The organism is Brevibacillus sp. FIR094, from assembly GCF_050477165.1.
Taxonomy (GTDB): Bacteria; Bacillota; Bacilli; order Brevibacillales; family Brevibacillaceae; genus Brevibacillus.
The window spans coordinates 1-115,343 of the sequence record NZ_JBEAES010000019.1 but is presented as its reverse complement, the minus strand read 5'-3'; the positions used below and the strand labels follow the sequence as shown (position 1 = coordinate 115,343).

100 protein-coding genes, 2 pseudogenes and 3 riboswitches (1 of these 105 running past the window's edge) are annotated in these 115,343 nt (G+C 47.4%); of the genes and pseudogenes, 83 read left to right on the top strand and 19 right to left on the bottom strand.

Annotated features, from left to right (window positions below):
• Nucleotides 1–1,279 carry the 3' portion of a DUF4129 domain-containing transglutaminase family protein gene (locus ACQ5DJ_RS18260; protein WP_429843719.1) on the top strand. 956 nt of this gene lie to the left of the window's left edge, so only the last 1,279 of its 2,235 coding nucleotides appear in the window; its start codon lies beyond the left edge, outside the window; its stop codon occupies nucleotides 1,277–1,279.
• 20 nt (nucleotides 1,280–1,299) lie between these two features.
• Nucleotides 1,300–1,402, top strand: a riboswitch (purine riboswitch).
• A 158-nt stretch (nucleotides 1,403–1,560) separates the two neighbouring features.
• Complete coding sequence (guaA, locus tag ACQ5DJ_RS18255) at nucleotides 1,561–3,099, top strand: glutamine-hydrolyzing GMP synthase (RefSeq protein ID WP_429843723.1); 1,539 nt, start codon at nucleotides 1,561–1,563, stop codon at nucleotides 3,097–3,099.
• A gap of 69 nt (nucleotides 3,100–3,168) precedes the next feature.
• Here guaA and ACQ5DJ_RS18250 read toward each other — a convergent pair whose 3' ends face one another.
• Nucleotides 3,169–3,654, bottom strand: coding sequence for an NTF2 fold immunity protein (locus ACQ5DJ_RS18250; RefSeq protein ID WP_429843718.1), 486 nt, complete (start codon nucleotides 3,652–3,654; stop codon nucleotides 3,169–3,171).
• A gap of 159 nt (nucleotides 3,655–3,813) precedes the next feature.
• Nucleotides 3,814–3,915: riboswitch (purine riboswitch) on the top strand.
• A 119-nt stretch (nucleotides 3,916–4,034) separates the two neighbouring features.
• Here ACQ5DJ_RS18250 and ACQ5DJ_RS18245 point away from each other — a divergent pair.
• The 42 genes and pseudogenes from ACQ5DJ_RS18245 to ACQ5DJ_RS18040 all read left to right on the top strand — a co-directional run bounded on the left by ACQ5DJ_RS18245 (nucleotide 4,035) and on the right by ACQ5DJ_RS18040 (nucleotide 50,522).
• Nucleotides 4,035–5,411, top strand: a complete 1,377-nt coding sequence (locus ACQ5DJ_RS18245; protein WP_429843717.1) for an NCS2 family permease — start codon at nucleotides 4,035–4,037, stop codon at nucleotides 5,409–5,411.
• A gap of 294 nt (nucleotides 5,412–5,705) precedes the next feature.
• Nucleotides 5,706–7,007: a histidine--tRNA ligase gene (locus tag ACQ5DJ_RS18240; protein ID WP_429843716.1), complete on the top strand. Its 1,302-nt coding sequence runs from the start codon at nucleotides 5,706–5,708 to the stop codon at nucleotides 7,005–7,007.
• Between the two features lie 59 nt (nucleotides 7,008–7,066).
• Entirely contained in the window at nucleotides 7,067–7,324 is a 258-nt protein-coding gene (locus tag ACQ5DJ_RS18235; protein ID WP_429843715.1) for a hypothetical protein, read from the top strand.
• Nucleotides 7,303–8,562, top strand: a complete 1,260-nt coding sequence (locus tag ACQ5DJ_RS18230; RefSeq protein ID WP_429843714.1) for a M1 family metallopeptidase — start codon at nucleotides 7,303–7,305, stop codon at nucleotides 8,560–8,562. Before ACQ5DJ_RS18235 ends, ACQ5DJ_RS18230 begins: the two co-directional genes overlap by 22 nt.
• Before the next feature lie 19 nt (nucleotides 8,563–8,581).
• Complete coding sequence (locus tag ACQ5DJ_RS18225) at nucleotides 8,582–10,120, top strand: M1 family metallopeptidase (protein WP_429843713.1); 1,539 nt, start codon at nucleotides 8,582–8,584, stop codon at nucleotides 10,118–10,120.
• A 181-nt stretch (nucleotides 10,121–10,301) separates the two neighbouring features.
• Nucleotides 10,302–10,790, top strand: a complete 489-nt coding sequence (gene purE, locus ACQ5DJ_RS18220; protein ID WP_429843712.1) for a 5-(carboxyamino)imidazole ribonucleotide mutase — start codon at nucleotides 10,302–10,304, stop codon at nucleotides 10,788–10,790.
• Nucleotides 10,787–11,950, top strand: a complete 1,164-nt coding sequence (purK, locus tag ACQ5DJ_RS18215; protein ID WP_429843711.1) for a 5-(carboxyamino)imidazole ribonucleotide synthase — start codon at nucleotides 10,787–10,789, stop codon at nucleotides 11,948–11,950. Before purE ends, purK begins: the two co-directional genes overlap by 4 nt.
• Nucleotides 11,947–13,242: an adenylosuccinate lyase gene (purB, locus tag ACQ5DJ_RS18210; RefSeq protein ID WP_429843710.1), complete on the top strand. Its 1,296-nt coding sequence runs from the start codon at nucleotides 11,947–11,949 to the stop codon at nucleotides 13,240–13,242. The genes purK and purB overlap by 4 nt, the downstream gene beginning before the upstream one ends.
• Before the next feature lie 175 nt (nucleotides 13,243–13,417).
• Complete coding sequence (locus ACQ5DJ_RS18205; protein WP_429843709.1) at nucleotides 13,418–13,990, top strand: GNAT family N-acetyltransferase; 573 nt, start codon at nucleotides 13,418–13,420, stop codon at nucleotides 13,988–13,990.
• Nucleotides 13,991–14,286: 296 nt separating this feature from the next.
• Complete coding sequence (locus ACQ5DJ_RS18200; protein ID WP_429843708.1) at nucleotides 14,287–14,802, top strand: RNA polymerase sigma factor; 516 nt, start codon at nucleotides 14,287–14,289, stop codon at nucleotides 14,800–14,802.
• 621 nt (nucleotides 14,803–15,423) lie between these two features.
• Nucleotides 15,424–16,118: pseudogene (locus ACQ5DJ_RS18195) on the top strand (response regulator transcription factor).
• On the top strand, nucleotides 16,115–17,131 hold the full coding sequence (locus ACQ5DJ_RS18190; protein ID WP_429843707.1) for a sensor histidine kinase: 1,017 nt from the start codon (nucleotides 16,115–16,117) through the stop codon (nucleotides 17,129–17,131). Before ACQ5DJ_RS18195 ends, ACQ5DJ_RS18190 begins: the two are co-directional and overlap by 4 nt.
• A gap of 67 nt (nucleotides 17,132–17,198) precedes the next feature.
• The gene (locus tag ACQ5DJ_RS18185; protein ID WP_429843706.1) at nucleotides 17,199–17,969 is read left to right on the top strand and encodes an ABC transporter ATP-binding protein; all 771 of its coding nucleotides are present in this window, start codon (nucleotides 17,199–17,201) and stop codon (nucleotides 17,967–17,969) included.
• Complete coding sequence (locus ACQ5DJ_RS18180) at nucleotides 17,944–19,830, top strand: FtsX-like permease family protein (RefSeq protein ID WP_429843705.1); 1,887 nt, start codon at nucleotides 17,944–17,946, stop codon at nucleotides 19,828–19,830. The genes ACQ5DJ_RS18185 and ACQ5DJ_RS18180 overlap by 26 nt, the downstream gene beginning before the upstream one ends.
• 69 nt (nucleotides 19,831–19,899) lie before the next feature.
• Nucleotides 19,900–20,370 carry a nucleoside deaminase gene (locus tag ACQ5DJ_RS18175; protein ID WP_429843704.1) on the top strand — a complete coding sequence of 157 codons (471 nt, stop codon included), beginning with the start codon at nucleotides 19,900–19,902 and terminating at the stop codon, nucleotides 20,368–20,370.
• Nucleotides 20,371–20,613: 243 nt separating this feature from the next.
• Complete coding sequence (locus ACQ5DJ_RS18170; protein ID WP_376898130.1) at nucleotides 20,614–21,090, top strand: Lrp/AsnC family transcriptional regulator; 477 nt, start codon at nucleotides 20,614–20,616, stop codon at nucleotides 21,088–21,090.
• Nucleotides 21,091–21,204: 114 nt separating this feature from the next.
• Complete coding sequence (locus ACQ5DJ_RS18165; RefSeq protein WP_429843703.1) at nucleotides 21,205–22,767, top strand: ABC transporter substrate-binding protein; 1,563 nt, start codon at nucleotides 21,205–21,207, stop codon at nucleotides 22,765–22,767.
• 41 nt (nucleotides 22,768–22,808) lie between these two features.
• The gene (locus ACQ5DJ_RS18160; protein WP_017249656.1) at nucleotides 22,809–23,765 is read left to right on the top strand and encodes an ABC transporter permease; all 957 of its coding nucleotides are present in this window, start codon (nucleotides 22,809–22,811) and stop codon (nucleotides 23,763–23,765) included.
• A complete protein-coding gene (locus tag ACQ5DJ_RS18155) occupies nucleotides 23,765–24,595 on the top strand; it encodes an ABC transporter permease (RefSeq protein ID WP_144619635.1) in 831 nt (276 codons plus the stop codon). The genes ACQ5DJ_RS18160 and ACQ5DJ_RS18155 overlap by 1 nt, the downstream gene beginning before the upstream one ends.
• A gap of 35 nt (nucleotides 24,596–24,630) precedes the next feature.
• A complete protein-coding gene (locus ACQ5DJ_RS18150; protein ID WP_429843702.1) occupies nucleotides 24,631–25,605 on the top strand; it encodes an ABC transporter ATP-binding protein in 975 nt (324 codons plus the stop codon).
• Nucleotides 25,602–26,588 carry an ABC transporter ATP-binding protein gene (locus ACQ5DJ_RS18145; protein ID WP_429843701.1) on the top strand — a complete coding sequence of 329 codons (987 nt, stop codon included), beginning with the start codon at nucleotides 25,602–25,604 and terminating at the stop codon, nucleotides 26,586–26,588. The genes ACQ5DJ_RS18150 and ACQ5DJ_RS18145 overlap by 4 nt, the downstream gene beginning before the upstream one ends.
• Before the next feature lie 24 nt (nucleotides 26,589–26,612).
• A complete protein-coding gene (locus ACQ5DJ_RS18140; protein ID WP_088910535.1) occupies nucleotides 26,613–27,194 on the top strand; it encodes a chromate transporter in 582 nt (193 codons plus the stop codon).
• A complete protein-coding gene (locus tag ACQ5DJ_RS18135) occupies nucleotides 27,191–27,721 on the top strand; it encodes a chromate transporter (RefSeq protein ID WP_429843700.1) in 531 nt (176 codons plus the stop codon). The genes ACQ5DJ_RS18140 and ACQ5DJ_RS18135 overlap by 4 nt, the downstream gene beginning before the upstream one ends.
• 28 nt (nucleotides 27,722–27,749) lie before the next feature.
• Complete coding sequence (ggt, locus tag ACQ5DJ_RS18130; protein WP_429843699.1) at nucleotides 27,750–29,360, top strand: gamma-glutamyltransferase; 1,611 nt, start codon at nucleotides 27,750–27,752, stop codon at nucleotides 29,358–29,360.
• 162 nt (nucleotides 29,361–29,522) lie between these two features.
• Nucleotides 29,523–30,071 (top strand): hypothetical protein, encoded by a 549-nt coding sequence (locus tag ACQ5DJ_RS18125; RefSeq protein WP_429843698.1) that lies wholly within the window; start codon nucleotides 29,523–29,525, stop codon nucleotides 30,069–30,071.
• A 39-nt stretch (nucleotides 30,072–30,110) separates the two neighbouring features.
• Nucleotides 30,111–30,719, top strand: a complete 609-nt coding sequence (locus tag ACQ5DJ_RS18120) for a hypothetical protein (protein WP_429843697.1) — start codon at nucleotides 30,111–30,113, stop codon at nucleotides 30,717–30,719.
• A 218-nt stretch (nucleotides 30,720–30,937) separates the two neighbouring features.
• A pseudogene (locus ACQ5DJ_RS18115) lies at nucleotides 30,938–31,307 on the top strand (response regulator).
• A 248-nt stretch (nucleotides 31,308–31,555) separates the two neighbouring features.
• Nucleotides 31,556–31,882 carry a hypothetical protein gene (locus ACQ5DJ_RS18110; RefSeq protein WP_429843696.1) on the top strand — a complete coding sequence of 109 codons (327 nt, stop codon included), beginning with the start codon at nucleotides 31,556–31,558 and terminating at the stop codon, nucleotides 31,880–31,882.
• 29 nt (nucleotides 31,883–31,911) lie between these two features.
• Nucleotides 31,912–32,607 (top strand): hypothetical protein, encoded by a 696-nt coding sequence (locus tag ACQ5DJ_RS18105; RefSeq protein ID WP_429843695.1) that lies wholly within the window; start codon nucleotides 31,912–31,914, stop codon nucleotides 32,605–32,607.
• Nucleotides 32,588–33,457 (top strand): GGDEF domain-containing protein, encoded by an 870-nt coding sequence (locus ACQ5DJ_RS18100; protein ID WP_429843694.1) that lies wholly within the window; start codon nucleotides 32,588–32,590, stop codon nucleotides 33,455–33,457. Before ACQ5DJ_RS18105 ends, ACQ5DJ_RS18100 begins: the two co-directional genes overlap by 20 nt.
• The gene (locus ACQ5DJ_RS18095; RefSeq protein WP_429843693.1) at nucleotides 33,423–35,210 is read left to right on the top strand and encodes a DUF2334 domain-containing protein; all 1,788 of its coding nucleotides are present in this window, start codon (nucleotides 33,423–33,425) and stop codon (nucleotides 35,208–35,210) included. Before ACQ5DJ_RS18100 ends, ACQ5DJ_RS18095 begins: the two co-directional genes overlap by 35 nt.
• On the top strand, nucleotides 35,203–36,489 hold the full coding sequence (locus tag ACQ5DJ_RS18090) for a glycosyltransferase family 2 protein (protein ID WP_429843692.1): 1,287 nt from the start codon (nucleotides 35,203–35,205) through the stop codon (nucleotides 36,487–36,489). The genes ACQ5DJ_RS18095 and ACQ5DJ_RS18090 overlap by 8 nt, the downstream gene beginning before the upstream one ends.
• A 3-nt stretch (nucleotides 36,490–36,492) precedes the next feature.
• Nucleotides 36,493–38,757, top strand: coding sequence for a cellulose biosynthesis cyclic di-GMP-binding regulatory protein BcsB (locus tag ACQ5DJ_RS18085; protein WP_429843691.1), 2,265 nt, complete (start codon nucleotides 36,493–36,495; stop codon nucleotides 38,755–38,757).
• 261 nt (nucleotides 38,758–39,018) lie between these two features.
• Nucleotides 39,019–39,438, top strand: coding sequence for a response regulator (locus tag ACQ5DJ_RS18080; protein WP_429843690.1), 420 nt, complete (start codon nucleotides 39,019–39,021; stop codon nucleotides 39,436–39,438).
• The gene (locus ACQ5DJ_RS18075; RefSeq protein WP_429843689.1) at nucleotides 39,435–41,639 is read left to right on the top strand and encodes an NAD-dependent epimerase/dehydratase family protein; all 2,205 of its coding nucleotides are present in this window, start codon (nucleotides 39,435–39,437) and stop codon (nucleotides 41,637–41,639) included. The genes ACQ5DJ_RS18080 and ACQ5DJ_RS18075 overlap by 4 nt, the downstream gene beginning before the upstream one ends.
• Nucleotides 41,632–42,606, top strand: a complete 975-nt coding sequence (locus ACQ5DJ_RS18070; protein WP_429843688.1) for a hypothetical protein — start codon at nucleotides 41,632–41,634, stop codon at nucleotides 42,604–42,606. The genes ACQ5DJ_RS18075 and ACQ5DJ_RS18070 overlap by 8 nt, the downstream gene beginning before the upstream one ends.
• A gap of 80 nt (nucleotides 42,607–42,686) precedes the next feature.
• Entirely contained in the window at nucleotides 42,687–44,510 is a 1,824-nt protein-coding gene (locus ACQ5DJ_RS18065) for a DUF2194 domain-containing protein (protein ID WP_429843687.1), read from the top strand.
• A 3-nt stretch (nucleotides 44,511–44,513) separates the two neighbouring features.
• Complete coding sequence (gene pelF, locus ACQ5DJ_RS18060; protein WP_429843686.1) at nucleotides 44,514–45,920, top strand: GT4 family glycosyltransferase PelF; 1,407 nt, start codon at nucleotides 44,514–44,516, stop codon at nucleotides 45,918–45,920.
• 5 nt (nucleotides 45,921–45,925) lie between these two features.
• On the top strand, nucleotides 45,926–47,326 hold the full coding sequence (gene pelG / locus ACQ5DJ_RS18055) for an exopolysaccharide Pel transporter PelG (RefSeq protein WP_429843685.1): 1,401 nt from the start codon (nucleotides 45,926–45,928) through the stop codon (nucleotides 47,324–47,326).
• Nucleotides 47,327–47,357: 31 nt separating this feature from the next.
• On the top strand, nucleotides 47,358–49,082 hold the full coding sequence (locus ACQ5DJ_RS18050; protein WP_429843684.1) for a CotH kinase family protein: 1,725 nt from the start codon (nucleotides 47,358–47,360) through the stop codon (nucleotides 49,080–49,082).
• Nucleotides 49,079–49,813: a polyphosphate polymerase domain-containing protein gene (locus ACQ5DJ_RS18045; protein ID WP_429843683.1), complete on the top strand. Its 735-nt coding sequence runs from the start codon at nucleotides 49,079–49,081 to the stop codon at nucleotides 49,811–49,813. Before ACQ5DJ_RS18050 ends, ACQ5DJ_RS18045 begins: the two co-directional genes overlap by 4 nt.
• 22 nt (nucleotides 49,814–49,835) lie before the next feature.
• Nucleotides 49,836–50,522 (top strand): DUF4956 domain-containing protein, encoded by a 687-nt coding sequence (locus tag ACQ5DJ_RS18040; RefSeq protein WP_429843682.1) that lies wholly within the window; start codon nucleotides 49,836–49,838, stop codon nucleotides 50,520–50,522.
• 67 nt (nucleotides 50,523–50,589) lie between these two features.
• Here the strand turns inward: ACQ5DJ_RS18040 and ACQ5DJ_RS18035 are convergent, their stop codons facing one another.
• The 3 genes from ACQ5DJ_RS18035 to ACQ5DJ_RS18025 form a co-directional block, all read right to left on the bottom strand.
• The gene (locus ACQ5DJ_RS18035) at nucleotides 50,590–51,984 is read right to left on the bottom strand and encodes a DUF4832 domain-containing protein (RefSeq protein WP_429843681.1); all 1,395 of its coding nucleotides are present in this window, start codon (nucleotides 51,982–51,984) and stop codon (nucleotides 50,590–50,592) included.
• A 32-nt stretch (nucleotides 51,985–52,016) separates the two neighbouring features.
• Nucleotides 52,017–53,168 carry a response regulator gene (locus ACQ5DJ_RS18030; protein ID WP_429843680.1) on the bottom strand — a complete coding sequence of 384 codons (1,152 nt, stop codon included), beginning with the start codon at nucleotides 53,166–53,168 and terminating at the stop codon, nucleotides 52,017–52,019.
• A gap of 130 nt (nucleotides 53,169–53,298) precedes the next feature.
• Nucleotides 53,299–53,613, bottom strand: coding sequence for a thioredoxin family protein (locus ACQ5DJ_RS18025; protein ID WP_429843679.1), 315 nt, complete (start codon nucleotides 53,611–53,613; stop codon nucleotides 53,299–53,301).
• A gap of 214 nt (nucleotides 53,614–53,827) precedes the next feature.
• On the opposite strand from ACQ5DJ_RS18025, the gene ACQ5DJ_RS18020 reads away from it, so the two are divergent.
• The 14 genes from ACQ5DJ_RS18020 to ACQ5DJ_RS17955 all read left to right on the top strand — a co-directional run bounded on the left by ACQ5DJ_RS18020 (nucleotide 53,828) and on the right by ACQ5DJ_RS17955 (nucleotide 66,784).
• Entirely contained in the window at nucleotides 53,828–54,283 is a 456-nt protein-coding gene (locus tag ACQ5DJ_RS18020) for a prepilin peptidase (RefSeq protein ID WP_429843678.1), read from the top strand.
• 95 nt (nucleotides 54,284–54,378) lie between these two features.
• Nucleotides 54,379–55,197, top strand: a complete 819-nt coding sequence (locus ACQ5DJ_RS18015; protein WP_429843677.1) for a flp pilus assembly protein CpaB — start codon at nucleotides 54,379–54,381, stop codon at nucleotides 55,195–55,197.
• A gap of 3 nt (nucleotides 55,198–55,200) precedes the next feature.
• Nucleotides 55,201–56,358 (top strand): AAA family ATPase, encoded by a 1,158-nt coding sequence (locus tag ACQ5DJ_RS18010; protein ID WP_429843676.1) that lies wholly within the window; start codon nucleotides 55,201–55,203, stop codon nucleotides 56,356–56,358.
• 28 nt (nucleotides 56,359–56,386) lie between these two features.
• Complete coding sequence (locus tag ACQ5DJ_RS18005; RefSeq protein ID WP_429843675.1) at nucleotides 56,387–57,775, top strand: CpaF family protein; 1,389 nt, start codon at nucleotides 56,387–56,389, stop codon at nucleotides 57,773–57,775.
• Nucleotides 57,753–58,679, top strand: a complete 927-nt coding sequence (locus tag ACQ5DJ_RS18000) for a type II secretion system F family protein (RefSeq protein ID WP_017249685.1) — start codon at nucleotides 57,753–57,755, stop codon at nucleotides 58,677–58,679. Before ACQ5DJ_RS18005 ends, ACQ5DJ_RS18000 begins: the two co-directional genes overlap by 23 nt.
• 4 nt (nucleotides 58,680–58,683) lie before the next feature.
• The gene (locus ACQ5DJ_RS17995) at nucleotides 58,684–59,619 is read left to right on the top strand and encodes a type II secretion system F family protein (RefSeq protein WP_429843674.1); all 936 of its coding nucleotides are present in this window, start codon (nucleotides 58,684–58,686) and stop codon (nucleotides 59,617–59,619) included.
• A 100-nt stretch (nucleotides 59,620–59,719) separates the two neighbouring features.
• Nucleotides 59,720–59,932, top strand: coding sequence for a hypothetical protein (locus tag ACQ5DJ_RS17990; protein WP_007717266.1), 213 nt, complete (start codon nucleotides 59,720–59,722; stop codon nucleotides 59,930–59,932).
• A 131-nt stretch (nucleotides 59,933–60,063) separates the two neighbouring features.
• A complete protein-coding gene (locus ACQ5DJ_RS17985; RefSeq protein WP_429843673.1) occupies nucleotides 60,064–61,509 on the top strand; it encodes a vWA domain-containing protein in 1,446 nt (481 codons plus the stop codon).
• A gap of 30 nt (nucleotides 61,510–61,539) precedes the next feature.
• Nucleotides 61,540–62,685 carry a hypothetical protein gene (locus tag ACQ5DJ_RS17980; RefSeq protein WP_429843672.1) on the top strand — a complete coding sequence of 382 codons (1,146 nt, stop codon included), beginning with the start codon at nucleotides 61,540–61,542 and terminating at the stop codon, nucleotides 62,683–62,685.
• A 15-nt stretch (nucleotides 62,686–62,700) separates the two neighbouring features.
• On the top strand, nucleotides 62,701–63,555 hold the full coding sequence (locus ACQ5DJ_RS17975; protein ID WP_429843671.1) for a hypothetical protein: 855 nt from the start codon (nucleotides 62,701–62,703) through the stop codon (nucleotides 63,553–63,555).
• Between the two features lie 23 nt (nucleotides 63,556–63,578).
• Nucleotides 63,579–64,301, top strand: coding sequence for a hypothetical protein (locus ACQ5DJ_RS17970; RefSeq protein WP_429843670.1), 723 nt, complete (start codon nucleotides 63,579–63,581; stop codon nucleotides 64,299–64,301).
• A 34-nt stretch (nucleotides 64,302–64,335) separates the two neighbouring features.
• Entirely contained in the window at nucleotides 64,336–64,737 is a 402-nt protein-coding gene (locus tag ACQ5DJ_RS17965; protein ID WP_429843669.1) for a TadE family protein, read from the top strand.
• A complete protein-coding gene (locus ACQ5DJ_RS17960) occupies nucleotides 64,738–65,412 on the top strand; it encodes a Tad domain-containing protein (RefSeq protein WP_429843668.1) in 675 nt (224 codons plus the stop codon).
• Nucleotides 65,413–65,470: 58 nt separating this feature from the next.
• Nucleotides 65,471–66,784 (top strand): VWA domain-containing protein, encoded by a 1,314-nt coding sequence (locus tag ACQ5DJ_RS17955; RefSeq protein WP_429843667.1) that lies wholly within the window; start codon nucleotides 65,471–65,473, stop codon nucleotides 66,782–66,784.
• Nucleotides 66,785–66,862: 78 nt separating this feature from the next.
• Here ACQ5DJ_RS17955 and ACQ5DJ_RS17950 read toward each other — a convergent pair whose 3' ends face one another.
• The gene (locus ACQ5DJ_RS17950) at nucleotides 66,863–67,423 is read right to left on the bottom strand and encodes a hypothetical protein (protein ID WP_429843666.1); all 561 of its coding nucleotides are present in this window, start codon (nucleotides 67,421–67,423) and stop codon (nucleotides 66,863–66,865) included.
• A gap of 208 nt (nucleotides 67,424–67,631) precedes the next feature.
• Here ACQ5DJ_RS17950 and ACQ5DJ_RS17945 point away from each other — a divergent pair, with 208 nt between their 5' ends.
• Nucleotides 67,632–68,408 carry a DUF169 domain-containing protein gene (locus ACQ5DJ_RS17945; RefSeq protein WP_017249697.1) on the top strand — a complete coding sequence of 259 codons (777 nt, stop codon included), beginning with the start codon at nucleotides 67,632–67,634 and terminating at the stop codon, nucleotides 68,406–68,408.
• On the opposite strand, the gene ACQ5DJ_RS17940 is transcribed toward ACQ5DJ_RS17945, so the two are convergent.
• Nucleotides 68,405–68,926 carry a DinB family protein gene (locus ACQ5DJ_RS17940; RefSeq protein ID WP_429843665.1) on the bottom strand — a complete coding sequence of 174 codons (522 nt, stop codon included), beginning with the start codon at nucleotides 68,924–68,926 and terminating at the stop codon, nucleotides 68,405–68,407. The two genes, ACQ5DJ_RS17945 and ACQ5DJ_RS17940, sit on opposite strands and share 4 nt — an antisense overlap.
• Nucleotides 68,927–68,991: 65 nt before the next feature.
• Entirely contained in the window at nucleotides 68,992–69,939 is a 948-nt protein-coding gene (locus ACQ5DJ_RS17935; protein ID WP_429843664.1) for a helix-turn-helix transcriptional regulator, read from the bottom strand.
• A gap of 142 nt (nucleotides 69,940–70,081) precedes the next feature.
• On the opposite strand from ACQ5DJ_RS17935, the gene ACQ5DJ_RS17930 reads away from it, so the two are divergent.
• From ACQ5DJ_RS17930 to ACQ5DJ_RS17900, 7 genes are all read left to right on the top strand, one after another.
• The gene (locus ACQ5DJ_RS17930; protein WP_429843663.1) at nucleotides 70,082–70,966 is read left to right on the top strand and encodes a M15 family metallopeptidase; all 885 of its coding nucleotides are present in this window, start codon (nucleotides 70,082–70,084) and stop codon (nucleotides 70,964–70,966) included.
• On the top strand, nucleotides 70,963–72,015 hold the full coding sequence (vanG, locus tag ACQ5DJ_RS17925; RefSeq protein ID WP_429843662.1) for a D-alanine--D-serine ligase VanG: 1,053 nt from the start codon (nucleotides 70,963–70,965) through the stop codon (nucleotides 72,013–72,015). The genes ACQ5DJ_RS17930 and vanG overlap by 4 nt, the downstream gene beginning before the upstream one ends.
• Before the next feature lie 3 nt (nucleotides 72,016–72,018).
• Entirely contained in the window at nucleotides 72,019–72,816 is a 798-nt protein-coding gene (locus ACQ5DJ_RS17920; protein WP_429843661.1) for a M15 family metallopeptidase, read from the top strand.
• Nucleotides 72,803–74,956: a serine racemase VanT catalytic subunit gene (gene vanT / locus ACQ5DJ_RS17915; RefSeq protein WP_429843660.1), complete on the top strand. Its 2,154-nt coding sequence runs from the start codon at nucleotides 72,803–72,805 to the stop codon at nucleotides 74,954–74,956. Before ACQ5DJ_RS17920 ends, vanT begins: the two co-directional genes overlap by 14 nt.
• Before the next feature lie 41 nt (nucleotides 74,957–74,997).
• The gene (locus tag ACQ5DJ_RS17910) at nucleotides 74,998–76,113 is read left to right on the top strand and encodes an ATP-binding protein (RefSeq protein ID WP_429843659.1); all 1,116 of its coding nucleotides are present in this window, start codon (nucleotides 74,998–75,000) and stop codon (nucleotides 76,111–76,113) included.
• Between the two features lie 878 nt (nucleotides 76,114–76,991).
• Nucleotides 76,992–80,057, top strand: a complete 3,066-nt coding sequence (locus ACQ5DJ_RS17905; protein ID WP_429843658.1) for a type 2 lanthipeptide synthetase LanM family protein — start codon at nucleotides 76,992–76,994, stop codon at nucleotides 80,055–80,057.
• A 40-nt stretch (nucleotides 80,058–80,097) separates the two neighbouring features.
• A complete protein-coding gene (locus ACQ5DJ_RS17900) occupies nucleotides 80,098–82,272 on the top strand; it encodes a peptidase domain-containing ABC transporter (protein ID WP_429843657.1) in 2,175 nt (724 codons plus the stop codon).
• Here ACQ5DJ_RS17900 and ACQ5DJ_RS17895 read toward each other — a convergent pair.
• From ACQ5DJ_RS17895 to ACQ5DJ_RS17880, 4 genes are all read right to left on the bottom strand, one after another.
• Nucleotides 82,258–82,557, bottom strand: a complete 300-nt coding sequence (locus tag ACQ5DJ_RS17895) for a hypothetical protein (protein ID WP_429843656.1) — start codon at nucleotides 82,555–82,557, stop codon at nucleotides 82,258–82,260. The two genes, ACQ5DJ_RS17900 and ACQ5DJ_RS17895, sit on opposite strands and share 15 nt — an antisense overlap.
• A gap of 153 nt (nucleotides 82,558–82,710) precedes the next feature.
• Nucleotides 82,711–83,826 (bottom strand): aminopeptidase, encoded by a 1,116-nt coding sequence (locus tag ACQ5DJ_RS17890; RefSeq protein WP_106834475.1) that lies wholly within the window; start codon nucleotides 83,824–83,826, stop codon nucleotides 82,711–82,713.
• Between the two features lie 96 nt (nucleotides 83,827–83,922).
• Nucleotides 83,923–85,122: an iron-containing alcohol dehydrogenase gene (locus ACQ5DJ_RS17885; protein WP_429843655.1), complete on the bottom strand. Its 1,200-nt coding sequence runs from the start codon at nucleotides 85,120–85,122 to the stop codon at nucleotides 83,923–83,925.
• Nucleotides 85,123–85,215: 93 nt separating this feature from the next.
• Entirely contained in the window at nucleotides 85,216–86,922 is a 1,707-nt protein-coding gene (locus ACQ5DJ_RS17880) for a methyl-accepting chemotaxis protein (RefSeq protein WP_429843654.1), read from the bottom strand.
• A 266-nt stretch (nucleotides 86,923–87,188) separates the two neighbouring features.
• Here ACQ5DJ_RS17880 and purC point away from each other — a divergent pair, with 266 nt between their 5' ends.
• The 7 genes from purC to purN are packed head-to-tail and all read left to right on the top strand — an operon-like array spanning nucleotide 87,189 to nucleotide 94,172.
• Nucleotides 87,189–87,908 carry a phosphoribosylaminoimidazolesuccinocarboxamide synthase gene (purC, locus tag ACQ5DJ_RS17875; protein WP_173618370.1) on the top strand — a complete coding sequence of 240 codons (720 nt, stop codon included), beginning with the start codon at nucleotides 87,189–87,191 and terminating at the stop codon, nucleotides 87,906–87,908.
• A complete protein-coding gene (gene purS, locus ACQ5DJ_RS17870) occupies nucleotides 87,901–88,149 on the top strand; it encodes a phosphoribosylformylglycinamidine synthase subunit PurS (RefSeq protein WP_007717324.1) in 249 nt (82 codons plus the stop codon). Before purC ends, purS begins: the two co-directional genes overlap by 8 nt.
• Nucleotides 88,150–88,153: 4 nt before the next feature.
• The gene (gene purQ / locus ACQ5DJ_RS17865) at nucleotides 88,154–88,846 is read left to right on the top strand and encodes a phosphoribosylformylglycinamidine synthase subunit PurQ (RefSeq protein ID WP_429843653.1); all 693 of its coding nucleotides are present in this window, start codon (nucleotides 88,154–88,156) and stop codon (nucleotides 88,844–88,846) included.
• Nucleotides 88,827–91,070 (top strand): phosphoribosylformylglycinamidine synthase subunit PurL, encoded by a 2,244-nt coding sequence (purL, locus tag ACQ5DJ_RS17860; protein ID WP_429843652.1) that lies wholly within the window; start codon nucleotides 88,827–88,829, stop codon nucleotides 91,068–91,070. The genes purQ and purL overlap by 20 nt, the downstream gene beginning before the upstream one ends.
• Complete coding sequence (gene purF / locus ACQ5DJ_RS17855) at nucleotides 91,055–92,473, top strand: amidophosphoribosyltransferase (protein ID WP_429843651.1); 1,419 nt, start codon at nucleotides 91,055–91,057, stop codon at nucleotides 92,471–92,473. The genes purL and purF overlap by 16 nt, the downstream gene beginning before the upstream one ends.
• A 56-nt stretch (nucleotides 92,474–92,529) precedes the next feature.
• The gene (purM, locus tag ACQ5DJ_RS17850) at nucleotides 92,530–93,570 is read left to right on the top strand and encodes a phosphoribosylformylglycinamidine cyclo-ligase (RefSeq protein ID WP_429843650.1); all 1,041 of its coding nucleotides are present in this window, start codon (nucleotides 92,530–92,532) and stop codon (nucleotides 93,568–93,570) included.
• Nucleotides 93,564–94,172, top strand: coding sequence for a phosphoribosylglycinamide formyltransferase (purN, locus tag ACQ5DJ_RS17845; RefSeq protein WP_429843649.1), 609 nt, complete (start codon nucleotides 93,564–93,566; stop codon nucleotides 94,170–94,172). Before purM ends, purN begins: the two co-directional genes overlap by 7 nt.
• Before the next feature lie 60 nt (nucleotides 94,173–94,232).
• On the opposite strand, the gene ACQ5DJ_RS17840 is transcribed toward purN, so the two are convergent.
• Together ACQ5DJ_RS17840 and ACQ5DJ_RS17835 are read right to left on the bottom strand one after the other, a co-directional pair.
• Nucleotides 94,233–95,168: a magnesium transporter CorA family protein gene (locus ACQ5DJ_RS17840; RefSeq protein ID WP_429843648.1), complete on the bottom strand. Its 936-nt coding sequence runs from the start codon at nucleotides 95,166–95,168 to the stop codon at nucleotides 94,233–94,235.
• A 293-nt stretch (nucleotides 95,169–95,461) separates the two neighbouring features.
• Nucleotides 95,462–95,630: riboswitch (M-box (ykoK) riboswitch) on the bottom strand.
• Between the two features lie 119 nt (nucleotides 95,631–95,749).
• Nucleotides 95,750–97,864 carry an EAL domain-containing protein gene (locus ACQ5DJ_RS17835; protein ID WP_429843647.1) on the bottom strand — a complete coding sequence of 705 codons (2,115 nt, stop codon included), beginning with the start codon at nucleotides 97,862–97,864 and terminating at the stop codon, nucleotides 95,750–95,752.
• A gap of 170 nt (nucleotides 97,865–98,034) precedes the next feature.
• On the opposite strand from ACQ5DJ_RS17835, the gene ACQ5DJ_RS17830 reads away from it, so the two are divergent.
• The 3 genes from ACQ5DJ_RS17830 to purD all read left to right on the top strand — a co-directional run bounded on the left by ACQ5DJ_RS17830 (nucleotide 98,035) and on the right by purD (nucleotide 101,501).
• Nucleotides 98,035–98,412, top strand: a complete 378-nt coding sequence (locus ACQ5DJ_RS17830; protein ID WP_429843646.1) for a hypothetical protein — start codon at nucleotides 98,035–98,037, stop codon at nucleotides 98,410–98,412.
• Between the two features lie 180 nt (nucleotides 98,413–98,592).
• A complete protein-coding gene (purH, locus tag ACQ5DJ_RS17825; RefSeq protein WP_429843645.1) occupies nucleotides 98,593–100,143 on the top strand; it encodes a bifunctional phosphoribosylaminoimidazolecarboxamide formyltransferase/IMP cyclohydrolase in 1,551 nt (516 codons plus the stop codon).
• An 80-nt stretch (nucleotides 100,144–100,223) separates the two neighbouring features.
• Complete coding sequence (purD, locus tag ACQ5DJ_RS17820) at nucleotides 100,224–101,501, top strand: phosphoribosylamine--glycine ligase (protein ID WP_429843644.1); 1,278 nt, start codon at nucleotides 100,224–100,226, stop codon at nucleotides 101,499–101,501.
• 521 nt (nucleotides 101,502–102,022) lie between these two features.
• On the opposite strand, the gene ACQ5DJ_RS17815 is transcribed toward purD, so the two are convergent.
• From ACQ5DJ_RS17815 to ACQ5DJ_RS17800, 4 genes are all read right to left on the bottom strand, one after another.
• Nucleotides 102,023–103,231: an MFS transporter gene (locus tag ACQ5DJ_RS17815; protein ID WP_429843643.1), complete on the bottom strand. Its 1,209-nt coding sequence runs from the start codon at nucleotides 103,229–103,231 to the stop codon at nucleotides 102,023–102,025.
• 11 nt (nucleotides 103,232–103,242) lie between these two features.
• The gene (locus ACQ5DJ_RS17810; protein ID WP_429843642.1) at nucleotides 103,243–103,626 is read right to left on the bottom strand and encodes a MarR family winged helix-turn-helix transcriptional regulator; all 384 of its coding nucleotides are present in this window, start codon (nucleotides 103,624–103,626) and stop codon (nucleotides 103,243–103,245) included.
• A gap of 172 nt (nucleotides 103,627–103,798) precedes the next feature.
• Nucleotides 103,799–103,933 carry an EYxxD motif small membrane protein gene (locus tag ACQ5DJ_RS17805; protein ID WP_007717348.1) on the bottom strand — a complete coding sequence of 45 codons (135 nt, stop codon included), beginning with the start codon at nucleotides 103,931–103,933 and terminating at the stop codon, nucleotides 103,799–103,801.
• Nucleotides 103,934–103,951: 18 nt separating this feature from the next.
• The gene (locus tag ACQ5DJ_RS17800) at nucleotides 103,952–104,491 is read right to left on the bottom strand and encodes a YgaP family membrane protein (protein ID WP_429843641.1); all 540 of its coding nucleotides are present in this window, start codon (nucleotides 104,489–104,491) and stop codon (nucleotides 103,952–103,954) included.
• Nucleotides 104,492–104,683: 192 nt separating this feature from the next.
• Between ACQ5DJ_RS17800 and ACQ5DJ_RS17795 the strand changes: the two genes are divergently transcribed.
• The 7 genes from ACQ5DJ_RS17795 to ACQ5DJ_RS17765 all read left to right on the top strand — a co-directional run bounded on the left by ACQ5DJ_RS17795 (nucleotide 104,684) and on the right by ACQ5DJ_RS17765 (nucleotide 113,352).
• Entirely contained in the window at nucleotides 104,684–106,441 is a 1,758-nt protein-coding gene (locus ACQ5DJ_RS17795; protein WP_429843722.1) for an adenine deaminase C-terminal domain-containing protein, read from the top strand.
• A gap of 215 nt (nucleotides 106,442–106,656) precedes the next feature.
• Nucleotides 106,657–107,892, top strand: coding sequence for a branched-chain amino acid ABC transporter substrate-binding protein (locus ACQ5DJ_RS17790; RefSeq protein ID WP_429843640.1), 1,236 nt, complete (start codon nucleotides 106,657–106,659; stop codon nucleotides 107,890–107,892).
• Between the two features lie 61 nt (nucleotides 107,893–107,953).
• Nucleotides 107,954–109,000, top strand: a complete 1,047-nt coding sequence (locus tag ACQ5DJ_RS17785) for a branched-chain amino acid ABC transporter permease (protein WP_173618357.1) — start codon at nucleotides 107,954–107,956, stop codon at nucleotides 108,998–109,000.
• Between the two features lie 9 nt (nucleotides 109,001–109,009).
• A complete protein-coding gene (locus ACQ5DJ_RS17780; protein ID WP_429843639.1) occupies nucleotides 109,010–110,293 on the top strand; it encodes a branched-chain amino acid ABC transporter permease in 1,284 nt (427 codons plus the stop codon).
• 21 nt (nucleotides 110,294–110,314) lie between these two features.
• On the top strand, nucleotides 110,315–111,091 hold the full coding sequence (locus tag ACQ5DJ_RS17775; RefSeq protein WP_144617864.1) for an ABC transporter ATP-binding protein: 777 nt from the start codon (nucleotides 110,315–110,317) through the stop codon (nucleotides 111,089–111,091).
• A 14-nt stretch (nucleotides 111,092–111,105) separates the two neighbouring features.
• Complete coding sequence (locus tag ACQ5DJ_RS17770; RefSeq protein WP_429843638.1) at nucleotides 111,106–111,813, top strand: ABC transporter ATP-binding protein; 708 nt, start codon at nucleotides 111,106–111,108, stop codon at nucleotides 111,811–111,813.
• Nucleotides 111,814–111,894: 81 nt separating this feature from the next.
• Nucleotides 111,895–113,352, top strand: a complete 1,458-nt coding sequence (locus ACQ5DJ_RS17765; protein WP_429843637.1) for a PLP-dependent aminotransferase family protein — start codon at nucleotides 111,895–111,897, stop codon at nucleotides 113,350–113,352.
• 170 nt (nucleotides 113,353–113,522) lie between these two features.
• Here the strand turns inward: ACQ5DJ_RS17765 and ACQ5DJ_RS17760 are convergent, their stop codons facing one another.
• Both ACQ5DJ_RS17760 and ACQ5DJ_RS17755 read right to left on the bottom strand, forming a co-directional pair.
• On the bottom strand, nucleotides 113,523–113,786 hold the full coding sequence (locus tag ACQ5DJ_RS17760; RefSeq protein ID WP_429843636.1) for a hypothetical protein: 264 nt from the start codon (nucleotides 113,784–113,786) through the stop codon (nucleotides 113,523–113,525).
• A 278-nt stretch (nucleotides 113,787–114,064) separates the two neighbouring features.
• Nucleotides 114,065–114,601 (bottom strand): hypothetical protein, encoded by a 537-nt coding sequence (locus tag ACQ5DJ_RS17755; RefSeq protein ID WP_429843635.1) that lies wholly within the window; start codon nucleotides 114,599–114,601, stop codon nucleotides 114,065–114,067.
• Between the last annotated feature and the right edge of the window lie 742 nt (nucleotides 114,602–115,343).

The following is a 115,343-nucleotide window of genomic DNA, read 5'->3' as shown; positions in this document are numbered from 1 at the left end:
TGAAACGAAGAAGGTACAAGCTACATTAGAGTTTAAAGGTCCGCAGCAGTTCCCGACTGTCTTTTATCAAGGTCAGCTGAAACAGGTGAGCAATTACGCTCCACCAGAGGCAACGGTTGTTTATGACAAAATGAATCAGCAACTCGAAGTACGAGCAGGAAAAATCAACTTGGTTCAGCTGAGTGAGAAAAACGGTCGGCCAGAGTACGGCCCCAATCCTCTTTTGCTCAAACTGAATCAATACAAGGTCGAGACAGAAGTACCGATTGTCAGTGAAAAGGCCGTGACGAATGCCGGGACGAACTATCCGGATGATATCAAAGAGCGCTACTTGCAAGTGCCAGCCTCGGTGCCTCCGCGAGTAAGAGAGCTTGCTGCAACGATTACGAAGGATTCCAAGACTCCTTATGACAAAGTGAGAGCGATCGAGAATTACTTGCGCTCAAGTGGAAAATATAAGTATGAAACGAAAGACGTTCCAGTCGCTGCAGAAGGTCAGGACTTTGTCGATCACTTCTTGTTTGACAGCCTTCGAGGGTACTGTGACCATTTCTCCACTTCGATGGCGGTTATGCTTCGTACCCTGGATATCCCAACACGTTGGGTCAAGGGCTTTGCTCCAGGTGAACGAGTGGGAACGGATGCGTTTAACTACGAGACTGTAGAAGTGCGTAACAAGGATGCTCACTCGTGGGTAGAGGTATACTTCCCGGGGGTTGGTTGGGTTCCTTTTGAAGCGACGAGTACATTCATGTCACCTGTTCGTTTTAATTATGATCTGGTCACCTCACAGCCGCAGATCCCCCTTCCATTGCCAAACATGGAGAATCAAACGAATATCGATCGTGGAGATGGACGTTTCAATGAGCTGGAAGAGGGCGACAGCCCGGCAGGAAGTTGGATTAAAATTCCTTGGCAAGTAAATGCGGGATTGGCTGTAGCCGCTATCGTAGCAGGAATTATCGCGTGGCGCCGCAGACAAGACATCCAGCTATGGTGGATGCGCAGGCAACTGAATCAAGAGCGAAGCAGTGAGTTCCCGGATCGGTACCATCTGCTGATGCGAATGATGGAGCGAGTCTACACGCGCAGACAGCCAGGAGAAACGTTGCGGGAGTACGTGGGCAGGATGACCCTGCCGGCAGACAAGCGACAAGACCTGCGCTATTTGACGGAGCTGTACGAACGTACCGTGTATGGCTACAAACATATGGAACAAAAGGCGAGAACAATAGCAGAGCAAATACTCGAACGGTTAATCCGTCAATTGAAGCCTTGAACAATGCCGTTCCATCTGCTAGAATGACGATCAATGAGACTCGTATAATGATCAGGAATAGGGCCTGAAAGTTTCTACCGCTAGACCGTAAATTTGGCGACTACGAGGAGAGCACATCGGATTTTTGTACATGCAAACCGCACATGTGTACACAAGCTGGGACGTTGCCTCCGTATTGTTTATCGGAGATGGCAGTCCTAGCTTTTTTGCAAATATGCGACAACTTGGCATGGCATGCCGACACTTGCACGTCCTGTATGTTACAGGAGAAGGGGGATATGATGGACAAGTCAATGGAAATGGTCGTCGTACTCGATTTCGGAGGCCAGTACAATCAGTTGATCGCGCGCCGTGTACGCGATCTGGGTGTTTATAGTGAACTGATACCGTTCAATACACCTGTTGAAAAGATTAAAGAGATGAATCCAAAAGGGATTATTTTCTCTGGCGGACCTGCTAGCGTGTACGAAGAGGGAGCACCAACTGTAGACCCTGCAATTTTTGATCTGGGCTTGCCTGTATTGGGTATTTGCTACGGAATGCAGTTGATGAGCCATTTGACGGGAGGAAAAGTAGAACGCGCGGGTAAACGCGAGTACGGAAAAGCTGAATTGCGTATGCAGCAAAAACACAGCTTGTATGACAAATGGGACACAAGCGAAATCGTGTGGATGAGCCACTCTGACAAAGTAGTGGAGCTCCCAACCGGATTTGTCATTGATGCGGTAAGCGACAGCTGCCCGGTAGCTGCGATCAGCAACCCTGAGCGCCAGCTGTACGGCGTACAGTTCCATCCAGAAGTAGTTCATACCCAAAAAGGTACGGAGTTCATTGGAAACTTCCTGTTCAACATTTGTGGATGTGAAGCGAATTGGAGCATGACGACGTTCATCGAAGACGAGCTGGTTCGCATTCGTGAAACAGTTGGCAATAAGCAAGTACTGTGTGCGTTGAGCGGCGGTGTGGATTCTTCCGTAGTAGCAGCGCTGATTCACAGAGCGATTGGCGATCAATTGACGTGCATGTTCGTTGACCACGGTCTTCTGCGTCAAGGGGAAGCAGAAGGCGTAATGGAAACATTCTCTGAGAAGTTCTCCATGAAAGTGATCAAGATCGATGCGCGTGAGCGTTTCATGAGCAAGCTCAAAGGTGTATCTGACCCAGAGCAAAAGCGCAAAATCATCGGTAACGAGTTCATTTATGTATTCGATGAAGAAGCAGCCAAGCTGACAGATATGGACTTCTTGGCACAAGGTACGCTGTACACCGATATCGTGGAAAGTGGAACAGCAACTGCGCAAACGATCAAATCGCACCACAACGTAGGCGGTTTGCCAGAAGACATGAAGTTCACGTTGATTGAACCATTGAAAACATTGTTCAAAGACGAAGTACGCAGACTGGGTACAGAGCTGGGCTTGCCAGATGAGATTGTTTGGCGTCAGCCATTCCCAGGACCAGGCCTCGGCATTCGTGTTTTGGGTGAAGTTACAGAAGAAAAACTGAAGATCGTTCGTGAATCCGATGCGATCTTGCGTGAGGAGATTGCCAAGGCAGGTCTCGAACGAGAAATCTGGCAGTACTTCACAGCTTTGCCAAACATGACGACCGTAGGTGTAATGGGAGATGTTCGTACGTATTCTTACACAGTAGGGATTCGTGCGGTAACGTCCATTGATGGTATGACCGCTGACTGGGCGCGCATTCCGTGGGATGTATTGGAGAAAATCTCTGTACGTATCGTGAATGAAGTAGACAATGTAAACCGCATTGTGTATGACGTAACGTCCAAACCACCAGCAACAATTGAGTGGGAATAGGAGCAAAAAATGACTCTCTTTTATTTGCGTGATTTGCGAATAAAAGAGAGTTTTTTTTATGAGCAAGAATTATCTCGTTCCATACATCATGAGAAGCTGTCCATTTTCTTTTGCAAGAGCAATATAAATGACCCCGCCTAGCCATCCCGGAGGAAGAGTTCCTTCGATAATCCAAGCTTCTGCAAAAGGGTTATAGCTGATAGCGAAGGGAGTTTCCTCTAAAAACGGAGAATAGTGCGCCGCTAAATAGGAGAAGATTGCAGTGGCAACGGCATGTTCATCTGTAAGCTCACCAAAAGCAACTTCAACTCCAAACCGATCTTGCTGGAGAAGAGTGTCGCGATCGGCGAAATAGAGTTCAAACCTTCCATATAAATTCTCGTCATACAAATCACGTTCTACAAAGCCATATTCGATGACCTTTTCCTTTTGATGAACGTTGTGTTTGCTCTTTTTCTTATCGTCGACCCGTATGGTTATTCGATTGACTCGAAGCTGGTCACGTTCTCGCTCCTGCTCCGCTATTATTCGCTCCCAAGCATCCATATAGCTCATTTTGAATCACCCTAAAAGAGATTGTTGAAATTTGGAAGAATCAATGCAAGTATAACACAGGTATTATTATAAAATATCCGGATATTAATCTCTTTCCAAAAATGAACGTTCGTATTTTCGTTGACATTCCCTATGTCACCTGATACACTTCTCAATGTGAGCAGGTAATATAGGAAGGTTCGTATATTCTTGAGAATATGGCTCGAGAGTTTCTACATGGTCGCCATTAACGACCTGGCTACGAACAAAATGTCATCGGGATCTGATTTTGTTATTATATTTGGAATTATTCCCGGAGAGTTTTGTTTGATGGCCAGGCGCATGATAAGAGCGTCGAGGCCTTTTTTCTTGCCACAAGATTAGTATGGGGGGACTTATAGGTGCGGAAGTATTTCGAGTTTGACAAGCTAGGCACCAATTACCGTCGCGAAATTATCGCAGGTATCACTACTTTTTTGGCAATGGCTTATATCTTGGCTGTCAATCCATTCATTCTCAGTGGTGCTGATCTACCGCCAGATTTAAAAGCGAACTACCCTGAATTTGGGGCTGTCTTTACCGCAACGGCTTTGGCGGCTGCTCTCGGTACGCTGTTAATGGGTATTCTCGGACGTTTGCCGATCGGTCAAGCTCCGGGTATGGGATTGAACGCATTTTTCACTTATACCGTCGTTCTGACGATGCAAATTCCTTGGCAACAGGCTTTGGCTGGCGTATTCCTTTCTTGTACGATCTTTTTGATTCTGTCCCTGACAGGTGTTCGTGAAGCGATCATCAAAGCGATTCCACAAAGCTTGAAATACGCAGTTTCAGCAGGGATTGGACTTTTTATTGCCTTTATCGGTTTGAAAAACGCGGGTATCATCGTAGCAAATGATGCCACCTTCGTAGCATTGGGACATCTGACCTTCTATCACGAGGGCATGAAGCCGGAAGAAATTTTGGCAGCGAAAAATGCATTGCTTGCTGTGTTTGGTCTAATTGTGACGGTCATTCTGCTTTCTCGCAAAATCAATGCGGGTATCTTTATCGGAATGTTGATTACAGCGATTACGGGGATGTTTTTCGGACTGGTGAATCTGCCTGAGCAAGTCGTTTCTGCACCACCGAGCCTTGCTCCTACATTCGGTGCTGCGTTCCAATATCTCGGTGATCCATCCGCATTGTTCACCATGAATATGCTGATTGTTGTTTTGACGTTCTTGTTTGTAGACTTTTTCGACGCGACGGGTACGCTCTTGGGTGTAGCGAACCAAGCTGGATTGCTCCGTGAAGACGGCAATTTGCCACGTCCAGGGAAAGCACTCGCTTCCGATGCGATTGCAGGTATGGCAGGTGCAGTACTCGGTACATCTACCACTACAGCTTATGTTGAATCGACAGCAGGGGTAGCAGCAGGCGGACGCTCCGGATTTACCGCAGTTGTCACAGGGACTATGTTCCTTCTGGCGTTGTTCTTCTCGCCGATTCTCGCAATTGTGACACCAGCGGTTACGGCACCAGCGCTCATTATCGTCGGTGTTCTGATGGCTTCTCACATTGCCAAAGTGGCTTGGGATGACCTGGATGAAGCATTCCCTGCATTCCTGACGATTTTGTTGATGCCATTGACTTACAGTATTGCAACAGGTATTGCGACGGGCTTCATCGTTTATCCGGTGATGAAGGTAATGAAGGGCAAGGCTCGCGAAGTGCATCCGGCGATGTATGTGCTGTTCTTCGTCTTCCTGGCGTACTTCATCTGGTTGCGCGAATAGAATTTTTTGGGAATCAAGCTCTTCGTCTACTGGACGGGGAGCTTTTTTTACGCTATGATAGGAAAAATCTTTTTTCATGGAAGGATGGACCAATAACTATGACAGGTCTAAACATGTTCCTTCAACAGCATCACCACACGTAGAGCGTTTGTATCTTCGGAAATTTTTCCGCAGGTGCAAGCGCTTCTTGTGCTTCGTGCCTGCGGTGGTGTATTTAGGAAGCCATGCGGGCAGGAAGTTGCCTTGCATGGCTTTTTTGGTTTTCTCTATTTGAAAAAAGAAAGGGTGTTTCTGATGGAAAACGAAGTATTAAAAACGGTAAAAGGCACAAAAGATTTCATGCCGCAGGAGCAAATGCAACGAAACTGGATACGACGGACACTCGAAGCGGTATTCGAGACATACGGCTGCAAACCTTTGGAGACGCCTATGCTGCAGCACTACGAATTGCTAGCATCCAAGTACGGCGGCGGAGATGAAATCTTGAAGGAAGTGTATCGCTTGAGCGACCAAGGAGATAGGGAGCTTGGGCTGCGCTATGATCTGACCGTACCATTAACGAAGGTAGTGGGCATGAATCCTGAGATGCGGATGCCTTTCAAGCGGTACGAGATCGGAAAAGTATTTCGGGACGGTCCAGTAAAAACCGGGCGTTTGCGCGAATTTATTCAATGCGATGTCGATATCGTGGGAACGACATCGGTGCTGGCTGAAGCAGAATTGCTCAGTATGGCGTTTGAGGCATTCAAGCGGCTGGGGCTCGACGTGTACATTGAGGTCAACAACCGCAAGCTGTTATCCGGGGTGCTTCAGGAGCTGGGAGTTCCCGCCATGCGGGCCGGGGATGTCATGCTGTCGCTAGATAAGGTCGAAAAAATCGGCGTGGACGGAGTGCGTGATGACTTGCGGGAGCGAAATGTCGAGGAGCCACTCGTTTTGGCGATTACGTCTTTCCTGCAAGAAGGTGTGATTACCCTAGATCTGTTGGCAGAGCGCTTTGCATCCCCGCTTGTTCAAGAAGGGATTCGGGAGCTGCGCGATATGTTTGCCTATGTAAAAGGAGCGGGTGTAGGTGGGGAGCTTCGTTTCGCGCCGTTTTTGGCAAGGGGCTTAGGGATCTACACGGGAACTGTGTATGAGATCTTTTTGCAGGATGGAAGTATTACGTCCAGTATTGGCAGTGGGGGACGTTACGATCAGATCATCGGTCGGCTTTTGGATGATGGACGAGAGTATCCCGCTGTAGGGATTTCGTTCGGATTGGATGTCATTCTGGCAGCGTTGGCAAATCGCAACACGGAAGATCAAAAAGCTGCCGATGTACTCGTCATTCCCCTCGGGACTGAAGCGTCTAGTCTTGGCCTGGCCAATCGATTGCGGGAGAGCGGTATCAGAGTCGAGCTGGAGCTGACAGGTAGAAGACTGAAAAAAGCACTCGATTATGCAAACAAAGAAGGCTTTGTTTTTGCCTTGATCTATGGGGAAAATGAAGTGAACAGTGGGCAGGTCGTCGTCCGAGATATGCGAGAGGGAACGGAACAGCCGGTTCCTTTGGAGTTGGTTGAAAAGTGGCTGTCCAACAAGCTATCAGGGTAAAGAGGAAGGATAGTCTTTTTCTTCCATTTTTTGTACAGTAGAGAAAAGGGGGAGATGGCGTGAAGAAATGGGTCTCAATGGTAGGTTGTAGCTTATTGTTTTTGACGTGGATGTTGCCTGTAAATGCTGAGGAGGGTACTGCGCTTAAGCGTAAACCGCTCTATCAGGCTGATGTGCGAATTGATCCAATCAAGAAAGAAGTAGCAGGAACCGTAACGATTACCTTTGGCCAAAAGACCCTACTCGTGCCTATCTCCATCTTTATCCGAACGTATTTACAGAAGAGCATCAAGGCATGCTATGGGAGGAACTTTTAGGCAATGGTCCAACGCTTGGCTCATACACTAATAAAAAGCTCTTGGTCGATGGAGAAGCGGTTGTCGGCAAACAGACAAAAGACCTGAACATCCTCGAAGTGCCTCTAGAAGAAGGGACGGGCCCACGAAAGATTGTGTTGGAATTCGAGATGACTCTTCCGAAAAACGACGGGAGGATGTCGTACGATGACCAATCGATCTGGCTGGGGAACTGGCTCCCTGTTCTTGCGGTGTACGACAAGGAAGGCTGGCATCTCGATCCCTATGAGCCTGTTGGTGATCCATTTTACAGTGAGAACGCAGATTATGAGGTGAACGTGACGCTGCCAAAAGACTATCAACTGGCGAGCACAGCGCCAGACAGGGCCGCGAAGCAGGTTTCTGCTCGTGAAGGAGAAAAGACGATACAGCTCGGTGCAGAAAATGTGAGGGATTTTGCCCTAGTCGTTATGGATGCCTCCTATCAGCGAATGGAAACGAAGGTAGGCGAAACAGTCGTCCGAACATGGTGGCGGAAAACAGATGATCCGGCAACTGCTGAGCAGATTCATGAAGCAGCAGCGAAGTCTCTCGCCTATTTTCATCATCAATTGGGTGCTTATCCATATACCGAATACGATGTGGTAAGGACTGGTGGCGCGATTAATGGGATGGAGTACCCAGCATTGGTCTTTCTCGACGGACGTCATTTCTTTTCTGGGGAAGAAACAGGTATCGTCACGGTTGTCCATGAGACGGCACACCAGTGGTTTTACGGCTTGCTCGGAAATAATCAGGTAAAGGAAGCATGGCTGGATGAGGGATTCACAGAGTACGTGACGCTCTCGTATTTATCTCAGCAAGACCCGCTGTTGGGAGCAGAACGGGTGCGCAGACGGCTTGCGCAGGGTACCTCTGTTCAGTATTACGTGGGAGAGGAACAGCGTTCTTGGCAAGCACTGTCTGCATTTCCTGATAATCAGAGCTATAGCGATCTCGTCTATTCCCGTCCGTCCTCGATGCTGTGGCTATTGCAGGGAGCGTGGGGGGAAGAAAGGGTACATAACGTTTTGAAACAGTATGTCGAGAAGTACCGTTATCAGGTTGTGACTGGAAAGGAATGGGGAGATTTTCTATCTGAGATGGCAGGAGAAGATGCAAGCGCCTTCTTGGGTTATTGGTTGAAAGTAGACATGTCCCAGCAGGAACAGGCAGCAGCATGGCTGGAGCGCCAACGTCTCAAGCATCAGAAGAAGTAATCGAAGGCAGGGGATCACGATGTGGCGGAAGCATTGGGTGGTCATCGTGGCAGTAGGAGTCGTTTTGACTGTAATCTTGACCGTTCGTCCTTGGGCAGGGCAGGCAGGCTTAGATGCTCATGAGATTGTGCCGATTGATCACAGGCAGGCTGCAGTTACTTACAAGGCCGACGTACAAATCGATATGAACAAGCACGTGGTGAAAGGCATGCTGACGGCTCGTTTTGTGCCACAAGATGACCAAGCTTTTTTTCATCTATATCCCAATGCTTTTTCTGCAAATGCTGCTCTCAGTGGTGAAAACTGGGAGGTTGTGCTGGGTAGACAGCGTGAGCCTGGTGGTATCAAGATAAGCGAAGTGCGGGTAAACGGAAAAAGTGTCGGCGTACAGTATGCAGGAAAGACCAATACGCTTTTACAAGTGCCTCTTCCTGCAAGAACATCGTCTGCTGAAACGGTGGTGGATATGAATTTTCAGCTCGAGGTTCCTTATAACAACGGGCGAATGTCTTACCATGATCATGCAATGTGGCTGGGTAACTGGCTACCGATCCTGGCGGTGAAGGATGCAGGAGGCTGGCGGCTCGATCCTTATTCTGCAATTGGCGATCCTTTTTACTCGGATGTGGCGAATTATCATTTGCGTGTGCAGCTATCAGAGGGGTACCAGCTTGCTACGAGTGGATTGGAGAGTGTAGCTGTCATCACCGAAACGAGACCACAACGGCTAAAAATCTATGAGGTGGACGCATGGAACGTTCGGGATTTTGCCCTTGTCGTCATGGACGATACGTACCAGCCCATATCTGGCAAGGTCGGGGAAACTATCGTACGTACGTGGGTGCAGAAAAGTGATGACCCGCAAAACGTAGAACGAATACATGAGACTGCTAGGGAGTCTCTCGACTATTACGGAAAACAGTTCGGGGTGTATCCGTATAAGGAATACGATGTTGTCAAGACAGGCGGCTTCTTTGGCGGAATGGAATACCCTAGCCTCGTCTTTATTGCCCAGGAGTTTTTTGACCGTAGCGATGCCATGGGGGAAGCGGTCGTAGCGCATGAAACGGCACATCAGTGGTTTTACGGGTTGGTCGGAAACGACGAGGTGCGAGAAGCTTGGCTGGATGAGGGACTGACGGATTATGCGACGATGGTATTTTTGCAGCAAAAGTCCCCCGTACGTTCACAAGCGTATATTCAGATGCGGCTAGGCCAAGCACGTGCAGCGGAAGGATATGCAAACCAAGGAGTCACTGCGAAGTCGTCCGTGGCGGCTTTTCCAGACTGGAGGAGCTACAATGACCTCGTCTACGGGAGAGCGGGTTCCATGTGGTGGAACTTGAAAGAAGAATGGGGAGTCGAACGACTGCATCAGGTGTTGCGTCAATATGTACGAGATCATCAATACAAACAGGCAAATGGGGAACAAATCACAGCGCTATTGTCTACAGCTGCCGGGGCAGATGCCAGTCCCTATTTGGATTATTGGCTTCGGATTGAGTTAGAGAAAGCCGAAGCGGCAAACAAATGGGTAGAAAAAGGCAAACACGAATAATTTATGATCCATCATTTTTAAATGTTCGGAAACGAGGTTGACAGGCAAACTTTCTCCCTGCTACACTGAATACGTTGAGTAAAAACGAGTTCGAATAGCCCAGGCGATGAGAGCGGCGCGAAAAGCCGTTAGTCGGTTGGGTTTTCTTCTGATGTTACAAAACGTAGGGGGCGAATGGTTCATGCTACAGCCTTTGGTAGGAGTCATTATGGGCAGTACGTCAGACTGGGAAACAATGAAGGAAGCTTGCGCAATTTTGGACGAATTGCAGGTACCGTATGAAAAGAAGGTCGTGTCTGCACACAGAACGCCAGACTTGATGTTTACGTATGCTGAGACCGCTAAAAGCCGCGGCTTGGAAGTCGTTATTGCGGGTGCAGGCGGTGCAGCGCATTTGCCAGGAATGGTGGCTGCTAAGACAGAGTTGCCTGTCATTGGTGTCCCGGTGAAATCATCCAACTTGAATGGTCTCGACTCGCTTTTGTCGATTGTGCAAATGCCAGGGGGCGTACCTGTGGCGACGGTTGCGATCGGAAAAGCTGGAGCCATCAATGCAGGGTTATTGGCTGCGCAAATTTTGGGGATCAAATATCCAGACGTACAAGAGCGGTTCGTACAAAGACGTGATGATGTACGCAATAAGGTGCTGGAGGCTAGTGAACTCGAATGACGACCAAAGACCGTAAGCAAATCAAACCAGGATCGACCCTAGGAATACTCGGCGGAGGACAGCTTGGACGGATGATTGCTCTTGCGGGACGAGCTATGGGCTACCGCTTTGTCACAATGGACCCGACAGCAGACGCACCATGCGGCCAAACGGCTGATCGGCAAATTGTTGCCAGCTACGATGATGTAGAAGCAGCGATGCAGCTTGCCTCGGTCAGTGATGTCATTTCCTATGAATTTGAAAACGTCGATGCACAGGTGGCTGAAGTGTTGGAGAGCCGGGCTTATGTACCGCAGGGGAGCCGTCTTTTGCGCATCACCCAGAATCGGATTCGGGAAAAGACCGCTATTCGCGAGATCGGCATTCCTGTTGCTCCGTTTTGTGTCGTGAATAGCTTGGAGGATTTACAGAACGCCGTGCGTGAACTGGGACTGCCTGCTGTTATGAAGACCGCAACTGGTGGCTATGACGGCAAAGGGCAATGGGTATTGAGGAGCGAGGCTGAACTGGCGGAGGCGTATGAAACGCTGTCCAAAGCAGGTACAGAGCTGATCGTGGAACAATTTGTACCATTCCAAATGGAGCTGTCTGTTGTTGCTGCACGCAATCCTGCGGGAGAACTGGCTGTTTTTCCTGTGTCAGAAAATATTCATCAGGAAAATATCCTACACTTGAGCATTGTTCCAGCTCGTATTTCGGCTGAAGTAGCAGCCCGCGCGGAAGAAATTGCCCGCACGATTGTAGAAAAGCTGGATGTGGTCGGACTCATTGCAGTTGAGCTGTTTTTGACCGAAGATGATCAGTTGTATGTCAATGAATTGGCGCCGCGACCGCATAACTCCGGGCATTTTACCATGGATGCTTGTGTCACTTCGCAGTTTGAGCAGCATGTTCGGGCGGTTTGCAATCTGCCTTTGGGATCTACAGAGTTGCTCTCGAGCGTCGTGATGGTTAATATTTTGGGAGAGCATTTACAGCCTGTCATCGATCAGATCGACAAGCTGCCGCGCACAGCCAAGCTCCATTTGTATGGAAAAGCAGAGAGCAAGGCCAAGCGAAAAATGGGGCATATCAATGTGCTCGCCCCTACTGTAGAAGAAGCGCTCACCCTGATTGATGAGCTGAAAATCTGGACGAATACATCGGAGGTATTATCATGATCGAACGTTATTCCCGACCGGAAATGCGCGCCATTTGGATGGAAGAAAACAAATTCAAAGCGTGGCTGGAAGTAGAAATTCTCGCGTGTGAAGCATGGTCCAAGCTGGGCGTCATTCCTGAGGAAGACGTGAAAAAGCTGTGGGAAAAAGCTACTTTTGACATGAACAGAATCTATGAGATCGAAGAAGAGACACGCCATGATGTGGTGGCGTTTACCCGTGCGGTATCGGAAACCTTGGGCGAAGAAAAGAAGTGGGTGCATTACGGACTGACTTCTACAGATGTGGTGGATACTGCTCTGTCTTACCTGCTGCGTCAGGCGAACGAAATTTTGGAGGGTGATATCCAAGACTTCATCGAGATTTTGGCTGACAAAGCTCGTGAGCACAAGGATACGGTTTGCATGGGCAGAACGCATGGCGTACATGCGGAGCCTACGACTTTTGGCTTGAAGCTGGCCCTGTGGCATGAAGAAATGAAGCGCAACCTGGCGCGCTTTCAAGCTGCGAAAAAAGAAGTGGCGTACGGCAAAATCTCTGGCGCAGTTGGAACATACGCAAACATCGATCCCTTCGTGGAAGCGTATGTGTGCGAGAAGCTAGGGCTGTCGGCAGCGCCTATCTCGACCCAAACATTGCAGCGTGATCGCCACGCCGAGTACATGGCGACATTGGCATTGATCGCAACTTCTTTGGAGAAATTCGCGACAGAAATTCGTGGTCTGCAAAAGAGCGAAATGCGCGAGGTGGAAGAAGCATTTGCCAAAGGACAAAAAGGTTCTTCCGCAATGCCACACAAGCGCAACCCAATCGGCAGCGAAAATATTTGCGGACTGGCTCGTGTCATCCGTGGACACATGCTCACTTCTTATGAAAATGTTTCCCTCTGGCATGAGCGGGATATTTCCCACTCCTCTGCGGAGCGCGTGATTTTGCCAGATGCGACGCAAGCGTTGAATTACATGCTGCGCCGTTTCATGAACATCGTGAAAAACTTGACGGTGTTCCCTGAGAACATGAAGCGCAATATGGATCGTACCTTTGGATTGATCTACTCGCAGCAAGTGATGCTGAAGCTGATCGAAAAAGGCATGAGCCGCGAGCAAGCTTATGACACGGTACAGCCTCGTGCGATGCAGGCGTGGGAAGAGCAACGCTCCTTCCGTGCGATCGTCGAGGAGGATGCGACGGTCAGCTCCACACTGTCCAAGGAAGAGCTGGATGAGTGCTTTGACTATCGTTACCACTTGAAGCATGTGGATACGATTTTCCAACGTCTTGGTTTGATGTAAATACAAGTGCCCTCGAATTTTTCGGGGGCGTTTCTTTTTATATAGGAGCTGTTGTGGGGGAGAAGCGTAGCTGTTTGTAAATTCCTTGAAATGAATCAGTGTTACCCTCAATTGTCAATGAGAGGCCAAGCGGTTACTATTATGGGAAACTCATTCCGATAGAAGGAGGACTAATATGAATCCACTACTACTCTCTTTTCCGGAACATTTAGAAACTCAGCGATTATTGATCAGAGCACCGCAATGGGGTGATGGTCAATTTGTAAATGAAGCCATACGTGAGAGTGTAAATGAAATGAGCCCCTGGCTTCCGTTTGTAAAAACCCTCCCATCCATTGAAGATTCGGAAGCTTACGTACGTAAGGCCCGGCTCAATTTTCTAGAGCGCACAGACTTAGTCCTTCATATATTTGAAAAGAACACAGGGCAGTTTGTGGGCAGTAGTGGGCTTCATCGCTTTGATTGGAATGTACGCAAATTTGAAATTGGATATTGGCTACGCACATCGCGTACTGGTGAGGGGCTAATGACAGAGGCAGTAAAAGGTATCGTTGACTTTGCTATTTCTGAATTGGAAGCTAATCGTCTTGAAATTCGCTGTGATACTCGGAATAACGCAAGTATAGCTGTAGCTAAGAAGGCAGGTTTTACGTTGGAGGGTACTTTACGCAATGGTAACCTAAATGACTCAGGAGAACTAACTGATACCCATATCTTTTCAATAGCAAAAGGTTATGAATATCATTGATACTGCGCTGAGCTAACTGATGCGAAGTAAACTAGAAAACATGCGGTAAGACTTCTCCCTCCATCACAACGGTTTTGAAGACAACTTAAAAAATTCCTTAAGAAATTTTTAAAGATTTCTTTTGAAAGTTGTAACCGATATGAAACCTCTTCCGTACCTACTTGTGCGAGCTTACAACGAGCCCATAAGTACCTTACAAAAGTGTAAGCTTCCTGAAATATAACTCGATGGTTCCTGCTTCGTTTCGACCGTACAATGAAATCAATTCATACGGATCACGAAACGGGAGATCGATTATGACGACAGCAATCATGTATCCAAAATTAAGTCACCAACAAATTTACGAAGATTACTCTGCTAAAATATATCGCTATTTCCGCTACCGGGTAAAAAACGTCTGGGATGTGGAAGACCTGACAACGACTGTGTTTATCAAGGTGTACTCCAAGCTGGAGCAGTACGATGGCCGCCATCCTTTTGGCGCCTGGATTTTCCGAATTGCGCACAATGCTTTGATTGACTACATGCGCAAGAAGCGGGAGAGTCCGGTAGATCAGGACACATTTAGCAATATGATCGCAACAGATAAGCTGCCGGAGGAGTGCCTTCTGAATCAGGAGACAACCGAGGTCTTGTGGGATAAGGTGCACACGCTGACAAAGGATCAGCGCAATGTGATTGCCCTGCGCTATCTCGGAGATTTGCGAATGAATGAGATCGCGGAAATTTTGGGTAAGACAGAGGCTTCCGTGAAAATCCTGCACTTCCGTGGGATTAAGAAGCTGCAGCAATTGATGGAGGTTCAAGCATAAAGGGGAGGACAAAAGTCCTTCCCTTTTTTACTGTGTGGCTGTAGTGGAGAGAAGAATATTTCCAGACTAGGCTCCAGGCTCCGTCCTGCTGGGGGCTAAGACTGTCCGCTTCGAAGGGATTCGCGGGGAAACGCAAAAGTGGTAGCCGCTTCGTCGTATGGGCACGGTTGGACTCCACAAGTCGCTACGTCTGGAAATATTCTTCTCTGTCGCTACTGATGACATCCTTACATACTTTTAAGAACTCTAAAAAACCGATTAATACGGAAAGCTCGTAGAGGAAACAGGAGAAAATAGCGAATATCTTAGGGACACCGACCGAGATGCAAGGCAAAAAGCGAAACACGCCCTTAAGCGTCCACCTCTGAAAAACATCCAGAAAGGACAACTTTGGACGCAGTTTCGCTTTTTGCATGGAGTCGTGCAGTCAATCCCACAGGGAGTGGCCCTAGAAGCTGAGCGTTTTCTCCTGTTTCCTCCCCTCCACAACAGCAACGTACAACAAGTTTTTTCAGTAGACATCTAAGTACGAGAAACGCCAAATGCTTGGCGTAGTCTAGTTTTCTAATGGTATAGTAAAGAATGAAATGGAGGAGACTCAAGACGAGAGGAGTATGAGTGATGTCCACAATTATGATTGTAGAAGACGACCCGAAAATCAACCAGCTGCTGCAAGAGCAATTGGAAAAATACGGATTTCAGACAGTCAATGTTGAACATTTCGATAGAGTCATGGAGGTATTTACCCAATCGCGCCCTGATTTGGTTCTGCTGGATGTGAATCTACCGAAATTTGACGGATTTTATTGGTGCCGGCAAATGCGCCAAGAGTCCAACTGCCCGATCCTGTTCATCTCTGCACGAGAAAGTAAAATGGACCAGGTGATGGCCTTGGAAAATGGGGCCGATGACTATATCACAAAGCCGTTCGACTACGATGTGGTTTGCAAATCCGCAGTCAGCTACGCCGGGCTTACGGACAGTATGCTCCGCAAGAAGGGGAACGTACGGTTGAAGTGGCGGGGCTCAAGCTGTTTTTGGAGCGAATGGAGTTATCTATGTACGATACCAAAATCGAGTTGAGCAAAAAGGAAGCGCTACTGCTCGAAGCCTTGATGAATCAACATCCGCGTGTCGTCAGCCGTGAGCGTTTGCTAGAAAAGCTGTGGGATGAACAGTTTGTCGATGAAAACACGCTGAATGTCTACATCACACGCGTGCGTGGCAAGCTGAAGGACTTAGGTTTAGAGGGAGCTGTCGAGACTGTTCGGGGTTCCGGTTATCGCTTACGTGCGACTTGGGAGGAAGAGCAATGAAGCTGTTCCTTCGAGATCAATGGCCATTCGCAGCGTTTTTTCTCGTCCAATTGATCTTATTGATTATGATTTTTGCGATGGATGGGTACTGGAATGAGTCATTGATGGTCTACGTTATGTTTTTATCTGTTTTTTTCGCAGGGGCTTTTCTCGCCATCCGTTATTTGTCTCACCGCACAATCTATCAGCGACTGAGCAAGCCGGTAGAGTCATTAGAGGAACTGACCCAGACATACGGGAATTCACCGTTGTGCCGCGCGATGGATGACATCAGTCAGGAGCAATACCGACTCTACAAAGAACAGCTGCATGCCTATGAAAACAAGCAACGGGACCATACGACGTTTATTCAGCAGTGGGTTCATCAGATGAAGACGCCGATTTCGGTTATTCATCTGTTGCTGCAAAATGAAGACGATCCAACAGCAGAGAGCGTCCGTGAAGAAGTGGACCGGATCAAGCGTGGACTGGAAACCGTTTTGTACATAGCTCGCCTCGACCGATTTGAACAGGACTTCCTGATTGAGCCCGTAACTCTGCGTTCTTTGGTGCAGAATGTGTTGGCTGAAAACAAGCGGCTGTTTATCCGCAACCAGGTGTATCCCGAGGTGAAAGTGGATGAAAATTGGCGAGTAGAATCGGACGATAAGTGGCTTGCTTTTGTCCTCAACCAATTGTTGACGAATGCCGTTCGTTATTCAGCAGGAAAAAGCAATAAGGTCACCATTCGTGCGTATGAACGCGGAGCACATGCCATACTGGAAGTGCAGGATTATGGAATCGGGATCCCTGCCGAAGATATTCGCCGCGTGTTCAAACCGTATTTTACGGGAGAAAACGGGCGCAAATACCCTGAGTCTACCGGGATGGGGTTGTACTTGGTAAAGGAAATTTGCGGGCGGCTCCATCATGGGGTGGAAATGGAATCAGAAGTGGGCGAAGGGACAATCGTACGTATCGTCTTGTCTGCCGTCGTACCAACCTTACAAGAAAGTAAGATAGCTGAAAGTTAATTCGATAGCTGGACTATGCGCACTTCCGTATAGTTGAATTTGGAAGTGCAAGAAAGGGGAATGGCGCATGGAAATGCTTGCTGTAAATAGCTTGAGTAAAATATACGGGGGCAAGGTAACCTACCGCGCGCTGACCGATATCGATTTTTCGATTCGCAAGGGCGAATTCGTCGGTATTATGGGCCCCTCAGGCAGTGGCAAGACTACGCTATTAAACATGATCTCCACTATTGATACACCAACCTCTGGTGCGGTTCTTTTGAACGGTACGAATCCGCATCATTTAAAAAAAGATAAACTCGCTCTGTTTCGTCGACGTGAGCTCGGTTTTGTGTTTCAAGAATTCAATCTCTTAGACACGTTGACGATTGGGGAAAATATCGTGTTGCCGCTGACGCTGGACAATGAGAAAGTATCGGTCATGGAAGAAAAGCTGCAAAGTGTTGCAGAGAAGCTAGGGATTCAGGACATTTTGGAAAAGCGGACCTTCGAGGTGTCTGGGGGGCAACGCCAACGGACGGCTATTGCCAGAGCGATCATTCATTCCCCATCGCTTTTGCTCGCTGACGAGCCGACAGGAAACCTTGATTCCAAGTCTTCGCGCAATGTGATGGAGACACTGGAAGCGATCAATAAGAGAGACAATACCACCATGATGATGGTGACGCATGATGCTTTGGCGGCCAGCTATTGCCATCGGGTGATTTTTATTAAAGACGGACAGCTCCATAACGAGATGTATCGCGGTGAGAGTCGACAGGTATTCTTCCAGAAAATTATTGACTCGTTGTCGTTTTTGGGAGGGAACACTTATGACCTTTCGACAATTCGCGTGTAATAACGTTGTACGAAATAAACGGATGTACGCTGCGTTTTTCATGAGTAGCGTTTTTTCTGTCTTAATCTTTTTCGTCTATGCGATGTTCATTTTTCATCCAGAAATTATCGGACAGGAGATTCATGAGTCCGTAGCCACCGGGATGATGGCGGCTGAGTACGTCATTTTTCTGTTCTCCTTCTTTTTTCTCTTTTATTGTGTCGGTGCTTTCCTGAAAAAGAGGGAGAAGGAGTTCGGCATTCTTTTTATCCAGGGTATGACACCGTTACAGCGGAACACGCTGATATTTATGGAAAACATGCTGATTGGCATTGTCTCGATTGCCATCGGAATTGGTCTCGGGCTGGTTCTCGGCAAGCTGTTTTTCCAGTTCGCCGGATTTTTGCTGGATGTAAAAGCACTCGGGTTTTACTTCCCGTGGAAAGCGATCGGTTTGACCGTGGTGGCGTTTCTCATCTTGTACGCAGCCATTTCGCTGTTTACCGTCCTTGTGCTGCGAAGCCGCAGTCTGTTGGATCTGTTGCAAGGGAGCGGTCGGCCTAAGCGTGAGCCGAGGGCATCGTTAGTGCTGTCTCTGGTCGCAGTAGCTTTGTTGGGAATGAGCTATGCCTTAGCCCTTACGGCTGACGGCGTGAATGTACTCGTGCTGATGCTTCCGGTCATTGCGCTGACGACTGTAGGAACGTACCTGTTGTTTACTCAGCTGAGCGTCATCTTCATCGATTTTCTGAAGAAGCGGCGCGTTTTCTATTGGAAAGGTACGAATCTCCTGACGCTCTCTGATCTGGCCTATCGGATGAAGGATAATGCACGGATGTTTTTTTTGGTCAGCATCGTCTCTACCGTTGCTTTTTGTGCGATTGGCACACTGGCAGCGTTGGCTGGGTCGATTCAGATTACGGTGATGAAAACACATCCGTTTGCATTTGAATACCAGTCCAAACAAAGCGATGCAGAGAGAGTAAAGCATCTGTCGTTAATCGAAACGAGCTTGCAGCAAGGTGGCTTTTCCTTCGAAAAATATCAAGTGGCTATGCGAGTTTTGCCAGAACTGGTTCAGGAGGAAAGGGTCGGAGTAGTCAAGCTGTCTGACTACAACCGGCTGGCGGTAGCGTCCAATTCGACTGTACTCGAAATGACGAATAAAGAGGCCTTCGTTCTGCTCAATTGGATTGGTGATTCGGTAGCGAGCAAAACGCTGCAAGTGGGGAAGGTGCAGCTCGCAGTCAAAACAGATACGAATATGACGCCGTTGATCAGAGGGATTGATTTTGAGCGATTGGTTGTCGTACCGAATCAGGTGTATGACCAGCTTCCGCAAATGAAGGAAGAACAGCGTTTTGTATACGAGGTGCCGAGATGGAAGGAAACCCAGGAGCTTAGTCTCAAGCTTCAGGAAGAGATCAGTCATGTCGAAGAAGGTTATTTGTTTTCAGCTCGTGCGCCATACTACCACTCCATGAAACAAATGGCGAACATGGGGCTCTTTATCGGGTTGTTTGTGGGCGTGTTGTTCTTTGTAGCCGCAGCAAGCTTTCTCTATTTCCGTTTGTATACGGATCTGGAATACGACAAACGGCATTATGGCTCGCTTTCCAAGATTGGACTCACGGATGCGGAGTTGACGCGGATCGTCACTACTCAGGTCGCCCTGTTGTTCTTCGTGCCGATTGTGGTGGCCATTATCCACAGCATGGTGGCGTTCGTGTCCCTGCAAAGCTTGTTGAAGCTCATCCTTGTCGCTTCTGTGGTCAAGCCGACCGCGATTGTTCTATGCAGCTTCGTTGTTGTTCAAGGTGTGTATTTCTGGATCATTCGAAACCGTTACTTGTTCCATTTGAAGCAATCGATGAACCGCTAGTGACTTTTCCAGCATGTCCAGATGCGTAGGGACATAGGATAAAAGGAGAAGGAGCTAGGGGGAAAGCGGATGGAACGAGAGGCATGGATGGGTCAAGCCGTACAGATTGCGTTTGAAAATGTACGTGAGAAAATAGGTGGCCCGTTTGGCGCCATTGTCGTGAAGGATGGGCAAGTAGTCGGACGAGGACGCAATGAAGTGACGACGAGCAATGATCCTACGGCACATGCTGAAATTCAAGCGATTCGAGAAGCATGTCGTCATCTCCAAACCTTCCAGTTAAACGATTGTGACCTGTATACGAGCTGTGAGCCGTGTCCAATGTGTCTGGGAGCCATCTATTGGGCCAGACCGCGCAATGTCTATTACGCTTGCACGAAAGAAGATGCGGCGCATGTCGGGTTCGATGATCAGTTTATTTATGAGCAGATTGTTCTCCCTCATGAAGAGCGCAGCATTCCTTTTCAGAGAATCAATCTTGCGAATAGACAGCGTCCATTTGAAGCATGGTCTCAATCTCCGAACCGTATCGAATATTAATAGAGAGCCTCTCCACTAGCGGAGCAGGCTCTTTTTTTTCGTATTATTTATAGTAAGAATAGGTAGAAAGGGAGAAATAAAATGAAAATGCTTTCAAAATGAAATTTTCAGATAAAGTATTGCGCTGTGTCGGAAATCGTATTATAGTAACAACAATCATTATGTAATTCGACCGTATTTTCTAAAAATAAGCTGTAATAAGGTTGAATGTTGTTAAAAAAAGACGAATAAAGGTGTGTTTATATGGAAGAGACTTTTCGAAGATCACTTTATCCTGATTTAGATGATATCGACTACGGGATCATTCGAGCCTTGCAAGGAAATGCGCGCTTGCCGTTTACCCAGATTGCGAAAGACCTCGGGGTCACGGAAAAGACGATCCGCATGCGCGTCCAACAATTGCAGGACGAAGGTGCCATTAGTCTGGTCGGTATTGTCAATCCAGTCAAGGCAGGGTTTCACGTACAGGCGATGATTCAAGTGGCTGTGGATGCGGAAAAGCTGGACGATGTGGTTGCAGCGTTAACGGACACCGTAGAGATCAGGCTGATCGTACTCACTTCTGGTGAATATCAGCTTTTCACACAGGTGCTTGTAACAAGTAATGAAGAGTTGTCGCAATTTTTGCTCAAAAAACTACACAAGATTCCTGGTATCTCTAAAACGAATGTGATTAACGAATTGAAAATACTGAAGTCCAAGTATAACTTTATCCGTTAGGGCACGAAAGACCTTGGAAGGGGGAATGCCATCGGGCGAAAATCCGCTGGGATTATGAATGCCGAATGATTCTGAGAAGAACTGGAGAAAAAACGAGAGAAAAGGGGTCATCCTATGTTTTCGACCAAAGTGAGCAAAGCAATGCTCAGTGCTGTTCTGGGGACAGTTTTATTGGTAACAGGCTGTGGAGGAGGAAATAGCGCGAGTACAGATAACGGCAAAGCCGCAACAACAGCGCCAGCTTCCGGCAAAAAAGTACTGAATATTGGGTTAAAGGCAGACCCGCCGTCAATGGACCCAAACACCTCGACTTCGCTGTACGATCGTCAAGTATACGCGAGCCTCTATGACAAGCTGTTTGATATCGACTCAGAAGGAAAAATAGTGCCAATGCTGGCGGAATCGTATGAAGTAACGCCAGACGGCAAGACCTATACATTGAAGCTGAAGCAGGGTGTGAAATTCCACGATGGCACCGAGTTTGACGCTGAGGCAGTGAAATTCAACTTCGAGCGCAACATGAACGATGAGAAGTCTCGTCGGAAGGGCGAATTGAAATTCGTAGATTCTGTTGCCGTAGTGGACAAGCAAACTGTGAAAATCCAGATGAAAGAGCCTTTCGCTCCATTCTTGTCCGTCTTGACTGACCGTTCGGGCATTATGGTATCGCCAAAAGCAGTGAAGGAACATGGCGATCAATACCTCAATCATCCGGTTGGTACAGGCCCATACGTATTTGTGGAGCAAGTAAAAGGCGACCACGTAACGTTGAAGAAAAATGAAAACTACTGGAATGGTCAAGTGAAAATCGATGAAGTGAACTACAAAGTATTCACGAACGGAACAGCGAAGGTGCAAAACTTGCGGTCCGGCATGCTGGATATCATCGATGATACCCCTGTAAAAGAAATCCCTGCAATCAAGGGCGATGCGAACCTACAATTGGTTGCAGAATCCGGTATGGGTTACCAAGGTCTTTACTTGAACAACTCCCGCCCGCCGTTTGACAACAAGTATCTCCGTCAGGCTGTGGATCGTGCCATTGACCGTGATGCCCTAGTAAAAGTACTGTTTAACGGCTATGCGGCACCAGCTCGCACAGCGTTTACAAAAGGCAGTCTGGCCTACAATGAAGCACTGAACACACCGAAGCCGCCGGATACAGCAGAGATCAAGGACTTGCTCGCGAAGGGCGGTCAACCGAACGGATTTAACTTTAAGCTGTACATCTCTACTTCTCCAGAGAATGAACAACTGGGTGCGGTACTGCAAAACATGCTGAAACAACACAACATCAATGTGACATTGGAAAAATTGGAATATGGACAATTGATCGAAACAGGCGATAAAGGTGAATTTGAAGCAATGCAATTGGGCTGGTCTGGACGTCAGGACCCTGACCAAAACTTCCATGACTTCGTCGTAACAGATACATCGAACAACGATGGCCGCATTTCCATTCCGAAGCTGGATGAACTGGTCATCAAAGCACGTGGTGAGCTGGACGAAGCAAAACGTAAGGCGCTGTATGACGAAGCTGCTACATTGCTGCAAGAGGAAGCGGGCTATGCCTATATGTACCACCAATATGTACTGCTCGGCATGAATAAGAAAGTCACCGGCTTTACTTATGTTCCAGATGGTTTGATCCGTACAGCCAATTTGGACAAGCAATAGGTAGCGCAACACTATAACAGCAAGAGCAAGGAGGAATTGTCATGATGTTCATAGTTAGGCGTCTATTGCTGACAATCCCGATTCTCCTGCTGGTGTCGATTATGACATTCTCTTTGATTCATATGATCCCGGGCGATCCTGCCCGGGTCATTTTAGGAGAGGAAGCGACACCGGAAGCCTATGCGGCACTGCGAACCGAGCTGGGATTGGATCAGCCGATCGTGGTGCAGTATTTTTCCTGGCTAGGAAAAGTGGTAACGGGTGATTTGGGAATATCGATTACGGACCGTGTGCCGGTCGCAGACTTAATTATGCAAAGACTACCAGCTACCGTGGAATTGACGATCGGAACGTTCTTGGTAGCGATTTTGATTGCGTTTCCTGCGGGAATTCTCGCGGCAGTGCGACGCGGGACCTGGATTGACTATACAAGTACGTTTACTGCGCTAGGTGGTATGAGTATCCCCAGCTTCTGGCTGGCGATGATGATGATTATTTTCTTTGCCGTGGAAAACCAATGGCTGCCTTCATCCGGTTATGTACCTTTTTCCGAGAATCCCACACAAAATCTGATGGCCATGATTCTGCCCTGTTTGGCAACGGGCTTGCGGGAGTCTGCCGTATTGATGCGAATGCTGCGTTCTTCTTTACTCGATGTCGTGAGCATGGACTTTATTCGGACAGCGAAAGCGAAGGGATTGAATGAGGCTCGCACGATTCTGGGGCATGCGCTGAGAAATGCGATGGTTCCAGTAGTAACGACCTCGGGTTTGATGATCGCAGGCTTGTTGGGTGGTCTGGTGATTACCGAGTCGATTTTTTCGATTCCTGGCTTTGGCCGTCTGATTGTGGAATCTGTCTTTAAACGTGACTACGTAACGGTTCAAGGAGCCATCCTCGTTTCAGCGGTTCTCGTTGTCTTGGTAAACCTGATTGTCGACATTTTGTACGCTGTCATTGATCCGCGCATCAAGGCTGGGAAAGGAGCAGGTGAGTGATGAAAACCGTGGGCAAATTTCTCCGGAATGGTTTAGGCGTCATCGGAGCGGTGATTATCCTCGGATTGATCTTGGTGGCGATTTTCGCACCGCTGATCGCACCCTTCGACCCCAATGCACAAGACTATAACAAAATTTTAATACCGCCAGATGGTGAGCATTTGTTTGGGACCGATGATCTCGGTCGGGATATTTTCTCCCGTGTTGTTTACGGGGCGCGCATCTCCATCCAGGCAGCACTGATCTCTGTCGGTATTGCGATGCTGATAGGGGTGCCGATTGGATTATTGTCCGGTTACTACCGCGGCTTTTGGGATGAGTGGATCGTCATGCGGAGCGTCGATGCGATGCAGGCCTTTCCGTTTTTGATTCTGGCTCTGGCCATTTCGGCGGTACTCGGTTCAGGCTTCGGGAATGCCATGCTGGCGATTGGTATTGGTTTTGCCCCTGCATTTATACGGATTACACGCGGTCAAGTTCTTTCGCTTCGAAATATGGAGTATATTCAAGCAGCACGTTCGGTTGGGGTAAAGGATGCACGCATTATTTTCCGCCACATTTTGCCGAACGCCATGAACCCGATTGTGATTCAAGCGACGTTGGCAATGGCATCCGGGATTATCGCAGAAGCATCTTTGTCCTATCTCGGATTGGGTGTACAGCCGCCGACTCCCTCCTGGGGCAGCATGCTAAACCAAGCACAAACACTGATGTCCGTCGCACCATATGCGACATTTTATCCGGGGATTGCCATCTTCTTAGTCGTGCTGGGCTTCAACTTGTTGGGGGATGGTCTACAGCAAGTTCTGGACCCACGCGCACGTAAATAATGAATGCCCTACACGGGAGAAAAGGAGTGGAGCAGATGACGACCATCTTGGAAGTGGAACAGCTGAGAACCCGTTTTCGCACGGACAGCGGTGTCGTCAGTGTCGTGGACGGCGTCGACTTCTTTATCCGTGCTGGTGAAACGCTTGGCGTCGTGGGCGAATCGGGCTGTGGAAAGAGTGTAACCAGCCTGTCGATCATGCGTTTGCTGCCGCCCAACGGAAGCACGGAAGGAGCGATTCGCTTCAATGGGAAGAACGTGCTTGCGCTGTCGGAAAAAGAAATGCAAGGTGTACGCGGTAATGAAATCGCGATGATTTTTCAAGAGCCAATGACATCCCTCAATCCGCTGCATACCGTAGGCAAACAAATTGAGGAAGCAGTCATGCTACATCGCAAGGTAACGAAGGCAGAGGCAAAAGAACGTGCGATTGCGATGCTAAAAGCAGTCGGAATGCCTCGTGCAGAAGAGATTTACGGAGAGTTTCCGCATCAGCTGTCAGGAGGGATGCGCCAGCGTGTAATGATCGCGATGGCCATGTCCTGCGATCCGAAGTTGATTATTGCAGACGAGCCGACAACGGCACTGGATGTGACGATTCAGGCGCAAATTCTCGATTTGATGCGCGATTTAAAAGAAGAAACGGGAACCTCCATCATGCTGATTACGCATGACTTGGGTGTAGTAGCCGAGATGTGTGATCGCGTGATCGTCATGTATGCCGGGCAAGTTGTTGAGGAGACTGATGTCGATACGTTGTTTGACAGTCCGAAGCATCCGTATACGATCGGTCTGATGAACTCGATTCCTGAGCTAGACGAAGAGCGCGAATATCTGGAAACCATTCCAGGAGCAGTTCCCCTGCCGTATCAAATGCCAGTGGGATGCCGTTTTGCCCCGCGCTGTGCGCAAGCAATTGCGATTTGTCACGAAAAGCCCCCTGAACTCTTGCAACTGGACAATCAAAAATGTCGCTGCTGGCTGTACGCGAAGGAGGGAGAACAGACATGACGACACCTCTCTTAGAAGTAAAAGGGCTGCAACAGCATTTCCCCATCAAGGGTGGCTTTTTGAAGCGGACGACAGGACATGTCAAAGCAGTCGATGGTATTGATCTGACAGTGTATCCCGGTGAAACGCTTGGGATTGTAGGGGAATCGGGCTGCGGCAAGTCTACGACGGGCCGAACGATTCTACGCCTCTTGGAGCCGACAGCAGGAGAAGTCTGGTTTGATGGCAAAGATTTAGCGAAACTTCCCAAAGAAGAAATGCGCGTCATGCGCCGAAACCTGCAAATGATTTTTCAGGACCCATACGCTTCGCTGAATCCGCGGATGACGATCAAGCAGATTTTGATGGAGTCACTGATGGTGCACAACATCGGGACAAAGGCAGAGCGGGAAAAAGTTATCGAAGAGATTATTCAGGTCGTTGGCTTGCGAAAAGAACATCTGAACCGTCATCCACACGATTTTTCCGGCGGACAGAGGCAGCGGATCGGAATCGCCCGGGCACTGGTCGTAAAGCCAAAGCTGATCATTGCCGATGAGCCCGTATCTGCATTAGACGTATCGATTCAATCACAGGTACTCAATTTGTTGAAGGATTTGAAAAAAGAATTCAATCTGACCCTGATGTTCATTTCGCATGATTTGTCGGTCGTGAAGCACTTGTGTGACCGGATCGCGGTGATGTATTTGGGGCGGATCGTAGAAATTGCTGACAAGCGGACGCTATTTGAGAACCCGAGTCATCCGTATACACGGGCGCTGCTCTCGGCTGTTCCAGCAGCGAAACCACGGCAAAAGCGCGAGCGGATCTTGTTGACAGGCGATTTGCCGAGTCCAGCAAATCCACCGAGCGGTTGCACTTTTCATCCGCGTTGTCCATATGCGACAGAGACTTGCAAGACGCAGGTGCCCAGTCTGTCAGACATCGGCAAGGACCAACTGGTATCTTGTCATTTGGTGCAATCGGGCGAACTTATTCGCTAGCTAGGCAAGGACGGAGGTACAGCTATGATTTACTGGAAATTATTTCTCGCCTTTTTCCGCATCGGAATCTTCGGGTTTGGAGGAGGACCTACGATGGTTCCCCTCTTTTACACCGAGTGCGTGAAAAAGTACAAATGGGTGACAGATGAGGACTTTTCCGACAATCTGGCGCTCGGCAACGCTCTTCCAGGGCCAATTGCGACCAAGCTGGCCGCATTTATCGGCTATCGGGTAAAAGGCTGGAAGGGTGCATTGGTGGCAAACATCGCAGTAGTGATGCCAATCGTGCTTGTGATGATCGGTTTGCTGCAAGTCATTTATCAATGGAAGGATGCGCCGGGTGTATACGGCATGATCCAAGCAATCGGTCCCGTAATCGCAGTCATGACAGGCGTCCTTACATGGGAATTCCTTTCAAAGGGCTGGAAGGGAGCGTCCAGCAAAGCAGGTGTGAGCCTTTCCCTCGCCCTCTCACTCGTAGCGTTGCTCTTCCTTGATTGGCATCCGGGCATCGTCGTAGGGATTGCGCTGGCCGTTTCATTTGCCTACTCTACTTGGTCTGTCCGCAAGCGCAAGGACAAGGACGGTAAGGAGGGAGTAGCATGATCTACCTGCAATTATTTTGGGCCTTTTTCATCTCCAACATTTTGGGGTACGGGGGAGGACCACCGAGCATCCCTTTGATCCAAAATGAAGTGGTTGACCATTACCATTGGATGACTGTACAGGAATTCGGAGAAGTGCTGGCGGTAGGAAATGCGTTGCCCAGCCCAATCGCGACCAAGCTCGCTGGGTACATTGGCTATCAGGTAGCGGGTGTACCGGGTGCAGTAGTCGCATTATTGGCAACGGTTGCTCCGACTGCGATCGCGATGGTCTTATTAATGGGTTTTATTAATTTATTTCGCAGTGCTCCACAGGTTAAAGCGATGACCCAATCGGTACGACCAGTCGTTACGGTTTTGCTTGGAACGATGACGTATCAATTCCTAATGGGCGCAGTCGAGGGGATCGGCTGGATGCAAACAGGGATTTTGACAGTGGCATCCTACCTTCTGCTCGAAACATGGAAGGTCCATCCCGCTTTTGTCATTCTGGGAGCGATGGCGTACGGGTTTGTTTTTATCGGCTAACAAAGAACTACTTAAGGAGGCATAAATCATGGTTAACTATGACGCAATGGAATACCCATACGCATCGAAGCGTGTGACGACTTTTGCCAAGAACGGCATGGTGGCGACCTCGCAGCCACTGGCGGCACAAGCAGGTCTCGATATATTGAAAAAGGGCGGAAATGCGGTGGATGCGGCGATTGCAACGGCTGCGTGCCTAACTGTAGTAGAACCGACCTCAAACGGCATCGGAGGAGACGCATTTGCCCTCGTGTGGATCAAAGACGAGCTGCATGGACTGAATGCCAGCGGGCCTGCTCCACAAGGAATCTCCATTGAGGCATTAAAAGCTAAAGGTATGGAAGAAATGCCGACCTACGGCTGGACACCTGTCACGGTACCAGGCGCACCTGCCGCGTGGGCCGCCTTGTCCAAGCGTTTTGGACGCCTTCCGCTGACAGAGGTGTTGCAGCCAGCGATTGATTATGCGGAGAATGGCTATCCGGTATCGCCAACATTGGCGCATTATTGGAATGCCGCACACCAAAAGTTTTCCCTGCAATTAAAAGGGGAAGAGTTCGCACATTGGTTCTCCACCTTTACACCAGATGGAAAAGTGCCAAAAGCAGGCGACATCTGGAAGTCGCCGGGTCATGCCGAGACGCTGCGTCAAATCGCGGAAACAAATGCAGAGAGCTTCTATCGCGGAGAGTTGGCAGACAAGATCGACGCGTTCTCCCGTGAGCGCGATGGCTACTTGCGCAAAGAAGACTTGGCTGCCTATGAGCCGGAATGGGTGAAGCCGGTCAGCGTCAACTACCGCGGCTATGACGTGTGGGAGATCCCGCCGAATGGGCAAGGGATGATCGGTCTGATGGCGTTGAACATTTTGAAGGGGTTTGATTTTGACGCAAAAGACACGACGGAAACGTATCACAAGCAAATCGAAGCGATGAAGCTGGCATTTGTCGATGGATTAAAATACATCACAGAAGAGAGCAAAATGAAAGTTTCCAAGGAAGCATTGTTGTCAGAAGAATACGCTGCCACTCGCCGTGCACTGATTGGTCATGAAGCCTTGACGCCAGAGCCTGGTCAGCCGAAAACGAGCGGCACGGTCTATTTGGCGACTGCTGACAGTGAGGGCAACATGGTGTCCTTTATCCAAAGCAATTACATGGGCTTTGGTTCCGGGGTAGTTGTGCCGGGGACAGGAATCGCCATGCAAAACCGCGGTCATAACTTCTCGCTGGACCCCGCTCATGACAATTGCTTGGAGCCAGGCAAAAGAACGTTTCACACCATTATCCCGGGCTTCTTGACGAAGGGTGGAAAAGCAGTGGGTCCATTCGGCGTAATGGGAGGCTTCATGCAGCCACAAGGACATGTACAGGTGGTCATGAACACGATCGACTTCCACCTCAATCCGCAAGCTTCGCTCGATGCGCCGCGCTGGCAGTGGATGGAAGGCAAAACGGTGGAGCTGGAGCGTCATTTCCCGGAGCATTTGGCACAAGCCTTGGAGCGCAGGGGCCATACCATCAAGTGGGCGCAGCTCGGCAATTACTTCGGGCGCGGTCAAATCATTTGGCGTGATGAAAACAGTGTGCTAAACGGTGGTACTGATATGCGTACGGATAGTTGTATTGCAGCTTGGTAATGAAAGAGGAGAATAGAAGAGGATCAAAAAGAGCCGAAGCGATGCTTCGGCTTTTTGCGTTGGAACCAGAGAAGCTTTCTAAAAATACAATATTTACAACTTATTGAAAAATTCATATAATTTGAATATATTCCAAAAAAAGGAAAAAGAGGGTGTGAGCTCATGAAGAGAAAATTTACTAGTTTAGGGATTGCAACGCTCTTATTGATTGTTCCTATTCAGTCTGCACTTGCTGATTACTGGCAGGGAGGAAAAACATGGGATGGGACTACTGTCTATGAGTTTGATGCTTCCGTATACAACTACTCCTATGACTACGAGAAAGTTTACAACCAAGCCATTCGTAATTGGGAAGGCATATCATCAAAGGTTAGCTTTGTTTCACGGACGCATGAGAATTCAGATAAATACTATGTAGGAGAAACGAGTGTTCAAGGGTTGTTAGGAAGGATGGACCCGTATAATGGCTCACGGATGGCAAGTATTAATAGTAGTTGGACCTCTACCAAAGTTCATATATTTCACAATAATATGGACGCGTTTAATATGAGCGAAGCTGAAAGAATCTCGAATGCTACACACGAAATCGGACACAGCCTGAAACTGGCACATCCTATTGGCAACGTAACTTCTGTAATGAAACAAGGGATACAAAGCAGAGGACCAAGCTCCTACGATAAGACAGAATTGAAAAATAAATGGGGGCAATAGAGAAGCGGAATAATAAAAAGTCAAAGGAGAGGATTTTGGATGAATCTGAAAATGAATCGATTGTATATGAAAATAGCAATTGGAATCATGTTGACTGCCATCGTTTTTGTTTGCGCAGCTTTCAGCACCTTATCCCAAAAGAATGAGCCAATGGAAACAATCTCTTTGGAAGCACTTTATATGACATATGAAAGTGCCGAGGAGTTGGATGAAGCAGATTTAATTCTGATAGGGACTCCAACCTCTGACTTTTCAGATCGAGAACATAAGACCAGTTATTATGCAGATGGTAGTTTGCAAGACTTTTATACGTTAACAGAGATTGAGATAGATAAAATGATTAAATCTCCGAATGACTTTGATTTAGAAGAATCTGAAACACTTTCCATAATAGAACCTGTTGGTATGATCGAGTTAGATGGAACGAAAAAAATCACGATTGATGAATATAAAGAAATGGAACAAGGTGAGAAGTACATTATTTTCTTGAATGATAATGGACATGGACAGTACAGTGTCATTAACAATGATTTAGGAAAATTTAATTTAGATTCAAAACCAGCAAAAAATGAAAAGTCATTTAGCCAAAATTCAGAGATTACGTTAAGAGAAGATGTTCTAGATAAATATAGTGAGTTCATTGAATAGTTTGAAATAGGTAGAAGTGAGTAGAGCCGAAGCAGATGCTTCGGTCTTTTTTTGTTTCCCAGTAATGGAATGGACGATAGGAGAGTATTCTGTTCAGAAACTGTTTAGATGTTCCAAGTAGAATGTAGAACTGGTCAGAATATGTCGTTTTTGAGTAGAGTAACCCCCTTATGATAGTTCGAAAGTCGTGGTATAAAAGATAGGAGAAAACAATTTGGATGAATAGCATTTTAATTGTTGATGATACAGCGTTTACGAGACTCGTGCTGCGTAACATGTTTGAGAAACTAGGTATTGAGGTAGTTGCAGAAGCTGATTCCGGGGAGGAGGCGGTTAGAAATTATTGTTTGTATCGACCGTCACTCGATGATGGATATTACTATGCCGGGCATGGATGGTTTGGCTGCTTCCCGAAAAATCATAGAGCTGGATAAGGATGCGAAGATCATTATTTGTTCCGCAGTTGCACGACGCGACACTGTCATCAAAGCGATCCAGGCTGGTGCACGTGATTTTATCGCAAAGCCCTTACAGTTTGAGAGGATTGAATGGGCTGTTCAAAATTTGTTGGAAATAGATACTAGATGAAACAAAATAGCTGTGGTGCTACTATGAAATTTTGATCACAGGAAGCTATGGGTTCATTGTCGAGTGAAGGCGGAGAAAGTGCGACACCTTTCGCTAGGGTACATGGAAACTGGGATGAATCGTAGCGAGATAGAAACTTATGTTAAAAAGGCGTGAGCATGTTGAAAGATTTTCGCTTTCCCATTATAGCCGTCTCCCTACTTGTCCTCATCTTGAGTGGATGCTTTTTGCAGGGGGTGCCGTCTGCCATGAAAACGGAACAAAATACTAGTGGCTCCGAATACGTCAGGCTTTTGCCGGGCGAGCTCTTTATTAAGGAGCATTTGACGAATGACGATCTGACCTTGAAAACGAATATGAAGCCTGCTACATCTAATGACCCGAATGTTGCAAAAGGGACAGAGACCCTTTCGGAATCGCTTGGTCTGTGGATGCTGTACGCAGTGGAAAAAGGGGATCAAGGGCTCTTCGCTCAGAATGTAGAGGCCTTGAAAGCCTACAATTATCAGAATGGATGGATTGCCTGGAAAGCGGGTGGAGGGAATAAGACCCCAGTCGCGACCAATGCATTGTAGATGACTTGAGGATCGCAGAAGCTCTTTACATGGCAGCCGAAAAATGGGGAGACGAGACCTATATCCAATTGGCCAATGAAGTTGGACAAAGCATCGTAGAGAACCAGAGTCGAGAGGGACTGCTGGTCGATTTTTACGATCGCCATAATAAGGTAGCCAGTGATTACCTGACACTCTCCTATTTGAATGCTTCAGCCATTCAATTGATGGAGAAGCATCAACAGGTGAGCAAAGAATTGAATAATCAAGTACATTTCTTTCTGAACTCGTTGCCGACCAAAAACGGATTTTTCCCATTTTCTTATCAGTTGGGCAGCAAGGAGTATGTCTATCAGCAGGAAGTGAATCTGATCGACCAGTTGTACATCGGCTACCATCGCGCACAAGTAGGCATATCATCCCCAGAGCTGTGGGCGTTTCTCAAAGATGAGTTTACGCGTAATGGACTCTTGTATGGCAGATACGATGCCAGTACCAGGAAACCGCTAGTAACGTACGAGTCACCAGCTGTGTACAGCTTGGCGATCCTGACAGCAAGCGAGCTTAAGGATTACACTTTTGCCCGTGATTTATATGAACGGATGGTTCGTCAGCAGATTCGACGTCCAGAAAGCGAGTTCTATGGCGGTTACGTGGACATGAGTCAGATGGACACGCATTCGTTTGACAATCTGCTTCCACTGCTCGCAGAAAGGAGGCTGTTCAATGAGGGAACGCTTCAGTAAAAACGGTAAATTTATCAGCTATCAAGTGTTGTTTTTGCTTTTCATCATTCTGCTCGCCCTGTTTGCGGTGGGGATGCCTGCTCTGCCGCTGGTCCCAGCCTTACTGTTGGTCTGGACACTGGTCATTAGCCTGACTGGTATCATTTTTGGCCTGTTGGCTAGCTTGGGGCTCGCCCTGATCAGCTTGTTCGCCTTTGGCAGTTTGTTGATTTGGGGTATGTTTGCCAGCTGGACGATTTCCTTTTCTTTCTCTGACATCGTCATCTGGATGGGACTCTTTCTCGGCGCTGCCGTTCTGACCGGATTGATCCATCGCTTGGTGAGGCAGACAGTTGCCGAGCATCAGGAGATGGTTGGGAAGTTTGACGAGCTGGTGACGATCGACGAAGTGACGGGTTTTTCAAATGAGAAGCGACTGCTCTTTGATTTGGAAGAAGAATTTAGTCGCTCTCGCCGGACAGGCATCCCTTTTTCGCTGATGCTCATTGAAGTCCTGTATCTGGATTCCTTCCAGCGCTTGTACGGCCCCAAGGAGGGAGATTATCTGCTCAGCTCGCTCTCAACTATCCTACGCAACAACACGCGATTGACAGACCGCAAGTTTCGTCTCGACCGCGGGGAGCAGGGCTCAGGAACCTTCGCGGTTATTTTGAGCAACAGCCATGAAGAAGGGGCGGAAGTAGTCGTCAAAAAGATCGAAAGGCTCCTATCCGTCCACAATCTAGAAAATGACAAAAAGCAGGTCACACTGACGATCGGGTTTGGAATCAGTCATTACGCGGAAGATGTGAGTGACCATTTGGAGATGGTGCAACGTGCCAAACAAGAGCTTGAACAATACATTCAATAATTGCTACCGCATAGTCGTTTCTTTGCTTGTGATGCTCTTGCTGCTGGCTGGAACAGGGGGTAAGCTGTACGCTGCTGAGGGGGCGGGACAAGAGCCGGAGGTACTGGTCGTCTACTCGACCCAAGATGGAGCCTTGACGGATGAAGTGCGCATGCTTGATCTGGTGCTAGGACATTACAGCTCAAAGCTCACCTATGTGGCGGACGAGGTATTGACCGAGCGAGATTTGGCTGGAGTCACACATCTCGTCTATTACGGCAGCATCTCGAAAGATTTGAGCAGTTCTTCGAGGCAAATCATGCAACGCTTTCAGGGCACCTGGCTTGCGTTTGGCAAAAACGTGGAGCAGCTGGGAAAGCGGTTTTCCTTTTTTCATGTGAACGGACAAGTGGATATCCAGAAGGTATCAAAGCCGCAGGGTGTTGACCAAGTTCTGCTAAATGACAACTACTTGGTGGGGCATATCTCGCTGTCTCAAGGCGAAGTTCTGCTTGAGGGCTGGAAGGGGATGTATACATACCCGCTAATGGTTCAGAACGAAAAGACAGCGTATTTTGCCAGCTCCAATTTCACTTCGCCCTTCTCCCTCTTTGTGGCAGAAGCATTGCACGAGGTTTTCAAGCAGCCGCATGACGCGGGGCGTTACGCGTTGATCCGTCTGGAGGATGTACACCCTCATTCCGATCCGAAGCTGGTCTGGGAGGCGGGGAGTTATTTGGCAGACAAGGGGATTCCTTTCGTCATTGCGCTTATTCCGGTGTACGAAAACTCCGGGACGAACCAGATGATCCATCTTAAGGATCGTCCAGAGATGCTCAAGGTGCTGCGGGAATTGCAAAAAAGAGGAGCAAGCATCGTGCTGCACGGATATATGCACCACTATCGCAATTCGGAAACAGGGGAAGGGTCGGAGTTTTGGGACATCGAAAATAACTCGCCAGTCTCCAAAGCTCCAGATGACGAGACCCCTTTGAAGAAAAGGCATGCGTTTTCGTCTCAGGCCGAGTATGAGACTTATCAGCAGTCGCTGAAAGAATACGAGGAGCATTATATACAGACACGCATGGAGACAGGAATCAAGGAACTGACCGAGTTGGGGCTTGCTCCCGTTGCTTTTGAGGCTCCGCACTACACGATGAGCCAAAAAGGGTACGAGGTCATGGCTCGCTACTTTCCATATGTCCTTGGCCAGCTTCAGTTTAATGACAGGGACTGGGTACACATGGGAGCACCTCCTTTTGTATCGAAGCCGGCCTTTTTGCACGGAATGACCCTCCTGCCGGAAACAGTCGGGTATTATGATCCCGCCTCTTCTACTCCGATGCAGGATATCAGGGATAAATACAGAGAGGTCAGCTTTGTACGCGATGGCATGGTCAGCATGTTTTTTCATCCATATTTAGGAGTAGAACCTTTAAAAGAAATGATTGCCTACGTGGAAACCCTGCCTGATGTGAAGTGGATAAACGTCCGCGGGCTGAGTGGACAGGAAATCAGTCTGGGTAGCGGTCAGGAAGGAAGTGAGCCACCTATCCTCGTCGAGTCTTTAGACGCGCAGGGTTCAACGTTAAAGGCTCCGGATATTTACCAAAATCTTCAGGATTTCCTGCGCGAAAATGGGTGGGTACAGCTCGTACTATGGGGCATTGCCGGACTCGTGACTATCATGGTCATACTGTTTACGCTGTATACGTGGCGCAATCGGGCTAACCTGCGCAAACAACTATTTATGGAGCGTGATCTCGATGGCTAATGCTTTATTTTATCTCTCCCTGTCTGTCATCTGGATTATGCTGCTGTACCATATGTTCTTGATGCAGGGTGGGTATTTTCACTATTTGCGATATAGACGCCCCATTCCAGAGTGGGAAAAAAACCAGCATCCGCTGCCAAAGGTAAGCGTTCTGATCCCTGCTCACAATGAGGAAGTCGTCATTGAACGGACCATTAAGGCGATGCTAAGGCTGGATTATCCGAAAGACAAGCTGGAGATTGTCGTCATCAATGACAACTCGCGTGATCGCACGGGTGAAATCGCCGATGAATACGCCAGTAAATACCCGTATGTGAAGGTGGTCCACACCAAGCCGCCTCATGCCGGAAAAGGAAAATCGGGTGCGCTCAACCAGGGCTTGGCTCATTCCACAGGGGAAGTCATTGTGGTCTATGACGCTGATAATACACCAGAGCGTAAAGCCGTCTACTACCTCGTTCTGGCGCTGTTAAACGATCCAAAGGCAGGAGCTGTTGTCGGCAAATTCAGGGTGGTGAACGCCGCTACGAATTTGCTTACACGTTTTATCAACATCGAGACGATCTGCTTTCAATGGATGGCGCAGGCAGGACGATTTTTCTGGTTCCATGTGACGACGATTCCGGGGACCAACTTCGCCATTCGCCGCAGCCTAGTTGAGGAACTGGGAGGCTGGGATGAAAAAGCTCTCGCGGAAGACACCGAGCTGACGATCCGTGTCTACAATGAGGGCTACTATATTCGTTTCTTCCCAGCGGCGATCACCTGGGAGCAGGAGCCTGAAAGCTGGAAGGTGTGGTGGAAGCAAAGGACGCGATGGGCGCGAGGGAATCAGTACGTCGTGTTGAAGTTCATGTGGAGAATCTTCTCTTTGCGAAAGAAAAGCATCATGTTTGATTTGATCTACTTCTTCTTCACCTATTTCCTGTTCTTTATGGGTGTGATCGTATCGGATGTACTGTTTGTGACGAATATGTTCGTCGATTTGCATTTGCAGGTAGGCATTGTCGCCATGATTCTCTGGATTTTGGCATACTTCCTGTACGTCACTGAAGTAATGATCGCACTTAGTATTGAGCGGACTGAATTGAATGTAAAAAACTTCTTGATTGTATTGTTGATGTATTTTACTTACTCGCAGCTCTGGATCGTCCTGGTCGTCTACGCCCTGTACCTGGAGTTCAAGCGGGTTGTATTTCGACAGGAACTTAAATGGTATAAGACAGAGCGTTTCGCGGCAGATAAGAAGTCCGCACCGCCAGCAGAAAGACAGGTGTAAAACATGAAGAGAAACAAGTGGAAACCGGCGTTTGCGCTATTGACCGTAACCGCCCTCCTTTTTGGGCAAGGAGTGGGTACGATCTGCGCTCAAGGCACGATAGCACCGACACAAGCCGGAGCAACTGCACCATCGGGACAGACGTCGCGCCCAGCTGTGTTTACCTTTTCCAACCTAGCCAAGCAAGCAAAAACGACTTACGCATCCAATGGACTTGATAAGACGCCAGGAACCGTTTTGCGTTTTACGAGCGAACCGGTCACATTGGATGGGGTAAACGAGTCCTTTGATTACTTCTACAGTGTTCCGCGAGCAACCATCGGAAGCAACAACTATCTGGAAATCTCATTTAGTCACTCCGAGCTGCTGAACGGCACACGTTCTACTTTGACGGTAAGTGTAGATGACAGGCCGTTGAAAAGCGTGTTTTTAACCAAGGAGACAGCCCAGCAAGGGAAAATCAGAATACCGCTGGGAGCGGATGAGACAGCACTCGGCTTCCACAAAATTACCATCACGAAGCATAGCCTGCTCACCGACAAGATTTGCGACGATCAGAACGATCCTGCGAATTGGGTAAAAATCGATAAAAGCTCCTTTGCTTTTCTGGATACGCAGGCTGTAACCTCGTCTGCCGATCTGTTGAGGGAGTACCCAGTACCGTTCGTAGAGCCGGGCAATTCGACTGAAGTGTTTACCAAGATCGTCGTTCCTGATGCCGCTGATCCAGATGTGGTAGCAGCCGCGCTAAAGGTAGCTACGTCCTTGTCTGCCCAGACAGCTACCAAACGCCCGATCCCGATCCAGACAGAGAGCGAGTGGAAAGCAAAGGGAGAATTGGGACACGTCATCGCGATTGGCAATCCGGAAGGGTGGACTGGCCCGCTCAAAACACTGGTTGCTGAACAGGGGATTGCGACCAGGGAACAAAAGCTGGGGCTCGATACCTATCAGATGAGAGTAAATCAATCTGCTGAAGCCAAGCTCTTGCTCTTGGTGTCGAGAGGCAAGGAGACACACTTGGCTGAGACGATTCATCTCCTGACAGATAAGGAAATGAACAAGCAATTGGCAGGGAATCAACTGGCTGTCAAGCAGGTTCCCCGTGTACAGGCAGCCGAGCAAAATCCGATTTCTCTTTCTTTGGCTTCAGGCGGATATTCGCATGTGATGCTTGAGCACGGCAAAAGCCGTACCGAGCAAGTGACCTTGAAAATTCCGTCTCATTGGAAGATTACCGGGGACGTCACGCTTGATTTGAAACTGAAGATTTCCCCATTGCTCATGCAGAAGTACGAAGGGGAAGATAAGCCACAGCACCAGTTGACGGTAACGGTAAATGGCGTACCTTATACGGTCATGCTCCAGCAGTTGAAAGCAGTGGACGATAATGATAACTACCATGTGAGTATTCCTATTTCACAGTCTGTCATCAAAGAGGCGAATCATGGGCTGACAGTCTCTTTCTCAGCTTCGATGAACCAGAAGGGTGATGTGTGCGCGCCTGAGAATAATATGGGACGCTGGGTGTTTATCGATAAGGAAAGTAGCTTGAAAGTGCCACACGAGGTACCCGCACAGCGCAGCTTCCGGTACTGGCCCGCTCCTTTTGTGCAGGATACTGGATTGAAGGACACCGCCTTCCTGCTGCCAGAAAAATGGACAGGTTCCTATTTGTCGCAGTTCTCGATGTTAATGAATGACATGTTGGCGGAGGTAAGTAATCAGAAGGGAAGCTCCTTCGTCATTTTCCAGGAGCCGCTGAACGAGGAGGCCTTGCAAGAGATCGTCTCGTACAATGTGATTGCTATGGGGGATATTGAGCGGTACCCGAGTTTGCAGAAGGTTCAGGGACAGCTTTTAATCAATGAGGCCAAGCAATTGAACCAATACCACGTAATCAACGAGACGAGCCGTTATGTGGCTTGGATTCAGCCCTCGATCTGGAATCAAGAGCGGACGTTGAGTGTGTTCCAATCTGCAGACGAGAGTAAGGCTGGTCAGGGAACTTTCCTTCATGCCGATCTCCTTAACTATCTGAAGAATTCCAACGAAGATGGACAAATTGTCGTGATGAGCAAATCAAACGAGGTTTTCTCTATTCAGCTCGAAGACCAAGAAGAGAAACAGACAAAAGGCATAAACGAGGTAGTGGGCAATATCCCGCTCTGGTTAATCGGAGTGATTCTGGCGGTATTCCTGATTGTACTGGTGATCTTTATTCGTTTGTTGAAAAAAGAGAAAGAGAAGGTTCGGCGAAAAAAATAGTGTAAAAACATGAAGAAGAACAGGGATAAGTTGCCGTATAGGTATCTGTCCCTGTTCTTTTTTTTATGATTGTCTTTTGTTCAGAAATTGTTGAGATGACCCTAGTAGAATAGGAAAAGCTACACATCGGGGGGTCTTTGTGCCTATGTAAAACAAAAGTTACAGGACAGTAACTTTGGTTGGTAGAGAAAATAGGGATATATTACTATAATAAAATGATCCAAAAGATATAGATGGATAGGATGGGAGATAACGTTTTGGATGAATAGCATTCTGATTGTTGATGATACAGCGTTTACGAGACATGTGCTGCGCAACATATTTGAGTCGTTAGGACTGCATGTCATAGCAGAAGCTGGTTCAGGAGAGGAGGCTGTTAGAAATTACTGCTTGTATAAACCATCACTCGTCACGATGGATATCACGATGCCCGGCATGAACGGTTTGACTGCTTCACGCAAAATCATGGAGTTGGACAAGGATGCCAAGATCATTATTTGCTCAGCAGTGTCTAGGCACGATACCGTCATCAAGGCGATTCAGGCAGGTGCGCGGGATTTCATAGCGAAGCCACTGCAGCTGGAGCGAATCGAATGGGCTGTCCAAAAAGTGCTGGGAACAGGGTTAAATGCTCGTCAGGGAGATAGACAGGGGAAACAAATAGCTGAGGTGTTAGTATGAAAGTTTTGATCACAGGTGGTTATGGGTTCATCGGTTCTTTTGTCGCAGAGAGATTTAATAAGGAAGGTTATAAAGTATTTATCCTCGACAATCTCAGTTCAGGCAATCAGAGGAACGTCACATTTCCGCATAAGGCATACGAGCTGGATGTAGCGGATAAAAAATGCGATGAAGTATTTAAAAGCAACAAGTTCGATGTCGTCGTACATTTAGCGGCCCAAGTGAGTGTTGCTGCATCCATGGAAGACCCCCTGCTGGATTCGAATACGAACATTCTTGGACTCATGAATATGCTGAGGCTATCGAGCAAATATGGCGTGTCCAAATTTATTTTTGCGTCATCAGCCGCTGTTTACGGCATGAATGAAAATACTCCTTTACATGAAGATTCAGTGTGTGATCCGGTATCTGTTTATGGAATAAACAAGCACATCGGCGAAATGTATTGCCTCAAATGGGCGGAAATGTATGGCTTGCGAACGGTTGTCTTCCGCTTGGCGAATGTGTATGGCCCCAGACAAAGCGCAGTCGGGGAAGGCGGTGTCATTTCTACTTTTTTAACCCAGATCAACCATGGAAAAGAAATAGTTTTGCACGGGGACGGCAGTCAAACGAGAGATTTTATTTATGTAGAGGATGTAGCTGACGCCATTTTCCGTTCCGTTACCACGGATGATACCGGGGTGATGAATTTGTCTACCAATCAGGAAAGCAGCATTAATGAGCTTATTGACATTCTCGGGGCGAACCAGCAGCTCCAGGGAATAGTGCGAAGGGAAAAACGCCCAGGAGATGTAGATAAGTCGGTTTTGGACAATACGCGGGCAAAGAGAAGACTAGACTGGATCCCGATGTATTCATTGCCAGAGGGGCTGGAAAAAACGGCGCAGTGGTATCAAGAGACCCTCGTAGAGAAAGAACAAGAGCAGGAGAGCGAAGCGAAGAAAACGATCAATTGGCTCCGTTCATGGGATGCAAGGCCGTACATTGAGAACATTCTCGCTTTTATTGTGGTGGTCTTCGCTACAGTTGGAACGGTTAACAGTGGTGTTTTTGATCTCAAGCTGATTTACATCGTGTTGATAGGCGCTATTTACGGAACGAAGCAATCACTCTTGTCTGTCATCCTGGCCTGTGGACTTTTCATCGGAGAAAGCCTGCATAACGGGCGCGATGTCGTATCGCTCTTGTATGACGCCAATGCTCTGTTTCATATCGCTGTCTATTTTATTATCGGGATTGCTGTGGGTTATTCGATCGATAAACGCAACAGGGACATACTGTCTAAGGAACTGCAAAAGCAAGCGCTGGAAGACAAGTACGACTTTTTAAAAGACATTTACAACGATGTCCTGATGGTCAAACAAGAATTGCAGCAGCAGATCGTGAATTCGGAAGACAGCTTCGGAAAAATCTACAACATCACCAAGGAGCTGGACAGCCTCGAGCCGGAACGCGTATTGCAGAAATCGGTCAAGGTGCTGGAAAGAATCATGAAGTCCGATGAGATCGCAATTTATACGATGAATCAAAATGGCTCCTTCTTGCGATTGATGGCTAAATCAAATAAAGCGGACTTTGATCTGCCACGCTCGTTGAAAATGAGTGAGCATGCTTATCTTACTGAACTAATGATAATGAAGAAGATTATCGTGAATAAAGAACTGCGTCACGACATGCCTCTTATGGCAGCTCCCATTTTTGACAATGGCAAAATGGTGGCGGTCATAACGCTGCAACAGCTTGGATTCGAAAATTTTACGATGTACACCCAAAACCTTTTCCAGGTCGCCGTTCAATTGATCTCTTCCGCGTTGTCGCGTTCACTTCGTTTCTTAAACTCCACACAAAAGGATCGCTATCTAGAAGACACCTCCATCCTGATTCCAGCTTATTTTTCGGCTATGTTGAAGAACAAAAGGGATGCTAAGCAACAGTTGAACACTGACTTTACACTCTTGGCAGTGGACGCTGCGCAAATGGACCATCATACGCTCTCTTCCTTTATCGCCAGCTCTCTGCGCGAAGCGGATTATATGGGAATGGACGAAGCAGGAGACATCTATATCATTCTCTCCAATTCAAACGAGCAAGAAGCCAATATCGTGATTGATCGGTTGGGCAGACTCGGCATTGCAGCGAGAATTGTACAGGAAAAAGACCAGGATCGCTTCTCCCTGAGGGATGGCGCCTATGCTTAAGTTTCTCATCCTCCATGTATTGGTGACTGTTTGTTACAGTTTGATGCAAAGCCACGGCCATAATAAGCAAATGCTGATCATGCGAATGCTAGTCGCTGGCTTTCTTCCCATTTTCGGTCTTTTATTATTGGCAATTACCGATGTGTACAAGCGCACATCGAAAATGAATGTGAATGAGTTAATGCTGGAGAGCGACTTGCTGAAGCTCTCGGAGGGATCGAATATTTTTCGAAGAACAGACATGGAAAAGGAAATGAACATCGTTCCGGTTGAGGACATTCTGTTTTTGAATGACACCAGCACGCGGCGAAAGATGCTGATCGATGTTCTGAAAGAGCAGACCATTTGGCAGATCGGCACATTGGAGACAGCCCTGCAAAACGAAGATTCGGAAACGGTTCACTACGCAGCAGCCGCTTTAACGGAAATGCGACGCAACCTTCAGCTTCAGCTGCAGGATTTATCGGTGAAATACGAGGAAAACAAGCAGAATCTTGAGGTTTTACGCGCCTACGCAGACGTATTGAAGAAGTACTTGGACAGTTCACTCATTGATCAACGAACCTATGTGAAATACAGCTATACGTATTCCTTTGTGCTGGAGTCTTTATTGGACGTTTATCAGGAACAAGAAAGCTATTTTGTGGACAAGATCAATTGTGAGCTAGTGAACCAGTCCTATGAAAAAGCCGCACAGTACTGTCAATTGTTTCATGAGTATCATCCAGAAAGTGAACAGCCATATGTCATGTCGCTAAAGCGATTCTTTACGATCAGAGACCATGCAGGGTTTACAGCAGAAATGAATCGATTAAAAGGCTCGTCGGTTAAAATCTCTCACGCTACGCTGATGATGATTCGCTACTGGAACACCCTGGAAGCTGATGAGCAAGACAGTACTTGGAAGGAAGTCGCTGCTGCTCAGGAAACAGGTACGAATTCGAAAGAGATGAGCGATACAAAATGAGAATGACAAGGAACAGAAGAAAGAAAAGAGACAGGGAAAATGAACGAGAATGGAGCCGGCAGAGGTCCAACGACATTCCTGTGAAAAAAAACATCTACATCATTCTGATCTTTGTGGCGATTCTGGGGATCACCATAGAAGCTACCCGATCACAGTTCATCCTCCAGGTGAGTAGTAATAAATCGGGAGGCTCGGGAGTGCAGACTGACGAACCGAAGCAAAACGCAATCAGCCAGGAGGAAATCGCCAAGCTTAAAAGGGAGCGGTTCCTCATTCTGCATGATTCCAAGGATGAGAGTAGCATGGCAATCGCGAGGAATGTGGAGCAAGTGCTGCGGTACATGAAAAAGGAGTACGACCTCGCAGACATTAAGCAATTTTCGAAGCCCGATCCCCAATACATAACGGTCATTGTCACCATAGAAAATCTAGGCTTGCTAGCCGATCTGGATGCGATGATGCAATATGCGCACAATGGGGGAAATGTATTCCTTTCTCGCACGCCTGAATACAATGACAGTTTATATCGCATTTACCGAAAGCTAGGGATCAATTCCATTGATCTCCCCATCGTGACAAACGGCATTCAGATGACATCCAATCTCTTGATCCAAGGAAAAGATGCAAAAATCGGGGCAGAGTCCATTGTTAATTCCTCGATTCCCGTAGAGCTGGATAGGCAAGCGAAGGTACATGCTGTTTCTGCCGACAATATGCCTCTGCTATGGGAGACTCAGCATGGACAGGGGAAGTTCTTGGTCTATAACGGGACTAATATGCAATCTGCAATGAACAGAGGACTGATTACTGGTGGCATCAGTTTACTGAATCAAGATTTCATGTACCCCATTTTCAATATGAAAATCACGTATATTGACGACTTTCCTGCTCCTTTTCGTCAGGGAATCGAGCCGAGTATTTACCGCGAGTACCGCAAAGATATTCCCAGCTTCTTTCGGGATGTGTGGTGGCCCGACATGATCAAGCTTGCTGCTGATTACGATGTGACCTACACGGGAGCGATTATCAAAACCTACAATAACCGAGTTTCCGCCCCCTTTGCAGATGAGGAAGGAACGGATTCGAACAATCTGATTACGTACGGCAGGGATTTGGTGAAATTGGGTGGCGAATTGGGCATCCACGGATATAATCATCAATCGCTGGTTACTGATCAAGCGACAGCGAGCCATTACGAGTATAAGGCTTGGCCTGATGAAGCAAGCATGGCCGAGTCACTTTCGTACCTGAACGATTATATCAAAAAGGTCTTCTCGTCATATGACGTACAGGTGTATGTCCCGCCTTCCAACGTGTTGGGAGCCGAAGGGCGTCGAGCGTTGAAAACGTCCTTCCCTGATCTGAGAGTCATTGCCTCCTTATATGCGGAATCAGACAGCACGCACGAATACATCCAGGAGTTTTCCGTGGCTGAAGATGGCATCGTAGAGCTGCCACGTATTACCTCGGGATACAGTCGCACAGACATTCATGATTGGTACATAGCGAATGCGATCACATCCATCGGCGTCTTTTCCCATTTTGTTCATCCAGATGATGTGTTGGACAAGGAACGAAGCAATAACAAGTCGTGGCCGGAATTGGTAAAAGACTTTCAACGTATGATGGAAGAGCTTTACCAGCACTATCCATGGCTGCGCAGCCAGACAGCTTCCGAAGCTGCAACAAGCCTTGAGAGTTATTTGCAGACGGATGTGTATATCGCGCATACAGATAAAAAAATGACAGGATACATGAACAACTTCTCCGACGAAATGTATTACATCTTGCGGACAAACAAAAAAATGACGAGCTTGGTAAATTGTACGGTAGAAAAAATAGAGGAAGGGGCCTATCTCGTACATGCAACAGGTGCAAAATTTGAAATAGGACTGGAAGAGTAAGCGATGAAAATTTGTCTGATTGCCGAAGGATCTTACCCTTTTATTACAGGGGGCGTCTCTAGTTGGATTCATTCCTTAATCGCTAGCATGCCAGAGCATGCGTTTATCATTTATGCCATTGGTGCAGAAGAGAAAAATAGGGGGAAATACGTCTACCAGCTCCCCGCGAATGTGGTGGAAATCAAAGAGGTATTTCTGGATGCCTATCTCAAAGAAGAGGCTGCACTAGGCAAGCGTCTGGGGCTGACTGAGGATGAGCAGCAAGCATTGCTTTCGTTGCTAGATGGCAGTAAGGGCGACTGGCATGCTCTTTTTTCCGTGTTGTCGGGGAGTAAGGTGCCAGCCGTAGCCGAGTTGCTTACAAGCAAGGACTTTTTCGAGGTAATCCAGCGGCTTTGCGAGCAAAAATACCCGCAAATTCCCTTTACCGAAATGATCTGGATGATTCGCTCGATGGTGTTGCCACTATGTCTAGTCATTCAAAACGGCATGCCGCAAGCGGATTTGTATCACAGTGTTTGTACGGGATATGGCGGTGTAGCAGGGAGTCTCGGGAAGTATCTGCATAAAAAGCCGTTTTTGCTGACGGAGCATGGAATCTACACCCGCGAGCGGGAAGAAGAAATTATCAAGGCAAATTGGATTAAGGGTCATTTTAAAGATATTTGGATCGATTATTTTCATAACCTTTCTGCATGTGCCTACTCTTACGCGGATGAGGTAATCACGTTGTTTGAGCGAAACAAGGAAATTCAGATTGAGCTAGGCTGTGATCCTTCCAAAGTATCAGTGATCCCAAACGGTGTAAAAGTGAGCGATTATGTAGACATCGTGGAGGAAAAAAAGAACGACGCAATAACTATTGGCGCTGTCGTCCGCGTGGTACCCATCAAAGATATTAAAACAATGCTGCACAGCTTCGGGCTCGTCAAGGAACAAGTGCCACACGCACACTTTGTCATCATGGGCCCGACGGATGAAGACGAGGAGTACTACACAGAATGCCTGCAATTGGTCGAAAGCCTGCAGCTGGAGGATGTTACGTTTACGGGTGCGGTCAATGTGAAAGAGTATCTCGGAAAAATGGACATGCTTGTTTTGACCAGCATCAGTGAAGGACAACCGCTCGTTATTTTGGAAGGAATGGCATGCAGAAAGCCCTTCGTCACAACGGACGTGGGAAGCTGTCGGGAATTGTTGTACGGCAATGGGGACAACTATGGCAACGCAGGGATAACGGTACCCGTCATGCATTTTACTCAAATTGCCCAAGCGATCATTACGTTATGCCAAAACGAGCCCATGAGACGGCGTATGGGCAGATGTGGCTTCCAAAGAGTATCGGCTATTTACACACATGAGAATTTCTTGGCGGGATATCGCAATATGTATCGGAAATACGAGGTGTAAGAAACATGGCGGGCATTGGCTTTGAACTGAAGAAAATGTTTCGGAATAAAGGGTATTTGTCCAGTGTGAAGGCGTATGCATTTTCTTCGCTGGTCACAGTCGGACCGATGCTGATTTGTATGGTAATGATTACGGTGCTACAGCAAATCCTTCTTCAATTGAATGTCAGCTATTTGGAAAGGATGTCTTTTTTAGCAGCTGTCGTTTATGCATTCGTGTTTTCGCTGTTAATTACCTGTGGCTTTTCCATGGTCATTTCTCGCTATATTGCAGACAAAATTTACTTGCGTGAGTATAACGACATCATTGCGTCTTTGTATGGAGTTATCGCTGTTTGTCTGGGGGTGGGGGGCATTCTCGGCGGTGCTTTTTACTGGCTCGCGCCTCTGCCGTTTGGCTTTAAGCTCGTAGCCTACCTTCTTTTTGTGGAACTGATCGTCGTATGGCTGCAATCCGCCTACTTGTCTGCATTAAAGGATTATATGCGCATCATTCGTGGGTATTTGGCTGCAGTTGCCGTTACGCTTCTGGCTGCGTTTCTGCTGTTGAATCTGACTGAGCTGGAAAAAGGAATCGCGATGCTGATTTCTTTGAATCTCGGCTTTTTTACGATGATCGTCCTATCTATGCTTCATCTGGAGAGTTTTTTCCCGAAACGGGCGAGGAATTATTTTGATTTCCTGAAGTACGTGAAAAAGTACCCAAGTCTGCTTGGTGTGGGTCTCTTTTGTTCTCTCGGTTTTTATGTGCACCATTTTATTTACTGGCTGGGGAGTCCGCTGCAGGAGGTCGTGGCGGATACTTACGTGATTGCGCCTTTTTACGACGTGCCAGCGTTCTACGCTTCCTTGAGCATATTGCCTACGATGGTCATGTTTGTGGTATCTGTGGAGACTGCTTTTTACGAGAAGTATCGAGCGTATTACGGCACGATATTGGGCATAGGCTCGGTACAGGATATCAAGCGGGCGAAAACAGACATGGTTCAAACGTTGATGCAAGAGCTCAGCTTCATGATGGAGGTGCAGCTGTTCTTTTCCTTCGTTGCACTGGCTCTAGGCATTACGCTGCTTCCGCACATCGGTTTTACGTCCGATCAAATGGAGCGGTACAACATCTTGGTCATCGCGGGGTATTTGTACGCTGTTATGTTTGTGATCGTGTTGATGTTGCTCTATTTTGACGATCGGAAGGGGGCGCTTACGGTAACAACCTTATTTCTCGTCAGTACCGTTGTCATCACCATAGCAATGTTGCCCCTTTATAACTACGGCTTTTCATTTTTTATTGCTTCGTTTCTTGCACTGGTAGCCGGTCTCGGCAGGTTGATCTATTACTTGAAAAATATCGATTATTACACCTACTGCTTACAGCCGCTCTTTGTCAAAGGAAAGCGAATGGAATAGATGGTTACGTATAGATTGGGGAGGACTTAGGTTGAAGAAAAAACGATTCATACTGAGCCTGCTCGTAGCATTAGGCGTTGTATCGACTGGTTGTACACAGGATGCGCCTGAACAGCCAGTGTCAGACAACACGCCAGCAACGAGTCAGGTGGCGCCAACTCAGCAGATGAACGAGGATCTGATTGAGAATAGAAGCGTATACGATCAGGATGTTGATGGGAGCATCGTCCATTTATATGTGACGGTAGTCAACGAAGAAAATTCGAAATTGAAGACGACCACTTTTACGGAACTCAATCTAGCTCCTAGCGGACGGAATGAAAAGGGAGAAGATCTCCAGGCCAAAGTCATTATGCAGGAAGGGACGGAGAAAGGGCCAACCCAGGGGTACTTTGGTTTTAGCGAGACGAGAGCGAACGGAACGATTGAGCTGCGGGGGGAATCGAGCAGAAGAGCGGAACAAAAATCGTACAAAATCCGTTTGTTCGATAGCACCGGATACTGGCGGGATCAGCGCAATATCAACTTAAGCAAGCACAAGTCTGACATGACGCGTGTTCGACAAAAGCTTAGCTTTGATTATTTCGAGCAAATGCCCAATATGACCAGTTTGCGGACGCAGTTCGTTCAAGTAAAAATAAAGGATTTGACTAAAAAAAATCCGGACCGAGACTTTGTTGATTATGGTTTGTTCACTCAAATTGAACAGCCGAACAAAACATTTTTGCAGGCGCACGGATTGGACCGAAACGGAAATTTGTACAAGGCAATTGATTTCGAGTTCCACCGTTACGAGGAACAACTCAAGCTGGCAACAGATCCTACCTACGATAAGAGAGCCTTTGATAAAATTTTGGAGATCAAAGGCAGCGAGAACCATGAAAAGCTCATTTCGATGCTGGACGATCTTCACAATCCTGCGATCAATACGCAAGACTTTTTGGACAAGCATTTTGATCGGGAGAATTACTATACATGGCTGGCATCCAACCTGTTGATGGGGAATCACGACACGGCTGTTCATAATTTTTACTTGTACAGCCCTAGCAACTCCAACAAGTGGTATTTCCTACCGTGGGACTACGACGCATCGTGGGGATTTTTTGAAGAAGAGCTCAAGCGAAGCCCGGAAAAAGGGCTAGGACAATGGCAGTTTGGCATTTCCGACTACTGGGTGTCGAATTTGCATCGCCGCATCTTTAAAGATCCCGAAAACATCAAAACGCTTAACGAAAAGGTTGAGGAAATCAGCAAGATCATTACGAAGGAGCAAACGGAAAAATACTTGAAGAGCTATTATCCGATTGTGAGTAAATATGTGCTGCAACAACCCGATTTATATAATTTACCGTTGGATGTCTCCTATTTTCACAATGAGCAAGCACTTCTATCTGGTGAACCGGAGCGTAACAAAAAGAGGTACTATGAACGCCAAGAGAATCCGATGCCCTTTTTTATGGGGGAGCCAAGAAAAGAAGGAGATAAGCTCATTTTTGCCTGGGACCATTCTTATGACCTGCAAGGTGACGATCTGACCTACGACTTTGCCGTCAGTTACGATCCTGCTTTTACGAAGATACACGCGCAGGCCAAGGGGCTGACAGGGGTTCAATACACCATAAACGATCCGGGTAAAGGCCGCTTTTTCTGGCGCGTGATTGTTCGGGACAGCAAAGGGAACACACAGACGGCATTTGACAGGGTAGAGTCCGAGGATGCTCTTTATCATGGGGTGAAGGAGTTCGTATTGAAATGAAAGGAATACAGAGCACGGGCATTCAGCTCGGCAACAAGCGATTGCGACATGAGTTGAAGTATTATCTTCGGCTGAGTAATTACGAGCCGCTGCGACAGAAATTGCGTCTGATCGCGACTCCTGACCCTTATTCTGTGAGTGAGGAAGGGTATCATATTCGTAGCCTGTACTTTGACGACTTTCACGACACGGCGCTCTATGAAAAAAACTACGGGGTTTTTCAAAGAAAAAAGTATCGCATTCGCATCTACAACAAAAGTGATGCAGTCATCAAAATGGAGCGAAAGAGCAAGTTCGGCGGATACATTTGCAAAGAATCAGCGTCGATCACACGAGATGAATATGAACTAATTTTGGCAGGCGATGTTGAGTTTCTGCGAGAGACAGAAAGTGCTGTGCTACGAGATTTTTATTTATCGTGCAAAAATCATCTGTTTCGGCCTCGCGTCATTACGGATTATGTTCGAGAGGCGTATTTGGTGAGAGAAGGGAATGTCAGAATTACGTTTGATAAGTATTTGAAGGCAAACGTCAATTCACTCGATATTTTTGACGAAAACATCATGATGGTCAGAGCTATTCATCAGCCCATGATGATCATGGAAGTGAAGTACGATCAATTCCTGCCGTTCAATATTAGACATTTGCTACAAAACCTAAGTAGTAAGCGATCGGCTATCTCCAAATATGTCATTTGCAGAGAGGAGACCAAAAAATACTATAATCTTTAGTGTGAGGAGAAGTCGAGAAACTATGGATACTACCAATACGATTAATTTTCAAGATATCATCAAAAAAAGTGTCTTAAAAATAGATCAATTCGCCAGCATCTCGATCATTGATACCATCATAGGGCTTGTGTTGTCGGGATTGATAGGTTTGTTCATCTACTATATTTACAAAAAAACGTTTCGCGGTGTCGTCTATACACATACCTTTAACATCACGCTGGTGGCAATGGCGATGCTTACTTGCCTGATTATCATGACGATAAGCACCAATATCGTGCTCTCTCTCGGGATGGTCGGCGCGTTGAGCATCGTGCGGTTCCGTACTGCTATCAAAGACCCGTTGGATATTGTTTTCATGTTTTGGTCGATCTCGGTCGGTATTGCGACGGGAGCGGGTGTGTACCCAGTTTCCGTCCTGGGATCACTGGTGGTGGCAGCTGTCATTGTCGTATTATCCAAGCGGCAAATGAAAGATGTTGCCTATCTGCTCATTATCAATTATCACGATCAAGCCAATGACGGGGTTAAATACCAGTTGAACAAACTGAAATACGCCTTGAAGTCAAAGACCGTACATAAAGAGATGGTGGAATTGATCGTGGAAGTCAAAATCAAAGGAGATAATACGGCATTTGTTCAAGATATTTCAGAGGTAGAAGGTGTGAAAAGCGTATCATTGGTAAGCTACGATGGCGATTATGCACCATAAATGATTAGAAGAAAAAATCCCTTTCTGACTCCTTTACAGGTGGTCAGGAAGGGATTTTTTTGATGGATCAGTCTCGTACTTCGACCGTACCCAACGTATATCTTCCGTCCGAGCGTTTGCCTTCCATGGCAAATTGAATGCCTGGCTCTCCTGTATGGGGATCAAGGATCGCTACACAGAGGGTGTATGTTCCTTCAGGAAGATTATCCGGAATTTCCAAGCTTTGCTTGACGGTTTTCTTGCCGGGAAGCCATTTGCGGATGTCTTCGTCCGTATTGGTCTTGGTTACGATCTCACCGTTCTCATCCGCGAGTGACAGCTCGAGAATCCACGGGAAGTAAAATGGAGCAACACCGCGGTTTTGCCAATCCATCGTCACAGCGAGGCTGTCTCTGGGCTCGACTGCTTTGGCATGTGTCTCTTTGGTGATGGAGAAGCGGTAGCCAATCGTGTTTAAAAAGCGGTCCAAATATTCTTGTTGATCGCTGTCTTTTTCGAAACGTGCGGGTGTATTCGGGCCAAGCCAGCTAATATGCGAAGCTTTGGCTTGTGAGATTACCTGGTTAATCGAGGAGCGAGTAAAGTAGGTTGGCAAGGAGTCGGATGGAGAGAATTCTCCGCCGCTTGGCGCATACTTCCAAAAGTCGGGCATGGCAGGCATTTTTTCTTTGGTCAGCCAGGAGACGTAGCCCTTCTGTATCCAGGACAGGTAGCTGTTTGTATCTTCTTTGTTGCCGAACATGTCGTTAAACAGCCCCAATTTGTACTCCTTGGCAACTGGGTGTGGTCTGCGCATCAGCAGCATGGAATCAGGGAAATTATCTAGATACGGTTGTACGTACTGATCCGTGATTTCTGTTGCAGGGAAAGGAATAGACGTATCTGTGTGCCATTCTCCCCAGTGACCGACGCTTCCCAGCTGTATGAAAGCAATGCGGGGATCGTCCTTGTAGTGCTCTCCCAGAGCGTCAATCAATTCCTTGTGGTACTTGATAATCAATGGATTACTGTAGTTGGGACTGTAGCCTTTGCCATAGTCATTTCGATACCACTCGCCATCATCAAAATGGTCATTGTCCCCGCCGATCTCGTTGTATAGCCAATCCGGTATCTCCATGTCCGATTTTTTATCAGGAAGATCCATAACGATGCGGAGGATGAACTTGACGTCTTTTTCTGTCCATTCTTCAAACCGGATCGCATCTTCGACCTCATCAAAAGCATAATCCCCTTTGGTTGGCTCGAGCATCCTCCAGGTTAGATTAGCATAGACGAGGGTGTGTTCTTGCTCATTATTACTCGTCCGTGAATCGGGGGCCAGTCCCATATAAGGGTTTTGTAGTACGTCTTGGGATTGCTTTGGAGAATAAGTCGCCGTTCCATAACTGGAGGCGGCGGCAGAGGAAGGTAGAATGCAAAAAGCAGCGAGAAGTACGCTGTATAGACCACTTCGGATCTTCATGAGTGCCCCCTAGATCTAGTGAGAGAGTTTCATTACTTTTGTTCTGTCTCCTGTTTCCATATGTGATACCACTTGGTGATATGTTCGTTTACAGCAGAGCCGAGTTCAATCTCCCATCGAGAGGTCAAGAGTTGATACTGCTCTTCTACAGCCGCATGATCGTCCAAGGAGGCGTACAACTGCATCAGGAACATGTAGCTGTCCTCTTCAAGTGGGTGCAAATGCTGAATGCGCTGATTGACGTTGATCGCTTCTTGTACTCTGCCATGGCCCAAATAGAAGCTGCTCATTGTTTTGGCGAGCTGCAGCCACATCCTGCGGAGTCTTTCTCGCTCGTACTCTGCCCACAAATAGTCGTAATCTCCGAAGTAATCGCCCGTATACGTCGCGAGCACTTGCTCATACTCTTGCATAGTGGCAAGAGAGAGGGGCGGTAACTGTTTGAGACGATTCTCCCATTCTTCCACATCGATCGCAGCTGAATCGATCGTCAGCTTATAGCCGCCTTCTAAATTGCCTTTGTTGATCGATATGGTTTGGAGACCATATCGTTTCAAGGTTTGCCGGATGAGGTAAATCGTCGTATATAGCTGGGTTACGCCTTTGCTTCCATCATAGTCCGGCCACAAAAGCTCGATAAGCGAATCTTTGTCGATCATCTTGTTGCGGTGATGCAACAAATACGCAAACAGCTCGCGGGCTTTATTCGTGCGCCACTTGATCGCTTGCGGTTCCTGATTCGACTGGTGAAACAAAATACTATTGAAGCATTGGATAGAAACGACTGATTCTTCTTTAACAGGCTCGGCTTCTTGCGCGGACTTGATTCTCTCACGAAGTCGGTCCATTGTCTTTTGCAAGCGTTGAAGTTGTACGGGCTTCATGATGTAATCCAGCGCGCACAGCTCAAAAGCATCAACGGCGTACTTATCGTACCCTGTGACAAATACGATCTCCGGGGAGTTATCGATTCCTTGCAGACGTTCTCCGATCTCCAGTCCACTGATGCGGGGCATATTAATATCTAAAAATACGACATCTGGTTGAAGCGATACTGCTTGGTCGATCGCTTCGAGAGGATTGGTGTAGGCTCCGACTACCTTAACGCCGCCAACATCTTTTTCTAGCAATCTTTGCAGATGCATCAAGGGTAGTTGCTCGTCGTCTACCAATAAGGCTCTCATCCACTGTCTCTCCTTCAAAAAACGAAAAATGCAACAGATTGTCTAACGAATCTGATTTATCCATACTCTCTACTCTATCATCAAAAGAGAGGTTATCCAAATATTTACGGTGGAAGGAAATGTGAATTTTTTAGCAAGTGATGGAGGTCAGAACACGCTCCAGCTCGTCAAATGATACAAAGCGGGCTTGCCGAAATACTTCTTTTCCGTCCATAAACAAGAGGATCGCTGGAGCAGTAAATACGAGATACTCACCAGAAAGGCTGGGCATTTTCTCCATGGATGCCACCATACTTTTCACTTGTGGATATTGTTTCAGCAGTTCTACCGTTCTTGCATAGGTGACATCGCAAACACCGCAGTTTGCCGTTTTTATAAACAACAGATTAGTCGGGTGACGTTCAATCTCTGCACGTAGTTCAGTCAGTTCGAGATATTCCTGCACGGTTCGGTATTCCCACCCTTCATCGCCGTATTTTTCTACTAGAATAGCATAAAAATATATTTGCCTCATGAAACGACAACGGATGCAGTCTCGAAAGACAATGAAAACGTTTTTACAAAAAATATCCAAAAACATTGGATATTTTTGCAACAAATTTCCCTAATACACAGTCTGTAATGGTGAAATTTTCCTCAAAAAGCAGGAAGGAGGACATATGGTGTTATCTTGGTATGTCATCATTCCCATTCTTTTCGTAATGGCAGTCGCTATGTATACCGACCTACGCCGCCGTCTCATTTACGACTGGCTGACGCTTCCGGGAATTGTATATTTTCTCATTTTGCATGCATACCTTCATCCAGAGAAATGGCTGACTTATGCGATGGGAGTTATTGTGCTGGGAGGAATTTCATTACTTATGGCGATGATCAGCAACGGCCAGATGGGCGGAGGAGATATTAAGCTGCTCGCTTTGGTCGGTGCAGCGGTTGGATGGCAAGTGGGGTTGGTCGTACTCATGCTTACGTATTTGCTTGCGGGAGTCAGCGTGCTTACCATATGGGCTATCGCCAAAATGACAGGCAGGATGAAGATCGGGCGAGAGATCCCGTTGGCTCCATTTGTTGCGGGTGGGACCAGTCTCATGCTGATCATGATCATGTATTCCTAGTGCCTTTCTCGTAAGTTGATCAATTTGCAATATTGGCAACAAAACGACAAAGTATGAACATGAATGGATTTTTCGAAAAGAGAGGGAATCTTCTGATGTTGGAATCAAAACGTAGGGCAATCATTTTTCTTGTATTATCGTTCCTACTTGCTGCACTTGCGGGCTTTCTGTTTCTGCAAAAAATCAAGGATTTGAATGCGCAACTGGGCGAAATGGTGGAAATATACGAAGCAAATGCAGATATTCCATCTCGGGCACTAATTCAACCCGACCAATTGACAGTAAGGGAAATTCCCAAAAAGTACGCGGATGATTCGTACGTCATCGATAAAGCTAGCTTGAAAAATCAAGTCACGATCGTTCCCTTGTCAAAGGGAGACATCATCACGAAAAACATCATGAAGCCAGCCAATGTTGTACGGGACCAGAACAACAGACTTGTGACGGTGTTTTCATCAAGCAATGTCGTCTTCGATCAGGAGCTGGAGGCGCTAGACCGGGTGGACGTCATCATTTCGCATGAGGAGAACGGGAAGCCCGTGACGGAAGTGTTCATGAAAGACGTGCCAGTCGCCATGGTGGCCAAATCGGAGAACAACTTCAAGGGGGTAGCTCTCGAGCTGCCGTTCGAGGATGCGCCGAAATTCATTCACCAGCAGCATTATGCTCAGATGGTTCGCATTTTGAAAGCGAATGTGGGCAAGGGAGACTTGGGTATTCCCGATCCGTTTGTGGAGCCCAAGCCGGAACAGACAAAACCGCCTGGCAAACCTGCTGAAGCGAAGCCTGCGACACCGCCTGCAGCAGGGCAGCCGGCAGTACAGACACCGCCGACAGTTCCGGTTCAGCCTCCAACGAAACCAACTTCGGTACCACCGCAGCCAACTAATCAACCACCGAAAACCGGAGGGTAAGTCATGAACAAAGATATGAAGCTTCTCGTCGTTGCGGATTACGACTCTGTAAAAGACATGCTGAGGGACATTTTGACTCCGTATGAGCAAGTACGCTACACGACTTCCAGCGAAGTAAAAAAAGAAATTGACCGGATTGGGCCCGATGTCGTTTTGCTTGTGCAGCCGGAAGACGGAGCAGGAGTAGAGCTGGTGCAGTACATACAAGGAGAGCTTCCGGAGGGCATCCTCATTTATCTCACAGAAAAACAGGATTTTGTCCTGCTGCGAGATGTCGTCCGCGCGGGTGCGGTGGAGTACATCGTGATGCCTGATGAGCTCAACCTATTGTCCGATCGTCTCGACAAAATATCAGATTTATCCCAGATCAAACAGAGAAAAAAGGGCACGGATGCATCCGGCAAAGCTTTCGTGCGAGGCCGGGGAAAGGTGTACTCCTTTTACAGTGGAAAAGGGGGAAGCGGACGAACACAACTGGCAACCGGCTTTGCGCAAGCATTGAAGCTGGAATCCACGGCCAGTGTGCTGCTCATCGATCTCAATCTCCAATACGGTGGAATCGAAACCTTCTTGTCATTTGACAACAACCGTACATTGGGCGATCTCATGCCGGTTATGGATGAAATCAACGAATTTCATATTCGCAATGTGGCCCAGCGGGAGGACCATTCCAAGCTGGAGGTGCTGGTCAGCCCGCGTGATGCCGAGACAGCGGAGAATATGTCCGAGGCATTTGTCACCAGGTTGATCCGCGCTAGCCGCCGCAGTTATGACTTTGTGATTATCGACCTGCCAACGCATATGAACGAGCTTACTTTTGCTGCTTTGTCAGAGTCGGACATGATTTATTACGTGATGAATCTGGACACACCGTCCGTTCAAATTTACCGACTCGTGGAAGACTTGTTCCGACGTCTGCGCATTGATACCGCAGGCAGACTCGAAGTGGTCGTCAACCAGGTAGGAAGGGATAACGAACTGAATGTGTCTGATTTGAAAGGATTATTCACTGCACCGATTACCGCTGAAATCAGCAGAGATCATCAAGGCGTGCAAGCGGCTGTCAATCAAGGCCGACCGTTGCAAAAGGAAGCGAATGAGAAGAAGCTCTCTCCTGCTGCGAAAGACATCCGAAAATGGGTACTCAAGAAACTGTCATAAAGAGCAAGTTCAAAAAGGTGGGAGTTAGATGGCTTTATTCCGACGAAAGCAAGAGCAGACAGAGCCAGGGGATGAGGCAAAACAGACGACACTTGCTGCCACATTAGCAGCTCCTTCCTTCAATCCGTACATCGACGAGCTGGCTGAGCACTACAAGACCCGACTCTTGCGGGAGACCAATCTGGAGAGACTGACCAGCCTTCGTTCAGATGAGATGCGTCTCGCAATCGAACGTCTCGTCTCCCAATACATGTCGGAAGAAAAAGTAGTCATTCCGCGAAATGAAAAGGACATCCTGCTGACTCGTCTGATTAATGAATCAGTGGGGCTTGGCCCACTTGAACCACTGCTCGCCGATCCGGAAATCACGGAGATCTCGATTAACGGACACAACCTGGTATACATCGAGAAACGAGGAAGGCTGGAATTAACCGATTTAAAATTTCGCGACGAGGAACATTTGCGGCATATTGTGGACCGGATTGTGGCACCGCTTGGTCGCCGAATCGATGAAAGCTCGCCGATGGTCGACGCCCGACTGAAGGATGGAAGCCGCGTGAATGCCGTCATCCCTCCGATCAGTCTCAATGGCACACTCGTTTCGATCCGTAAATTTCGCAAAGAGCCTTTCTTGATGGATGATCTGATGCAATTTGGTTCTTTCAGTGAAGCAATGAATCAGTTTATTCAAGCCGTGGTGGAAGCCAAAATGAACGTGCTGATCTCCGGCGGTACCGGTAGTGGGAAGACGACGCTACTGAATGCGACAGCAAAAGCCATTCCGCACTATGAACGTGTCATAACTATTGAGGATTCGGCCGAGTTGAAGCTGACTCACCCCAACTGTATCGGGATGGAGGCACGCCCGCCCAATATGGAGGGAACAGGGGAAGTCACGATCCGTCAGCTCGTGCGAAACTCCCTGCGGATGAGACCAGACCGCATCATCGTCGGGGAGGTGCGGGGTGCAGAGGCATTCGACATGCTACAGGCCATGAATACCGGACATGAGGGATCGCTTACCACTGTCCACGCCAACTCACCACAGGATGCCTTCAATCGTTTGGAAGGGATGGTCGTCATGGCCGGGATGGATTTGCCCTCCACGATTGTCCGTGAATATATCGTCAGTGCGCTGGATATCATCGTCCAGGTCACGCGCCTGTCAGACGGAACACGTAAAATCGTTTCGATTTCGGAAGTAGCGAAAACAGAAGACAAACGGGTGGAGGTCAACGAGATTTTTCGGTTCCAGCGGAAGGGGATCGGCGCGAAAGGAGAAGTCCTTGGCTACTTTACGGCAACCGGGCTAATCCCAAGGTGCTTGGAGAGGCTCCAAGTTTTTGGAATCAATCTAGATGAATCCATATTCAGGGCGGAAGGAGGGAAGCAGCGTGACCATGCCTATTCTGTTTAGTCTCGCGGTGTTGTTTGGCATCTGGGGCATCTACGAGTATCTCGGCTATCGGGCCAAGAAGACCGAATGGAAAAAGAAAGCGGAAGAATGGTTCGAGGTGAAGGGGAAACGAAAGAGTGTCGTCATCGTTTGGGGAGATAAATTTGACCAGACGCCCTATGCCAAAGAAATCCAAAAAAAGCTGATCAAAGCGAACTTCCCGCTTGCCCCCTCAGAGTTTTACGGAATTTTGATCGTAGGTACCATGGGGCTCGCCTTCTTGCTCAGCAACGTCGTAAATATTTCTTTTCCTTTTAACATTATTATCGGTGCAGTGGTGATGTATCTCATACAGAACGTGCTGTTCTTTGTCCGACGCAACAAGTACCAGGAGCGATTGAATGAACAGCTGTCTGAAGTGTGCCGCCTTTTGGCAAACTCGCTGCGCGCAGGTCTTACGCTTTCGCAGGGGATCTCACTGGTAGCCAAGGAAATGAATTATCCCGCGGGTGATGAGTTTAGCCGCATGGCGCGTGAGCTGCAGCTAGGCGTCAGCTTTGACCGGGCGCTCTCTGATATGGAAAAACGAATACCGACGCGAGAATTCCGTATTTTTACGGCTACCCTGCTGATTCAACGGCGTGCAGGGGGGAATTTGAGCCAGGTACTGCAAGAAATGGCGGAGACATTGGAGGATCGCCGCATCGTGAATCAGGAAATCAAGACGATGACGGCGGAACAGCGGTACGTCTCGATCTTGGTGCCGATCATGCCCATTGCCCTGGTGCTGATGATGAACATGATGAACAAAGGCTTCATTGATCCGTTGTTTTCCGGATTTGGTCTTTTTCTTCTGGGGTTGTTTGTAATCGGAACTCTCCTGTCCTATATCCTCGTAAAGAAAGTGACCAACATAAAGGTGTGAAAACATGGATGCTCTCCTAATTACATGCGTGTTCTTGTTTCTATTGCTGTTTGCCATCTGTCTGAAGGAGTGGTATCGCTACTCCATCGAGAAGCAAAAGCTGCTCGCACATGTCCAAGAGATGAGCGGGCACAAAAACTACGGTGTGCGCAAGCAGGAAACCTCATCCGAGCGTTTGGTCAAACGACTGCTTCGGTATGGAGATGACTATGCTGTCATGGGACAGCGCATCAACTTTTTCAGTGAGTCGCATGAGGTCGAGGATTGGTTGCTGAAAGCTGGACGGCCGCTAGATTTGACCGTCGCCCAATTCCAAGGGGTCAAAATTTTCATGGCTCTGCTCGGCATTATTGCCGGCACGCTGTTTTTCATTCTCCGCTTTCCCTTGTCGCATCTAGGCTTGATCGCCTGGCCGTTGATCGGCTACTTTTTGCCCATTCTTTTGTTGAAGAAAAAAGCGCGTGATCGTCAACATCAGCTTCGCTATGACCTGCCAGAATTTCTCGACACCGTAAGCGTGACTCTTCAGGCGGGGGTGAGCCTTGATCAGGCTTTGCGCGAAGTCATCAAGTTTTTTGATGGGCCGATTCGGGAAGAGTTTTCCCGATTCAATCAAGAGCTGGATCTCGGGGTACAGAGGGAAAAGGCGTATGAACAATTGCTGCGACGCAACGACAATCCAGAGTTTCAAATGCTCATCAAAGCGCTCATTCAGGGGATGCGCCTGGGGGTGCCGATTGCCGTCACGTTCAAGGCACAGGCGGAAAACATGCGGAGAATCCGCAAAGAGCTGATCAAGGAAAAGGCGGCCAAGGCATCGCCAAAAGTAACCCTGATCACCACGTTTGTCGTGACTCCTACAGCGATTATCCTGATTGGCGGTTTGATGGTATTGAATATTTTGGAGAACTTCAGTTTGTTCTCCGACATCATGCCATGATCCATGGCTTCACTTTTAGGAGGTGATGCTCGTCAGCGAGATGGGAGTGCACAGTTCTTTATTTATTCATCATCCAAATAATGAGGGGAGTAGATTTTTTATGAAAAGTATGATGCTGAAATGGTATGCAAAAGGTCAAGGAGCTCTGGGAAATGAAAAAGGAGCGCAAGCAATTGAGTGGATCGCATTGGCGGGTGTGGTGATCGCTGTGTTTGGAGCGGTGATTACTTACTTTAATGGTAACCCGGCACTTGTGGGCGAATCGATTGGGGATACGCTTAGCAATATCATCAAAAAATTAGACGGAAATTAATCAACAATTGAATGCTTTTTTGGTGATGAGCATATGGAAAAAAGGTGGTGAAGGAATGTTTCTTCACCACCTGAAACATATGGCGCGCTTCATACATAGTAAGTCGAAATCAAGCAGGAGGTAGCACTTTGATGAGACTCATGAAGGGAATAATTGCAGTGATCCTCCTGTTGAGCCTGTTAACGGCGTGTTCGCAAGAGGCGGACAATCAACCGGAGGCTCCCCAGAACACAGAGGGGCAAAATCCTTCTGTTCCACCAGGCACGGAAACACCACCTACGGAAAGCCAGCCGCCAGACCAAACAGGGGAAACAAATGCCCAACTGACGCGAGAAGAAAAAGTAAAAGCGCTGGAGGCAATGGCACAGGAAGGAATGCCGCTAAAGCGGGAAACGACAGAGGACTTCGTCAATTCGACGCCAGGACGTTTTTCCGGGGTTTCGTATGACAACAACAGGGAAGAAGTATTGCCTGAACTAAAAAAGTTTCCTACTGTTGAAAACCCGGACGAAGAAATGATGAACAAATTCTACCTTGCCTTGTTGGGGTTGTTTGCCCAGAGCTACCCCGACCCGCAACAGATCATAGACGAACTGAAAATGGCCTCATTCGGGAATCCGGACATCGATGATCCGCGCTTCAAGTTTAAGGAAAGTTACAATGTTGAAATTATTTTGGATGCGAGTGGCAGCATGGCGGCAAAATCGAACGGCAAGACGAGGATGGATGCTGCCAAAGAAGCGATTCAAGCCTTTGCTGAATCTTTGCCGAAACAGGCGAATGTCGCTCTGCGTGTGTACGGGCACAAGGGCAGCGGGAAAGAGTCGGATAAAGCACTATCTTGCAGCAGCAGTGAACTGGTGTACGGAATGCAGCCTTACAACAAAGAAAAATTGCAGCAATCTTTGAATCAGTTCCAACCTACCGGATACACTCCGATTGGCTACTCTTTGCAGGAAGCGAAAAAGGATTTAAGCAAATTGCCTGGAGATAAGAACACCAACATGATCTTCCTCGTTAGTGACGGAATCGAAACATGCGATGGAGACCCTGTCGAAGCTGCCAAGCAGTTGGCCCAATCCGAGATTACGCCGATTATTAACGTGATTGGATTCGGTGTAGACGGTCCGGGACAACAGCAGTTGAAAGAAGTCGCAAAGGCAGCGGGAGGCCGCTATGTTCTGATTCAAGATCAGAAGGAGCTTCAAGAAGAATTCAATCGTGGGAAAGAAATCGCGAACAAGTGGAAAGAGTGGAAAGCCAATGCATCCTACCAAGCCGTATCCACTCGTAGTTCTCGATCGATCGATATTAGTCATTTTGCTTTGAAATGGAGCCGTATCGCGAAACGAGAAAATCATGATCTTACATCTGTGATCATGACCATGGATGCAAACAACATGATTTCAGATGAATTCGCCGATCATCTGCGGAAATTGAACGATGAGCAGTTGGAAATCGCGCAGAAAAAGGCAGAAGAACTGGAGCAATTCCTGGATACCTTGAACGAGAAGTCCTATAAGGAAGCCGTGAATGCGATCAACCAGAAGTTTGCTCAACATACGAAAACGAATTAGAGACGAAATCTCCAAAAGGAGGTTTGTAAAGTGAGGAAATGGTTAAGAGGCCCAATGGCAGCGGCTACTTTCGCTTTTCTGATTCTGATGATGAATCTGTTTCCACTAGTGGGCCTGGCAGCTTCCATTCAGTATCAAGGGCTGCAATACGAGGCCCCGAAGTGGGATCAGCCGAATCTGGAGTCGCCACAATGGGAGCAGCTAAACCCACAAGCGCCGCAATGGGAACAAATAAACCCACAGGCACCTGATTGGGAAAAGCTGAACCCGCAGGCGCCGAACTGGGATCGAACGAATCCGCAAGCACCAAATTGGGATCGGATAAATCCGCAGGCACCTGATTTGCAGGGGCCAAGCGTCAATCACTCGAACCCGCAAGCGCCAAATGCAACCGCACCTGCACCGAATGTACAGATTCCTGATTCTCAGCAACCTGGCGTCGATCCAGATAGCTCGAAGCCGATGACGGAGACGCTTGAATACGGTGCAGTCAAATGGACGTTCAAGGACGTCATGGGCGGAACGCTGGCATATAGCGCTGACTTGCTTATGAATGGCGAAGTAGACATGGCAGCGGGACTTCGTGGAAAAGGTTTGTTCTTGGGAGATCTGGCGATAAAAGGCCTTGATCTTGCCTTCAAGAATACGCCGTATGTAAACACAGTAACAGGCTTGGGTGTCGATTCACTCGACGGGATGAACGCGTGGGCCAACTATCAATTTGTATTGGCGCAATTGCCAAATAACAGTTTTCGAGATATTTTCCAAGGCGGTCAGCTCACGAATTCAGCCAATCCATCCGGCGTCAGAATGCCGGGGATCGTGAAAGGCTTAAATGTGGGCGTAGCAGCGATCAGCCTTCCATTTGACATCATGGATACGATCGGCAGCTTTGGCATGGCGTTTGATCCGAGCCAGAATGAAGCCACGCAAAATGAGAAATTTGTGGATGGCGCCGGTAATTTCGGCAGTGTGCTGATGGATGCAGGGGTCATTGCTTCCGTCATACCAGGTGGGCAGGCAGTGGGTGGTGTGATTGTTGTCACCGGTGCGGTTTTGTGGGGGTTGAGCAAACTCGTGAAGTACGCTGACAAGCTAGCCGGAGGAGCAATTACCCGTGGAATCCGGGATGGGGTCGGAAAAGCTGTTGGCTGGGTAAAATCCTTATTTGCGTAACGGAGGTCCTTGCTTATGAAAGTCGTGAATACACCACAGGTTCAGGCTCAGATCGAGCGGAATAAGCGTTTTTTAGAGAGGACAGAGCTGTATAATTACCCGGCCTACGTAGACGGAGAATATTACTACCAAGTAGCGTACTGGAGATGGGGAAAAAAAGACGCTGTCGGTTACTTGGTGCTGCGATCGAATGGTGAAGTGGTTCGCCGCCATGAAGCAGAGCCTGTCGTAAAATTATTTTTGGTGCATGCACATGCGGGGCGCAAGATTAAGAACAATCTGGCCATTGATAAGGATAAGCCGATCGAGATGTACGAGCAAAAATACGAGTATCTGAGGGCGCTTTTGCCCAGCTATCAGGGCAAGATGGACACGGTGATTCAGCAAGATACAGAAAAGCTGATCAACGTTTGCCAAACCATGATGGAAAGCCGGGACCAGCTGCGTGCCATTTATGCTCGAGGGATGGATCTGCTCAATCAATTTTTCACGCGCAACTACGTCATCGCGGGAGAAGAAGCGGCATTGCGGGATGTTTTATTTGAATCCGACTATATTTTGTATGATCGCATTCGCAAGCAGGTGCTGATCAAAGACTCGGTGGATCGGCTTTACCAGTTTTTTCAATCTGATCGAGTAGAACTGGATCGGGTACAGGAGCAGAAACGAAAAAAGCTGAGAGACTTGCTCTCTATCTACAAAGACAAAACACTGCGAAATATTGCCGATGAATCCGTGAAAAGCTTTGAGACGCATACGACAGGGAACTATGAGTCTTTCCATTCGGTTGAACAGTTGCGAGAGGCCCACGAGAAGCTTAATATGACCATCTTGGAAAATGGGCTGATGGATAAACTGCGAAACCCTTAACAGGAAAGGTGAGAGAAACCCATATGCATCCCTTAAAAGAAAGCATTCGTTTTTATGCACGGAACATCGAATCTTTGTTGCTCTTGTCCGCTGTGCTCGTGGTTCCATTTTTTATCATCCACAACTTTACGCTGAATTACCTGAATCTGATTGCCGCGATCACGGGCGCCAAATTCGTCGCAAGCTTTTTCAATCTGTTTTTACTTTTTCTGTTTTTGCTGATTCTCCAGATCCCTTTTGCCCAGTATGTTCAAAGTGATCTAGACGGCGATGAGCGTCCGATTCGAAGGGCATTTCGGACTTTTTTTGAACACAGCTTTTCCGTATTCGTATTTGGGATCGTGTTTAGCTTTCTTGTCTCTACAGGAATGATGCTGTTCATGATACCGGGGTTGATTCTTATGATCTTGTTTTATTTGACACCGTTTTTTGTGGTGCTGAAAAAACAATCGGCTTGGCGTTGCTGGCGATCTGCCATGGAAATGGGCAAAAAGCATTTCTTCCAAATCTTTGGCCTACTGCTAATGGTGAGCGTGGTGGAATGGCTAATCAGTTTGGCGGGCTTGTTCCTCGTCACGTCTATTACGGCGACCTTTGGGGCGGTTATGTTTATTGAGTTGTTGCTCAATGTGATTGTTCTCCCGTTTTTTGCGGTCATGTTCATGATGTACGTGAATAAATGGAAAGACGAGGCGGCAGGAGCGGAAGCGGCTGTAGCAGGGGGATTGCTGATCGATGAAAGGTAGCTTGCAAATAAGTTCGAGAGGAGATGAGCGAAGAATGTGCCTGAAGAAGATCGTTTCCAATGAAAAGGGCTCGGTCACCGTAGAGTTTATCGCCATACTGCCGTTCGTCTTTCTGATCATGCTGATTTGCTGGCAGTTTCTTGTGGGCGTCTATGGCGTCATCATCTCTCAGTCGGCAGCAAATGAGGCAGCGAAGGTGTACGCTATAACGGGGAATTCGGGTGAAGCCATACAAGCTGCCAGAAACGTGGTGAACGCGGCAGGAGGCTATATTTCCTTCAATGACGGCGATATCAGGTGGGATGGCGACGGATATTTTACAGCCAAGGTCGGAGTCCAGATGGAGCTGGGCTTCCTTCCTGACTGGCTCTATATCAAAAAGGAAGATCGATATATCTCATTTGATCGGGAAATGAAAAGCAGGGTGATGAACTAGATGGTACGTATACTTCGTCACTTGCAAAATGAACGTGGAAATATGACGATCTTCACCCTGACGATTTACTGGTTTATGTTCATGTTGGTGTTTGTTGCGCTTTTCAACTTTTCGACCATTTTTGTAGACAAGGAGCAGGCGTCGAACAGTGCGCAGCAGGCGAGTATTGCGGCGGTGAAGGATATTTATGATGAGATGGATGATGCAATTAAAATATACGATGCGTCACCCAATCGGTATTATAACCAAGATTATCTCACACCCAGAATAATAGCTGCTGAGAGCTCGCTGAGAGCGTCGCACCCCGACTGGTCTCATAGCGAAATTGAATATGGCGCGATTGACTCGGTATTGAGCAACGCATTGCCAGGCAATATTGAGTTGCAGGGATATGTAAGTCTAGGGTTGCGTAACGCGGCCAGCCAAATTTCTGGGGTGGTTGCCAAAGTGCTATCGGATAACAAGGCAACGCTCAGCGGTTCGTCCGTCAAATTGTTCAACAGTGACAATCGGATTGAAGTAACAACTTCTGTAAAGTACGAATCGGAATCGATGGGGTTTGACTTCATTCCTGCCTATTCCGAGCAAATCTACCAGACTGGGGAAAGCAGACGGATCGATTTTATTGATGAGGTGAACGACTGGTTTTACATCAATATCCCGATTCTTGGATGATGATGGTTAACGCGGCGATCTGATCAACAAGGCAACAAGGTAAGGAGGATAGGACCGAATGCGTAACACCAAAATGCGGATGTCGCTCTTGATCAACAGCATCTTGATCATGCTGCTGCTTTCTGGCTGTTCACTGGGTGCAATAGGAGCGGGTACAGGGATCCGGCAAAATCAATGGCCGCAGACGACACAGGAATTGATTGCTTCACAGCCCGGACCGCTTGCTGGCACACAATTTTTCCACGTAGCTTATCCGCATCGGGCTGAGATCATACAGGTTTTGGATAAAATGCCTACCCTGGTCGACGGGATGAATGATGCTTACTTGGATTTGTACTGGAATCAATTGCTCACCCTGTTTGCCGAGGATTATCTCAGTCCCCAAATGGTTGTCGATCGTTGGAGAATGGCTTCGTATGGGAGTCCGGACATCGAGGATGCCCGCTTTCAGTTTCGGGAAAATTTCAACGTAGAAATCATCCTGGATGCAAGCGGCAGCATGGCTGGGAAAATTGGGGACAAAACGAAAATGCAGCTCGCCAAGGAGGCGATCCAGGAATTCGCGGAAGCATTACCTGAAGAGGCGAGAATCTCGCTACGCGTGTATGGACATAAGGGTAGCAATGCAGATGAGCATAAACAGCTCTCCTGTGGTAGCGGTGAGATGGTCTATCCATTGCAAGCCTACGATGCGAAAGCTCTTGAGCAAGCACTTGGCATGTTTGAGCCGACGGGCTGGACATCCATTGCGCACTCCTTGCGTCTCGCTCAGGAGGATTTGGCGGGATTCGAAGCGGATAAAAATACGAATGTCATCTATCTGGTCAGTGACGGCATCGAGACATGCGATGGCAATCCGGTGACAGTAGCCAAGGAATTGTCTCAGTCCAAAATTATGCCGTTGTTGAACGTCATTGGCTTTGACGTGAATGCAGATGGACAGAAGCAATTGAAGGAAATTGCCCACGCGTCAGAAGGTCTGTATGCAAATGTGACGAACCGTGAGCAGTTCAAGCAAGAGCTGGAACGTGCGAAAGAAATTGCCCAGAAGTGGGAGCAGTGGAAACGGGATGCTTTGACAGAAGCTGACGCTGTGCTGATCGACCGCAAAAAATGGGTGGATGCTTACGACCGGGACTGGTACGAGAAAAACTGGCGGGAGAGTCTGAACATCGGAATGGCGATCGAGCATTTGTCTGCGAGTGGCAAGATTGGAAATGAAGCGAGAGAGTACCTTACTGGGAAAAGGCAAGAAAGAGAAGCGTTGGCTACACAGTCCAAGGAGGAGCTTACCAATTACTTGGTGAGTCTCACCACCGAGACCTATCAGGAAATGAGAGAGGACATTGAGGATAAATACAGCGGAAGCTAACAGCAATGGGTTCTCCGTTACAAAAGCGATTGCGGTCGCAACGGAGAACCCACTGTAAATGTAAAGGGTTAGGGTGCGTCAATCATAGGTGAACGTAACGACCTGTTGCAGGCTGAGGTCCACTCCGATTGCCACATCTTTTAGGCCATCTGTGTAATAAAAGTAACGCTTGGCGTCATTGGAATGAGCGTCAGAAGCTTTAACCAATTGGAAGTCGTTCGTCGCAAGCAGGTTTTTCGAGCGGATGAAATCTGATGCCGTCTTTTCCAAATCTGCTTCTGTCATCGTTTTTGTTGCCATTTCTCCGTTTATTCCAATAACGTCAATCGACAGGGAAAGGATTTGCTTTGACCTCGGTTCGATGATGGCGTGAAAGCCATGGACATCGCCACTCACAGGTTCGCGTTTCAGTACGGCGTGAACAGGGACTCCTCTGTATACCGAATTGGTTGGGTCCTCCAGCGTGATATCCCGATCAGCCGTATCAACATCCATCTGATAATATTGTCTAACAGCGGCTGCAGCGATTTGCGCCGCTTCTTCTTTTCCGAGCCCTTGCACTGTATCTGGTGAGCCGGAGGAGCATCCCATTAACAGAAAGACGAGAAGTGCCGTGCCCAGCCATGCGAACTTTTTCATTGTGAACCCTCCAGCCATCCCAAGTAATCCGTGTAGTCTTTTATTATCCTAACAGGGATTGTTTCGACTCCCTATCGATTAACCTTTCCATTACCTTACGATGTTGTAAGCTTTGAGAAAAAATGGAGGGAGTAACAGGACTTTGGGCAAAAAAGACGAAAAATTCGGAGTATGGGCAGTGTAAGTGAAAAACGAGGGGGCAAATGGAATGAACGCCATCGAGCTAAATCAAGCGCTTCAAATGTATGTGAGGACGGAGACCTTTCCTGTAGGAGTTAGTATCCGAAAAGAAGAAGCCGCTCTGCCGTCAAAGGCAAAGCGACCTGTTCGTGATCTGGGTTATCCGATTACCATTTGCCAAGCTGTCGGTTTTTCACGGCGTTATGGCTGGAGTATCGCGATGAATGGAGCCGATCTGTCCTGTCCGATCGCGCAGGTGGCTTTTGGCTATGAAGAGCAGCCGGCGTTTTATACAGAGGGTCATCTCGCCTGTGGGATGTATACAGATTCATTGGAAAATGGGGCGAAAAGCGAGCTGGATGTCCCGAAATTTTCAGCAGAAGAAAGCGGCTACTACGTATCGTTTCCGCTGGAGCGGGCAGAAATCGAGCCAGATGTCGTCGTGATTTACGGCAATGCAGCACAAGTCATGCGATTGGTGGCGGGGATGTTGTACAAGCGCGGTGGATCGATTCCTTCCACCTTTTCCAGTCGGGCCGACTGTGCGGACATCGCCATCAAGCCGATCCAGACTGGACAGCCGCAAGTGATCGTACCGTGTTATGGCGACAGATTGTTTGCCCAGACACAGGATCACGAGATGGCCTTCAGCTTTCATTTTCGCGATGCCGCCGAGCTGGTGGAGGGATTAGTGGGAACGCAAAAAGGCGGAATCCGCTACCCGATCCCGTCCTTTTTGCGCTATCAGGCAGAGTTTCCGCCGACTTATCAGAAGCTTGCGGGGATGTTTGGAGAAAAAAACTAACCCTTCAGTCGGTTGAGCTGGAGCAGGTGATGGCGATAGTGCATTTCTACGACGGCAAACCATTCCTTTGCCGTTAGCGGACCGAAGGCTGGGTGAGCCACCGTGTGATGCGCAGGAATTTCGTCCAGAATCGGTTCCAGCTCTTTCATTTGTGTGAGCACGCTGATGAGTCCATCAATCAATTGCTCCTTGCTCTCTGGTTGCCCAGGTGTGTACTCCGGGGAGGCAGGGACTTTCACGCGAACGGGAGGCAAGGAGCCTTGCGCAAATATCGTCTGCCCGATCTCGGATTTTTCGGTACCTGCTTCTGTGACAGCAGGACCTCCTTGTCTACACTTCTCGATACTTCCCAGTTGAAAATACCGGGCAGATTGGATCAAGTGAAGGTACATTTGACCGATCGACCATTCCTCTTCACTTGGTTTTTGCAAGAGTTGTTCCATGGTGAAGCCTTCTAATTCATGCAGGTAGTGGTTTGTCACGTCTTCAAATTTGTTCACGATTTCTTTAGTATTCATGAGTAAATCAGCTCCTCTTGGTTTTCTTGCTCTTATCATACGAAAACGCTACTGACAGCAGTATGTCAGTAGCGTTCGAATAATTTTTTGGCTTCTTCGCGCATTCGGTTACGCAAGGATTCAGGCGTAAGAACAACCGCATCTGCCCCTAGCCCAAGTACCCAAGACAATATTTCTTCGATTTGTCTGACACGCAATCTGACGAGAAAGCCGTCTGGATGCTCCACAATCTCTTCTATAAAAAAATTGCCCGATTCTTTGACCCGATCAGCGATAGCTGCGCTGATAACGATCTGCACCTCCAGGGACCGATCGTCGAGAGGCGTGTAATCATCAAAATGGAAATGGTCAGGGAGGATAAAGCGGTCTTCCAATACGATCAGGCCGCTCATACGTGACAGGCGGAATCGACGAATATCTTGTCGCAGATCGCAATGAGCGAGAAGTATCCAAGAACCACGAACCAGCACCAGACCATATGGGGCAACATCGCGCACTGTTTCACGATCGTCTTCGAGCCCAGGTGTACCCCTCCGATAGCGGAACCGCACCTTCCGCTCATTGATGATCGCATCGTGGAGGAGTAGCGCATGCGCTTTTTCTTGCTCGCGCAGATTGTTTGCTCTGGGGCTTACGAGGCGAAAGGTTGAACGGATACGGCTGGCTTGTTCGCCTACATCTGCTGACAGGATCGCTTCAACTTTGCGCTGTACAGCTCTTGCGCTATTTCCAAAGTTTTGGTCAAATACTTGCTCAACCATGTCTGCTCCGATCAAGAGTGCAACGGCTTCTTCTACCGAAAAGCTGACGGGCGGCAGAAAATACCCTTCCATTAACGAATAGCCCTGCCCCGGTGCCCCAACGATGGGGACGCCTGCTTCGCTCAATGCCTGCATATCACGATAAATCGTCCGGACGCTCGTCTCGAAGGTCGCGGACAAATCTTCTGCACGCAACGTACCTTTTCGCTGAAGCTCCAGAACGATTGCCAACAAACGGTCTGTTTTGTTCATGCTATGCTGCTGACCCCCTCTCTATCCAGCTAGCAACTTCATAAAGATGAATGGACAACTTTAAAATAATTTTATTTTTACCCTACTTTTTATTTTAACAGTTTTCCCTATCCTACATGTGTAAGTGAAGGAGGAACTGTAAATGAAAAAGAGGGTTTTTTGGCTTGTGATGCTTTTGCTGTTTGGATATATCGTGATTCAAAAAATAGCAGATGGACCACCTAATGTTGGGGGACACACTGAAACGTTGGGAGAGGCTACCGAGGTGGAGCACCAATCGATACAAATAACAAAAGATCAAATTTATCAAGGAGACCTTCTCTTGGTCAATAAAGAGTATCCGGTTCATGAGGCAGGGGTAAAAAACGATGTGGTTCGATTGTCTGAGAATGAAGAACTGTTACAAGGCTATCGTTTGCAAGATCAAAGAATCGAAGTGTCAGAGAGTGTAGCCAAAGAATTTTTGGAGATGATCAAAGCTGCGCAGCAAGATAACGTGAGCCACTTTATCCTGAACAGCGGTTATCGAGGTAAGGAAGAACAAGATCAGTTATATGCAGAAATGGGGCCAGCGTATGCGATGCCGAGCGGTTACAGCGAACATAATGTAGGTTCCGCGCTTGATATTGGATCGACGCAAATGAAAATGGAGCGCGCCCCTGAAGGCAAGTGGTTGGAAGATTATTCATGGAAATACGGTTTTATTTTGCGCTACCCAAAGGACAAGGTAGCCATTACAGGAACGGAATTCGAGCCTTGGCATTTCCGATATGTCGGCTTGCCGCATAGCGCGATCATGAAGCAGAATAACTTTTCGCTCGAGGAATACTTGGATTACCTAAAAGACGAAAGAAGGATCTCCGTGACAAACGATGGGAAGATCTATGAAATTAACTACTACCCTGTCGATCAAGAGATGACGCTCAAAGTACCGATTGATCGCAACTATGAGATTTCGGGTGACAACATGGGTGGCGTGATTGTAACAAGCTACGTGAACAAAGAAAAGAAGGAGAGAAACTTATGAAGAAATTGACTGTGGCGATATTGTTTGGGGGATGTTCCTCGGAGTATGAAGTATCTCTTAAATCTACGAGTTCGGTGCTGGAGAGTTTGAGTCTGGAAAAGTATGAGGTGATTTTGCTAGGAATTACGAGGGATGGGCAATGGCTGCGATATACCGGCAACATCGAAAGCATTCGGAATGACAGTTGGCATCAAAGTGAGAAGTGTGTGCCTGCCTTTCTCTCTCCTTGCAGACAGATGCGGGGAATTGTTACACAGGAGAACGGTGCCATGACGATCACGAAGGTTGATGTGGTGTTCCCAATTTTGCATGGCAAAAACGGAGAGGATGGAACGGTGCAAGGGCTGTTGGAGCTCGCCGGAATTCCGTTTGTCGGTTGTCAGACTCTATCCTCTGCGATTTGTATGGACAAGGATATCGCTCACACGCTGGCAGCAAGCTCCGGTGTAAAAACGCCAAGATCCGTTACCGTTTATCAAAATACTGCTCTTGCAACGGTTCAATCTGCCACCGAAGAACTGGGATTCCCTTTGTATGTCAAACCTGCAAAGGCAGGGTCCTCGATTGGGATTACAAAAGCATACAACACGCAAGAATTGTTTTTCGGTATAGAAAATGCCCTTTTGCATGATGACAAAGTAGTCATCGAGGAAAACATCGTGGGATTTGAGGTAGGCTGTGCGGTACTAGGAAATCGTGAAGTCCTTGTGGGAGAAGTGGATGAAATCGAGTTGCTCCAAGGCTTTTTCAATTTTACGGAAAAGTATTCATTGGAGACTGCCCACATCCACGTCCCTGCAAGAATCGACGAAGAACTCGCTGCAAAAGTCAAGCAAACAGCCACCCACCTCTATCAAGTTTTAGGTTGTCGTGGTTTTGCTCGCGTAGATATGTTTGTTACGCCAGACGGAGACATTGTGTTTAACGAAGTGAATACGATCCCCGGCTTTACCTCGAAAAGCAGATATCCAAGCATGCTGAGTGCAGCGGGAATTTCCTATAAAGAGCTTCTTGATACGTTGATTATGCTAGCGTTGGAGGAGGACTAATCGATGAAACAACTTCACGTCTCTACGATTTCTTTGAACAGCGAAAATCTGCATCACGGCCATCTGATTCTGGTGAATCGCCAGTACCCGATCCGCTGGCAAACAGACGATAGTATTGTACTAAACCGCATGCGGCTGATTGATGGAACACACAACAATATTATGCTGGAAAACATGGCTGCGAAGATGCTTGCCAAGCTGCTGAAAGCCTGTAACGCACAGCAGACAATCGTGCCAGTCAGTGGCTTTCGCAGCAAGACGGAACAAAAGGATATCTATGATCAATCCTTGCTGGAAAATGGACAGGTGTTTACCAGTAAATTTGTGGCACGTCCGACTGAAAGTGAACATCAGACCGGGCTTGCGATTGATGTAGGGGAAAAGAAGGAAGAGATCGATTTTATTTGCCCTTCTTTTCCCGATCATGGCGTATGCCAATTGTTTCGCCAACGTGCCAGTCAATATGGGTTTATCAAACGCTACGACAAAGACAAGGAACAGCTGACAGGCATTTCGGATGAGCCTTGGCATTTTCGGTATGTGGGCTATCCGCATGCCGTTTTGATGGAAAAGCTTCAGCTTTGTCTGGAAGAGTATATCGAGTGTGTGAAAAACTACGAATTCCATCAGGAGCATTTGCTAGTGGATGAGGAGAGCATTGAAATCTACTATGTAAAGGCTACCGATACCGTTACGCACATCCCGGTTGTGGCTGGTGAGAGATACGAAATATCGGGCAACAACGTGGATGGATTTATCATTACGGTGTTTCATCAGGAGGCACGTAATGAACGTGGGTAGTGAAAAGCAGTATGGCGGGCTGGATCAATTCCGAATCATCGCAGCGATCCTTGTCATCGCAGTCCATACTTCTCCTCTGCTGTCGATAAGCGAATGGGCTGATTTTACACTGACGCGAACAATAGCCAGGGTGGCGGTTCCATTTTTCTTTATGTGCACAGGATTTTTCTTCTTGCAAAAGCTTGGTACCGATCGCAGCAGAAATGCGAACTTGCTGAAGCAGTTTTTATGGAAAGTAGGAAAGCTATATTTGCTTTCGATTCTTCTCTATCTTCCAGTGAATGTGTACGCAGGGTATTTTACGGATCAATTGACCGTGTTTTCGGTGGTAAAAGACCTCCTTTTTAACGGGACTCTTTATCATCTGTGGTATTTTCCTGGCATCATGCTGGGGGTGTGTATCAGTACCTTCTTGTATACAAGACTATCCACATGGAAAACGTTTTGGGTGACCATGCTGTTGTATGGGATCGGGCTATTGGGAGACAGCTACTTTGGATTTGCCCAGATGAATCCGTATGTGGACAGTTTCTATCAATCGATGTTTACCCTGTTTGATTACACGCGGAACGGTATATTTTTTGCCCCAGTTTTTGTAGTCATGGGAGGGATGATTGCCAATACCCGCAGACGGAAAAAGAAAAAGGTTGCACCGTATGCCATTGGACTTGGTTTGTTCGGAAGCATGCTGGTCATGGAAGGCTTGCTTTTGCACGCTTATCAGCTGCAACGCCATGACAGTATGTATATTTTTTTGATACCGTGCATGTATTTTCTTTTTCAACTTCTGTTGTTCTGGAAAGGCAGAAATCGCCCAGCTTTACGAAAGCTGAGTCTGTATGTCTATGTCCTGCATCCCTTGTGTATTGTGCTCATTCGCGGAGCGGCCAAAGTAACGGGACTGACACAACTGCTTGTTGAAAACAGCTTGGTTCATTTTACGCTGGTTACGGTGCTGTCATTTGTTATGTCTGTGATGGCGATGAAGGTGATCCAGCGCTTTCGAAGTGGGAAACCAGATCAAACAGGACGAGCATGGGCGGATATCCATCTTCCTCATCTCCAACATAATGTCAGGGAAATCCAGCGAGTTCTCCCGAAGGATTGTGCGGTGATGGCAGTCGTGAAGGCGCAGGCATATGGCCACGGCGGATGGCAAGTCGCGAGGTATGTAAACAAGCTCGGGATTGATCACTTCGCTGTTGCCACAATCGATGAAGGGATTGAGCTCCGGAAGAAGGGCGTAAAAGGGGAGATTCTGGTGCTTGGCTATACCGATGAGCGACGGATAAGCCAAATCGCCCGTTTCAAACTGACACAAACCGTAGTAGATGACGAATATGCCCAAAGGCTGAATAGTTACAACGTGAAAATCTCTGTTCATATCAAGATCGACTCGGGGATGGGGAGACTCGGGGAATATTGGGAACACACAGAAAAAATTGCGGCCATGTATCGATATAAAAATTTGCAGGTATGCGGTACCTTTACGCATCTGAGTGTGGCTGACAGTTTGGAAGCTTCGGATATCGCATACACGAAAAATCAAATCGCCCGTTTCCAGAAAGTGATCGAACAGTTGAAAGAAAAGGGCATCGATCCACAGAAGCTGCACGTCCAAAGCAGTTACGGCGTGCTCAATTATGGGGAACTACAGTACGATTATGCTCGGATTGGGATCGCTCTCTACGGAATGTTGAGCAAGCAGGGAGATAAGGTAAAAACAAGCGTCGACCTACGTCCTGTATTATCACTGAAAGCAAGAGTTGTGCAGGTGAAGCAGGTGGAAAAAGGAGCATCCGTGGGTTATGGACGCGCCCATACAGCGCAGAAAGACAGTCAGATTGCCATCGTATCCATCGGATATGCAGATGGGGTTCCGCGTATGCTGTCTCAAGCGGACGCTACCTGCTTGATCAGAGGAAAAAGGCGACCGATTATTGGCTTTGTCTGCATGGATCAACTTATTGTAGATATTACAGATATGGAAGAAGTGCAAAAAGGGGATATTGTGACCTTTATCGGCACAGATCAAGAAGAGAGTATCACTGCTGAGGAAATGGCCCATCCATGTAAAACCATTACGAACGAGCTGGTAAGCCGTTTGGGAGAACGTGTCAAAAGAGTCTATCATGATTGAGCCCTGGACGAAAACGAGGATAGGGAGTGGTTCATTTTTTCATGGTGAAGAAGAGACGTAGCTTTCGTTCCAAAATGATTGAGCTTCTTGGGTTTGGCATGCTTTTGGCCGGTCTCGTGACCTATCTACTCTATAAAGTGCTCCAGTTTTACTATCGGACGGAGGTCAAGTACGAAGATCCGCTTGCTCTGGTTCGCCGTTACATCAAGGAAATGGGAGATATCAATTTCTTTTTGCTTGTTTTTGCTCCCATTGCGATCTTGTTGTTCTATCTCCTGACCAAACGGTATGTTGGCTATTTTCATGAGATTTCCAAAGGCATTCATTATCTGGCAAATGGAGACTTTACGCACAATGTGCATATTTCTTCCCATGATGAGTTCGCTGATATCGCCAAGGACATCAATCTGGCAAGTGAAATGCTGCAAAAGGCGGTAGAAAGAGGAGACTTCGCGGAAAGCAGCAAGGACCAGCTTGTTTTGAATCTGGCACACGATTTACGTACACCACTGACATCTGTTCTGGGTTATTTAGATTTAGTTTTACGAGACGAGCAGATGCCACAAGAACGGATGCGGCATTATGCGACGATTGCTTTTACCAAGTCGCAACGATTAGAAAAGCTGATTGATGAGCTGTTCGAAATTACGAGAATGAATTACGGTATGGTCAACATCGAGCAAAAGGTCATTGATTTGAGTGAATTGTTGGTTCAGTTAAATGAAGAGATGTATCCTTCCTTTGAGAAAAATGAACTGGTCGCGCGGTGTATGATTGCTGCTCAATTAGTGATCGTGGGAGATGGGGAGCTGCTGGCGCGCGTATTTGAGAACATCCTGACCAACGCAATACGCTACGGGGGAGATGGTCAATTTATCGATTTGAACGCTTACCGGGAGGGAGATGAAGTAGTTGTTCAAATCATGAATTACGGTGACCAAATACCTGAAGAGGCGCTGCCGCATATTTTTGAAATGTTCTTTACGGGCGACAAAGCGCGAGTTCATCAAGGGGGAGGTACAGGACTCGGCCTGTTTATTGCGAAAAATATCGTCGAGAAGCATCGGGGAACGATTTCTGTCCAAAGTGATCTGATTCGTACGTGTTTTGAGGTACGGTTGCCAAATGGAAGCGGGGGCTGTCCAGAAAGTCAGTGAGTACAATCCGTGGCTTATCAAATCCATAATCCACCTTACTATAAATGCGAAATAAGAATGAAATCTCCTTTAAAAGAAATTAAAAGAATTTATGTTATATATTTACATTCTACAAATTTCGTGTTATAAAATGTAAGTATTCTGATTTTTAAGTCGAAATTTGGAATATTGAAACAGATTATCTTTGTGAGCACTTCTTCTCTTTTATGGAGAAGAGATAATATATAGTGCTACTATCATGTAGAAAAGAGGATGTATATGTCTAACAAGGATCTACGAGCTCAATATCGTTCTTCTGAGGGGAGAGCGAAGCAAGGATTTGTCTCGCCAGTCGGGGAAGTTGATGAGCAACAGTTGAAGGAAATGGTTGGAGGTAGTGTTGAAGCAAACTCGGTGGGAACTACAACCGGAAATATTATCTCATATGCGTTTGGTTGCTACACTTATAACGATAGTTGTAATAAACCGACTCCTACTGAAAACCGTTGTGGACTTACATACCGTCCTGGTGATGTACCACAATGCTAGTAAATTATAAGTAATGATTCAGAAGTGAGATGGTGGAATGTGACCTTCTCACTTCTGATTGTATATTGTGGGAAAGTGGGTTAATGAATCGTTTCTTTCCCGTCTCTAATGCGGCTTTAGATACTACTTATGATATTTATTGCGAGGACATAGAGTTGCAAGATACGTGAATTTATCTTATGAAGAGCAGTTGCAATATTGGGGCATGAATAGTAATGCTAATCATCTTATTTCCAAATCCAGAAAATAATCGTATGAGGTCGCCATGCAGAATGCTCGGCCTTCATATGTCAAATATTCGATGATAAATAATTCTTTGGTACGAAATAAATATAGCAGGAGGGGACATTTTGGTTAAAGCTGCAATAGATAGAGGGATTAGTGTAGATAGCGATGAGAATCTGAACCGAATATTAAATGCCTCTCATGATAATGAGTTCATTGAAAAAGAACCTAACCCCATAATCCGTCCATTTCTAGCGGAATTTTGGCGCAATCTTCAGGAAGCTCTAAATAATGTTCATGCAGATATTATCGATCATTTTCAAGTTGAACAAGGGCTCATGCAAACTTGTGTACAACGGTTGGCTTCATTGCAGTTCAAAACGACGATGTTAGAGATATCCATTGCTAGTCAGTTAGGTGATTTAACAGCTGAATCACCGAACGAGCGATATCAAGAGTATTTTAAACTGTTAGAAGATCCTCATCATTTAAGAGTATTCTTCGATGCATACCCAGTGTTAGCTAGGTGCTTAACAGAACACACGTTAATGTTTAGCTCGTATGTACGTGAAATAATTGTTCATTACAATGCAGAATGGATAAAATTCAAGTCGAAATTGGGAAATGGTTGCGAATATGATTGTCTAACTGGGATAGAGATTGGAGCAGGGGATACCCATAACACGGGCAAATCAGTTGCCATTTTAAAGTTTAACAGTGGTGCTAAGCTAGTGTATAAACCCCATTCATTACGTATAGATGAATGTTATAGTGCTATGCTTGATTGGATTAATCAGAGAGGTTTGAAGTATTTGTTGAGCAGTCCAAATGTGCTCAATTGTGGAGATTATGGATATCATGAGTTTATAAGCCACAATTCATGTCAATCCATTATGGAAGTAGAACAGTTCTATTATCGCTTAGGTGCATTAACGGCATTATGCTATACATGTGGGGCTTCTGATTATCATTCTGAAAATATTATCGCAAATGGAGCTCAGCCGATATTAATTGATTTGGAGACCATATTTACCCCATTAACAGATTCTCAATTGCATTATGTGAAAGGGGAGCAAAGTCAGCGAACGGTATTTTCATCTCTCATGCTACCTGGAATTTATTTTCCTAATACACTATGGGATATTGAGTTAAGTGCAGCAGGTGGTCGAGGTGGACAAAAGTCACAGTTAATGAAGATTCAGCGTATTAAAAATGATGGTACCGATGAAGCTTATTTGATTGACGACATTTATACGACAGTTGAAAAACAAAATCGACCCATATTAAATGGCGAATATATGGACATCTCGATGTATACAAAGCATATGATCGAAGGTTTTTGTGATTTGTATCGATTACTACTTACGAATCGCGATACTTTTGTTCGTGACATACTCTTACCGTATTCTGATGCAACTGGTCGTCATGTATTTCGAGCAACAGCCCTGTATGGAAAGTTCTTATCACATAGTATGCATCCAGATTATTTACAGAATGAATCAGACCGCAATCGCTTATTAAAAATTATGGTGAATAACTCAACGTTTCCACCACCTGCTGTTATGGAATTTGAGTACGAACAAATGCAGCGGCAAGATGTTCCTTACTTTATGTTCTCACTTAATAGTCGTGACTTAATTGATATGAATGGAGTCTGTATACCCAATTTTTATCCGATGTCGATTATTGAGTTAATTGAACATTACCTGATGCAATTATCTGAAGATGATCTTAGTTTACAGCTACAATATTTGCGGTGGTCTCTATCCAGCTTGGAGGAAAGTGAACATTCTAGTGATGGTCATTCATATAATCAGCGTTCTGATATGTATAATCGCCATACTACAACACTAACCCAAGATGTCATTCATAAAGAGAATAGAATGACACAATTTCAGCAATATGCGACATCAATAGGTAATAATATAATGCGTCGCATTGTCCAAACAGATGATAGTAATATTGCGTGTATTGGATTTGCAATAGTTGGAGTAGAGGACAAATTTAAACCAATATGGTTAGATTACAATATGTATAGTGGTCTAGGTGGTTATGTGTTATATCTCGCTCAACTAACTCATATCACTTGCGACCAGCAGTATCGGGAAATTGCACGACAGCTTTTGAATGTTATTCAGTCAAGTAAGCTGAAACTAGATGAAGCTAGCAAATTGTCCAATGAGATAACTATTTCGACCTCAGCTTATTTAGGGGAGAGTACTCATATTTATGCACTCATTTATTGTGGGTTGCTATGGAAAGATGATACCTTGCTAGAAAATGCCAAGAATAGGCTATCCGTATTGATGCGGGGAATAGAAAAAGAAACTCAATATGATGTAATTAATGGTCTTGCAGGTTGTATGATCGTTATGCTTCGTATCTACGATGCTTTGCATGATGTAGCGTATTTGCAAGTGGCCCAAGCGGCCGGAGAACGCCTCTATACATTAATGAAGGAAATGAATTTTGATGCTGGCTCGAAAATATACCCTGATGAACTGACTAACCAACATGTAGTCGACAATGACAGCACGACGAGTGGGCAAGTATTGTTGACGGGTTTATCTCATGGCGCAGCCGGGTTAGCATGGGCGTTCACATGGCTTGCTAGATTAAGTGATAACCATAGTAATCATTCAAGCTATGAACAGTATTTGAAAATGGCGAATAGATTGCTCATATATGAAAATTATTACTATTCGGAAACTGAACAAAACTGGAGAGACTTGCGCTCTACAGATAGACATGAATATGCTGACTTTTGGTGTCATGGTGCTCCAGGTATCGCACTTGCTCGCGCAGAGATTATGCGCCATCTTGAAGCAATGAATCTCCTACATGCACAAGAGTGGGAATTTGTTACTCAAGACTATAAGAATGCACTGCAGACTTTGTTGAATCGTGGGAAGACATATAATAGTTTTTGCTTGTGTCACGGTATATTAGGCAATGCTGATATTTTGCTACACGTAAGTAAACTGATGAATGATCCTAGTCTAGTGGATATTGCAAATGATTGGGCATTGCAAGCAAATGTAGATTATGAGTCATATAAGTCATCTGATCACTTAATTGCAAGGTTGGAGTGTGATGGTTTGATGACAGGAACTGCTGGGATGGGATACGAATATTTACGATTGTTAGATAATCGGGTGCCTTCTATACTTGCATTTGAATTGCCACGATAACGGTAGTGTTATCGTTTTGTTGGATATGGAGATGAGCGGTATGAATGATGAGAGGCAAGGTAAACAAGATCACCGATGGCGCGTACCATTCATTGAACAGATGCAGCAAACGGAGTGTGGGGCTTGCTGTTTGGCAATGATCATGCACTACTATAAGAGTAGTATAAGTATGTATGATTTACGTGAAGCGCTAGGCAGTGGACGTGATGGGACTAGTCTATTTCAGTTGAAGAAGACAGCAGAACAGCTTCAGTTTACAGCAAAATGTTATCAGTCAGATTTAGCATTGTTAGAGACGTTACAGTTACCATCTATTATTACTTGGGATGAACATCATTATGTAGTTTTAGAGCGAATCAAACATAAGAAAGATTCAAGTGAGAAGAAGTATACGATTATTGATCCTGCTATAGGACGCAAGCATTTGAATGAAGAATCATTTATGAGCCACTTTCATGGCTACGTGTTAGAACTTATTCCAACGGCAAACTTCGAGCGTGTTAAGGCAGCCAATGTCTGGACTACTATGTTCAGACTTATCCTTTCGAATAAACAATTGTTCGTTCTCGTATTTTTAGTAACTGCTGTCTTACAATTGTGTGCCATCGCAATGCCAATATTAATTCAGCAATTGATCGACAAGGTGATTATGCCTGCAAATACTACGATGATGAGTGTTATGGCACTGGGTATTATCATCATGTTAGTCACTTCATCTATGTTTACCTATATTCGGGGCAGAGTACTTATTACCATGCACAATGTGTTGGATTCATTGTTACAGATTAATTTTTTTCAACATTTGCTTAAACTCCCCTATAGCTTCTTTATGCTTCGTTCTATTGGGGATCTGCTATTTCGGGCTAACTCGTTGAATATGATACGTGAACTTATTTCTGGCAGTATCATTCGTGGGGTATTAGATGTATTGATGTTAATCGCTCTTTTCATATATATGTCGATACAATCTATTTCTTTGGCATTGTTAGTTGTTGCTTTATCCTTAATCAATATTATTGCAGTTGTATTCACTAAGAAGGTAATCGCTGAATGGAATCAGCGTCAGATTCTTGCAGGAACTAATGTACAATCCGTGCAAACGGAGATGCTATTGGGGATATTTCATATTAAGACGAGTGGTATTGAAGAGAGTATGTTTGAGAAGTGGCGACATCATTTCAAGAACTTACTTGATATTTATCGCAGTAAAGAGCGGATTACAAACGTACTCGTAACAATGACAAGTCTCTTACAGCTAGCAGCACCGCTTATCATATTGTGGTTGGGTGCATATCATGTCTTTGATGGAGTAATATCACTAGGAATGCTTATTGCGATTCAATCCATAGCAAGTCAGTTTTTTGGAGTAAGTGGTAGTTTGGTCGGAACAGTTAATAGCTTTATTCTCACAACTTCCTATTTAAAACGTGTTCAAGATGTACTTGATGCTCCAACTGAAGAGTTTGATGGTAGACTAAAAATAGAATTGACAGGGAAGATTGAATTAGAGAATGTATCCTATGCATATTCGAAGTTCTCTGAACAAACATTGTGTGATATTAGTCTGCAAATTAAGCCTGGTCAGAAGGTGGCGATTATTGGTCAATCTGGTGCAGGAAAGTCGACTTTAGTCAATTTGCTGATTGGCTTATTTGAACCAACAGCAGGTCGCGTTTGCTATGATGGCATAGATTCACAACATTTAGACATGCAGCATATACGGAAGCAGATTGGTACTGTGCCTCAGAGTATTTATCTATTTAATCGCAGTATCCTCGATAATATTCGATTTTCTGCAGATGAAGCAACAATAGAAGATGTGATGGAGGCAGCGAAAGCTGCTCAAATTCATGATGAAATCATGCAGATGCCGATGAAGTATCATACAATGATAAGTGAAATGGGGATGAATCTATCAGGTGGTCAACGGCAACGGATTGCATTAGCGAAGGCACTGCTAACTAAACCGACAGTCTTATTGCTTGACGAAGCCACAAGTTCACTTGATCATTTAAACGAAGAGAGAATTGATCGTTATTTGTCTGATATTGCATGCACACGCATCGTTATTGCTCATCGCTTAACTACTGTGATGAATAGTGATGTTATTCTTGTATTAGACCAAGGACGCATCAGTGCTATAGGGACACATGAACAATTATTGGAGAACTCAGCTTATTATCGACGCTACTATGGTGATCTAGCCGCAGTGTGAATGATTGCTCCCCTTTAAGTAGACAGGTGAAATAATCATGCCTGCTATTGAAGGGGAGCAGTTCACTTTCTGGATAGCCCCTTTGCTAATGATTTTTTCATCTGGATATTTCTGGGGTCGGGAAACTTGCTCGATCAGCTCATCTACGGCTTTAATGAAGAGAAAAGCATTTGCGGGCATGCGATACGATTGCAGTTCCTCACTAGGCTTCATCACGATATGACGAATGTCCAGCAGCTTTACTGGTGTCTGATTCCTTATTCTGATCATCTCTTGCCATTCCATAAAAACACCTCGAGACAAAAAAACGTTCAGAAGAGTAAATCTTACCATATCGTATACGAATCATTGCGTATAAAACTAGTTGTTGGTTTTTTACAGAGATAGAAAATGGGCTAGGGAACCTCATTCCCTAACCCATTTTTTCATTCATCTCATTTAAATCAAATTCTCCGGGTTCAAGCCTTCCAGCTCTGGTAACACAAAACGTCCGTCTTTTCTGATTAGCACATCGTCAAACCAGATTTCGCCGCCGCCGTATTCAGGGCGTTGGATTTGGACCAAATCCCAGTGAATGGAGGAGCGGTTGCCGTTGTCTGCTACTGTGTAAGCATTCCCTGGCGTGAAGTGGAAGCTGCCCGCGATCTTCTCGTCAAACAGGATGTCCAGCATCGGGTGGAGGATGTGCGGGTTGAAGCCGATCGCGAATTCTCCGATATAGCGTGCGCCCTCGTCAGTGTCGAGGATGTCGTTCAATGCTTTGGTGTTGGAGCTGGTCGCTTCCACGATCTTGCCTTCTTTGAAAGTAAACTGCACATCATTGAAGGTAATGCCGTTGTAGATCGATGCCGCATTGTAGAAAATCGTTCCTTCAACGGAATCGCGCACAGGAGCGGTGTATACTTCGCCATCAGGGATATTGCGTTTGCCGTCACATTTGATGGCATTGATTCCTTTAATGGAGAAGCGCAGGTCCGTTTTTGGACCGACGATGCGTACACGATCGGTGCGTTCCATCAGCTCCTTCAACGGAGTCATGGCAGCAGACATTTTCGCGTAGTCCAGATTGCAGACGGAGAAGTAGAAATCCTCAAAGCCTTCGAGACTCATTTTGGACAGTTGCGCCATTGACTTGTTCGGGTAGCGCAGTACCACCCAGCGTTTGTTCGGAACGCGCTCGTTCGTATGTACAGGTTGATACAGGACGCGAGCGTAAATGCCCATTTTGTCTTCCGGTACGTCGGCATACTCGTTGATGTTGTCGTAAGCGCGGATGGCGATGTATGCGTCCATGTCTTTCATTCGGTCATACTCGTATTTTGCCATCAGGGCCATGTGTTCTTCGCTCGTGCCTTGATAGAGTGCACGCATGACTTCCTGATCTTTCAAGGTGACCAAAGGCAGAGCCCCAACTGCAAATGATTCACGCACAAGTGCACGAACGAGTTCAGGTTGCAGGCCTGTATTTTCGATCAGAACTTTTTCGCCTTTTTGCAAATGGAGCGAGTAACGGACGAGACGGCTTGCCAGTTCATTAATGCGTGGATCTGCCATAGGTGGTAACCTCCGTAGTAAAATAATTTTGATTAATGATTAATTTGTATTATTACACAACTGAATGAAGGCTCGCCAGTGTGTTTGATGCTTCGATTACAGGCAAGCCTCGTAAATCGCGATCACATCGGATTCATTTAATTTTCGTGAGCTAGGCAGATACCCGATTCCGCGTCCGCCGATGCGAACTGCTTCTTCAGCCATTTGTGGCAACGATTGTTGGGTCACGCCGAAGTCAGACAGACGTTCTGTGATTCCCATGCGCTCATACCAATGACGAACGGCTTCAATCGTTGCTCGTGCTGCTTCGCCCTCGTCCTCCACGGTAACGCCAAAGCAATGACGTCCCATACGAGCTAGTCTCTCGGGACGGTCTTGCAAAATCACCTGTTCAAAATAAGGAAGGGACAGGATCGCCAGTCCACGACCGTGAGCCATATCGTAGATTCCGCTCAGCGGATGTTCAACACCGTGCAACGGCATACCAGCACCACGACCGCCAGCAGCGAATGGACTGATGCCTAGCGTGCTCGCCCACAAAAGGGTGGATCGTGCTTCTGCATGGTCTGGTTGCTGAATCGCAGTGATGGAGTGCTCGACGACGAGACGAATGAGTGTTTCGGAAATACCGTCCTGAACGTGGGTTCCTTCCGCGCTGATCAAATAGTTTTCAAACAGATGGGAAAAGATATCGGCGCAAGATTCCGCTGTGACACGAGCCGGAACGGTAAAGGTGATAGACGGGTCAAGAATGGCAATCTTCGGGTAAAGTGCTGGACCGTTGATCGAAGATTTTTCATGCGTGTCCCAATGAGTCAGGACGCTGATATGATTTGCTTCCGAACCTGTAGCGGCTACTGTCGGGACGGTCATGATCGGCAGTGCTTCCTGAACGGGTACCAGCAATTGACCAGAGCCGCTCGGATTTCCTCGCATGTAATCGTAAATTGGGCGTCCAGAAACGGCTGCTGCCGAAATCGCTTTGGAGGCATCCATCACGGAGCCGCCACCGATAGCCAGGATGAAGTCACACTGATGCTCACGAGCAAGAGCAGCTCCAGCATCAACCGTTGCCGTACGTGGATTCGGTTCGATTTTGTCAAAAACAATATACGCCACTTGAGCTTCCTGCAACAGAGTCTTGGCGCGGTCCAAAAGTCCTGTACGTTTGGCCGCATTGCCGCCTGTGACGAGCAATGCTTTTTGGCCCATCGATTTTGCTTCTTGGCCCAAACGTTCCAGTTCGCCCATGCCAAAGTAAATTTTGGTAGGAAAAGACACTTCAAATGGAAACATCTGAAATTCCTTCTTTCACGTATTGGTTGTACCACTGCCAAGTTTACCATAAACAAAAGAAAAGAGCCTGCCCGAGGGGGAGGCTCTACTTGTTCATGCAACGCGAAAGCGATCACTAATTTCTTGCAGCCGCTCAGATAAGGAAAGAAGCTCTGTTGCCAATTGACGTGATTTTTCAATGGAAGTGAGTTGTTCGCGCGAGGCGACCAGCATTTCTTCTGTGCTGCTTTTGGTCTCTTGGGAAATGGCAACAAACGCATCCAATGCCATATCTACGGTGTGCAAGCCTTCGGTTATGTCGGATAACCCCTCGTTGGCTATATGCAGCTCTCCGGTTGTCTGATCGACAGCCTGTCGAAGCTCAAGAAAAGCAGATGCAGCGTCTGAGAGCTTTTGCAGGCTTTGCTGAAGCTGTTCGGATGCTTCTGAGGTTTCGGAGGAAATCGCATAAGTTTGCTCCTGAACAGAGTCCATCAGCCGCGTGATTTCTAATGTGGCATTTTCCGACTCACTGGCAAGCTTGGCTACCTCGTTGGCCACGACAGCAAATCCGCGCCCGTATTCCCCAGCACGGGCCGCTTCAATACTGGCATTTAAAGCGAGAAGCTTGGTTTGCTTCGCCACGTTTTGGATGAGATGAACAACATCTCCAATGGATTCTGATTGTCGACGCAGGTCAGTCATGCGGGTGTCGACCTGTGTGTATGTGTGGGAAAAGCGGTTGATCATCGTGTTCAAGTCATCGATACGATTTTGTCCATTGTGGGTGACGGTCTGCATCTTTTCCCCCGCTTCAATCACAGAGAAAATACGCGCAAACAATCCGTCCATCGATTGCTTTATGTGCTGAAAAGAGGCGCTGGCGCCATCTGTTGAGGCAGCCGTTTGCTCGACACCTTGATTGACTGTATCGAGACGCAAAGACAGCATCGACGAACACTCGCCTGCTTCATCGGCTGTTTGCCTGATTGCAATGCCGCCTTTGTTCAGTTCTTCAAGCATGAGTTGGATCTCAGCAATAATCTCACACATTTGCTCAATCATGTGATTGAAGCTGTTTGAAATCCCACGAATCTCTGGACCCTCGTTTTGCAAATGGGAACGATGGGTGAGGTCGCCCGAGCTGACCTGTTGCATGGCCACAATCAACGTCTGAAAAGGCGCAGTTATCCCCTTTACGACCAGCAAGCAAAGCAACAAGGAAAGGACCAGACTAGCGAGAATGGTCATCACGATTATTTTGGTTATCTCTTGGAGAGGACCTAGATAGGACTCCTGCAAAACGTCAATGACGTAGATGTAGCTCTCCTCAGGAGAATGCGTAAAGGCTAGTGTATGTATGTGATCATCGACAGGGACATGAATCACGCCGAATCGCTCCGCCTCCATCCGCATCGCGATATCTTGCGGGATTTCAATAGCCCCCTTTGTCACTTTTTCAATGGGGTGAAAGGCTCCGTTTTTGACCAAATATTGCTGAAGTATCAAGCCTTCCTGAGACAGATTGCTTTCTTGTTGTTGCAATTCGTATTGTAGACGCTTTTGGAAGGCTTGCTCGTCGCTAGCGAAAGTGAACTTCAAGAGCGAAATTTTTTCAGTGGTTTTGTCCGTCTCTGAGTCAAGGCGGGACTCCATTTGCGAGATCATCGCCTTTTTTGCCTGGGTGTAAAAGGTCCAGCCAATCATGCTCGAAGAAATGAGCAGGATGCACAGCAGTGGGATCGTCAGCTTTGTACGGAGCGGCACTTGCCTGTGTAAGCGAGAAAAGGGAATGAGTAAATGGCGAAAGATAGCGTGCATCTCCAGTTGCCTCCTGATAAGTGGATGGTCGAAAAGTCCCGAGACTAAGGACTATTGTAATGAGGAGATATAAAGGCAGTGTGGAGAACATGTAAACGAATGTTAACATCTATAGTTCGGAAAATATGTGGTAAATCACGAACGTTTGTCGAAGTGTATTCCATCATTTTTCGTTGATAAATGCGTATGTTTGTGTTTTAATGTAGTTGAAACGTTCGTGAATTAACCGAAACTCAACCTTTTTGACTGGGAAGGTGACTCCTACGGTGGAAAAACAGGAACAACTCTACGAAGGTAAGGCAAAACGTATTTATCGGACATCTTTGTCTGATCAGTACTGGGTAGAGTACAAAGACGACGCAACAGCATTCAATGGAGAGAAACGGGCGCAAATCACCGGAAAAGGTGAGCTGAACAACCGCATTACGGCAATCTTTTTCACTATGCTGAAGGAGCGGGGCATCGACAACCATTTTGTCCGTCTGCTGTCCGCCACAGAGCAAGTTGTTCGCAAAGTAGAGATTATCCCTTTGGAGGTAGTCGTTCGCAATATCGCAGCAGGCTCATTGGCCAAGCGTCTTGGCATGGAAGAAGGGACTGTGCTCCCGCAGCCAGTTGTCGAGTTTTACTACAAGGATGACGCACTGGGAGATCCATTGGTGAATGCCTCCCATATCAAAGTGTTGGGGATTGCGAGCGAGAGTGACCAAGCGACATTGGAGCGCATGGGTCTTGCTGTAAACGAGGTCCTCGTGCCTTACCTGCGCGAGCGCAACATTACCTTGGTCGATTTCAAACTGGAATTCGGAAAAACAGCGGACGGGGAGATTCTCCTCGCCGATGAAATATCCCCGGATACATGCCGTTTCTGGGATTCGGTAACAAATGAAAAGCTCGACAAAGACCGCTTCCGCCGCGATTTGGGCAATGTGGAAGAGGCTTACAAAGAAATGCTTACGAGACTAGGAGGAGACGTACATGTTTAAAGCTGTTGTTTATGTAACATTGCGCGAGAGTGTTTTGGACCCGCAAGGACACGCTGTAAAAGGTGCTCTGCACACCTTGGGTTTTGATGAAGTAAACAATGCGCGCATCGGGAAGTACATGGAGCTGGAATTGAACACATCTGATCGCGCGCAGGCAGAAGAACGTGTACGTGAAATGTGCGAAAAGCTGCTGGCCAATACGGTGGTAGAAGACTATCGCTTTGATATCGTGGAGGGCTAAGGACATGCGAGTAGCCGTTATCGTCTTTCCAGGCTCGAACGCCGACATTGATTTGTTTAACGCAGTTGAAGACATAATGGGAGTGCCAGTGGATTACGTATGGCATTCCGATACGGATCTTTCTAAATATGATGCGATTCTCTTGCCAGGTGGATTCTCTTATGGAGATTATCTGCGCTGTGGTGCAGTCGCTCGTTTTTCACCCGTCATGGAGCAAGTGGTGAAGGCAGCAGAAGAAGGTAAGCTGATCATGGGAATCTGCAACGGCTTCCAGATCCTGACCGAAGTCGGGTTGTTGCCAGGAGCACTCTTGCGCAACCGTTCACTGAAATTCCGTTGCAAGCTGTCCGAATTGCGTGTAGAAAACAACGATACCTCCTTTACCCGTGATTTCGCGGCAGGGGAAGTCATCCAAATTCCGATCGCACACGGCGAAGGAAACTACTACTGTGATGAAGAAACGCTGGCGAAGCTTAAAGCGAACAATCAGATCGTTTTCCGCTATCATGGCGAGAATCCGAATGGTTCACTGGAAGACATCGCAGGCATTTGCAACGAACGAGGAAACGTACTTGGCATGATGCCTCACCCGGAGCGTGCCGTCCACTCTTGGATGACTTCCGATGACGGACGCCGCATGTTTACCTCGATCCTGAAGACTTGGAGGGAGCAGAACAGTGTCACAACTCACGCATAAAGAACCGACAGCCGAACAAATTGCCGATCAAAAACTATACAAAGAAATCGGTCTGACTGACGAAGAATATCAGCGTGTCGTAGAAATTCTCGGCCGCAAGCCGAACTGGACCGAGACTGGTCTCTACAGTGTCATGTGGTCGGAGCATTGCTCCTACAAAAACTCCAAGCCTGTCCTACGTCGTTTCCCGACAAAAGGACCTCGCGTTTTGCAAGGACCAGGGGAAGGTGCGGGTATTGTCGACATCGGTGACAATCAGGCGGTTGTATTCAAAATCGAAAGCCATAACCACCCATCTGCGATCGAGCCGTACCAAGGGGCTGCGACTGGTGTGGGCGGTATCATCCGTGACGTATTCTCGATGGGCGCGCGTCCGATTGCGCTGCTCAACTCGCTTCGATTCGGGGAGCTCAAATCTCCTCGCGTCAAATATTTGTTCGAAAACGTCGTAGCAGGTATCGCAGGCTACGGGAACTGCATCGGGATTCCGACTGTGGGTGGCGAAGTGAATTTCGACCCTACGTATGAAGGCAATCCGCTTGTCAACGCTATGTGTGTCGGCTTGATCGACCACGAAAAGATTCAAAAAGGGGTAGCGTCCGGTATCGGCAACCCTGTTATCTACGTTGGTTCCAGCACAGGGCGCGACGGTATTCACGGAGCGACCTTTGCGTCTGAGGAGCTCACGGAAGAGTCGGAGAAAAAACGCCCGGCGGTACAAGTCGGCGATCCATTCATGGAAAAGCTCCTGCTGGAAGCGTGCCTGGAGCTGATCGACACGGGTATCGTTGTCGGAATTCAGGACATGGGAGCGGCTGGCTTGACCAGCTCCAGCTCCGAGATGGCGTCTAAGGCGGGCAATGGTATCGAAATGAATCTGGACCTCGTACCACAGCGTGAAGCTGGCATGTCTGCATACGAAATGATGCTGTCTGAGTCTCAGGAGCGCATGCTCGTCGTCGTGGAAAAAGGCAAAGAGGCAGAAGCGATCGCGATTTTTGACAAATGGGGTCTGGCGTCCGCGGTAGTTGGAAAAGTAACGGAAGACAGCAAGCTGCGCCTGGTGCATCAAGGTGAAGTAGTAGCCGAAGTGCCGGTAGACAGCTTGGCAGATGATGCGCCTGTTTACCATCGTCCATCTGCGGTGCCAGCTTACTACGAAGCAAACGCGAATGTAGATGCAGTGGCTGCAATCAGTGAACCGAAAGATCTGAATGTTACGCTGAAAAGCTTGCTGGCTCAGCCAACAGTGGCGAATAAAGCGTGGGTATACGAGCAATACGATCATATCGTGCGTGCAAACACAGCTGTAAAGCCTGGTTCTGACGCTGCTGTTGTCATGGTGCGCGGTACTCGCAAGGCTCTTGCCATGAGTACGGATTGCAACGGTCGCTATGTATACCTCGATCCAAAAGTGGGCGGTGCCATTGCGGTTGCAGAATCTGCACGCAACGTCGTCTGCTCCGGTGCAGAACCGCTGGCGATTACGGACTGCTTGAACTTCGGAAGCCCGGAAAAGCCTGAGGTATTCTGGCAATTTGAAAAATCGTGCGAGGGCATGAGCGAAGCGTGCGTAGCACTTGATGCTCCGGTCATCGGCGGAAACGTATCCTTTTACAATGAACGCAGCGGTGACGCGATCTATCCAACCCCAACGGTGGGAATGGTTGGCTTGATCACCGATGTTGACCATATTACGACCCAGGATTTCAAAAACGAAGGCGACGCGATCATCCTGTTGGGCGAGACCTTCGCTGAGCTGGGCGGCAGTGAGTATCAAAAGATGGCTACCGGCAGCATTTCCGGACGTCCTCCACAAATCGATCTGACCAAGGAAGCGGCAGTACAAAAGCTGGTTCTCACAGCGATTCGCCAAGGACTGGTGAACTCCGCACACGATCTGTCCGAAGGCGGTCTGGGTGTTGCACTGGCTGAATCTTGCTTCGGCAAAGGCTTCGGGGCGCAGGTGGCTCTTACGTCCGAGCTGCGTACTGACGTGCTCTTGTTCAGTGAATCTCAATCTCGCATCTTGCTCAGTGCTTCTGGGGAGCAGGCGGCGGCGATTCTCGCATTGGCAGGTGAACATGGCGTACCTGCTGAAAACATCGGTACGGTCGGCGGCGATCGTCTAGTAGTGAACGTGAACGGTACAGAAGCGATCAACGCTTCGACTCAAGAGGTGAAAGCAGCCTGGAAGGATGCGATTCCATGTTTGATCGGCTAATCTGGGACAAATTGAACGAAGAATGCGGCGTCTTTGGCATCTACAACCACAAAGAAGCATCCCAATTGACCTATCTGGGTCTGCACGCCCTTCAGCATCGCGGTCAGGAGAGCGCAGGTATCTGCGCCTCCGACGGCGAGAAATGGTATAAGCACCGCGGAATGGGTCTCGTGTCAGAGGCTTTTGGCAAGGGCGATCTGGAGAAGTTCAGCGGTCATATTGCGATTGGTCATACCCGTTATACGACTGCTGGTTCGAGCAAGATTGAAAATGCCCAACCGCTCTTTTTCCGCTATGCACAAGGCAGCATGGCAGTTGCCCACAACGGGAATCTCGTGAATGCCGCTGTGCTTAGAAAAGAGCTGGAAGCAAAAGGCTCCATTTTCCAGACGACCAGTGACACAGAAGTGATCGCGCATCTGATCGCCCGCTCTGAATGCAAGGATTTGCCGGGAGCGGTAAAGGACGCCCTGCAATACATCAAGGGAGCGTACGCGCTTCTCGTCATGAACGAGAATCAGCTCGTGATCGCCCTCGATCCGAATGGCTTGCGTCCGCTGTCATTGGGACGACTCGGAGATGCGATCACCGTCGCGTCTGAGACTTGTGCGTTCGATATCATTGGCGCCCAATATTGGCGTGATGTGCAACCAGGTGAGCTGATCGTCATCGACAAGGATGGCATTACCGAAAGCAAGTATACGGAAACGACACAACGGTCGATTTGTACGTTTGAATACATTTATTTTGCCCGACCAGACAGTGATATCGACGGAATCAATGTCCATATGGCGCGCAAACGTCTGGGGAAGCAACTGGCATTGGAATCCGCGATTGATGCTGATGTTGTTACAGGTGTACCGGATTCGAGTATCTCTGCGGCTATCGGATTTGCAGAAGCGACAGGAATTCCGTACGAAATCGGCTTGATCAAAAACCGCTATGTTGGCCGTACCTTCATTCAGCCGAGTCAGGAGCTGCGTGAACGAGCTGTCTATCTCAAGCTGTCTGCGGTTCGCAAGGTAGTGGAAGGCAAGCGCGTAGTCATGATTGACGACTCCATTGTTCGCGGTACGACGAGTAATCGGATCGTTCGCATGCTGCGTGAGGCTGGCGCCAAAGAAGTGCATGTGCGTATCAGCTCTCCGCCTGTTATGAATTCTTGCTTTTACGGCATCGACACCTCATCGCGTGAGGAACTGATTGCGGCGACCAAATCGGTTGAGGAAATTCGTCAAATCATTGAGGCTGATTCGTTGTCGTTCTTGTCTGTCGAAGGAATGATCGATGCAATTGGCCGCACCGATGCGGTTCCCAATAGAGGACACTGCCTCGCATGCTTTAACGGAGAATATCCGACAGAGATTGAGTTCGAAGAAGCGCTACCTGCGCTTAAATGCTAACAGTGCTACTTATGAACAACCGCTAATACAAGCACCTCTTGCTAGGGGGAGAAACGATGAGTGAAGCATATAAACAAGCTGGTGTAGACATCGATGCGGGCAACGAAGCCGTCGAACGCATGAAAAAGCACGTCAAACGAACATTCCGCCCGGAAGTTATGACGGATTTAGGCGGGTTCGGAGCGCTGTTTCGCCTGGATACCAAAAAATACGAGAAACCGATTCTCGTTTCCGGCACAGATGGGGTAGGAACCAAGCTGAAGCTCGCTTTTGCCATGGACAAACACGATACAATCGGCATCGATGCTGTCGCTATGTGCGTCAATGACGTAGTGGTTCAAGGGGCAGAGCCGCTCTTTTTCCTCGATTATCTGGCAGTAGATAAGGTCATTCCGGAAAAAATCGAAGCGATTGTCAAAGGGATCGCGGAAGGCTGTTCCCAGTCCGGCTGCTCGCTGATTGGCGGGGAGACTGCTGAGATGCCTGGCATGTATGCAGAAGGTGAATACGACATCGCAGGTTTTACCGTAGGTGTCGTGGACGAGGACAAAATGATTACGGGAGCGTCCGTGGCAGCTGGCGATGTACTGATCGGTCTGGCTTCCAGCGGCGTGCACAGCAACGGTTTCTCACTCGTTCGCAAGGTTCTTTTGGCAGACAAAGGCATGTCCCTGCATGATCATGTTGACGTATTGGGCAAAAAGCTCGGCGAAGAGCTGCTGACACCGACCCGCATTTACGTGAAGCAAGTGCTATCCGTTCTTGAGTCTCATGAAGTAAAAGCTCTGGCACACATCACAGGTGGCGGCTTTACTGAAAACATTCCACGCGTGCTTCCAGAAGGAATGCAGGCTGTGATCAACGTTGGCTCCTGGCCGGTGCTGCCGATCTTCGAGCTGGTACAAGAGGCGGGTAACATCTCTTACCCGGATATGTACAAAACGTTCAACATGGGAATTGGCATGATGCTCGTCGTGAAGCCAGAAGACGCAGTGAGTGTGATGGAAAAGCTGCAAGAGCTGGGAGAACAGGCGTATTTGCTCGGACATATTCAAGCGGGAGAGCGCAAAGTCGTATACAACGGGGTGGAATGGTGAGAAGGCTGGCCATTTTCGCCTCAGGCAGCGGCTCCAACTTTGAAGCGATCGTGCAGGCTGCACAGGACGGCAGACTCACAGGTATAGAAGTAGCCTTGCTCGTGTGCGACAAGCCCGGTGCCAAGGTTTTGGAACGGGCAGAGCGTTTAGGGATCGACGCCTTTGTTTTTCAACCGAAGGAGTATGCAGATAAGGCTGCTTTTGAGCGGGAAATAGTGGCGCAGCTCCAAAAACGCGATATATCGCTGGTTGTGCTGGCAGGCTACATGCGGTTGGTGGGCGACACTCTTTTGTCTTCTTACGAAGGAAAAATCATCAATCTGCATCCGTCGCTTTTGCCTGCTTTCCCAGGAAAAGACGCGATTGGTCAGGCACTCGCATACGGGGTAAAGATAACGGGGGTAACGGTACATCTGGTTGATGCCGGTCTGGACACAGGACCGATCATTGCCCAGATTCCTGTAGCGGTGCAAGATGCAGATACGGCAGAGACTTTGGCGGCTCGCATCCATGCTGTGGAGCATGAGCTTTTGGTGAAGGTCATTGGCTATTTAGCAGAAGAGAGAGTGAAGCTGGAAGGAAGGCTTGTCCAGCTAACGTAAATCGAGAGATAAAGAAGGAACCGACATCCTTTTACGATGTCGGTTTTTTGGTCATTCGTTTTAGAAATACTTCTTTCTCCAAAACAGGAGGGCTGTTACGGACGTAATGGCGGTGGACATGATCATAATGATCGTGAATGCGTGCGGATGATCCTGTAGAGGAAGCGGGACGTTCATGCCATAAAAGGTGCCGATCACCATAGGTAAGGTGATGACAATGGTAATGGCGGTCAACAGCTTCACTACGCGATTCAGATTGTTGGAGATGACGGAGCCAAAGCCATTCATGATGTTCCCTAAAATGGCGGTATAGATTTCCGTCATTTTGATGGCCTGCTTGGTTTCGATTTTTACTTCTTCCAGCAGTTCCTTATCTTCCTCGTACATTTTCAAATAACTGCCACTCCGAAGTAGGGAGATCAACAGACTGTTCGTTTCCAGGGACGTCGAAAAATAAACGAGGCTTTTCTGCAATTCTAGCAAGGTAAGCAGTTCATTGTTTTTCGTCGATTGTCGCAACGATTTTTCCATCGTTTCTGTCTGCTTGTTTATTTTTTTCAAGTAATGCAAATAATCATGCGACGTATTCGATAAAATTTGTAGGACGAACCGGTTTCGCATGGGCGTGTGAAAGTTTTTCACTTTCCCTTGGACGAACTCATTCATGACAGCCGTTTCTACCAGGCAAACCGTTAAGATATAATCTTCCATCACCATGATTCCCAACGGAACCGTCGTATAGTTGTCCTTCGTCCCTTCCTTCGTGGAGACTGGGATGTCCACGTAGAGCTTCACGCGGTTTCCATCCTTGTCGATCCGTCCGATTTCTTCGTCATCAAGGGCATCCTGTAAAAAATGACGGTCAATCGACAACTCCCTGACGACTTGTTGCTTTTCTTGCTCAGAAGGATCGGTCAGATGGATCCAGCAGCCTTTTTCAAATTGATGCAGTTCTTCTATTTTTCCTATGGTATTCGTTTTATAAATGTTCAACATGGTTTTCTCATCCTTTCGCAAATAAGGATCGGAGGGATACGACCATGTTGCGCAAGCATGTCTACATATAGATACTTACATACACTCGCCCCATAAAAAGGGAAAATGTCAAATAAGGAATGGGGAACATGCCGCAGCGCCACAAGGCCAGAAAATTCTCCGAACACAATATTGATTGCAGTTATTCATTCGGCAACTTGGACTACTGTCCATTAAAACGTTCCCCCCTTTCAAAATAAAAACCCTCTAGCGGGAATCTAGAGGGTTAGAAAAGTGCACAAAAAAACACCACTTTTTCTCCCCCTACCAGAGCTTTGGCACTATACAACGTAAAGGAAACATTCCTTAGCCACCTTAAGAAAAGCCTTAGCTCGGCAGTTCCTGTTCTACCCATTGGCATCTTTCGATATTTCCGGGCAGTGGCCTATGTTTGTATAGGAGCCTCACCTAACGAGGATGAATGATTGACTTTGTCATCGTATTCTTGTCACCAATATTTGTCAACCATGTTTTCTCGTCCTACATTCATGTTATTCATGTCCTCTCATACGGTGTCGGCTTCTAACTATGACCGACTCACCCTATTTTGCTGCGATGTTTGCCAACAACCACTCACATTCCGTTGCTGAAATAGGTTTGCTGAAAAAATAGCCTTGAAAAGTGCTGCAGCCAAGCGAGCGTAAAAATTCCAGCTGCGCTTCTGTCTCCACACCCTCTGCTACTAGAGAAAGACTCAAGCTATGTGCCATGGCAGCAATCGCGGACACGATGGACGTATTGGTGGACATGTTACGCATAAAAGACTGATCGATTTTCAAAGAGTTGATTGGGAGCGACTGCAAGCAGCTTAACGAGCTATAGCCTGTCCCGAAATCATCGATGGAAATATGGATCCCCATGTCTTGAAGTGCCTGAAGACGCGGGATGATTGTATCGAGTCGATGCATGGCAATGCTCTCGGTAATTTCAAGCTCAAGGTAAGCAGGGGAAAGTCCTGTCTTCTGCAACGTTTGCTGGACCATGGTCACTAGATGCTTGTCTTGCAACTGGCGCATGGATAAGTTTACGGCGAGACGTACAGGTGGCAAGCCTTGCTGCTGCCATTCCACGCATTGTTGGCAGGCCTTGTCCAGCACCCATTGACCGATTGGGATGATCAAGCCCGTTTCCTCGGCTAGGGGAATGAAATCAAGAGGGGACACAATTCCGTATACAGGATGCTGCCAACGAATCAAGGCTTCCAGGCCGACAATCTTTTCATGATCGTACTGTGGCTGGTAATGCAGCTTAAACTCGTTGTTATCCAATGCGGTTCGAAGACCGGCTTCTAGCATCATTTTTTTGGCGAGAGCAATATTCAGTTCGTGGCAAAAAAACTGATAGTTGTTTCTGCCGTGTTCCTTGGCTTGGTACATCGCTGTGTCCGCATTTTTTATCAAGGTTTCAGCGTCAGTCCCATCTTGAGGGAAGAGACTGATGCCCATACTGGTAGTGACCACGAAGCTTTGGTTGCCCAAAAGGATCGGTGAGATGAGTTTTTGCATGAGTTTTTCAGCAAAATCCAGCGCATCATCGTGAGCCATTCCTGGCAGGATGATGGTAAATTCGTCCCCGCCTAGACGGCAAACGGTATCATGAGGACCGACGCTGTCTCGCAAGCGCTCGGCAACTTGCGTAAGCAGACGATCCCCGGTGGAATGGCCGAGTGTATCGTTAATGTATTTGAAGCGATCCAAGTCCAGAAACAGGATCGCAAGGGGTTGTGCTTGGTGAGAGGCATGGAGTAGCGAATCTTCCAGCTTGCTTTGGAATAAGGAGCGATTGGGCAGCCCTGTCAGGGTATCATGGTAGGCAAGGTAGTGAATCATTCTCTCGGTTTCTTTGCGCTTGGTAATATCTTTGGCAATGACAAAATAGCCGACATTGGTCTCGTTTACGACAATAGGGACAACGGTGGCGTTTAGCTCAATGCGCGTTCCATTTTGATGGAGCACAGACAGATCGTAATTATCGGATACGCCTTTTTGTGTATGACGTGACATGGAGAGGACACGCTTGACACCTTCTTTGTCCAGCAACTGTTGAAAGGACTGGTTGCGAAGATCATTCAGGCTGTAGCCGGTGACGACTTCAAACGCCGGATTCAGATTCAAGAACTTGCCTGCCAGATCAAGCCAGCATACGATGTCCGGGTTGTGTTCAAACAGTGATTTGTAGCGCTGCTCGCTAACCTCTAGCCGTTGCTCAGCCCATTTGCGCTCCGTAATATCGTAGGTAACGATCAGGGCACCAACAGGTTCACCAGATGCTTGGGTGAGGAGCTTCCCATTGGCTACGAGAATCGAAACGGCTTTTCCGCTCGGTTGTGTCCATAATTCCTGGTCATTGACGATTTCCCCGCGTAATACTCGAACAGACGGCAACTCCCCAAAAGCTACAGGAGTAATGCCGTCTGGATGATAAAAGGCAGAAGAGCCGTATGTTTGCTCATGCAGATTTATCGGTTCGGACATGTCGAAGTGTTTGGCAGCTTTGTTGAAAAAAAGGACATTGCCGTCAAGCCCGTAAACAGTCACCCCTGCTTCCATATGCTCCAAGATCGGTTGTAAAAGGGCTTCATGTAGGGTAGAGGACGACAAGCCACCCAAAGAACCGTCAACAGGCGGAGAAAACAGAGAATTTCGAATAAAGTTCATAGGGGCCCCCGGACTGTTGGATTTTGTTGGTATCATGTAAATGTTATAGGAAAGTGAAAATTATTGTCAATATTTGGGCAGCTTTCCTTCCTCCGCGAATCATGACAAACCAAATCAACTCTTGTGACATACAGTAAGAGAGGGATATTCCCACAAAGGGAGGGGCCGACTTGAGCGGAGATTTTGTTTCGAACTTGCTCGATAAGCTAAGCCAAAAAACAGGGCGGCAATGGACGCTTAACGATATTATGAAGCTAGCGGAAAAAATGCCGAAGGGCGGAGCCAATGTAGATACGTTGCTCGATGAGCTGGGAAACATGGGATTCGAAGTGCCAGAGGAGACGAAAGAGCGCGTCAGGGATCGTGTAAAGGACGGCCAATCCATCTCCATGGAAGAGTTAGGGAACTTAATGCCCAAAGAGGTCAAGGCGAAGAGCCGCAAGTCGAAGAAGCCGATCAAGCCAATCAGGGCGACTGCCAAAAACAAACCAATCTCACTGTCAGATCGCATCAAAAAGCTATCAGGCAAAGGCAAGAAAAAACGATAACTTCATCAAACAAATGCAGATGTATGCAGTCGCAAGTGCCGAACAGGCATGAGCGGCTGCGTTTGTTTTCCTGACGAAGTTGTTGATAATAGCGTACAATTAATTTATAATATGTAAGTATTGTTCGTGTTTTGGTCAATAGTTACCCATGTTTTCACTAAAATTCAGGAGGTTCTATCCGTGAGTGTGAAAAAAGCGTTGATCAGCGTTTCTGACAAGACAGGATTGATTCCGTTTGCCCGTCGATTGGTAGCCGCGGGGGTACAGATCATTTCTACCGGGGGTACGGCTTCCCTCTTAAAAGCAGAGGGAGTTCCCGTCATTGGCATTTCTGAAGTGACTGGATTTCCAGAAATTTTGGACGGTCGCGTCAAAACGTTGCATCCCAATATCCACAGCGGCCTCTTGGCTGTAAGGGACAGTGAAGCGCATGTGCAGCAACTAAAAGACCTTGGGATTGAAACCATTGATCTGGTTGTCGTGAACCTTTATCCTTTCAAGGAAACGATAGCGAAGCCAGACGTGACATATGAAGATGCCATTGAGAATATTGATATTGGTGGACCAACGATGCTGCGTTCTGCTGCGAAAAATCACGCGTTCGTCAGTGTCGTAGTCGATGCAGCCGATTATGAAAAAGTAGCAGAAGAAATTGAAACAAATGGCGATACTACGCTAGAAACCCGTCGCAAGCTGGCTGCAAAAGTATTCCGTCATACAGCTGCTTATGATGCCTTGATCTCTCGCTATTTGAGTGAGCAGGTGGGCGAACTGTTGCCTGAGAGCTACACGGTCACTTACGAGAAAGCACAGGATTTACGTTATGGGGAAAATCCACATCAACGTGCGGCATTTTACCGTGAGCCGTTATCGGATCAGTTGAGCATCGGGAATGCTAGCCAACTGCAAGGAAAAGAGCTTTCCTATAACAATATCAATGACGCAGATGCAGCGTTGGCGATTGTACGCGAATTCGCTGAACCAGCTGTCGTTGCGATCAAGCACTCCAACCCTTGTGGAGTAGGGATCGGCACTGATATTCGCGCCGCTTACCAAAAAGCGTACGAAGCAGACCCTGTCTCTATTTTCGGTGGGATCGTGGCTGCAAACCGCTCGATTGACCGTGACACCGCACTCGCAATGAAAGAGATTTTCTTGGAAATTATCATTGCACCAGACTTCACCGAAGAGGCGTTGGCTGTTCTGGCTGAGAAAAAGAACCTGCGTCTCTTGCGTATTCCTGCGCTGAATGAACCAGCCAAAAAAGTGGACAATCTGTTCCGCGTGGCTCCTGTTGCAGGCGGGGCACTCATTCAAGACTTCGACTACAAGCAGCTCGAAGAAAGCGAGATTCAAGTGGTCACAGACCGCAAGCCTTCGGAAGAGGAGCTGGCACAGCTGAAATTCGCTTGGAAGGTCGTCAAGCACGTCAAATCGAATGCGATTCTTTTGGCAAAAGACAATATGACTATCGGCGTGGGGGCAGGCCAGATGAACCGCGTTGGGGCAGCGAAAATCGCCATCGAGCAGGCAGGTGCATTGGCAAGTGGCGCGGTTATGGCTTCGGATGCATTTTTCCCGATGGGAGATACCGTGGAAGCGGCAGCCAAAGCAGGAATTACCGCAATCATCCAGCCAGGCGGCTCCATTCGCGATCAAGAATCGATTGATGCTTGCAACCGAGCGGGCATTGCGATGATCTTTACCGGCACTCGTCACTTCAAGCACTAAAAGAGGCTATTCGGGAGTAACGTTCGCTTTTTTAAACACGTACTAAAGAGTGGATCACCTCTCACACAGGAGGAAATACGATGAAAATATTAGTGATCGGCGGTGGCGGTCGAGAACACACGATTGCCTGGAAGCTGTTGCAGAGCTCTAAAGTGACAAAGGTATACTGTGCGCCAGGAAATGGGGGCACCGCTCAAGTCGCACAAAACGTGCCGATTGGCGTCCATGATTTTGCTGCACTGGCTCAATTCGTCAAAGATGAGGGAATTGATCTGACTGTCGTTGGCCCGGAAGATCCTTTGCTGGCGGGGATTGTGGACTTTTTCCAGGAGCGCAATCTGCCGATCTATGGCCCGAACCAAAAAGCGGCAATGATCGAGGGTAGCAAGTCTTTTGCGAAAAGTTTAATGAAGCGCTACGAGATTCCAACGTCTGCCTATGAATCGTTCCTGGATTACGAATCGGCGAGTGTGTACGTGAGAGAGCAGGGAGCTCCTATCGTTGTCAAAGCGGATGGCTTGGCAGCAGGGAAAGGGGTCGTTGTCGCGGAAACGGTGGAGGAAGCGGAAGAGGCACTCCGTCAGATCATGCAGGAAAGCGTCTTTGGTGAAGCAGGAGCGCGTGTGGTCATTGAGGAGTGCATGTTCGGTGAAGAACTGTCACTGTTGTCTTTCGTCGATGGCGAGACAGTTAAGCCGATGATTACTTCTCAGGATCATAAGCGAATCTTCAATGATGACCGCGGCCCAAATACAGGTGGCATGGGAACATACGCCCCAGTACCGCAAATGTCTGCTGAGTTGGTGGACGAAATCGTCAAAACAATTGTCCAGCCGATGGCGTCAGGGATGGCCAAGGATGGTATTCCATTCAAAGGCATTCTCTATACAGGTCTGATGATTACGGAGCAAGGACCGAAAGTCGTGGAATTCAATGCGCGTTTTGGCGATCCAGAGACACAGGTGCTCTTGCCATTGCTCGAAACAGATTTGCTCGATATTTTTGTCGGAACGATCAATGGCGAGCTCGATGCAGTTGATGTGACATGGAAAAAAGGAAGTGCTGTCTGTGTCGTCATGGCAGCGCCGGGTTATCCGGGAGAATATCCAAAGGGTGCGTTGATTCAGGGACTGGGTCAGGCAAACGAGGGAGCGACGGTGTTTCACGCAGGTACGAAGGCAACCGAGGAAGGCATCGTTACGAGCGGTGGTCGTGTGCTTGGCGTCGTGGCAACCGGAGCGGATTTGGCGCAAGCGCGTGAGACAGCGTATGCGAAGGTGCAAGGGATCGCGTTTGATGGGGCGCAGTACCGCACGGATATTGCGGCACGAGCGATGAAGTATCAGCAAAAGGGATAAAAAAAGAACAAGCTGTTCCTTCTGTAGAAATTTCTACTGGGGGAACAGCTTTTTTTAATGTGCGGAAGGGAGGAACGAACGAAGAGGAGCAATTGTGCAGTACTTTATTTAGGAAAACTTCCTGTAGTAGGTTGTGTCACTGACGAGCACCTGACTGTGTCCAATAGCACAATAATTAATAAAACTATTCCTTACAAAAGGAGTAGTTTTATTTGTATAATGCCAATAATAGTAAAGTTTAGGGGAGTAGAGGTATTTATGGGGAGTGTAGGTTACCCAGCTATTATAGTTATGGTAGTTTTGGTAATTGTCGCTGCAGTAATCGTATATAGCTTAACAGCACCGAAGAAAAGAAAGAGGCGCTAATAAGCGCCTGCCTAAGTAGCTTTTCAAGATCCAAGATAACATTTAGAAACATACTAGCTTGGTGATCTGACGATGAATGGACAAGGGCCAAAATGCTCGGCGTCCAGCATGCAAAGTGATCTGTTATACGGTGAGAACAAGGTAGTAAACTTCTCTTACATCCCCACGTTTTCACTCGCAATGGCCGCTTTTTTCGCTTTGGCCGCAGCCAGCTGCGAAAGGATATAAACGATGAGGAACAGCAGCAAGCACGTTGCCGACCAGCGGTACATGACAGAGTAGCTCGAATGTGTCGCAATGACACCGAGGAGCACAGAGCCAACTGCGATACCCAGATCGATGGAATTAAAGAACAGTCCGTTCGCCATGCCGCGTTGCTCAGGTGTGACGACCTTCACCATCCACGCCTGGATAGATGGCTGAATCATGCCATAGCCAAGCCCGTAGAAGGCAGCAGAGACGAGAAGCAAGGACTCTGTCGTTGTTAGGGACAGGAGCAAGAGGCTGATCCCGACGAAGATCGCACCGGGAGGCAGGACGGCAATGTGCCCTTTGCGATCATACAGCTTGCCGGAAAAAGGACGAATCAACACCATTGCCAGTGCATTCGTGAGGAAAAACCAGCCGACATTCTCAATGTGGGCTTCTTTTCCGTACAAGGCCAAAAAGCTAAGAATCCCGCCATACGTAATGGATAGACAAAAATTCAATCCAGCTGGAAGCAGCAGCTTTTTATCATAGAACCGGCGAATGCCTGTGACAGTTTGTGCGTTCACGGACGACACAGGAAGCTGATTGTAGGCGCGGATAAAATGCATCAACGGAAAAATAATGGCAACCAGCATCACGAGAACCATGAGCATCCAGCCAAACCCAAACGAGTTCAACAGGCCAAGTCCAATCATCGGGCCGAGCGCCATAGCTAAGCTGGTCGATAAGCCGAAATACCCCATGCCTTCGCCGATCCGTTTGGTAGGAATCACATTGGAGACAATCGTCGGAAAGGTCGTGCTGCCCATCCCAAAGCCGATGCCGACCAAGATTCGCAACAGAAGAAAGAAAACAATGCTTCCCGCCCAGTAATAGCCTGCGCTAAAAATCGCGACGAATCCAAGTGCCAAGATAGCCAGAACCTTACTGCTTTTCGTTTTCAACGCTTCCCCAGTAAACACCCTTGCGACCACTGCCGCAAGTGAAAACAAGCTAATGACTAGGCTGACGACAAAATCATTGGCCTGATACGTTTCCTTCACATAGGCAGGGAATGTAGGGGTCTGCATTTGAACAGTGAGGAACAACAATAAATTGCATACAGTTAACAGGACAAAATCTCTCGTCCACAGTCTCTCTCTACTCTCTCCCAATACTGTCACTCCTAGTCTGTCGTTTTTCTATTGATGTTTTGGTTAATCTCCAGCAAGATTTCTCGCAAGAAGGCCAGCTTTTCAGGAGAGATCCCTTCCAATATGTCTGCAACGGCACGAGCTTCTACGGGAATCGCCTGCTCAATCCATTCCCGTCCTTTCGGGGAAAGGGTAATGATGTAGGCTCGGCGGTCTTGTTCGCTCAATGTCTTTTCGATAAAGCCTTTTTTTGCGAGTGTATCTAAAATGCGTGTCATGGAAGGTTGATCCTTGGCTGAGCGTTGGGCCAGCTCTTTTTGATTGATACCCTCTTCTTCTCGTAGCCGATAAAGGACGGCAAACTGCTCCGTGGTCAAATCAAATTCCTTTAAAAAAAGGGAGACATAATGAATCATACTCCGGTATGTATTCCCAATGAGAAATCCAACCGGTTCTTTTTGCCAATGATCGATCAGGGGAATGACCCTCTTTCGTTCGAAAATACTTGCAATGACAATTATATGTATAACAAGCAATTATGTAAATGGAAAAAACCGCCCGATGACAGGCGGCTGGTTGCTTCTCCATTTACTGACGATATCTTCCTTTTCTTCTCGACGTCCGAAAGAAGTAATATCCCATCACGCCGATGACGCCAATGATCGTGGCAATAACAAAGAAGTTATGGGACATCCATTCATACATCTGGGAGCCGACAAGCATATGCAGTGCCTCCTCTCCTTACGTGTACGTGGGGTAGCGATTGCTGCTAGTGTTATTTTCTTGGGAGCGAAAAGAGATGAACTCCCGTGCGGCCTTTTCGAGAATTTGATCCTCGGGGGTAAGCTGCGCGTTTTGCTGATTGTCGATTGGCTGTTTTTCCTGGTTTGCTGATCTTTGCGGGCTTGCAGAATACTGTATGTTTGCTTTATTTGTTGTCGCTGAAGTGTTGCTCACATCATCTTGGCTGTTGTTCAAGTCCTTGATGGGCGCAATATTCATGGAGCGTGTGAACTGATTGACTGCCATCTGCACGCCTTTTTTCTTGAGCTGATCCATCATGCCCTGCATGCCATTCCCTTTTGTCGTATTGATGCCCATCGCTGCGTACATCGGACAAAAGCGCGTAGCCCCTTCTGCTACTTTCATTGCTGAAAATGCCATGAGCAGCCATGGAGCATTGTATGGGCGACGACTCATTCTTCCGATGCCGTATGCCAAGCCTAACAGACCGCCAGTCATACGAATCATGGCATCCGTTCTACCTACGTTTTTATGCATGAGAGTTGTCCTCCTGTCGCAATTACTTCTATACGATAGTCTGCGATGAATGGCGACAAGACACCCGTGGGAATTGTTGCTACCATCTCCAAGCTTGCAGGGGAATGATTTATGGGCGACGAAGCTGTAGAGAGCAATGAATGATCGTTCATTTTTTAAATCATCAGCAGATCAGCAAGGAGAGAAGAAATGATGCGTGTACGAGCCATATCAGATCGTGATTACTTGAACATGATTCGCGTGAGCAGACGTCAGGCACCGGCAAGCCTCTGGATAAAAGGCGCAAGTGTTCTGAATGTGTATACAAAAGAATGGCAAGAGCATCACGTCGTAGTGGCAGGAGAACGTATTGCTTATGTAGGAGAAAAAGAGCCGTTGGTCGATGACCAGACCGTGATCATGGAGGCGGCTGGGCGGTATCTCGTGCCGGGTTACATCGAGCCACACGCGCATCCGTTTCAATGGTATAACCCTTACACGTTGGCTGACTTTGCTCTGCAAACGGGAACGACTGGAATGGTGTCGGACTCACTGATGCTCATGCATCTGCCTTTTTCGCAAACGGCAGCGATCATGGATTCTCTGGCAGCTCATCCAGTGAAGCAATTTTTCTGGGGTAGACTCGATCCGCAGACAGGGAAAGCTCATCCGGCGTTCACGAAGGAAAGCTTGGCGCAAATGCTGGGGCATCCACGCGTGATCCAGGGTGGGGAGTTGACGAATTGGGGCGGTGTTTTACAAGAGGATGAGACGCTGCTTTTTGGTTTGAAGCATGCGCGGGACTTGGGCAAAAGGATGGAGGGGCATCATCCGGGAGCTTCTTGTGAGACCTTGAACATTGCCGCAGCAGCTGGTGTAACAGCTTGTCATGAAGCCATCCATGCAGAAGATTTGCTGTCGCGTATCCGTTTAGGCATGTATGCGACACTGCGCCATTCCTCCATTCGCCCTGATCTGCGGGAGCTGGTGAAAGGGTGGCTTGCACTGGGGGTGCCGTGGTCATCACGGATGATGCTGACATCCGATGGAAGTACGCCGCCGATGCATCGTGACGGGTTCATGAATAGCACGATCCGTGTGGCCATCGAAGCGGGGATGCCGCCAGAGGAAGCGTATGTCATGGCGACGCTGAACCCGGCTGTCTACTATGGGCTGGACGCGGAGATCGGCGGAATTGCGCCGGGCCGAATCGCGGATATGCTGTTGTTGCATGCAAAAGATCAGCCGACACCGTCCATCGTGATTGCAAATGGACAACGGGTGGCAGAAAAGGGAATCCTGCTCGTCCCAACCGTTCAGCCACAATGGGACGAAGCTTCATTACGTTTGATAGATCCATTGCAAAAGCAGGCACATCCTGATTGGTTCCGCCTACGGCCAGATGAAGACGGTAAGGCCCCTGTGTTACAGATGCTGAATGCCGTTATTACGCGGTTGTCGCTAGAAGACATGCCCGTTGATCAGGATGGTTATGTTTCTTTGCAGCACGATCCGCAGTTGGCGCTGATCGCCACCATCGATGCGATTGGCGGTAAGCGAACGTTGGCAGTACTTCGTGGCTTCGGTGAGCATCTTGAAGGGCTGGCCAGCACCTATTCCGCGTCTGGTGATTGGATCGTAATCGGACGCCATCCCAAAGCGATGGCGCAAGCACTCGAGCGTATTCGGGAAATAAAAGGCGGGGTCGTCCTGATCGATGAGGGCAAAATGATCTGCGAATGCCCATTGCCTCTTGCTGGAAAATTCACGTCTGCGCCGATGGAGGAAGTGATCAGCATGGGTGAAAATTTGGTGAATCAGCTCCGTGCCAAAGGCCATGTCCATCTCGATCCGATTTATTCCATTCTGTTTTTTACCGCTACTCACTTGCCGTATGCGCGTCTTACGGCAAATGGCATTGTCGACATTAAGAGTGGGCAAATCGTCGTTCCGGCACTCCCTTTACCATAAGGGAGTTGTTTTTTTTGTTTGTGAATCAATGATATATGTATATAAAATATATTTTACTTCTTGTAAATTATCAGATTTATTTTAAAATAAAAACAACCAAGCTTTATCTATCTTTATCCCCGAAGAGTCATCATTTTTGAAAGTCGCAACCTGGCTAACAAGGTAGATGGATTGGTCACAAGAACAAAGAATGATAAAAGGGGGATTCATTCTGAATGAAAAAGCGTTCTTATGTCGGGGTTTTATCTGCGGTATTGGCTGCGAGTATGGCATTAACAGGTTGCGCAGGAAACAGTAATTCTAGCGGCGGAAGTAACGCAAGCGGGGGGCAAAGTCAACCAGCTCCAGGCAACAGTGGTGGCGGAACAGCCGAGGGTGGTCTCATCAAAATTGCCACACAATCCCCTCTGTCTGGGAGCAATTCTGCTGTCGGAGATGCGATTAAGACTGGCGCAGGTTACGCTCTCGAAAAGCGCAAGGAAGAGTTTAAAGCACTTGGCTTTGATCTCCAGCTTTTCCCTCAGGATGATCAAGGCGACCCGAAAATTGGGGTATCCAATGCGGAGATGCTTATCTCTGATCCCGATGTGTACGGTGTAGTTGGGCATTATAACACAGGTGTTGCGATTCCATCGTCTGTGAAGTACGAGGAAGGCAAGCTGGTCATGGTATCCCCAGCAAATACAGGGGTGAAGCTCACGGAGGAAGGCAAGAAAACCGTCCATCGAATTTGTGCTCGTGATGACGCACAAGGACCAAAGGCTGCTCTTTATGCAAAAAATACACTTGGTGTAAAAACGGCCTATATTATCCATGATAAGACAGCATACGGCCAAGGTCTGAGCGATCAAGTGAAGATGCAATTCGAAAAGGACGGGGTCCAAATCCTTGGCTTCGAGGGTATTACTCAGGGCGAAAAGGACTATAGCGCAGTACTTAACCAGGTAACGGTGAAAAAACCGGACATGATCTTTTTCGGAGGGCTTTATCCAGAAGGTGGAATTATGATCAAGCAAGCTCGTGAAAAAGGATTTAAGGGTTATTTTATGGGTGGCGACGGCTTGGATTCTTCTGATATGATAAAAATAGCCGGTGATGCTGTCGAAGGTGTAGTTTTTACGTCAGTAGCAGGGGACGTAACCCAAACCGAAGAGGGCAAGAAATGGGCTGAAGAGTACAAAAAAGTCACAAGCAAGCCTCTGGAAACCTATTCTGTCTACGGTTTCGACTCTATGAACGTCATCCTCAATGGTGTTTTGGAAGCTACCAAAGCGAACGGAGGCAAAAAACCAACCCGCGAGCAAGTCCTCGATGCAGTCCACAAGACCAAAGATTTTCAGGGTCAATTCACCAAGGTTACCTTTGATGAAAAAGGTGACAACACAAATGCAGATGTATTCATTTACAAGTTTGACAAGGACAAATCCATTTTCGTAGGCAAGGCCGAGTAATCACACCACACAACGCGCACACACGCCCATGCCTCATATCAGGATAGGGGGCTGCACGCCGGTGTTGGCCCCTTTTCCACGAGAAAACAAGTCTAGTCAACGAAATGAATGCAGAAAATTTGTACAAGTCTACAAGAGAAATGAGGGATGGGAAAGCATGATCAATATTTTGCCTCAGGTGTTGGTTGACGGATTGACACTTGGATTTATGTACGCAGTCGTGGCTTTAGGCTATACAATGGTTTACGGGATTTTGGAAATTATCAATTTTGCTCATGGAGACATTTTCATGGTCGGAGCCTTTATCGGTACAGAGGTATTATTGATCTCTGATGCGCTAGGGGCACTTGAAGGTATGAATCCATTTGTCGCACTTTTCATAACACTCATAATTGCCATGGTATTAACTGGTGCTTTGGGGGTAGGAATTGAGAGGATTGCCTATCGACCATTGCGCGGAGCACCTCGTCTTGTGCCGTTGATTTCAGCGATTGGCGTATCGTTTTTGCTGCAGGACCTCGTACGTTTTACAGAAGCACTGGCTCGTAATGAGTTTTATCTGAACAGTCCCGCTCTTTTTACAGGTTCGATTCCATTAGGAAGTATAGCTACGATTCCAACAAAAGGATTGATCGTAATTGTAATTGCGATTGTCATGATGATTGCGTTGACGTTATTTGTGAATAAAACAAAGTGGGGAATCGCCATGCGTGCCGTCGCACAAGACCAGAGTACGGCTTCGCTGATGACCATAAATGTAAACAAAGTAATCATGCTTACGTTTTTGATTGGCTCCAGCTTGGGTGGCGCTACAGGTGTTCTGTTTGCGCAAAACTACGGGACGATCGATCCGTATATCGGTTTTATTCTTGGTCTTAAAGCATTTACAGCTGCCGTACTCGGCGGGATTGGGAACCTGCGTGGTGCAATGATCGGTGGGGTACTCCTCGGTCTTCTGGAATCCCTGTCTGGTGCCTTTATGGGGCCGCTGACCAACGGAGCCTTTGGTGCAGAGTACAAAGATGTGTTTGCGTTCAGTATTTTAATTCTCGTGCTTCTCTTCAAGCCAGAAGGACTGTTTGGCGAAGCTGTAAAAGAGAAAGTGTAGGTGAAATAAATGGCAAATCTCGCTTGGAAATCATTCAAAGGAATCCCGCTCGTATTCACGTTGATCTGGATTGTAGCTTTCTCAGCCGCGCTGTACCTCATGGATAAATCGGTCATCGCGTTTCTCGGCATTCTTTCTTCCATTGTGCTTGTCTATTACACCAATACCTCCAAGAGTATTAAAATGGTGATTGGCGCTATCGTTCTCCTCCTGATCATTCCGTTGGTAGCCGGTGATAACCGTTACTACATGGAGGTAGCTTCACAGGTAGGCATCTACGTAGCGATGGCTTTGGGCTTGAATATCGTAGTAGGCTTTGCTGGTCTGCTTGACTTGGGTTACGTCGCGTTTTTTGCTGCTGGGGCTTATGCGTACGCGATATTCTCGACTTCGCAAGCGAATGAGTTTATTGCAGGGAATCTGTTCCCGCTATCTGGTGAGTGGTTTTGGCCATTTCTCATAGTCGGCCTGATTGTGGCTGCTGTTTTCGGAATATTGCTAGGATTGCCAGTTCTCAGAGTAAAGGGAGATTACCTCGCGATCGTGACCTTGGGCTTCGGTGAAATCATTCGCATTGTTTTCAACAACCTGGACAAGCCCATCAACATCACCAACGGTCCGCAGGGAATCACGCCGATTCCGTCACCTGAGCTGTTTGGGATCAAAATGGGGACGCCGTTTTACTTTTACTTCATCGTGTTGTTTGTGATTGCCTTTATCGTTTTGGCGAATATACGCTTTGAGCATTCCCGTTTGGGCCGTGCATGGATTGCGGTACGTGAGGACGAGCTGGCTGCCCAGTCCATGGGGATTTCCCTGTTGAATACCAAGCTGGCTGCATTTGCCTTGGGTGCTTCTTTCGCTGGTGTCGTGGGTGTTATCTTTGCGGCTAAGCAGACTTTTATCGATCCGACCTCCTTTACGCTGATGGAATCGATCGGGATATTGGTCATGGTCATTCTGGGTGGTAGTGGCAGCATTCCAGGCGTTGTGCTTGGTGCCGCTTTTGTCACAATCTTGCAGGTACAGCTGTTAAAAGAATTCTCCAACTTCCTGCACGGTCTGCAAAATGCGGGGATCATCAGTTTGCCTAACCAGCTGGACCCATCCAAGTTCCAGAGACTCATTTTCGGAATTATGCTCATTCTCGTTGCCTTGTATCGCCCTAACGGATTGATTCCAGCCAAACGGAAGAAAAACGATCTCGATGCGATCAAAAATAGCGAGTATGGCAAAGACAAGCTGGGGATTCTCGGCAAACTGTCCCAATTGGCTTCTGGAAAACAGTCATAGCGGACGAGGAGGGAAATGAGCATGGCATTGTTAGAGGCAAAAAATTTAACGAAGCGTTTTGGTGGCTTGGTAGCCAATCAAGACGTCTCGATTGGCATCGAAAAAGGAAGCATTACAGCGGTCATCGGTCCGAATGGGGCCGGAAAAACGACTTTTTTCAATATGATTACCGGATTTTACGAGCCAGACGAGGGAGAAATCCTGCTGAATGGCAAAAGCATCAAGAAGCTTCGTCCTGATCAGATCGCGAGTCGCGGTATCACCCGTACTTTTCAAAACATTCGTCTGTTCAAAGAAATGACGGCATTGGAAAATGTCATGGTGGGTGTGCATAGCCGCTTATCGGCAGGCATTCTCGGAATCCTGTTCAACTCCAAACGGGTACGCCAGGAGGAAGAGCGGACGCGCGTCGAGGCTTATCAGCTCATGGAGTATGTCGGGATCTCACATATTGCCAATGAAGCAGCAGGGAGTCTGCCTTACGGATTGCAACGTCGATTGGAAATTGCCCGGGCGATGGCGACCAATCCGCAAATCATTTTGCTCGATGAACCGGCGGCAGGGATGAACCCTCGCGAGACGGTTGAGATGACGGATTTTATTCGTCGGCTGAAAAAAGAGCTCGATTTGACGATTATCTTGATCGAGCATGATATGAAGCTGGTCATGGGACTTAGCGAATACATTCACGTGCTGGATTACGGGAGAAAAATTGCAGAAGGAACACCCGAGCAAATCCGTAATAACCCTAACGTCATTGAGGCCTATCTCGGAAAAAGTGCGTCGGACGTGTCGTAGAAGGAGGAAAATCGATGGCATTGCTAGAGCTGACTAACGTTCATACGTATTACGGCGGCATCCACGCATTAAAAGGATTGAGCATGACGGTAGACGAGGGCGAAGTGGTGACACTGATCGGTTCCAACGGGGCAGGCAAATCGACCACGTTGAAAACGATATGTGCGCAGACCCGTGCCAAAGAAGGAAAAGTCATCTTCAATGGCAAAGACATTACACAGATGCGTACCCATGATATTGCCTTAGCAGGAATCGCCCACGTTCCGGAAGGCCGCCGTATTTTTCCCAAGCTGACCGTACGCGAGAATTTGGAGATGGGTGCCTTCAGTGTATCCGATAAAAAGGTGATCGAAGAAGGAATCGAGCGTGCCTTTGCTTACTTTCCACGGCTGAAGGAACGGGTAAATCAAAAAGGTGGCACGATGTCCGGGGGCGAGCAGCAAATGCTGGCGATTGCTCGTGGATTGATGATGAAGCCCAAAATTCTCATGCTCGATGAACCGTCGATGGGATTGGCGCCGATTCTGGTAGAGCAGATTTTTGATATCGTTACGGAGCTGAACAAGGAAGGTATGACGATTCTCTTGGTCGAGCAAAATGCGAATCAGGCACTGTCTGTCGCGCATCGCGGTTATGTGATTCAGACAGGCGAAATTATTTTGAAAGACGACGCCCAGACATTATTGATGAATCCGCAGGTAAGAGAGGCGTATTTGGCGTAATATTGGTGTAATAGAAACGTGAGTACCGATGGGGATTTTATCTCCGTCGGTTTTTCATTTAGTCAGCGAGGAGGATGTAGCTTGATAGATATTAGTCCCCGCTTTGTAGAAGGGAGCGAGCCTCTCTATCTACAGCTTTATCGCTATTTTTGTACAGAAATACAAGGGAGGCGCCTGATCTCCGGGACGCGTCTGCCTTCTGTTCGGGCATTGAGCGGATTTTTGCATGTAAGTAAAACGACAGTCGAAAGCGCGTATCACCAGCTCATGGCAGAAGGCTACATCGAGAGCCGGGAGCGCAGCGGATTTTATGTGGTCGATGTGGACTGGGATGGGCCAGTGCCTGTACCCACAGGGAAAGAGCAGCCACCAATTAAAGCGGTTCACGTCCAAACGCCTCCACCTACGACCTCACCAGTCCCGATCCAATATGATTTTCACCAAGCGCGCGTAGATGCCGAGCATTTTCCTTTTGACCGTTGGCGCAAGTACACCAACCAATGTATGCAGGAAGAAAACAAGCATGTTCTCTACTACGGCGATCAACAAGGCGAGCCGCAGCTGCGGGAGGAGCTCGCACGCTATCTCGGACGAGCTCGGGCTGTACAAGCTACGCCAGAACAAATAGTGATCGGTGCGGGGACGCAAGTGATGATCAGCTTATTGGGGTTCTTATTCGGGACACGAGGACAGGCAGTTGCAATGGAAGAGCCGGGTTATCACGGTGTTCGTACCGTGTTTTCCCATTTGGGGTATGATGTGCGCCCGATCAAGCTAGCGGAGGATGGGATTGATGTGGAAGCGCTCAGTGAGAGTGGAGCGCAGCTGGTTTATATCACACCGTCTCATCAGGACCCGTCTGGAATTGTTATGCCGTATGCCAAACGGCTGAAGTTGCTAAACTGGGCGTATCAGACAGGCAGCTACATCATGGAGGATGACTACGATGGTGAGTTTCGCTATCATGGCAAGCCGATTCCTTCCCTTCAAGGGCTGGATACGCAAGGACGCGTCATTTATTTAGGGACGTTCTCCAAGGCGTTGCTGCCGTCGATTCGGATGAGCTATATGGTTTTGCCACAAACGTTGTTGGCGGTGTTTCAGGAGAAATTGGCGGATTTTGACCAGTCGGCATCACGTATTCATCAGGAGACGTTGGCCTTGTTCATGAAAAATGGCGATTGGGAGCGGCATATTCGCAAGATGCGGACGCTTTACCGCAAAAAGCATGGGGCGATGCTCCAGTGCTTGCAGGAACACCTTGGGGCGTACATCCGAATCAAAGGTCAGGATGCCGGGCTGTCTGTGACGGTAGAAGTAAGAAGTGAGAGCACTCCGCAACAGTTGAAGCAAATTGCGGCTGCATCAGGCGTTCGTGTCTATCCAACCGCACACAAATGGGTTCATCCGCAGGAGAATGGACTGCCGGCTTTTCAGTTTGGCTTCGGGGGGCAGACCATCGAAGAGATTGAGGCTGGAATTCGTTTGTTGAAACGTGCATGGGAGCCTTATTTGCACAAGGTTATGGGCGAGGCATAGGGATCGGGTGAAGGAAAGCTGCGTTTACGTTAACCAATCGACTAAAAAAGACAGCGACATGATTGTGTTATGTGTGTATTTCTGGAACTTTTTAAACACGAGAACACCTCCTAACCAGTCAGGGGTTCATTGTATTTTACTAATTAGTTAGAGGGTAAAGGGCTGGAAATTTACCTTTCCATAACGGCTTCATCGAAGATTTTTCTGTAATGGTGCAAATTAAATTGAGAGGCTAATGCGTCGACTGTAGACCAAAATTTATCTTCATTGAAGCCAACAAAATCTATAACAATGAACTCTGCGAGAGTATGGAAAGCATGGGCTATACGGAAATTTCTATAAAAGGTAGCCTCGTCAAAAGTACCACTGTTTTTTAGGTCTAGGAAAGCTTGATGAATTAATTTCTTATAAGCCATCTTCTTTACTTCAGTCATTAGAAAAACTCCTTTAAGCAAGCGAATTCTACTGAAGATACTGATGGAGAAGACAATTGTGATTTTGGAATCATAACGCCAAAAGCATTGGCAAAGCAACTAAAGAACATTCTATCGAAATACCAAGCTGAAACATAGAAAGAATTAGCGGTAATGCTAAATAAGCAAGAGTTATTTGAAAGGATAAATAAAGAAAAGAATGGCGATTAAACTATCCTAGTTTACCAAAAGAGAAAAAATGAAAAGCAGCATCCCAAAAAGGGAGTGCTGCTCAATAATTAGGGGACGTACTGTTCTGTAATTTTTGTGATGACTCCATTCGTTACTTCAATGTGGAATGGTAACTGATAAGGAATTCCCTTGGATAGCACGAACTTTTTAAAAGTATCGGTATTAACTGATTCATTCCAATTGAAATTGTCATCTTTTGTAGAGTTGGTTTGCAGAGTAAAGGAAGCTTTTGGAGAAACTTCAAACGTTCTAATCTTAGGACTGCTATTACGAATGTAATAGGGCATTGGATAGTCCTCTTTTTCTAATGGATGATCTTGACGATAAGCTTTTACTCCTGCCTCACCGAAAAACCATTGAATATAGTCAAGCGAGACGATTAGTTTTCCATTTTTCACTTGTATCGTTTTCACATAGGCCATTGATTTTTCAAGGGTATTTCCTTGTTTATCCTTGCTAGATGTTGGAACAATTACTTGGGGAGGAACAGGTGCAACCGATCCTTGGGGTGAACCTGCATGAGCGTCAGTACTAAACAATGTACAGAAGATCAAAGAGGTAAGCAGCAAATATGTTTTTCTCATAACAGGGTGTCATTTCCTTTCTAGTTACATGTAATACGATTCATAATTAGTAAGACGAAAAACTAACTAGACAGTTTCGCCTCAAGATGAAAAATTTACATAATATTTCTAGTGAAAAGCAGGTGAACGGATTGAGCAAAGGATTTGATCTTATATCAGACGTATATCATGTAGCTGGCGTTGATGGCGGGATAACATGTTGCTGTATATCGGGCTCATGCCGATCATTACGATTTGACCAGATTTCCTATGCTCCTTATCAGTTCCCGTTCGGAGATTCCCACTTGGTTGAAACGCGGGCGGGGTGATGGTTCCAGTAGGGGGGTTCAACTCCATGACGATGCCACAAATTTTGTTTCATGCGCAAAAAGGAGTGTGGAACCTGGAGTAGTTGGTAGCAGGTACAGTGTCTCTTTCGGTAGGAGTACGGAAAAAGCAGATCGTGTGGGCACTACTTCGCGGGAGTCATCGTCATCGCTTTATGGCGTCAGATGATGTAGCTCGCAATGATTCGGAGACAATTGCTAACAATAACACGGAGAAATGAGGAGAAGGGAGATGATAAAAAAGTCTTGAAAGTCTTGATTGTGTTAGTTGTTTTCAAGGCAGTCTTCTGGCTTTTTAAACAAAAGATTTTCTACAGCATTTTTTTAGCTAGGACCATGAATGGAAAAAGCCCTTACATGATGGTCAAGGCCCCGTTTAGTGGACAGTAAGAAAAACCCGGGCCGTTAGGCCACTA

Coding starts and splice junctions, on each gene's coding strand:
- guaA (WP_429843723.1), top strand. CDS start 1,561: ATGGACAAGTCAATGGAAATGGTCGTCGTACTCGATTTCGGAGGCCAG.
- ACQ5DJ_RS18250 (WP_429843718.1), bottom strand. CDS start 3,654: ATGAGCTATATGGATGCTTGGGAGCGAATAATAGCGGAGCAGGAGCGA.
- ACQ5DJ_RS18240 (WP_429843716.1), top strand. CDS start 5,706: ATGGAAAACGAAGTATTAAAAACGGTAAAAGGCACAAAAGATTTCATG.
- ACQ5DJ_RS18230 (WP_429843714.1), top strand. CDS start 7,303: ATGCTATGGGAGGAACTTTTAGGCAATGGTCCAACGCTTGGCTCATAC.
- ACQ5DJ_RS18225 (WP_429843713.1), top strand. CDS start 8,582: ATGTGGCGGAAGCATTGGGTGGTCATCGTGGCAGTAGGAGTCGTTTTG.
- purE (WP_429843712.1), top strand. CDS start 10,302: ATGCTACAGCCTTTGGTAGGAGTCATTATGGGCAGTACGTCAGACTGG.
- purK (WP_429843711.1), top strand. CDS start 10,787: ATGACGACCAAAGACCGTAAGCAAATCAAACCAGGATCGACCCTAGGA.
- purB (WP_429843710.1), top strand. CDS start 11,947: ATGATCGAACGTTATTCCCGACCGGAAATGCGCGCCATTTGGATGGAA.
- ACQ5DJ_RS18205 (WP_429843709.1), top strand. CDS start 13,418: ATGAATCCACTACTACTCTCTTTTCCGGAACATTTAGAAACTCAGCGA.
- ACQ5DJ_RS18200 (WP_429843708.1), top strand. CDS start 14,287: ATGACGACAGCAATCATGTATCCAAAATTAAGTCACCAACAAATTTAC.
- ACQ5DJ_RS18190 (WP_429843707.1), top strand. CDS start 16,115: ATGAAGCTGTTCCTTCGAGATCAATGGCCATTCGCAGCGTTTTTTCTC.
- ACQ5DJ_RS18185 (WP_429843706.1), top strand. CDS start 17,199: ATGGAAATGCTTGCTGTAAATAGCTTGAGTAAAATATACGGGGGCAAG.
- ACQ5DJ_RS18180 (WP_429843705.1), top strand. CDS start 17,944: ATGACCTTTCGACAATTCGCGTGTAATAACGTTGTACGAAATAAACGG.
- ACQ5DJ_RS18175 (WP_429843704.1), top strand. CDS start 19,900: ATGGAACGAGAGGCATGGATGGGTCAAGCCGTACAGATTGCGTTTGAA.
- ACQ5DJ_RS18170 (WP_376898130.1), top strand. CDS start 20,614: ATGGAAGAGACTTTTCGAAGATCACTTTATCCTGATTTAGATGATATC.
- ACQ5DJ_RS18165 (WP_429843703.1), top strand. CDS start 21,205: ATGTTTTCGACCAAAGTGAGCAAAGCAATGCTCAGTGCTGTTCTGGGG.
- ACQ5DJ_RS18160 (WP_017249656.1), top strand. CDS start 22,809: ATGATGTTCATAGTTAGGCGTCTATTGCTGACAATCCCGATTCTCCTG.
- ACQ5DJ_RS18155 (WP_144619635.1), top strand. CDS start 23,765: ATGAAAACCGTGGGCAAATTTCTCCGGAATGGTTTAGGCGTCATCGGA.
- ACQ5DJ_RS18150 (WP_429843702.1), top strand. CDS start 24,631: ATGACGACCATCTTGGAAGTGGAACAGCTGAGAACCCGTTTTCGCACG.
- ACQ5DJ_RS18145 (WP_429843701.1), top strand. CDS start 25,602: ATGACGACACCTCTCTTAGAAGTAAAAGGGCTGCAACAGCATTTCCCC.
- ACQ5DJ_RS18140 (WP_088910535.1), top strand. CDS start 26,613: ATGATTTACTGGAAATTATTTCTCGCCTTTTTCCGCATCGGAATCTTC.
- ACQ5DJ_RS18135 (WP_429843700.1), top strand. CDS start 27,191: ATGATCTACCTGCAATTATTTTGGGCCTTTTTCATCTCCAACATTTTG.
- ggt (WP_429843699.1), top strand. CDS start 27,750: ATGGTTAACTATGACGCAATGGAATACCCATACGCATCGAAGCGTGTG.
- ACQ5DJ_RS18125 (WP_429843698.1), top strand. CDS start 29,523: ATGAAGAGAAAATTTACTAGTTTAGGGATTGCAACGCTCTTATTGATT.
- ACQ5DJ_RS18120 (WP_429843697.1), top strand. CDS start 30,111: ATGAATCTGAAAATGAATCGATTGTATATGAAAATAGCAATTGGAATC.
- ACQ5DJ_RS18110 (WP_429843696.1), top strand. CDS start 31,556: ATGAAAACGGAACAAAATACTAGTGGCTCCGAATACGTCAGGCTTTTG.
- ACQ5DJ_RS18105 (WP_429843695.1), top strand. CDS start 31,912: ATGGCAGCCGAAAAATGGGGAGACGAGACCTATATCCAATTGGCCAAT.
- ACQ5DJ_RS18100 (WP_429843694.1), top strand. CDS start 32,588: ATGAGGGAACGCTTCAGTAAAAACGGTAAATTTATCAGCTATCAAGTG.
- ACQ5DJ_RS18090 (WP_429843692.1), top strand. CDS start 35,203: ATGGCTAATGCTTTATTTTATCTCTCCCTGTCTGTCATCTGGATTATG.
- ACQ5DJ_RS18085 (WP_429843691.1), top strand. CDS start 36,493: ATGAAGAGAAACAAGTGGAAACCGGCGTTTGCGCTATTGACCGTAACC.
- ACQ5DJ_RS18080 (WP_429843690.1), top strand. CDS start 39,019: ATGAATAGCATTCTGATTGTTGATGATACAGCGTTTACGAGACATGTG.
- ACQ5DJ_RS18075 (WP_429843689.1), top strand. CDS start 39,435: ATGAAAGTTTTGATCACAGGTGGTTATGGGTTCATCGGTTCTTTTGTC.
- ACQ5DJ_RS18070 (WP_429843688.1), top strand. CDS start 41,632: ATGCTTAAGTTTCTCATCCTCCATGTATTGGTGACTGTTTGTTACAGT.
- pelF (WP_429843686.1), top strand. CDS start 44,514: ATGAAAATTTGTCTGATTGCCGAAGGATCTTACCCTTTTATTACAGGG.
- pelG (WP_429843685.1), top strand. CDS start 45,926: ATGGCGGGCATTGGCTTTGAACTGAAGAAAATGTTTCGGAATAAAGGG.
- ACQ5DJ_RS18045 (WP_429843683.1), top strand. CDS start 49,079: ATGAAAGGAATACAGAGCACGGGCATTCAGCTCGGCAACAAGCGATTG.
- ACQ5DJ_RS18040 (WP_429843682.1), top strand. CDS start 49,836: ATGGATACTACCAATACGATTAATTTTCAAGATATCATCAAAAAAAGT.
- ACQ5DJ_RS18035 (WP_429843681.1), bottom strand. CDS start 51,984: ATGAAGATCCGAAGTGGTCTATACAGCGTACTTCTCGCTGCTTTTTGC.
- ACQ5DJ_RS18030 (WP_429843680.1), bottom strand. CDS start 53,168: ATGAGAGCCTTATTGGTAGACGACGAGCAACTACCCTTGATGCATCTG.
- ACQ5DJ_RS18020 (WP_429843678.1), top strand. CDS start 53,828: ATGGTGTTATCTTGGTATGTCATCATTCCCATTCTTTTCGTAATGGCA.
- ACQ5DJ_RS18015 (WP_429843677.1), top strand. CDS start 54,379: ATGTTGGAATCAAAACGTAGGGCAATCATTTTTCTTGTATTATCGTTC.
- ACQ5DJ_RS18010 (WP_429843676.1), top strand. CDS start 55,201: ATGAACAAAGATATGAAGCTTCTCGTCGTTGCGGATTACGACTCTGTA.
- ACQ5DJ_RS18005 (WP_429843675.1), top strand. CDS start 56,387: ATGGCTTTATTCCGACGAAAGCAAGAGCAGACAGAGCCAGGGGATGAG.
- ACQ5DJ_RS17995 (WP_429843674.1), top strand. CDS start 58,684: ATGGATGCTCTCCTAATTACATGCGTGTTCTTGTTTCTATTGCTGTTT.
- ACQ5DJ_RS17990 (WP_007717266.1), top strand. CDS start 59,720: ATGAAAAGTATGATGCTGAAATGGTATGCAAAAGGTCAAGGAGCTCTG.
- ACQ5DJ_RS17985 (WP_429843673.1), top strand. CDS start 60,064: ATGAGACTCATGAAGGGAATAATTGCAGTGATCCTCCTGTTGAGCCTG.
- ACQ5DJ_RS17975 (WP_429843671.1), top strand. CDS start 62,701: ATGAAAGTCGTGAATACACCACAGGTTCAGGCTCAGATCGAGCGGAAT.
- ACQ5DJ_RS17970 (WP_429843670.1), top strand. CDS start 63,579: ATGCATCCCTTAAAAGAAAGCATTCGTTTTTATGCACGGAACATCGAA.
- ACQ5DJ_RS17965 (WP_429843669.1), top strand. CDS start 64,336: ATGTGCCTGAAGAAGATCGTTTCCAATGAAAAGGGCTCGGTCACCGTA.
- ACQ5DJ_RS17960 (WP_429843668.1), top strand. CDS start 64,738: ATGGTACGTATACTTCGTCACTTGCAAAATGAACGTGGAAATATGACG.
- ACQ5DJ_RS17955 (WP_429843667.1), top strand. CDS start 65,471: ATGCGTAACACCAAAATGCGGATGTCGCTCTTGATCAACAGCATCTTG.
- ACQ5DJ_RS17950 (WP_429843666.1), bottom strand. CDS start 67,423: ATGAAAAAGTTCGCATGGCTGGGCACGGCACTTCTCGTCTTTCTGTTA.
- ACQ5DJ_RS17945 (WP_017249697.1), top strand. CDS start 67,632: ATGAACGCCATCGAGCTAAATCAAGCGCTTCAAATGTATGTGAGGACG.
- ACQ5DJ_RS17940 (WP_429843665.1), bottom strand. CDS start 68,926: ATGAATACTAAAGAAATCGTGAACAAATTTGAAGACGTGACAAACCAC.
- ACQ5DJ_RS17935 (WP_429843664.1), bottom strand. CDS start 69,939: ATGAACAAAACAGACCGTTTGTTGGCAATCGTTCTGGAGCTTCAGCGA.
- ACQ5DJ_RS17930 (WP_429843663.1), top strand. CDS start 70,082: ATGAAAAAGAGGGTTTTTTGGCTTGTGATGCTTTTGCTGTTTGGATAT.
- vanG (WP_429843662.1), top strand. CDS start 70,963: ATGAAGAAATTGACTGTGGCGATATTGTTTGGGGGATGTTCCTCGGAG.
- ACQ5DJ_RS17920 (WP_429843661.1), top strand. CDS start 72,019: ATGAAACAACTTCACGTCTCTACGATTTCTTTGAACAGCGAAAATCTG.
- vanT (WP_429843660.1), top strand. CDS start 72,803: ATGAACGTGGGTAGTGAAAAGCAGTATGGCGGGCTGGATCAATTCCGA.
- ACQ5DJ_RS17910 (WP_429843659.1), top strand. CDS start 74,998: ATGGTGAAGAAGAGACGTAGCTTTCGTTCCAAAATGATTGAGCTTCTT.
- ACQ5DJ_RS17900 (WP_429843657.1), top strand. CDS start 80,098: ATGAATGATGAGAGGCAAGGTAAACAAGATCACCGATGGCGCGTACCA.
- ACQ5DJ_RS17895 (WP_429843656.1), bottom strand. CDS start 82,557: ATGGAATGGCAAGAGATGATCAGAATAAGGAATCAGACACCAGTAAAG.
- ACQ5DJ_RS17890 (WP_106834475.1), bottom strand. CDS start 83,826: ATGGCAGATCCACGCATTAATGAACTGGCAAGCCGTCTCGTCCGTTAC.
- ACQ5DJ_RS17885 (WP_429843655.1), bottom strand. CDS start 85,122: ATGTTTCCATTTGAAGTGTCTTTTCCTACCAAAATTTACTTTGGCATG.
- ACQ5DJ_RS17880 (WP_429843654.1), bottom strand. CDS start 86,922: ATGCACGCTATCTTTCGCCATTTACTCATTCCCTTTTCTCGCTTACAC.
- purS (WP_007717324.1), top strand. CDS start 87,901: ATGTTTAAAGCTGTTGTTTATGTAACATTGCGCGAGAGTGTTTTGGAC.
- purQ (WP_429843653.1), top strand. CDS start 88,154: ATGCGAGTAGCCGTTATCGTCTTTCCAGGCTCGAACGCCGACATTGAT.
- purF (WP_429843651.1), top strand. CDS start 91,055: ATGTTTGATCGGCTAATCTGGGACAAATTGAACGAAGAATGCGGCGTC.
- purM (WP_429843650.1), top strand. CDS start 92,530: ATGAGTGAAGCATATAAACAAGCTGGTGTAGACATCGATGCGGGCAAC.
- purN (WP_429843649.1), top strand. CDS start 93,564: ATGGTGAGAAGGCTGGCCATTTTCGCCTCAGGCAGCGGCTCCAACTTT.
- ACQ5DJ_RS17840 (WP_429843648.1), bottom strand. CDS start 95,168: ATGTTGAACATTTATAAAACGAATACCATAGGAAAAATAGAAGAACTG.
- ACQ5DJ_RS17835 (WP_429843647.1), bottom strand. CDS start 97,864: ATGAACTTTATTCGAAATTCTCTGTTTTCTCCGCCTGTTGACGGTTCT.
- purD (WP_429843644.1), top strand. CDS start 100,224: ATGAAAATATTAGTGATCGGCGGTGGCGGTCGAGAACACACGATTGCC.
- ACQ5DJ_RS17810 (WP_429843642.1), bottom strand. CDS start 103,626: ATGATTCATTATGTCTCCCTTTTTTTAAAGGAATTTGATTTGACCACG.
- ACQ5DJ_RS17805 (WP_007717348.1), bottom strand. CDS start 103,933: ATGCTTGTCGGCTCCCAGATGTATGAATGGATGTCCCATAACTTCTTT.
- ACQ5DJ_RS17800 (WP_429843641.1), bottom strand. CDS start 104,491: ATGCATAAAAACGTAGGTAGAACGGATGCCATGATTCGTATGACTGGC.
- ACQ5DJ_RS17795 (WP_429843722.1), top strand. CDS start 104,684: ATGCGTGTACGAGCCATATCAGATCGTGATTACTTGAACATGATTCGC.
- ACQ5DJ_RS17790 (WP_429843640.1), top strand. CDS start 106,657: ATGAAAAAGCGTTCTTATGTCGGGGTTTTATCTGCGGTATTGGCTGCG.
- ACQ5DJ_RS17780 (WP_429843639.1), top strand. CDS start 109,010: ATGGCAAATCTCGCTTGGAAATCATTCAAAGGAATCCCGCTCGTATTC.
- ACQ5DJ_RS17775 (WP_144617864.1), top strand. CDS start 110,315: ATGGCATTGTTAGAGGCAAAAAATTTAACGAAGCGTTTTGGTGGCTTG.
- ACQ5DJ_RS17770 (WP_429843638.1), top strand. CDS start 111,106: ATGGCATTGCTAGAGCTGACTAACGTTCATACGTATTACGGCGGCATC.
- ACQ5DJ_RS17760 (WP_429843636.1), bottom strand. CDS start 113,786: ATGACTGAAGTAAAGAAGATGGCTTATAAGAAATTAATTCATCAAGCT.
- ACQ5DJ_RS17755 (WP_429843635.1), bottom strand. CDS start 114,601: ATGAGAAAAACATATTTGCTGCTTACCTCTTTGATCTTCTGTACATTG.